Source organism: Bradyrhizobium sp. cf659 (assembly GCF_900113725.1).
Classification (GTDB): Bacteria; Pseudomonadota; Alphaproteobacteria; order Rhizobiales; family Xanthobacteraceae; genus Bradyrhizobium.
This window is the reverse complement of sequence record NZ_FOQJ01000001.1, coordinates 733,134-842,547: the sequence shown is the minus strand read 5'-3', so window position 1 is coordinate 842,547 and position 109,414 is coordinate 733,134. Positions and strand designations below refer to the sequence as shown.

120 protein-coding genes and 2 tRNA genes (2 of these 122 only partly in view) are annotated in these 109,414 nt (G+C 64.4%); 61 read left to right on the top strand and 61 right to left on the bottom strand.

From position 1 onward, the window contains the following. On the top strand, window positions 1-822 hold the 3' portion of the coding sequence (locus BM118_RS04175; protein WP_092182484.1) for a DUF5666 domain-containing protein. 363 nt of this gene lie to the left of the window's left edge; the window shows 822 of its 1,185 coding nt (coding positions 364-1,185); the start codon falls outside the window, past its left edge; its stop codon occupies window positions 820-822. A gap of 15 nt (window positions 823-837) precedes the next feature. On the opposite strand, the gene BM118_RS04170 is transcribed toward BM118_RS04175, so the two are convergent. The 6 genes from BM118_RS04170 to BM118_RS04145 are packed head-to-tail and all read right to left on the bottom strand — an operon-like array spanning window position 838 to window position 5,748. Further along, entirely contained in the window at window positions 838-1,560 is a 723-nt protein-coding gene (locus tag BM118_RS04170; protein WP_092182482.1) for an amino acid ABC transporter ATP-binding protein, read from the bottom strand. A gap of 8 nt (window positions 1,561-1,568) precedes the next feature. Further along, the gene (locus BM118_RS04165; protein WP_092182480.1) at window positions 1,569-2,273 is read right to left on the bottom strand and encodes an amino acid ABC transporter permease; all 705 of its coding nucleotides are present in this window, start codon (window positions 2,271-2,273) and stop codon (window positions 1,569-1,571) included. Then, on the bottom strand, window positions 2,273-2,971 hold the full coding sequence (locus tag BM118_RS04160; RefSeq protein ID WP_092182478.1) for an amino acid ABC transporter permease: 699 nt from the start codon (window positions 2,969-2,971) through the stop codon (window positions 2,273-2,275). The genes BM118_RS04165 and BM118_RS04160 overlap by 1 nt, the downstream gene beginning before the upstream one ends. A 44-nt stretch (window positions 2,972-3,015) precedes the next feature. Further along, complete coding sequence (locus tag BM118_RS04155; RefSeq protein WP_210189030.1) at window positions 3,016-3,834, bottom strand: ABC transporter substrate-binding protein; 819 nt, start codon at window positions 3,832-3,834, stop codon at window positions 3,016-3,018. Window positions 3,835-3,859: 25 nt separating this feature from the next. Then, window positions 3,860-5,077 (bottom strand): aspartate transaminase, encoded by a 1,218-nt coding sequence (locus tag BM118_RS04150; RefSeq protein WP_092182474.1) that lies wholly within the window; start codon window positions 5,075-5,077, stop codon window positions 3,860-3,862. Continuing rightward, complete coding sequence (locus BM118_RS04145; protein ID WP_092182471.1) at window positions 5,074-5,748, bottom strand: RraA family protein; 675 nt, start codon at window positions 5,746-5,748, stop codon at window positions 5,074-5,076. The genes BM118_RS04150 and BM118_RS04145 overlap by 4 nt, the downstream gene beginning before the upstream one ends. A 128-nt stretch (window positions 5,749-5,876) precedes the next feature. On the opposite strand from BM118_RS04145, the gene BM118_RS04140 reads away from it, so the two are divergent. Next, the gene (locus BM118_RS04140) at window positions 5,877-6,803 is read left to right on the top strand and encodes a LysR family transcriptional regulator (RefSeq protein ID WP_177234000.1); all 927 of its coding nucleotides are present in this window, start codon (window positions 5,877-5,879) and stop codon (window positions 6,801-6,803) included. On the opposite strand, the gene BM118_RS04135 is transcribed toward BM118_RS04140, so the two are convergent. Beyond that, window positions 6,800-8,158 (bottom strand): M23 family metallopeptidase, encoded by a 1,359-nt coding sequence (locus BM118_RS04135; protein WP_177233999.1) that lies wholly within the window; start codon window positions 8,156-8,158, stop codon window positions 6,800-6,802. The genes BM118_RS04140 and BM118_RS04135 overlap by 4 nt on opposite strands. A 110-nt stretch (window positions 8,159-8,268) precedes the next feature. Beyond that, window positions 8,269-8,949, bottom strand: coding sequence for a peroxiredoxin (locus BM118_RS04130; protein WP_092182465.1), 681 nt, complete (start codon window positions 8,947-8,949; stop codon window positions 8,269-8,271). 204 nt (window positions 8,950-9,153) lie between these two features. Between BM118_RS04130 and BM118_RS04125 the strand changes: the two genes are divergently transcribed. Next, the gene (locus BM118_RS04125; protein ID WP_177234133.1) at window positions 9,154-12,960 is read left to right on the top strand and encodes a YhdP family protein; all 3,807 of its coding nucleotides are present in this window, start codon (window positions 9,154-9,156) and stop codon (window positions 12,958-12,960) included. Between the two features lie 169 nt (window positions 12,961-13,129). Here the strand turns inward: BM118_RS04125 and BM118_RS04120 are convergent, their stop codons facing one another. Then, entirely contained in the window at window positions 13,130-14,824 is a 1,695-nt protein-coding gene (locus BM118_RS04120) for a methyl-accepting chemotaxis protein (RefSeq protein WP_092182462.1), read from the bottom strand. A 137-nt stretch (window positions 14,825-14,961) separates the two neighbouring features. Between BM118_RS04120 and BM118_RS41170 the strand changes: the two genes are divergently transcribed. After that, entirely contained in the window at window positions 14,962-15,129 is a 168-nt protein-coding gene (locus BM118_RS41170) for a hypothetical protein (RefSeq protein ID WP_177233998.1), read from the top strand. Between the two features lie 58 nt (window positions 15,130-15,187). On the opposite strand, the gene BM118_RS04115 is transcribed toward BM118_RS41170, so the two are convergent. From BM118_RS04115 to tyrS, 3 genes are all read right to left on the bottom strand, one after another. Continuing rightward, complete coding sequence (locus BM118_RS04115) at window positions 15,188-15,625, bottom strand: DoxX family protein (RefSeq protein WP_092182460.1); 438 nt, start codon at window positions 15,623-15,625, stop codon at window positions 15,188-15,190. A 225-nt stretch (window positions 15,626-15,850) separates the two neighbouring features. After that, window positions 15,851-17,122: an MFS transporter gene (locus BM118_RS04110; protein WP_092182457.1), complete on the bottom strand. Its 1,272-nt coding sequence runs from the start codon at window positions 17,120-17,122 to the stop codon at window positions 15,851-15,853. 57 nt (window positions 17,123-17,179) lie between these two features. Beyond that, entirely contained in the window at window positions 17,180-18,433 is a 1,254-nt protein-coding gene (tyrS, locus tag BM118_RS04105) for a tyrosine--tRNA ligase (protein ID WP_092182454.1), read from the bottom strand. 165 nt (window positions 18,434-18,598) lie between these two features. Here tyrS and BM118_RS04100 point away from each other — a divergent pair, with 165 nt between their 5' ends. From BM118_RS04100 to BM118_RS04090, 3 genes are all read left to right on the top strand, one after another. Next, the gene (locus BM118_RS04100) at window positions 18,599-19,702 is read left to right on the top strand and encodes an anhydro-N-acetylmuramic acid kinase (RefSeq protein ID WP_092182452.1); all 1,104 of its coding nucleotides are present in this window, start codon (window positions 18,599-18,601) and stop codon (window positions 19,700-19,702) included. Between the two features lie 96 nt (window positions 19,703-19,798). Further along, window positions 19,799-20,476, top strand: coding sequence for a glutathione S-transferase family protein (locus BM118_RS04095; protein ID WP_092182450.1), 678 nt, complete (start codon window positions 19,799-19,801; stop codon window positions 20,474-20,476). 10 nt (window positions 20,477-20,486) lie between these two features. Beyond that, window positions 20,487-20,810, top strand: coding sequence for a DMT family transporter (locus BM118_RS04090; RefSeq protein ID WP_092182448.1), 324 nt, complete (start codon window positions 20,487-20,489; stop codon window positions 20,808-20,810). 11 nt (window positions 20,811-20,821) lie between these two features. Here BM118_RS04090 and BM118_RS04085 read toward each other — a convergent pair whose 3' ends face one another. Continuing rightward, a complete protein-coding gene (locus BM118_RS04085; protein ID WP_018641706.1) occupies window positions 20,822-21,469 on the bottom strand; it encodes an alpha/beta hydrolase in 648 nt (215 codons plus the stop codon). Window positions 21,470-21,829: 360 nt separating this feature from the next. Continuing rightward, a complete protein-coding gene (locus BM118_RS04080) occupies window positions 21,830-22,648 on the bottom strand; it encodes a LytTR family DNA-binding domain-containing protein (RefSeq protein ID WP_244550050.1) in 819 nt (272 codons plus the stop codon). A 179-nt stretch (window positions 22,649-22,827) separates the two neighbouring features. Here BM118_RS04080 and BM118_RS04075 point away from each other — a divergent pair, with 179 nt between their 5' ends. The 9 genes from BM118_RS04075 (at window position 22,828) to BM118_RS04035 (ending at window position 31,663) form a co-directional block, all read left to right on the top strand. Then, window positions 22,828-24,021 carry an acyltransferase family protein gene (locus tag BM118_RS04075; protein ID WP_092182444.1) on the top strand — a complete coding sequence of 398 codons (1,194 nt, stop codon included), beginning with the start codon at window positions 22,828-22,830 and terminating at the stop codon, window positions 24,019-24,021. Between the two features lie 51 nt (window positions 24,022-24,072). Next, window positions 24,073-25,212, top strand: coding sequence for a cysteine desulfurase family protein (locus BM118_RS04070; RefSeq protein ID WP_092182442.1), 1,140 nt, complete (start codon window positions 24,073-24,075; stop codon window positions 25,210-25,212). A 113-nt stretch (window positions 25,213-25,325) separates the two neighbouring features. Next, entirely contained in the window at window positions 25,326-26,822 is a 1,497-nt protein-coding gene (gene sufB, locus BM118_RS04065) for a Fe-S cluster assembly protein SufB (RefSeq protein WP_092182440.1), read from the top strand. A 61-nt stretch (window positions 26,823-26,883) separates the two neighbouring features. Further along, complete coding sequence (gene sufC / locus BM118_RS04060; protein WP_177233997.1) at window positions 26,884-27,633, top strand: Fe-S cluster assembly ATPase SufC; 750 nt, start codon at window positions 26,884-26,886, stop codon at window positions 27,631-27,633. 11 nt (window positions 27,634-27,644) lie between these two features. Beyond that, on the top strand, window positions 27,645-28,949 hold the full coding sequence (sufD, locus tag BM118_RS04055) for a Fe-S cluster assembly protein SufD (protein WP_092182435.1): 1,305 nt from the start codon (window positions 27,645-27,647) through the stop codon (window positions 28,947-28,949). Next, the gene (locus tag BM118_RS04050) at window positions 28,946-30,193 is read left to right on the top strand and encodes a cysteine desulfurase (RefSeq protein WP_092182433.1); all 1,248 of its coding nucleotides are present in this window, start codon (window positions 28,946-28,948) and stop codon (window positions 30,191-30,193) included. The genes sufD and BM118_RS04050 overlap by 4 nt, the downstream gene beginning before the upstream one ends. Then, window positions 30,190-30,561, top strand: coding sequence for an SUF system Fe-S cluster assembly protein (locus tag BM118_RS04045; RefSeq protein ID WP_092182431.1), 372 nt, complete (start codon window positions 30,190-30,192; stop codon window positions 30,559-30,561). The genes BM118_RS04050 and BM118_RS04045 overlap by 4 nt, the downstream gene beginning before the upstream one ends. Window positions 30,562-30,684: 123 nt before the next feature. Then, window positions 30,685-31,026, top strand: a complete 342-nt coding sequence (locus BM118_RS04040; RefSeq protein WP_014495548.1) for a HesB/IscA family protein — start codon at window positions 30,685-30,687, stop codon at window positions 31,024-31,026. A gap of 181 nt (window positions 31,027-31,207) precedes the next feature. Then, window positions 31,208-31,663: a TfoX/Sxy family protein gene (locus BM118_RS04035; RefSeq protein WP_092182429.1), complete on the top strand. Its 456-nt coding sequence runs from the start codon at window positions 31,208-31,210 to the stop codon at window positions 31,661-31,663. 2 nt (window positions 31,664-31,665) lie between these two features. Here the strand turns inward: BM118_RS04035 and fabA are convergent, their stop codons facing one another. From fabA to BM118_RS04015, 4 genes are all read right to left on the bottom strand, one after another. Further along, on the bottom strand, window positions 31,666-32,196 hold the full coding sequence (fabA, locus tag BM118_RS04030; RefSeq protein WP_092182427.1) for a bifunctional 3-hydroxydecanoyl-ACP dehydratase/trans-2-decenoyl-ACP isomerase: 531 nt from the start codon (window positions 32,194-32,196) through the stop codon (window positions 31,666-31,668). A 104-nt stretch (window positions 32,197-32,300) separates the two neighbouring features. Then, a complete protein-coding gene (locus BM118_RS04025; RefSeq protein ID WP_092182425.1) occupies window positions 32,301-33,368 on the bottom strand; it encodes a GGDEF domain-containing protein in 1,068 nt (355 codons plus the stop codon). Window positions 33,369-33,531: 163 nt separating this feature from the next. Continuing rightward, complete coding sequence (locus tag BM118_RS04020) at window positions 33,532-35,034, bottom strand: DEAD/DEAH box helicase (RefSeq protein WP_092182423.1); 1,503 nt, start codon at window positions 35,032-35,034, stop codon at window positions 33,532-33,534. A gap of 290 nt (window positions 35,035-35,324) precedes the next feature. Continuing rightward, entirely contained in the window at window positions 35,325-36,320 is a 996-nt protein-coding gene (locus BM118_RS04015; protein WP_092182422.1) for a helix-turn-helix domain-containing protein, read from the bottom strand. Between the two features lie 206 nt (window positions 36,321-36,526). Between BM118_RS04015 and BM118_RS04010 the strand changes: the two genes are divergently transcribed. Continuing rightward, window positions 36,527-38,041: a caspase family protein gene (locus BM118_RS04010; RefSeq protein ID WP_177233996.1), complete on the top strand. Its 1,515-nt coding sequence runs from the start codon at window positions 36,527-36,529 to the stop codon at window positions 38,039-38,041. A gap of 25 nt (window positions 38,042-38,066) precedes the next feature. On the opposite strand, the gene BM118_RS04005 is transcribed toward BM118_RS04010, so the two are convergent. Next, complete coding sequence (locus BM118_RS04005; RefSeq protein ID WP_092182418.1) at window positions 38,067-38,342, bottom strand: hypothetical protein; 276 nt, start codon at window positions 38,340-38,342, stop codon at window positions 38,067-38,069. Window positions 38,343-38,461: 119 nt separating this feature from the next. Here BM118_RS04005 and BM118_RS04000 point away from each other — a divergent pair, with 119 nt between their 5' ends. Both BM118_RS04000 and BM118_RS03995 read left to right on the top strand, forming a co-directional pair. Further along, the gene (locus tag BM118_RS04000) at window positions 38,462-39,718 is read left to right on the top strand and encodes an FAD-dependent oxidoreductase (RefSeq protein ID WP_092182416.1); all 1,257 of its coding nucleotides are present in this window, start codon (window positions 38,462-38,464) and stop codon (window positions 39,716-39,718) included. A gap of 179 nt (window positions 39,719-39,897) precedes the next feature. Further along, window positions 39,898-40,671, top strand: coding sequence for an outer membrane protein (locus BM118_RS03995; protein WP_092182414.1), 774 nt, complete (start codon window positions 39,898-39,900; stop codon window positions 40,669-40,671). A 97-nt stretch (window positions 40,672-40,768) separates the two neighbouring features. Here BM118_RS03995 and BM118_RS03990 read toward each other — a convergent pair whose 3' ends face one another. Then, a complete protein-coding gene (locus BM118_RS03990; protein WP_092182412.1) occupies window positions 40,769-41,539 on the bottom strand; it encodes an SDR family NAD(P)-dependent oxidoreductase in 771 nt (256 codons plus the stop codon). A 21-nt stretch (window positions 41,540-41,560) separates the two neighbouring features. Beyond that, the gene (locus tag BM118_RS03985) at window positions 41,561-41,746 is read right to left on the bottom strand and encodes a hypothetical protein (RefSeq protein ID WP_027542625.1); all 186 of its coding nucleotides are present in this window, start codon (window positions 41,744-41,746) and stop codon (window positions 41,561-41,563) included. Between the two features lie 140 nt (window positions 41,747-41,886). Between BM118_RS03985 and BM118_RS03980 the strand changes: the two genes are divergently transcribed. Then, a complete protein-coding gene (locus BM118_RS03980; protein ID WP_092182410.1) occupies window positions 41,887-42,525 on the top strand; it encodes a hypothetical protein in 639 nt (212 codons plus the stop codon). 72 nt (window positions 42,526-42,597) lie between these two features. Here BM118_RS03980 and BM118_RS03975 read toward each other — a convergent pair whose 3' ends face one another. Then, a complete protein-coding gene (locus BM118_RS03975) occupies window positions 42,598-43,380 on the bottom strand; it encodes an outer membrane protein (protein ID WP_092182408.1) in 783 nt (260 codons plus the stop codon). Between the two features lie 416 nt (window positions 43,381-43,796). Further along, complete coding sequence (gene parE / locus BM118_RS03970; RefSeq protein ID WP_092182406.1) at window positions 43,797-45,839, bottom strand: DNA topoisomerase IV subunit B; 2,043 nt, start codon at window positions 45,837-45,839, stop codon at window positions 43,797-43,799. Between the two features lie 273 nt (window positions 45,840-46,112). Here parE and BM118_RS03965 point away from each other — a divergent pair, with 273 nt between their 5' ends. The 4 genes from BM118_RS03965 (at window position 46,113) to BM118_RS03950 (ending at window position 49,206) form a co-directional block, all read left to right on the top strand. Next, a complete protein-coding gene (locus BM118_RS03965) occupies window positions 46,113-46,643 on the top strand; it encodes a DedA family protein (RefSeq protein ID WP_092182404.1) in 531 nt (176 codons plus the stop codon). A 226-nt stretch (window positions 46,644-46,869) separates the two neighbouring features. Further along, window positions 46,870-47,538 carry an FMN-binding negative transcriptional regulator gene (locus BM118_RS03960; protein ID WP_092182402.1) on the top strand — a complete coding sequence of 223 codons (669 nt, stop codon included), beginning with the start codon at window positions 46,870-46,872 and terminating at the stop codon, window positions 47,536-47,538. Further along, window positions 47,535-48,518 (top strand): N-acetyl-gamma-glutamyl-phosphate reductase, encoded by a 984-nt coding sequence (gene argC / locus BM118_RS03955; RefSeq protein WP_092182400.1) that lies wholly within the window; start codon window positions 47,535-47,537, stop codon window positions 48,516-48,518. The genes BM118_RS03960 and argC overlap by 4 nt, the downstream gene beginning before the upstream one ends. Window positions 48,519-48,612: 94 nt before the next feature. Continuing rightward, a complete protein-coding gene (locus tag BM118_RS03950) occupies window positions 48,613-49,206 on the top strand; it encodes a class I SAM-dependent methyltransferase (RefSeq protein WP_092182399.1) in 594 nt (197 codons plus the stop codon). Between the two features lie 33 nt (window positions 49,207-49,239). Here the strand turns inward: BM118_RS03950 and BM118_RS03945 are convergent, their stop codons facing one another. The 3 genes from BM118_RS03945 to BM118_RS03935 all read right to left on the bottom strand — a co-directional run bounded on the left by BM118_RS03945 (window position 49,240) and on the right by BM118_RS03935 (window position 52,407). Further along, the gene (locus BM118_RS03945; protein WP_092182397.1) at window positions 49,240-50,106 is read right to left on the bottom strand and encodes an ornithine carbamoyltransferase; all 867 of its coding nucleotides are present in this window, start codon (window positions 50,104-50,106) and stop codon (window positions 49,240-49,242) included. A gap of 31 nt (window positions 50,107-50,137) precedes the next feature. Next, window positions 50,138-50,536, bottom strand: a complete 399-nt coding sequence (locus tag BM118_RS03940) for an MAPEG family protein (RefSeq protein ID WP_092182395.1) — start codon at window positions 50,534-50,536, stop codon at window positions 50,138-50,140. Window positions 50,537-50,598: 62 nt separating this feature from the next. After that, window positions 50,599-52,407: a PHA/PHB synthase family protein gene (locus BM118_RS03935; protein ID WP_177233995.1), complete on the bottom strand. Its 1,809-nt coding sequence runs from the start codon at window positions 52,405-52,407 to the stop codon at window positions 50,599-50,601. 254 nt (window positions 52,408-52,661) lie between these two features. Here BM118_RS03935 and BM118_RS03930 point away from each other — a divergent pair, with 254 nt between their 5' ends. The 4 genes from BM118_RS03930 to glpX all read left to right on the top strand — a co-directional run bounded on the left by BM118_RS03930 (window position 52,662) and on the right by glpX (window position 56,884). Beyond that, window positions 52,662-52,937, top strand: coding sequence for a hypothetical protein (locus BM118_RS03930; RefSeq protein ID WP_092182391.1), 276 nt, complete (start codon window positions 52,662-52,664; stop codon window positions 52,935-52,937). A gap of 215 nt (window positions 52,938-53,152) precedes the next feature. Then, window positions 53,153-54,373 carry an LL-diaminopimelate aminotransferase gene (locus tag BM118_RS03925; RefSeq protein WP_027542635.1) on the top strand — a complete coding sequence of 407 codons (1,221 nt, stop codon included), beginning with the start codon at window positions 53,153-53,155 and terminating at the stop codon, window positions 54,371-54,373. Between the two features lie 29 nt (window positions 54,374-54,402). Next, window positions 54,403-55,719, top strand: a complete 1,317-nt coding sequence (locus BM118_RS03920; RefSeq protein WP_092182389.1) for a homoserine dehydrogenase — start codon at window positions 54,403-54,405, stop codon at window positions 55,717-55,719. A 163-nt stretch (window positions 55,720-55,882) separates the two neighbouring features. Beyond that, entirely contained in the window at window positions 55,883-56,884 is a 1,002-nt protein-coding gene (glpX, locus tag BM118_RS03915) for a class II fructose-bisphosphatase (RefSeq protein ID WP_092182387.1), read from the top strand. Window positions 56,885-56,961: 77 nt separating this feature from the next. Here the strand turns inward: glpX and BM118_RS03910 are convergent, their stop codons facing one another. Further along, the gene (locus BM118_RS03910) at window positions 56,962-58,095 is read right to left on the bottom strand and encodes a hypothetical protein (RefSeq protein WP_244550048.1); all 1,134 of its coding nucleotides are present in this window, start codon (window positions 58,093-58,095) and stop codon (window positions 56,962-56,964) included. Between the two features lie 230 nt (window positions 58,096-58,325). Here BM118_RS03910 and BM118_RS03905 point away from each other — a divergent pair, with 230 nt between their 5' ends. Further along, the gene (locus BM118_RS03905; protein WP_092182383.1) at window positions 58,326-59,054 is read left to right on the top strand and encodes a haloacid dehalogenase type II; all 729 of its coding nucleotides are present in this window, start codon (window positions 58,326-58,328) and stop codon (window positions 59,052-59,054) included. A 34-nt stretch (window positions 59,055-59,088) separates the two neighbouring features. On the opposite strand, the gene BM118_RS03900 is transcribed toward BM118_RS03905, so the two are convergent. The 4 genes from BM118_RS03900 to BM118_RS03885 form a co-directional block, all read right to left on the bottom strand. Further along, window positions 59,089-59,511 carry a cupin domain-containing protein gene (locus BM118_RS03900; RefSeq protein WP_092182381.1) on the bottom strand — a complete coding sequence of 141 codons (423 nt, stop codon included), beginning with the start codon at window positions 59,509-59,511 and terminating at the stop codon, window positions 59,089-59,091. 41 nt (window positions 59,512-59,552) lie between these two features. Beyond that, entirely contained in the window at window positions 59,553-60,296 is a 744-nt protein-coding gene (locus BM118_RS03895; protein WP_092182379.1) for an SDR family oxidoreductase, read from the bottom strand. 279 nt (window positions 60,297-60,575) lie between these two features. Beyond that, complete coding sequence (locus tag BM118_RS03890) at window positions 60,576-61,547, bottom strand: MBL fold metallo-hydrolase (protein ID WP_092182377.1); 972 nt, start codon at window positions 61,545-61,547, stop codon at window positions 60,576-60,578. 333 nt (window positions 61,548-61,880) lie between these two features. Then, the gene (locus BM118_RS03885; RefSeq protein WP_177233994.1) at window positions 61,881-62,546 is read right to left on the bottom strand and encodes a GntR family transcriptional regulator; all 666 of its coding nucleotides are present in this window, start codon (window positions 62,544-62,546) and stop codon (window positions 61,881-61,883) included. A gap of 117 nt (window positions 62,547-62,663) precedes the next feature. On the opposite strand from BM118_RS03885, the gene BM118_RS03880 reads away from it, so the two are divergent. From BM118_RS03880 to BM118_RS03855, 6 genes are all read left to right on the top strand, one after another. Beyond that, window positions 62,664-63,458 (top strand): enoyl-CoA hydratase/isomerase family protein, encoded by a 795-nt coding sequence (locus tag BM118_RS03880; RefSeq protein ID WP_092182373.1) that lies wholly within the window; start codon window positions 62,664-62,666, stop codon window positions 63,456-63,458. Between the two features lie 9 nt (window positions 63,459-63,467). Further along, on the top strand, window positions 63,468-64,727 hold the full coding sequence (locus tag BM118_RS03875) for a CaiB/BaiF CoA transferase family protein (RefSeq protein WP_092182371.1): 1,260 nt from the start codon (window positions 63,468-63,470) through the stop codon (window positions 64,725-64,727). A gap of 50 nt (window positions 64,728-64,777) precedes the next feature. Then, window positions 64,778-65,770 (top strand): Bug family tripartite tricarboxylate transporter substrate binding protein, encoded by a 993-nt coding sequence (locus tag BM118_RS03870; protein WP_092182369.1) that lies wholly within the window; start codon window positions 64,778-64,780, stop codon window positions 65,768-65,770. Between the two features lie 232 nt (window positions 65,771-66,002). Beyond that, a complete protein-coding gene (locus BM118_RS03865; protein ID WP_177233993.1) occupies window positions 66,003-66,485 on the top strand; it encodes a tripartite tricarboxylate transporter TctB family protein in 483 nt (160 codons plus the stop codon). Between the two features lie 11 nt (window positions 66,486-66,496). Beyond that, the gene (locus BM118_RS03860) at window positions 66,497-68,038 is read left to right on the top strand and encodes a tripartite tricarboxylate transporter permease (RefSeq protein WP_092182365.1); all 1,542 of its coding nucleotides are present in this window, start codon (window positions 66,497-66,499) and stop codon (window positions 68,036-68,038) included. Further along, window positions 68,035-69,039, top strand: a complete 1,005-nt coding sequence (locus tag BM118_RS03855) for a 4-hydroxythreonine-4-phosphate dehydrogenase PdxA (RefSeq protein ID WP_092182363.1) — start codon at window positions 68,035-68,037, stop codon at window positions 69,037-69,039. Before BM118_RS03860 ends, BM118_RS03855 begins: the two co-directional genes overlap by 4 nt. A gap of 167 nt (window positions 69,040-69,206) precedes the next feature. Here BM118_RS03855 and BM118_RS03850 read toward each other — a convergent pair whose 3' ends face one another. Continuing rightward, the gene (locus BM118_RS03850) at window positions 69,207-70,283 is read right to left on the bottom strand and encodes a methyl-accepting chemotaxis protein (RefSeq protein WP_092182361.1); all 1,077 of its coding nucleotides are present in this window, start codon (window positions 70,281-70,283) and stop codon (window positions 69,207-69,209) included. Window positions 70,284-70,570: 287 nt separating this feature from the next. Here BM118_RS03850 and recJ point away from each other — a divergent pair, with 287 nt between their 5' ends. The 3 genes from recJ (at window position 70,571) to BM118_RS03835 (ending at window position 74,193) form a co-directional block, all read left to right on the top strand. After that, window positions 70,571-72,412 carry a single-stranded-DNA-specific exonuclease RecJ gene (gene recJ / locus BM118_RS03845; RefSeq protein WP_092182359.1) on the top strand — a complete coding sequence of 614 codons (1,842 nt, stop codon included), beginning with the start codon at window positions 70,571-70,573 and terminating at the stop codon, window positions 72,410-72,412. Between the two features lie 65 nt (window positions 72,413-72,477). Then, complete coding sequence (locus BM118_RS03840) at window positions 72,478-73,287, top strand: SDR family NAD(P)-dependent oxidoreductase (protein WP_092182357.1); 810 nt, start codon at window positions 72,478-72,480, stop codon at window positions 73,285-73,287. 108 nt (window positions 73,288-73,395) lie between these two features. Continuing rightward, entirely contained in the window at window positions 73,396-74,193 is a 798-nt protein-coding gene (locus BM118_RS03835) for an aldolase (protein ID WP_038967118.1), read from the top strand. 133 nt (window positions 74,194-74,326) lie between these two features. Here the strand turns inward: BM118_RS03835 and BM118_RS03830 are convergent, their stop codons facing one another. Beyond that, entirely contained in the window at window positions 74,327-75,556 is a 1,230-nt protein-coding gene (locus tag BM118_RS03830; RefSeq protein ID WP_092182354.1) for a lytic murein transglycosylase, read from the bottom strand. Window positions 75,557-75,801: 245 nt separating this feature from the next. Here BM118_RS03830 and BM118_RS41165 point away from each other — a divergent pair, with 245 nt between their 5' ends. Next, complete coding sequence (locus tag BM118_RS41165) at window positions 75,802-75,960, top strand: hypothetical protein (RefSeq protein ID WP_177233889.1); 159 nt, start codon at window positions 75,802-75,804, stop codon at window positions 75,958-75,960. A gap of 18 nt (window positions 75,961-75,978) precedes the next feature. Here BM118_RS41165 and BM118_RS03825 read toward each other — a convergent pair whose 3' ends face one another. Then, complete coding sequence (locus BM118_RS03825; protein ID WP_441299745.1) at window positions 75,979-76,506, bottom strand: MarR family winged helix-turn-helix transcriptional regulator; 528 nt, start codon at window positions 76,504-76,506, stop codon at window positions 75,979-75,981. A gap of 57 nt (window positions 76,507-76,563) precedes the next feature. Between BM118_RS03825 and BM118_RS03820 the strand changes: the two genes are divergently transcribed. Together BM118_RS03820 and BM118_RS03815 are read left to right on the top strand one after the other, a co-directional pair. Further along, on the top strand, window positions 76,564-77,043 hold the full coding sequence (locus BM118_RS03820) for a carboxymuconolactone decarboxylase family protein (protein WP_092182351.1): 480 nt from the start codon (window positions 76,564-76,566) through the stop codon (window positions 77,041-77,043). A 29-nt stretch (window positions 77,044-77,072) separates the two neighbouring features. Next, on the top strand, window positions 77,073-77,576 hold the full coding sequence (locus tag BM118_RS03815) for a cupin domain-containing protein (RefSeq protein ID WP_092182349.1): 504 nt from the start codon (window positions 77,073-77,075) through the stop codon (window positions 77,574-77,576). A 96-nt stretch (window positions 77,577-77,672) separates the two neighbouring features. Here BM118_RS03815 and BM118_RS03810 read toward each other — a convergent pair whose 3' ends face one another. From BM118_RS03810 to efp, 3 genes are all read right to left on the bottom strand, one after another. Then, the gene (locus tag BM118_RS03810) at window positions 77,673-78,581 is read right to left on the bottom strand and encodes an amino acid ABC transporter substrate-binding protein (RefSeq protein WP_092182347.1); all 909 of its coding nucleotides are present in this window, start codon (window positions 78,579-78,581) and stop codon (window positions 77,673-77,675) included. A 169-nt stretch (window positions 78,582-78,750) separates the two neighbouring features. Then, window positions 78,751-80,352 carry a M23 family metallopeptidase gene (locus BM118_RS03805; RefSeq protein WP_244550047.1) on the bottom strand — a complete coding sequence of 534 codons (1,602 nt, stop codon included), beginning with the start codon at window positions 80,350-80,352 and terminating at the stop codon, window positions 78,751-78,753. Window positions 80,353-80,396: 44 nt separating this feature from the next. Then, on the bottom strand, window positions 80,397-80,963 hold the full coding sequence (gene efp / locus BM118_RS03800; RefSeq protein WP_092182342.1) for an elongation factor P: 567 nt from the start codon (window positions 80,961-80,963) through the stop codon (window positions 80,397-80,399). A 162-nt stretch (window positions 80,964-81,125) separates the two neighbouring features. On the opposite strand from efp, the gene epmA reads away from it, so the two are divergent. The 3 genes from epmA to BM118_RS03785 are packed head-to-tail and all read left to right on the top strand — an operon-like array spanning window position 81,126 to window position 83,579. Beyond that, on the top strand, window positions 81,126-82,190 hold the full coding sequence (epmA, locus tag BM118_RS03795) for an EF-P lysine aminoacylase EpmA (protein WP_092182340.1): 1,065 nt from the start codon (window positions 81,126-81,128) through the stop codon (window positions 82,188-82,190). Then, window positions 82,187-83,281 carry a lysine-2,3-aminomutase-like protein gene (locus BM118_RS03790; protein ID WP_092182338.1) on the top strand — a complete coding sequence of 365 codons (1,095 nt, stop codon included), beginning with the start codon at window positions 82,187-82,189 and terminating at the stop codon, window positions 83,279-83,281. The genes epmA and BM118_RS03790 overlap by 4 nt, the downstream gene beginning before the upstream one ends. A gap of 43 nt (window positions 83,282-83,324) precedes the next feature. Beyond that, window positions 83,325-83,579, top strand: coding sequence for a hypothetical protein (locus BM118_RS03785; RefSeq protein WP_092182336.1), 255 nt, complete (start codon window positions 83,325-83,327; stop codon window positions 83,577-83,579). Between the two features lie 55 nt (window positions 83,580-83,634). Here the strand turns inward: BM118_RS03785 and BM118_RS03780 are convergent, their stop codons facing one another. The 9 genes from BM118_RS03780 to BM118_RS03745 all read right to left on the bottom strand — a co-directional run bounded on the left by BM118_RS03780 (window position 83,635) and on the right by BM118_RS03745 (window position 90,413). Further along, complete coding sequence (locus BM118_RS03780) at window positions 83,635-84,720, bottom strand: 3-deoxy-7-phosphoheptulonate synthase (RefSeq protein ID WP_027542662.1); 1,086 nt, start codon at window positions 84,718-84,720, stop codon at window positions 83,635-83,637. Window positions 84,721-84,952: 232 nt separating this feature from the next. Then, window positions 84,953-85,531 (bottom strand): HdeD family acid-resistance protein, encoded by a 579-nt coding sequence (locus tag BM118_RS03775; protein ID WP_092184247.1) that lies wholly within the window; start codon window positions 85,529-85,531, stop codon window positions 84,953-84,955. A 69-nt stretch (window positions 85,532-85,600) separates the two neighbouring features. After that, complete coding sequence (locus tag BM118_RS03770) at window positions 85,601-86,641, bottom strand: PrsW family glutamic-type intramembrane protease (RefSeq protein WP_092182334.1); 1,041 nt, start codon at window positions 86,639-86,641, stop codon at window positions 85,601-85,603. Between the two features lie 261 nt (window positions 86,642-86,902). After that, window positions 86,903-87,058, bottom strand: a complete 156-nt coding sequence (locus BM118_RS41160) for a hypothetical protein (RefSeq protein ID WP_177233992.1) — start codon at window positions 87,056-87,058, stop codon at window positions 86,903-86,905. A gap of 140 nt (window positions 87,059-87,198) precedes the next feature. Continuing rightward, window positions 87,199-87,468, bottom strand: a complete 270-nt coding sequence (locus tag BM118_RS41155) for a hypothetical protein (RefSeq protein WP_244550046.1) — start codon at window positions 87,466-87,468, stop codon at window positions 87,199-87,201. 136 nt (window positions 87,469-87,604) lie between these two features. Next, on the bottom strand, window positions 87,605-88,618 hold the full coding sequence (locus tag BM118_RS03760; protein ID WP_092182332.1) for an acyl-CoA desaturase: 1,014 nt from the start codon (window positions 88,616-88,618) through the stop codon (window positions 87,605-87,607). A 121-nt stretch (window positions 88,619-88,739) separates the two neighbouring features. Next, window positions 88,740-89,366 carry a PilZ domain-containing protein gene (locus tag BM118_RS03755; RefSeq protein WP_092184245.1) on the bottom strand — a complete coding sequence of 209 codons (627 nt, stop codon included), beginning with the start codon at window positions 89,364-89,366 and terminating at the stop codon, window positions 88,740-88,742. A 165-nt stretch (window positions 89,367-89,531) separates the two neighbouring features. Next, a complete protein-coding gene (locus BM118_RS03750; protein WP_244550045.1) occupies window positions 89,532-90,233 on the bottom strand; it encodes a hypothetical protein in 702 nt (233 codons plus the stop codon). A gap of 105 nt (window positions 90,234-90,338) precedes the next feature. After that, window positions 90,339-90,413: transfer RNA gene (locus BM118_RS03745), tRNA-Glu, on the bottom strand. A gap of 228 nt (window positions 90,414-90,641) precedes the next feature. On the opposite strand from BM118_RS03745, the gene BM118_RS03740 reads away from it, so the two are divergent. The 3 genes from BM118_RS03740 to BM118_RS03730 are packed head-to-tail and all read left to right on the top strand — an operon-like array spanning window position 90,642 to window position 91,372. Next, window positions 90,642-90,896 carry a PilZ domain-containing protein gene (locus BM118_RS03740; protein ID WP_092182330.1) on the top strand — a complete coding sequence of 85 codons (255 nt, stop codon included), beginning with the start codon at window positions 90,642-90,644 and terminating at the stop codon, window positions 90,894-90,896. 57 nt (window positions 90,897-90,953) lie between these two features. Then, a complete protein-coding gene (locus tag BM118_RS03735) occupies window positions 90,954-91,199 on the top strand; it encodes a hypothetical protein (protein ID WP_092182328.1) in 246 nt (81 codons plus the stop codon). A 5-nt stretch (window positions 91,200-91,204) separates the two neighbouring features. Next, window positions 91,205-91,372 (top strand): hypothetical protein, encoded by a 168-nt coding sequence (locus tag BM118_RS03730; protein WP_092182326.1) that lies wholly within the window; start codon window positions 91,205-91,207, stop codon window positions 91,370-91,372. A gap of 132 nt (window positions 91,373-91,504) precedes the next feature. On the opposite strand, the gene BM118_RS03725 is transcribed toward BM118_RS03730, so the two are convergent. After that, a complete protein-coding gene (locus BM118_RS03725; protein ID WP_092182324.1) occupies window positions 91,505-92,143 on the bottom strand; it encodes a glutathione S-transferase family protein in 639 nt (212 codons plus the stop codon). A 51-nt stretch (window positions 92,144-92,194) separates the two neighbouring features. Here BM118_RS03725 and BM118_RS41150 point away from each other — a divergent pair, with 51 nt between their 5' ends. Next, window positions 92,195-92,395 (top strand): hypothetical protein, encoded by a 201-nt coding sequence (locus tag BM118_RS41150; RefSeq protein WP_177233991.1) that lies wholly within the window; start codon window positions 92,195-92,197, stop codon window positions 92,393-92,395. Window positions 92,396-92,433: 38 nt separating this feature from the next. Here BM118_RS41150 and BM118_RS03720 read toward each other — a convergent pair whose 3' ends face one another. Both BM118_RS03720 and BM118_RS03715 read right to left on the bottom strand, forming a co-directional pair. After that, window positions 92,434-92,886: a VOC family protein gene (locus BM118_RS03720; protein WP_092182322.1), complete on the bottom strand. Its 453-nt coding sequence runs from the start codon at window positions 92,884-92,886 to the stop codon at window positions 92,434-92,436. A gap of 172 nt (window positions 92,887-93,058) precedes the next feature. Continuing rightward, window positions 93,059-93,715, bottom strand: coding sequence for a hypothetical protein (locus BM118_RS03715; RefSeq protein WP_143099418.1), 657 nt, complete (start codon window positions 93,713-93,715; stop codon window positions 93,059-93,061). A 179-nt stretch (window positions 93,716-93,894) separates the two neighbouring features. Between BM118_RS03715 and BM118_RS03710 the strand changes: the two genes are divergently transcribed. Continuing rightward, window positions 93,895-94,083 (top strand): hypothetical protein, encoded by a 189-nt coding sequence (locus BM118_RS03710; protein WP_349527806.1) that lies wholly within the window; start codon window positions 93,895-93,897, stop codon window positions 94,081-94,083. A 414-nt stretch (window positions 94,084-94,497) separates the two neighbouring features. On the opposite strand, the gene BM118_RS03705 is transcribed toward BM118_RS03710, so the two are convergent. Both BM118_RS03705 and BM118_RS03700 read right to left on the bottom strand, forming a co-directional pair. Beyond that, window positions 94,498-95,229 (bottom strand): hypothetical protein, encoded by a 732-nt coding sequence (locus BM118_RS03705; RefSeq protein ID WP_092182316.1) that lies wholly within the window; start codon window positions 95,227-95,229, stop codon window positions 94,498-94,500. Between the two features lie 107 nt (window positions 95,230-95,336). Beyond that, window positions 95,337-96,125 carry a hypothetical protein gene (locus BM118_RS03700; protein WP_092182314.1) on the bottom strand — a complete coding sequence of 263 codons (789 nt, stop codon included), beginning with the start codon at window positions 96,123-96,125 and terminating at the stop codon, window positions 95,337-95,339. Between the two features lie 353 nt (window positions 96,126-96,478). On the opposite strand from BM118_RS03700, the gene BM118_RS03695 reads away from it, so the two are divergent. Next, a complete protein-coding gene (locus BM118_RS03695) occupies window positions 96,479-96,682 on the top strand; it encodes a hypothetical protein (protein ID WP_092182312.1) in 204 nt (67 codons plus the stop codon). A gap of 103 nt (window positions 96,683-96,785) precedes the next feature. Here the strand turns inward: BM118_RS03695 and BM118_RS03690 are convergent, their stop codons facing one another. After that, the gene (locus BM118_RS03690; RefSeq protein ID WP_092184243.1) at window positions 96,786-97,088 is read right to left on the bottom strand and encodes a hypothetical protein; all 303 of its coding nucleotides are present in this window, start codon (window positions 97,086-97,088) and stop codon (window positions 96,786-96,788) included. Window positions 97,089-97,232: 144 nt separating this feature from the next. Then, window positions 97,233-97,418, bottom strand: a complete 186-nt coding sequence (locus BM118_RS03685) for a hypothetical protein (RefSeq protein ID WP_015686278.1) — start codon at window positions 97,416-97,418, stop codon at window positions 97,233-97,235. A gap of 80 nt (window positions 97,419-97,498) precedes the next feature. On the opposite strand from BM118_RS03685, the gene BM118_RS42530 reads away from it, so the two are divergent. The 5 genes from BM118_RS42530 to BM118_RS03670 all read left to right on the top strand — a co-directional run bounded on the left by BM118_RS42530 (window position 97,499) and on the right by BM118_RS03670 (window position 100,008). Beyond that, the gene (locus BM118_RS42530) at window positions 97,499-97,630 is read left to right on the top strand and encodes a hypothetical protein (protein ID WP_283806351.1); all 132 of its coding nucleotides are present in this window, start codon (window positions 97,499-97,501) and stop codon (window positions 97,628-97,630) included. 316 nt (window positions 97,631-97,946) lie between these two features. Further along, on the top strand, window positions 97,947-98,243 hold the full coding sequence (locus BM118_RS03680; RefSeq protein ID WP_027542683.1) for an HU family DNA-binding protein: 297 nt from the start codon (window positions 97,947-97,949) through the stop codon (window positions 98,241-98,243). A 348-nt stretch (window positions 98,244-98,591) separates the two neighbouring features. Further along, complete coding sequence (locus BM118_RS41145) at window positions 98,592-98,852, top strand: hypothetical protein (RefSeq protein ID WP_177233990.1); 261 nt, start codon at window positions 98,592-98,594, stop codon at window positions 98,850-98,852. A gap of 19 nt (window positions 98,853-98,871) precedes the next feature. After that, window positions 98,872-99,009 (top strand): hypothetical protein, encoded by a 138-nt coding sequence (locus BM118_RS41140; RefSeq protein WP_177233989.1) that lies wholly within the window; start codon window positions 98,872-98,874, stop codon window positions 99,007-99,009. Between the two features lie 801 nt (window positions 99,010-99,810). Then, the gene (locus BM118_RS03670; RefSeq protein ID WP_092182310.1) at window positions 99,811-100,008 is read left to right on the top strand and encodes a hypothetical protein; all 198 of its coding nucleotides are present in this window, start codon (window positions 99,811-99,813) and stop codon (window positions 100,006-100,008) included. On the opposite strand, the gene BM118_RS42525 is transcribed toward BM118_RS03670, so the two are convergent. After that, complete coding sequence (locus BM118_RS42525) at window positions 100,005-100,130, bottom strand: hypothetical protein (RefSeq protein WP_092182308.1); 126 nt, start codon at window positions 100,128-100,130, stop codon at window positions 100,005-100,007. The genes BM118_RS03670 and BM118_RS42525 overlap by 4 nt on opposite strands. Before the next feature lie 102 nt (window positions 100,131-100,232). Further along, window positions 100,233-100,463: a hypothetical protein gene (locus tag BM118_RS03660; protein WP_092182306.1), complete on the bottom strand. Its 231-nt coding sequence runs from the start codon at window positions 100,461-100,463 to the stop codon at window positions 100,233-100,235. A 281-nt stretch (window positions 100,464-100,744) separates the two neighbouring features. On the opposite strand from BM118_RS03660, the gene BM118_RS03655 reads away from it, so the two are divergent. Then, on the top strand, window positions 100,745-101,032 hold the full coding sequence (locus tag BM118_RS03655) for a hypothetical protein (RefSeq protein WP_092182304.1): 288 nt from the start codon (window positions 100,745-100,747) through the stop codon (window positions 101,030-101,032). Between the two features lie 68 nt (window positions 101,033-101,100). On the opposite strand, the gene BM118_RS41135 is transcribed toward BM118_RS03655, so the two are convergent. Beyond that, on the bottom strand, window positions 101,101-101,265 hold the full coding sequence (locus BM118_RS41135) for a hypothetical protein (protein ID WP_164933808.1): 165 nt from the start codon (window positions 101,263-101,265) through the stop codon (window positions 101,101-101,103). Window positions 101,266-101,554: 289 nt separating this feature from the next. Between BM118_RS41135 and BM118_RS03650 the strand changes: the two genes are divergently transcribed. From BM118_RS03650 to BM118_RS39930, 5 genes are all read left to right on the top strand, one after another. After that, entirely contained in the window at window positions 101,555-102,313 is a 759-nt protein-coding gene (locus BM118_RS03650; RefSeq protein WP_177233988.1) for an SIR2 family NAD-dependent protein deacylase, read from the top strand. Between the two features lie 199 nt (window positions 102,314-102,512). Next, the gene (locus BM118_RS03645; protein ID WP_027542689.1) at window positions 102,513-103,172 is read left to right on the top strand and encodes a cold-shock protein; all 660 of its coding nucleotides are present in this window, start codon (window positions 102,513-102,515) and stop codon (window positions 103,170-103,172) included. A 129-nt stretch (window positions 103,173-103,301) separates the two neighbouring features. Continuing rightward, window positions 103,302-103,787, top strand: a complete 486-nt coding sequence (locus BM118_RS03640) for a DUF192 domain-containing protein (RefSeq protein WP_092182300.1) — start codon at window positions 103,302-103,304, stop codon at window positions 103,785-103,787. 95 nt (window positions 103,788-103,882) lie between these two features. Continuing rightward, window positions 103,883-103,959: transfer RNA gene (locus BM118_RS03635), tRNA-Pro, on the top strand. Window positions 103,960-104,061: 102 nt separating this feature from the next. After that, window positions 104,062-104,364: a hypothetical protein gene (locus tag BM118_RS39930; RefSeq protein ID WP_143099417.1), complete on the top strand. Its 303-nt coding sequence runs from the start codon at window positions 104,062-104,064 to the stop codon at window positions 104,362-104,364. Here the strand turns inward: BM118_RS39930 and BM118_RS03630 are convergent. The 5 genes from BM118_RS03630 to BM118_RS03610 form a co-directional block, all read right to left on the bottom strand. Beyond that, complete coding sequence (locus tag BM118_RS03630; RefSeq protein ID WP_092182298.1) at window positions 104,313-105,218, bottom strand: hypothetical protein; 906 nt, start codon at window positions 105,216-105,218, stop codon at window positions 104,313-104,315. The genes BM118_RS39930 and BM118_RS03630 overlap by 52 nt on opposite strands. Window positions 105,219-105,652: 434 nt before the next feature. Next, a complete protein-coding gene (locus BM118_RS03625; RefSeq protein WP_092182296.1) occupies window positions 105,653-107,848 on the bottom strand; it encodes a phage tail tape measure protein in 2,196 nt (731 codons plus the stop codon). Continuing rightward, window positions 107,848-108,150 (bottom strand): GTA-gp10 family protein, encoded by a 303-nt coding sequence (locus BM118_RS03620; RefSeq protein ID WP_092182294.1) that lies wholly within the window; start codon window positions 108,148-108,150, stop codon window positions 107,848-107,850. The genes BM118_RS03625 and BM118_RS03620 overlap by 1 nt, the downstream gene beginning before the upstream one ends. Next, window positions 108,140-108,541: an HK97-gp10 family putative phage morphogenesis protein gene (locus tag BM118_RS03615; protein WP_092182292.1), complete on the bottom strand. Its 402-nt coding sequence runs from the start codon at window positions 108,539-108,541 to the stop codon at window positions 108,140-108,142. Before BM118_RS03615 ends, BM118_RS03620 begins: the two co-directional genes overlap by 11 nt. Then, on the bottom strand, window positions 108,538-109,414 hold the 3' portion of the coding sequence (locus tag BM118_RS03610) for a terminase large subunit (RefSeq protein ID WP_092182291.1). Its footprint extends 755 nt past the window's final position; only the last 877 of its 1,632 coding nucleotides appear in the window; its start codon lies off the right edge, out of view; it ends in the stop codon at window positions 108,538-108,540. Before BM118_RS03610 ends, BM118_RS03615 begins: the two co-directional genes overlap by 4 nt.

Genomic DNA, 109,414 nt, shown 5'->3' with positions numbered 1-109,414 from the left:
GGTCCGATTGAACAGGTGAAGGGCAACGAGCTGACGGTGCTCGGTCAGAAGATCGTCACCGGCGGCAAGGAGAGCAAGCTCCGTGCGGGCGCGCAGGTCGCGGTCTACGGCTTGCGCCGTACCGACGGTGTCATCGTCGCAAGCCTGGTCGAGCCGCGGCGCGATGCGGCTGCGCGCGTCACGGGCCTCGTCGAGCGCGGACCTGATGGTCTGCATATCGGCGGGCTGAAGCTGAACGGCGTCGACCCCTTGCTCGTCGGTCAGCGCGTCCAGATCGAAGGCAGCGCGAACCAGGGCGCGATGCAGGCCGCGCGCACCCGTATCGATGATTTTTCGGATCTCGTCGGCGCGCGCCGCCTGTCCATCGAGGCCTATGTGCAGAGGATGGGCGCGAACCTCCAGCTCGGTTCCGGGCTCGTCGCCCGTGACGGCTCGCGCTTCGGGCCCGCGGCCGGCGAAGCCCGCATGGTGGTCAACGGCGCGTTCGATCGCGCGCGCGGCCTTCAGGTCGACTCCGCGCAGGCCGTCGGCCAATTTCCGGGATCGCCGACACAGGCGCCGGGTGGTGCCGGCAATCCCAACCGGTCGCCCGGCGGCTCGATCATGCATCCAGATCGCGGCGTCGCCACTCCGGGCGGCGGCCAGCCCGGCCCGGCCGGTGCGCCCGCGCCCGGATCGAGCCCTGGTCCGACGCCCGGCTCCGCGCCGACGGGAACTGGCGGTCCGTCAGGACCCGGCGGCATGGGCTCGCCCGGCGGGCCGATGGGGCCCGGCGGTGGTTTTGGTGGTCCCGGAGGCGGGATGGGCGGCGGCCGGCGCTAGGGAAGGGCGTCCTGACTAACGCGCTCTCGAGAGAAAGGAGCGCAACCGGTCGTGACGGGGATCATCGAGGACCTCGGCCGGCGGACCGCGTTCGACGATCTGGCCCTGGTCCAGAAACCAGACGGTGTCGGCGACTTCGCGCGCAAAACCGATCTCGTGCGTGACCACGACCATCGTCATGCCATTCTGCGCCAGCGCCCTCATCACCCGCAGCACCTCGCCGACCATTTCCGGATCAAGCGCGCTGGTCGGCTCGTCGAACAGCATGACGTCCGGATCCATCGCCAGCGCACGTGCGATCGCGACGCGTTGGCGCTGCCCTCCGGAAAGGCGCGACGGCAAGCCGTCGGCCTTGTCTGCCAGCCCGACGCGATCGAGTTCGGCCATGGCGCGCTCTCGGGCCGCAGCCTTGCGCATCTTTTGGAGACGCTCCAGCCCCAGCATGATGTTGCCGAGGACGGTGAGATGCGGAAACAGGTTGTATGCCTGGAACACGAAGCCGACGCGCTGGCGCAGGCGGTTGATGTCGACGCTCCGCCCCGCGACGTCCACACCCTCGAACAGCACTTTCCCGCCCTGAACGTCTTCCAGGCGCGTCACCGTACGAATGAGCGTGGATTTGCCGGAGCCCGATGAGCCGAGCAGCGTGACGACCTCGCCGCGTTTCACTTCGCCCGTCACGCCGGCCAGGACCTGGTGCTGGCCAAACCATTTTTCGACGGCCTCGAAGCGGATCATGGCTGCCCTCACGCTGGCTGAACGCCGAGCCCACCGCGTTCGGCGGCCAGCCGTCGTTCCAGCCAGCGCGCTGCCGATGTCAGGGTGAAGCAAAGCGTGAAATAGGTCAGCGCCAGCAATCCGTAGACCTCGAACGGTTGCGTCATGAGCTGGTTGTTCACCTGGCTCGCTGCAAAGGTCACCTCGTTGGCGCTGATGACATAGCCGAGCGAGGTCTCCTTGATCGTGGAGACGAACTGGCTGACCAGGCTTGGCATCATGTTGTGCAGGACTTGCGGCAGGATGACCCTGAAGGTGGTCGGAAAGTAGCCGAGGCCAAGGGCCTTTGCCGCCTCGGTCTGGCCTTTCGGCAGGCCTTCAATTCCTGCCCGGATGATCTCCGAGAGATAACTCGCTTCGTAGATGACAAGTGCGAAGAGCAGCGTCTCGACGCCTCCGACCGTATGTCCAATCAACGCCGGCAGCGCGAAATAGGTCCAGAAGATGAACATGATCAGCGGCAGGCCGCGCACGACGTAAACCACGGCGGTCGCCGGTCCGCGAAGCCAGCGATGCGCGCTGAGACGCGCCAGCGCGAGCGCAACGGCGACCGGAAAGCTGAGAGACAAACCAGCCATGGCGAGGAACAGTGTCATGGCGAGGCCGCCCACGGGGCCGTGCGGGTATTGCCCGATCAGGAACAGCAGCCAGTTGTCCTCGAGGATCTCCAGCATCAGCGGATCTCGAGCTTCAGCCGCCGGTCGGCGAAGCCGCCGAGCGCCATGATCCCGAAGGAGATCGCAAGATAGATGATGGTCGCGACCGCAAATGCTTCGAACGTCTTGAACGTGTAGCTGTCGACCTCGCGCGTGCGGTAGGTCAGCTCGCCGACGCCGATCGCCATGGCGAGGCTGGTGTTCTTGAACAGGAGCAGGGTCTGGTTGATCAGCGGCGGAATGACGATGCGCAGCGCCTGGGGCAGGATCACGTAGCTCATCGCCTGGAGGTAGTTGAACCCGATCGAGCGCGCGGCCTCATATTGCGTCTTCGGGATTGAGCGAATTCCGCTGCGCAGATCCTCGGTGATATAGGCCGCGCTGGCGAGGCCGAGGGCCACCATCGCGAGGAGAAACTCGCTGTGGTGGCCGTTGACCCACACGCGGATGGCGCGAGGCAACAGCTGGGGGACGCCGAAATACCAGACCAGGATCTGAACGAGCAGCGGAACGTTGCGATGATATTCGACGTAACCCGCGACAAGCCATTCGAGCGGCCTGAACGGAAGCATGCGAACCAGCGTCAGGATGATCCCGATCGTCATTCCAAGCAGCCAGGCCGCTACGGTCAGCGCGATCGTCGTCGCCAGTCCCCAGATGAACCAGTCCAGATATTGGCCGGTCAGGACTGCGGCCGGGTCGAAGACATAGCCCATCGTTAAATCATGCGTTCCCGATGTTCAGTTTCGCCTCGAGGGGATCAGCCCTTGATCTCCTCGATCTTGAAATCGCGCTTCATGTCATAGACCGTTCCCGGCCCGAACCACTTAGCAAAAATCTTGCCGGCATCTCCAGATGCATCGAGGTCGGCGAGCACTTTGTTGACCCGGTCCTTGAAAGCCGTTTCGCCCTTGCGGACGCCGAGCCCCCAAGGCTCGACGAAGACCGATTTTTCGACGATCGACATCGGCGAGGACGCCTGCGCCTGCTTGCGAAGCTTCACCAGGATCAGTTCCGAGGCGCAAAATCCGTCGACCTTTCCCTGCACGACCGCAAGGAAGGCCGAGGATGAATCCTGAAAAGTCACAGTATCTGCCGTCGGTATGACACGCCTGACGCCCTGTTCCGAAGACGATCCCTTGAGCGCGCTGACCCTCTTGCCCGATAGCTGTTCCAGGGTTGCGACGCCGGAATCGGCCGACACCAGTATCTTCTGCTCGCTGACAAAATACGAATAGCTGTAGTCGATCTGTTGCGCGCGTTCCTTCGACCAGCCGAGATTGGCCGCGAGAATGTCGACCCGGCCCTGGAGCAGCTCGGGGATGCGGGCCTCGACGGCCATCGGCTTGAGCTCGAGCGCAACACCGAGCGCCTCCGCGACCTTGCGGCAGATGTCGATGTCGTATCCGACGATTTCACGTGTCTTCGGATCCTGGAAACTAAACGGTTCGGCCGTGCCGAGCGTCCCGCAGACCAGCTTGCCGCGGGCCTTCACATCGTCGAGCTCGTCCGCTCTTGCCACGCCGACGGCCCCGGTGAGAAACAGGAGTCCGGCGGCGGCGACCTGGAACAATCTCATGGCTCTTCCCTTCATCCCTCTGCGGTTAGCGCAAGGCTGCACAGGCTCGCGCGAGCCGTGTGCAGGCTTCCTCGATCTTCGACAATGACGTCGCAATGGACATGCGCAGATAGGACGGCATGCCGTAGGCCGTTCCATCGATCACTGCGACGCCGGCGGCGTCGAGGAAGTGCATGACGACGTCCAGATCCGTCTTCAGGATCTTGCCCTCCGGCGTGGTCTTCCCGATCAGGCCGGCGCAAGACGGAAACACATAGAAGGCGCCGTCGGGCGGAAGGCAGGAGAGGCCGGGAATGTCGTTCAGCATGGCGACCGCACGATCGCGGCGGCGACGATACATCTCGCGGGCCTCGGTGACGAAACCCTGATCGCCATCGAGCGCTGCGGCTGCCGCCGCCTGGCTGATCGCGGACGTGCAGGACGTCGACTGCGACTGGATCGTGTTCATGGCTGCGATGAGCTCTGCGGGCCCGGCTCCGTAGCCGAGCCGGAAGCCGGTCATGGCATAGGTCTTGGAGACGCCGTTGACCAGCAGGGTCCGTTCCTTCAGCCGAGGCTCGACGGCGACGATGCACGGAGTTGCCCCGCCATCGAAGCGGATGTGCTCGTAAATGTCATCGGTCATGACCGCGACGTTGGGGTGCCGCACCAGCACGTCGGCGAGCGCAGCTATCTCGGCGGCGGAATAGAACGCGCCGGTGGGATTGCACGGGGAGTTCAGGATGAGCCAGCGCGTCCTTGACGTGATCGCCTGCTCCAGGGCCTCGGCCGACAGCTTGAATCCCGAGTTCTCGCCGCAGCTCACGATCACCGGCGTGCCGTCGCAGGCCTCGACCATGTCGGGGTACGAGACCCAATAGGGCGCGGGAATGATCACCTCATCGCCGGCTCCGAGCGTTGCGGCGAACGCGTTGTAGATCACCTGCTTGGCGCCGCCGCCGACGGAGATCTCGTTCATGGCGTAGCGGACACCATTCTCGCGGGCGAGCTTTTTGATGATTGCCTTGCGCAGCGCCGGCGTTCCGTTGACCGGTGTGTAGCGCGTCTCTCCGGCTTCGAGCGCGGCCGCAGCCGCTGCGCGGATATGCTTCGGCGTATCCAGATCAGGCTCGCCGGCCGTGAGATCGATGACGTCACGTCCTTCGGCCTGGAGCTGGCGGACCCGTTCCCGCGCGACCATGCTGGGCGACGGCTTGATCCGTTGAACCCTCGGGGCGAGGGCGATGGCACCAGCGCGGCTCATGACGCTGCCCCTTGGGCAGGAGCAGTTCCGGTGCCGATATAGGAATTGTCGACGCGGCCTTCGCGGATGGCTGCCAGAGCGCCGGCTTCGCGCGCCTCCTGCTGCCTGACCCGCTCGAGCAGCTCCGCGGCAACGGATCGGTCGAAGGCTATGACACCATCCTCGTCGCCGAGAATGACGTCGCCCGGCATCACCACCATGCCGTCGATCGCGACGGGCACGTTGATCTCGCCGGGACCTGATTTGTAGGGACCGCGATGCGTGATGCCACGCGCGAAGCAGGGGAAGCCAGCCTCGGCGAACGCTCCGACGTCGCGAACCGCGCCGTCGATGACGAAGCCGGCGACTCCCATCGCCTTCGCCCGCGTCATCATGATCTCGCCGACCAGGGCCTGGTTGAGGTCACCGCCGCCATCGACCACGAGCACGTCGCCAGGCCGGAGCAGCTCATAGGCCTTGTGCAGCATGAAATTGTCGCCGGCGCGGGTCTTGACGGTGATCGCGGTGCCGGTCAGGCGGGCGCGGCCATGGAGCGGCCGGAGTGCACGCGTGCCGTGCAGCCGGTTCATGTTGTCAGACACGATCGCGACCTGCGCGGCGGCAAAATCGGCGATGATCGCAGGCGGGACCGAAGGTGGTGAGGGAAGCAGTCGATGACCGGGCAGAGGCATAGGCAAACCGATGGGCTGTGCGCGGGAGCGCAGATTTCGTGCGAAGCCTGCCTTGTGGCCTACTTGAAGAAAAGTGAATATTTTTCTAGGTATAGTATCGCTTTTTTCGATTGATGGATGTTGAGACCATGGTGAGCCTGACGCTGAAGCAGGTCGAAGCCTTCTACTGGATCGCCGAATTGGGCGGTGTGGTAGACGCCGCGGAGCGGCTGAATCTGGCGCAATCGACCATCTCCAAGCGCATCGCCGAGTTGGAAGCGACGGTGGGGAGCACGCTGTTCGATCGCAACAGTCGAACGATCAGCCTGACGCGCAGCGGCGAAAATCTGATCGAACTCGCGGCTGAGCTATTGGAGCTTGAGGCGCGAATGCGCCAGGTCGCGGCAGGGCCGCTGGCTTTCAGTGGAGCCTTCCGGTTCGGCGTCACCGAACTCGTGGCGCTGACCTGGCTTCCAAAACTGGTTGTGGCCTTGAAGGAGGCCTATCCGGCGGTCATTCCAGAGCCCGAAGTGGAATCAAGCGTCGTGCTGCTCGACAAGCTCGCCGATCGTCGCCTGGATCTTGTCATTGGCCTGGATCCGCCGGCCAGTGCCGACTTCAACGCGCTGGCGCTCGACAGTGTCACGCTGCAATGGATGTCGGCGCCTGGCGTTGGCCCTAAGGCCAACGAGGCCGCGCTGGACGAGATCGCCCGCTATCCGATCCTCACCCAGGGGGAAGGGTCGGGCTTGCAGAAACTCGTTCTGGACTGGCTGGGCGCGAGCGGCATCAAGCTCAATCGCGTCGTCAAGTGCAACAGCCTGAGCGTTCTGTCGGCGCTGGCGGTGGCCGGACTCGGTATAACCTTTCTGACCGAGCAGTACTTCCGGCATGAGATCGAGATCGGTCTGCTGCGCACGATCAGGACGTCGCCGGCCATCCCGCAGATCAGGTATTTTGCCGTGACGCGTGCAGACGGCGTCGATCCGCTGGCAGGGCAGATCGCGCGGATCGCGCGCGAATGCTGTGATTTCTCGCTTCGAGGCTTGTCGGCGCGGCGCGTCCGTCAGGCCTAGCCCGCGCTGAGGCGCACGCCCGCGCGCAGGAACTTCTGCGGATCGACCGCGTCGCCGTCGATGCGGGTTTCGTAGTGCAGATGCGGGCCGGTGGAACGGCCGGTCGAGCCGACGAGACCGACGACCTGGCCGATCTTCACGACCTCGCCGACCCTGACATTGATCTCGGAGAGATGGCCGTAGCGGGTCGAAAGCCCGTTGCCGTGATCGACCTCGATCATGCGGCCATAGCCGCCGGACCAGCCGGCCGAGACCACCTTGCCGTTGGCGGTGACGCGGACGGGATCGCCCGTGGCGGCGCGGAAGTCGAGGCCGGTATGCATCGCAGGCCGGCCCAGGAAGGGATCGCTGCGCACGCCGAAACCGGAGGTGAACTCGACCTCGCCGATGACAGGCTTGCGATAGGGCACCAGCGCCAGCGTGCGATTGAGGCGATCCATCTCGGCGCGGGTGACGTTGATGCGATTGAGCTGCTTCTCGAACGGCCCGGCATTGGCTGTCAGTTTGACGGGCACGAACGGCCCGCCCATCGCGGTCCGCGGCACGGCGGCTTCGAGATTGGCGAGGTTCAGACCGAGATCGCTGACGACGCCGCGCATCCGGCGCATGCGCGAATCCATGCCTTCCTCGACGGCGCTGAGCGCCGCCATCTGGCGACGCTCGACCTGATCGAGAGCGGTGGTGAGGCGGATCAGGACATTGTCGAAGCCCTGGTTCTTGGCGAACTGATTGGTCGGCGGGGCCATGACGGCCGGCGCGCGCGACTCGAGCCGCGCTTCGCGATCCGGCGGCGCCACGAAGATCACGGTGTCGCTGATCGGCGACGGCTTCGGCGTTGTGCTCTGGCCGGCGTCGCCACGCTGCGGGGTCGAGCGGGGAATCGAGCCTGTCACGTCGGGCATGGCCCCGAGCGCCGTGGCCCGGGACTCCAGCGCCGTCTGACGCTTCATGATCTGGTCGAGCTTCTGGTCGAACTGCTCCTGGTCGAGCAGCTGGCGGCTGGTGGTGCGATCGACCTTGGCGCGCAGCTCGGCGATGCGGTCTTCATACGCGTACTGCATCTCGGCCTGGCGGGCGATCAGCCGGGTCAGGACGTCGTCGCGAAAGGCAAAGTACGTGGCGGTCGCGGCCGACCAGAGCCCGAGCAGCACGACGGTGCCAACCACGATCCAGAACACCACGGGCCCGAAGCGCACCTGCTTGCCGGCATGGACGATGGTGTAGGCATCGTCGGTCGCGGGCAGGGGAATGGCGATTGCCGCTGCTGCGGCGGCTGGACGGCGATGGAGAGGCCGTCCGTGGTCGTGAGGATGATGTTGGGGGTACTGCGAGTATTGGGCAGAACTTTTCGACATCGGCACTCCCGCGCCGGTCGGATGAGTCCGTACGGCCTAATTGCCGCAGCAATCTGGGCCGGTCATGGTTAATTTTCCGGAAATGGGAACAGTCGTATTTAAAGGACTGGTTAAAGACCTCTTGCCGCTTCCAGCACCTGATCGGCATGGCCGTCGACCCGGACGTTACGCCAGATCCTGACCACCTTGCCGTCGCTTCCGACCAGCACCGTGGTGCGAAGAATCCCGAGGAAGCTCTTGCCATACATGGATTTTTCGCCCCAGGCGCCATACGCTTCCAGCATCTCGTGTTTCTCGTCCGAGATCAGCGGAATGCCGAGGCTGTGCTTGTCGCGAAACTTCTCCTGGGCCTTTAACGAATCCGCGGAAATACCGATCACGGCCGTGCCGGCCGCGGTGAAGGCGTCGGCCAGGCGCGTGAAGTCGATGGCCTCCCTGGTGCAGCCGGGCGTATCGGCACGGGGGTAGAAGAACAGGACGAGCTTCCGGCCGGCATAATCCGACAGCGTGACCGCGCCGCCGCCGTCGCGGGGCAGGCGGAAGGCGGGAGCCTTCTGCCCCTCGGTCAGGACCGGCTTCGCCGCGGACGCCGATTTGGAGGAATTTAACTGTTTCGATGCGGCGCCATGCGATGCTGCTTTTGCTATGCTCCCGGTTGATTTGCTTGCCGGTGTCCGCTGTGTTTTCGCGGACTTTGTTTGAGTCGTTGCCCGGGTTTTCGGGGCCTTCTTTTTAGCCGCTGCAATGCCGGAGGGCGTCTTGGACGATTTCTTTTGGGATTTCTTGGACATACGCCTTCCTTTCGACGCTTTCGGCGGGTCAATCAAAGCGGTATTGCAGCTCTCGTCCGGTGTGCCGGAATCGCGCCCTCGGCTGGGCAAGTCTGATGGCGCCGGAGTATGGTTACAAGGAATTCCACGCACCACCCCACTGCTCGTTGAACGCGCTCCCGGGGCGAAATGACGAACAGCAGGAATATTCGAGGTATGGCGGCAATGCCGGCGCAGGGGCCCTCGCTCCCCGTCGACGGCTGCGGTCCCGGCGGCGCTCAATCCCACGATGGGCGCCTGTATCGAGAGGCAATGGCAAGGAATAAGTCGCCCCAGGATTACAATCGGGATTTCGATCGGCGCGGCGGTCATTCGGAGCCGCAGGAATGGGACGACGCCGACTGGGACCCGGATCAGGAAGCAGCGGCGGGCTATCGTGCACGCCGGCTGCTGTCGCGTTCCAATTCGGGCTTTCATCGCTTCGGTGACGGGTTTGGGTCGTTGCGCCGCTGGCTGGGCGGCGGTCGCTGGCTGAAGCGCATGGCCATCGTCGTCGGCGCCCTCGTCGTGATCTTCGTCGGCTGTTTCGGCGCGCTGTGGTGGCGGCTCGGCGCCGGCCCGATCAATCTCGACATCGCAACGCCCTGGCTTGCGGCTGCGATCGAGGACAATATCGGTCACGGCAACACCGTCGAGGTCGGCGGCACCCAGATCGAGCGGGCCGGGCGAGTCCGTATCGCCGTGCGCATCCGCGACATCATCGTGCGCGACCAGGACCATGCCATCGTCGCCACCGCGCCGAAGGCCGAAGTGAAGCTGTCGGGTGCGGGCCTGCTGATGGGGCACCTGCGCGCGGAAAGCCTCAATCTCGTCGATGCCGAGCTGGCGATCCGCATCGCGCCGGACGGCACCGTCACGGTTTCGGCCGGCGACACCGCAAAGCCGCTGGCCACCGGCGTTGCCTCCAAGAAGGACGCGGGCCTGCCGCCGACATTCCCGCGCAACGGTGCCCCGCCGCCGCCGTTCGCCACCGCGCCGGCAAGCCCGGACCCATCCCAGGCGGCGCCTCAGGCGGCTGCGCAGAGCGGCATTCTCCAGGGCCTCGACTGGCTCGACAGTCTGAGCATGACCGGCCTCGACGGCCAGAACCTCAACGAGATCGGTCTGAAGAACGGCAATCTGATCGTCGACGATCAGCAGCGCGGCAGCAAATGGTCGTTCGAGAACATCACGCTCAGCCTGCGCCGGCCGAGCCGTGGCGGCGTCGCGCTCAGCCTCGGCGAGGAGGGCGCGCGCCCGTGGTCGCTGCGTGCCACGATCGGCCCCGCCGAGAACGGTGTGCGCTCGGTCGACATCCGCGCCGACAAGGTTTCCACCGCCAACATCCTGCTGGCGCTGCGGGTCAAGGACCTCACCTATACCGCCGACCTGCCGCTGACCGGCGAGCTCAAGGGCGAGCTCGGCCGCGACGGCGTGCCGACCTTCTTCCGCGGCAAGGTCATGGTCGGCGCGGGCAACATCATCGACACCGACACGCCCGATTATCCGATGGCGATCGACTCGGCCGAGATTAACGTCGAATGGGACGCCAACCGGCGCGTGCTGGTCGCACCGTTCAAGATTCTCTCGGGCGCGAACCGCCTGACGCTGCTGGCGCATCTGGAGCCGCCGAACGGCAGCGTCAACGACTGGCAGCTCGGCTTCAGCGGCGGATCGATCCTGCTCGGCGGCATCGACAACGAGCCGCCGCTCGTCTTCAACCGTATTGCGATCGGTTTCCGCTTCGATACCGACCACAAGCGCCTCCTGCTGACGCAGGCCGATATCAGCAACGGCGAGATTGGCGTCGCCGGCACCGGCGCCATCGACTATTCGGGCGAGCCCCGGCTCACGCTGGGCTTTGCGGGAACGCCGATGTCGGCCTCCGCGCTCAAGCGGATGTGGCCGACGCTCGTCATTCCGGAGTTGCGCGAATGGGTGATCGATCGGATCGAGCGCGGCACGCTCCAGCGCATCGAGATCGGCATCAATTCGCCGACGCGGAACCTTCCGCGCAAGGGCCCGCCCATTCCTGACGACGGTCTCTCGGTCAACATCGTGGCGAGCGGCGTCGCGGTCCGCCCGGTGGACGGCATGCCGGTGGTGCGCGATGCCGATTTGAAGGCGCGCGTGACCGGGCGCACCGCCACCGTGAACATCGGGCAGGGCATTGCCGATACGCCCGCCGGCCGCAAGGTCACGATCTCCGACTTCGTCTTCGAGGTGCCGGACATGGCACCCAAACCGTCGCCGTCGCGCACCCGGTTTCGCGTCGACGGGCCGGTGCCTGCGGCGGCCGAAATGCTCGCCAATGACCGGCTGAGCGATCTGTCGGCGACCGTCGTCGATCCCAACACCAGCAAGGGAACGTTCTCGGCGAACATCCAGCTCGGCTTGCCGGTCAAGGGCGAGCTGACCAAGGCCGACACCACCTACGCCGTCACCGCCGATCTCAACGGCTTTGCCGCCGACAAGCTGGTGATGAACCAGAAGCTGGAGGCCAACAGCCTGAAGATCGTCGCAAGCAACCAGGGCTACCAGGTCAAGGGCGACGTCAAGATCAACGGGCAGGCGGCCTCGCTCGACTATCGCAAGCCGGCCGAGGGCGATGCGGACGTCCGCATGCAGGCGACGCTGGACGATGCGAGCCGCGCGCGTCTCGGCTTCGATCTCAGTCCCGCCGTCAGCGGCTCGTTGCCGATCAAGATCTCGGGCAAGATCGCCGGCGGCGCGGACCAGACCACGAAGCTCGGCGTCGAGGCCGACCTGACCTCGGTCAAGCTCGACAACATCCTTCCGGGCTGGGTCAAGCTGCCGGGCAAATCGGGCAAGGCCAGCTTCAAGGTGGTGCCGACGGCGCAATCGACCCGCTTCGAGGACATCGTCATCGAAGGCGGCGGCGCGTCGATCAAGGGCTCGCTCGAGATCGACCCGAACGGCGACCTCATGAACGCGAACTTCCCGACCTACGCGCCGTCCGACGGCGACAAGGCGTCGCTGAAGGTCGAGCGCAGCCAGGACGGCGTGGTGCGCGGCACCGTGCGCGGCGACGTGTTCGACGGCCGCGGTTTCCTGAAGTCGGCGATCTCAGGCAATTCCAAGGACGACGCCAAGAGCAAGATGAAGAACGTCGATTTCGACATCGACGTGAAGCTCGGCGCCGTCGCCGGTTTCAACGGCGAGGCCATGCGCAGCGTCGATGCCAAGATGTCGCGGCGGAGCGGCGCCGTCAAAGCCTTCACGCTGAGCGGCAAGATCGGGCGCGACACGCCTGTGGCGGCCGACTTGCGCGGCGGCCGCGCCCAGGGCAGCCGCGAGGTGATCTACCTCCAGACCAACGACGCCGGCGCGCTGCTGCGCTTCACCGACACCTACACCAAGGCGATCGGCGGCCAGATGGTGGTGGCGATGGAGCCGCCGGCGTCCGAGCCGAACACCTCGCGAGAGGGTCTCATCAACGTGCGCGACTTCACGGTGAAGGGCGAGGCGCAGCTCGAACGCGTCGCAGCAGGTGCGCCCAACGGCACCGGGAACGGCGTCTCCTTCAGCGCCTTGCGCGCCGAGTTCACGCGCCAGAACGGCGCGCTCACGATCCGCGACGGCGTGGTCAAGGGCCCGATGATCGGCGCCACCATCGAAGGCTCGATCGACTATCCCGGCAACCAGGTGTGCATGAGCGGCACCTTCGTGCCGATGTACGGCGTCAACAACATCTTCGGCCAGATCCCGTTGTTCGGCATCTTCCTCGGCGGCGGCAACAACGAAGGATTGATCGGCGTGACCTACGAGGTCGTCGGCACACCGGCCGCGCCCGTGATGCGCGTCAATCCGATCTCGGCGATGGCGCCCGGCCTGTTCCGCAAGATCTTCGAATTCAACACCGGCAAGCAGAACACGCCGTTCGACGAGCAGTTGCCGTCGGCACAATCCGGCGACAGCCCGACGGGATCAGCAAGACCGCTGTCGAGCGGTTGCAGCCTCGCGCGGCGCTAGCAGCGAAGCCTGAGTAGTCGTCATGCCCCGGGCATAGCCGTCCGAAGGACGGCGTCGCTTTCGCTCGCCTATGTCCCGGGCATCCACGTTCTTTGTGCGGCGTGGCTAAACGTGGATGGCCGGGACAAGCCCGGCCATGACGAATGCGGAGGTTTAGGCGCTAGGAAACTTACGCCGCACGCACGCCCTTCAGGAACGTGCCGACCTCGCCGGAGAGCTGCTCGGCCTGCTTGGAGAGGCTGCTGGCCGCCGCGAGCACCATGCCGGCGGCGTTGCCGGTCTCGTTGGCCGCGGTGCTGACGCCGCCGATATTGGTGGTGACCTCTTTGGTCGCCTCCGCGGTCTGCGAGACGCTGCGCGCGATCTCGGCGGTGGCGGCGCCTTGCTCCTCGATGGCGGCACCGATCGAGGTGGCGATGCGGCTGACCTCCTCGATGGTGGCGGTGATGCCGCCGATGGCGTCGACGGCCTCCTTGGTCGCGCCCTGGATCTGGGCGATCTTGTCGCCGATCTCGCGGGTGGCCTCCGCGGTCTGGCTTGCGAGCGACTTCACCTCGGAGGCGACGACGGCAAAGCCGCGGCCGGCTTCGCCGGCACGCGCGGCCTCGATGGTGGCGTTGAGCGCCAGCAGATTGGTCTGCGCCGCGATGCTGGAGATCAGCTCGGCGACATGCTCGATCTGCTGCGCACCGTCGGACAGCGCGCGCACGATGGTGTCGGTGCGGCGGGCGCTTTCCACCGCGCGGCCGGTGACCTCAGCGGATTGCGCCACCTGGCGGCTGATCTCGGTGATCGAGGAGGAGAGTTCCTCGGCGGCGGAGGCCACGGTCTGGACGCGCTGGCTGGCTTCGGTGGCGGCCGAGCCGACCACGGCGGCGCGGCGGTTGGTGCCTTCCGCGGTGGACGACATCGACTTGGCGGTGGTCTCGAGCTCGCCGGAGCCCGAGGCCATCAGGCCGACGAGCTGGCCGACCGAGGCATCGAAGCGGTCGGCGAGCGAGTTCAGCGCGTCGCGCTTCTCCTGCTCGTTGCGCGCCTTGGCCGCAACCTGCTCGGCTTCGAGCGCGCGGGCCGTCAGAGCGGTCTGCCTGAGCACTTCCAGCGTCTCGGCCATGCGGCCGATCTCGTCGCCGCGATCGGTCTCCTCGACCGGCTTGTCGATGGCGCCTTCGGAAATCTCCTGCATGCGGTTCTTCTGGCGGTCGAGCGCGCCGAGCACGTCGCGGGCGATCAGCCAGGACAGCGTCGCCATCAGCAGCATCAGGCCGACACCGATCGCGGCAAGCTCCAGTGTCAGCGCACGGACGTCGGCGTCGATGTCATCGACATAGAGCCCGTAGCTGATGGTCACGTTCCAGGGCGCGAATTTGCGCGTGAACACCGTCTTGCGGACCGGCTCGGTCTGGCCGGGGCGGGGATAGAGATAAGAGGTCACGCCGCCCGGCGCAGCCTGGTCGGCAGCCTTGAGAATGGCGTCGGCGATCAGCACGCCATTGGAGTCCTTGGCGCCCGTGATCTTGCCTTCGAGCTGCTGGTTGGCGCCGTTCACGAACAGCGAGGTGTCGGGATTGTAGACGACGGGGTAGCCCTGGCCGCCGTTGAAGCTCATGCGGCGGCCGCGCTGGTGGAACTGGGCCTTGGCCTCGGCCTGCGTCAGCTTGCCGGCGGCGACCTCGTCCTGCAGCGATTGCGCGTAGTTGTAGAGGAGCTCCACCGCGGTCCGCATCTGCTGGACGCGATCCTCCATCATGCGGCTCTTGCTGAGGACGGTCGATACCCCGATGATGGCCGTGACCGTGAGCGCCGCGAGGCAGACCATGCTGGCCAGCTTGGTGCGGATCTTCAGATGACTCAGCAGCTTCATCGCAGCCTCTACGGAATGGTTATTATTGCTCGCATCGGTAGCATGAAGTTCTTACCAATCATGAATGGAGGCATGCGGCGGCCTGCCGCGCAGGACAGCGTTCGCAGGCCTATGCGCAACCGTGCAGGCAAACCGCCATGCGCCAGCAGGCGCCGGTTCATATGCCGGAGAAAATCGATCTTGGACGTTGGTGGTTACAGAGCCTGGCTGGACCTGCAATGAATCGATTCGTTCATCGCATCATCATGTCCGTGCTGCTCGTCGCGGCCCTCGTTCTCATCTGGAACGTGCTGGGGGCGCGCTAGGACGGCACCGGCAGATCTTGTGGGTGCCGTCCTGCTTGGGGGTTGATCCGCGGGCGCGTCAGCGCCGGGCGTAGGCGCCGTCCGATGCGTCGCTCTCCTTGCCCATGACGGCATCGACGCTGATCGAGCCGCCCCCGGCTGCCGAGAGATAGAGGCAGGCGAAGCAGAACAGGATCGCGGCGGTACCGCCATTGAGCAGCGGCAGGAACACCGGCGAGCCGGTCTTGAGCATGTGGCCCATGAAGTAGGCGAAGGCCATTTCGCCCGACAGGACGAACGCCGTGAGCCGCGTGAACAGGCCGAGCATCAGGGCTGCGCCGAGCACCAGCTCAAGCGTGCCGGCCGCGTAGATCAGCGGCGGAATGTCGGCGAAGTAGGGAACCGCCGGAAACTTGAAAAGCTTTGCGACGCCATACTGGAACAGTAGCAGTCCGGTGATGAAGCGAAACAGGCTCAACAGAGCCGGTTGATAGCGAGAGAGATAGTTGAAGTTCATGGTTTGCGCCCTTCCATCCATAATTCCCAAGCGACTTGAATCGCATTCGGTTCCACCCTGCAAGCTGTAGGCGCGTAATCCGCGCTGACTTTTTCGTCATGTCGGACAAAACGCCGCGGGCTGCACTTTCGGCCGCGTGTGATCCGTATTTTTTGCGCCTGTTCGCGGCACGCCCATCCGTAATTTCCCGGTGACGCGAATGCACTTAGGTTACCTCCGGGACACCTAGCGCCGCAGGGCGGGCACGATCAGGAACGGAATCATCCCGAGCACGACGCTCGCAAGTGCGAAGGCGAGCAACGCGTTGTAGCCGTGGGTCGCGTCGTGGATCAGGCCGCCGCTCCAGGAGCCGAACGCCGAGCCGAGGCCACTGCCGATCGAGATGGTGCCGTAGATGGTGCCGACCCGCTTGCCTTGAAAGATCCGCATCGCGGTCGCGCTGATCAGCGGGCCGCGCGAGCCCATCATGCTGCCGAAGCAGACGACGAAGCCGGTGAGCACCAGGATGTTGGGGACGTATTGCAGCAGCCAGAGCAGGGCGATGCCGAGAATCGAGATCGCGTAGCTCAACAGCACGGACGGCCGGCGTCCGATCAAGCCGTCGAGCGCAGAGACCCCCAACATGCCGAACACCAGCACGACGCCGGAGAAGCCCCAGGCCGTCGCGGCCTGGAGCGGCGGGAACCCTGCGTCGATCAGATAGGCCACGATCTGCGCGGCGATCGCATACATGCCGACGGCGGTGAAGAAGAAGGTCGAGAACAGCGCCCAGAAGGCGTGATGGCGCATCGCGGCGAGAAGCGTCCAGCCGTTGTCGACGAAATCCGGATCGGTCCTCTTCACCACATGCGGCGAGCCCGAGGCGAACAGCCGCCACGGCAGCAGCAGCAGCGGCACCAGCAGCCCCAATGCTGCAAAGCCGAATAGTTGATAAGTGCCGCGCCAGCCGAGATGGTCGATCAGGAGCTGCGAGGCCGGCAGCAGCGCCAGCACGCCGCCGCCCATTGCCGAATACACCACCGACATCGCGGTCGGCAGGCGCGGCCCGAACCAGCGACCGAGCAGGATCGAGTTCGGCACGATGCCGATGAAGGCGACGCCGATGCCGACGCAGAGGCCGATCGAGAGCTGGAACTGCCACAGATGCTGTGCGTGCGCCGCAATCAGGAACGCCGCGCCGAGCAGCAGCAGCCCGAGCGCATAGACGATGCGCGGTCCGGAATGATCGAACAGCCGTCCGACGAAGGGGGCGGTGAGACCGCTCGCGAGCCAGGTGAGCGAATAGACCGAGACGATCTGTGCGCGGTCCCAGCCAAAACTTTCCGAGATCGGCTTCAGGAAAACCGTAAAACTGTCGCCGAGCCCACGGCCCAGAACGGCCAGTGTGAAGCAGAGAGCGAGCACGGTGAGGGCGATGCGCACGGCGCCTTGCGGCGTCGCCGCGGCTCCATCCTTGATCGTTTCCTTGCTCGTTTCCTTGGGCGTGTTCTGGTCCATTGCCGGTCAGGGAGCGCGCTTCGGCGCGCCCTGACAAGCAGCGAAAAGCTCATACGCCTATGCAGGCTTGATGAGGATGTGCTTCTTCTTGCCGAACGACAGCTTGATCACGCCCTCAGGCGTCAGATGGGCCGCCGAGAGCGCCATCTTCTCGTCGGTGACGGGCTCGTCGTTGACGCGAAGGCCGCCGCCCTTGATCTGGCGCCGCGCCTCACCGTTGGAGGTGACGAGGCCCGCCTTGACGAAGGCGTTGAGCACGCCGAGGCCGGTGTCGAGTTCGCCGCGCGGGATTTCCACGGTCGGCAGACTTTCGGAGAGCGCGCCTTCCTCGAAGGTGCGGCGCGCGGTTTCAGCCGCCTCGTTCGCTGCGTCGCGGCCGTGCAAGAGCGCGGTCGCCTCAGTCGCAAGCACCTTCTTGGCTTCGTTGATCTCCGAGCCTCCGAGCGCCTCGAGCTTCCTGATCTCGCTCATCGGCAGCGTCGTGAACAGCTTCAGGAATTTGCCGACGTCGGCATCCTCGGTGTTGCGCCAGTACTGCCAAAAGTCGTACGGCGAGAACTGGTCGGCGTTGAGCCACACCGCGCCTTGCGCGGTCTTGCCCATCTTGGCGCCGGAGGCCGTGGTCAGCAGCGGCGTCGTCAGTGCGAAAAGCTGGTGCGTACCCATGCGGCGGCCGAGATCGACGCCCATGATGATGTTGCCCCACTGGTCCGAGCCGCCCATCTGCAATTTGCAGCCGGTGCGCTTGGCGAGTTCGACAAAGTCGTAGGCCTGGCAGACCATGTAATTGAACTCGATGAAGCTCATCTCGTGCTCGCGCTCGAGGCGCAGCCGCACGGAGTCCATGGTCAGCATGCGGTTGACCGAGAAGTGCCGGCCGACGTCGCGCAGCATCTCGATCCAGTTCAGCTTGGTCAGCCACTCCGCGTTGTCGAGCATGACGGCGTCGCTCGTGCCGTCGCCGTAACGTAGCACCTTTGCGAACACGCCGCGGATCGACGCCTTGTTGGCCTCGATCTCGGCGACGGTGCGCATCGCGCGCGTCTCGTCCTTGCCGGAGGGATCGCCGACCATGGTGGTGCCGCCGCCCATCAGGGTGATCGGCTTGTTGCCGGACTCCTGGAGCCAGTGCAGCATCATCATGGTCAGATAGTTGCCGATATGCAGCGACCGGGCGGTGCAATCGTAGCCGACATAGGCGGTCGCCTCGCCCTTGGCGGCGAGCGCATCCAGCCCCTCGAAATCGGAGCACTGGTGGACGAATCCGCGTTCCTTTAGGGTATTGAGGAAATCCGATTTGAATGCAGTCATTTGTCGGCGTGCCTGACAATTCTTGGTTTACTGTTTTGGGGGCAATTTAAGGGTCTTCCGTGGGAACTCGATTGCCGCCCGCCACCTGGCGCTGAGGCATTATAAGATGTGTCCCTCTGGCACAAGATCGGCATGCCAGAGGGGGACTATTGAGGACGCTGATCCATGATGTTGACGGCACTCGGTTTGATGAGCGGCACCTCGCTGGACGGGGTCGATGTCGCGCTGATCGAAACCGACGGAAAGCAGGTGAAGGGGTTCGGACCGTCCGGCTACCGGCCTTACAGCCCGGCAGAGCGCAGCCTGCTGCGTCAGGCGCTGAGCGAAGCCGTGCACCTGCCGCGGCGCGATGCCCGGCCGGGGATTTTGGCCGTGGCCGAGCGCGCGGTGACGCTGGCGCACGCGGAGGCGGTGGCCGCCTTCATCGCCCAGAATCGGATGAAGGCGGAGGACATCGACATCGTCGGCTTCCACGGCCAGACCGTGCTGCATCGGCCCGAGAAGCGGCTGACGGTGCAGATCGGCGATGCGCCGGCGCTGGCGAAGGCGATCCATATCCCCGTGATGCACGACTTCCGCGCCGCCGACGTCGAGGCCGGCGGGCAGGGCGCCCCCTTCGTGCCGGTCTACCACCGGGCGCTGGCCCATTCGCTGGCGCGTGAAGGGCCGATCGTCGTGGTCAATATCGGCGGCGTCTCCAACATCACCTATATCGACGGCAACGACACGCTGATCGCCTGCGACACCGGGCCCGGCAATGCGCTGCTCGACGATTTCATGTACCGCACCATGAACCAGGCGTTCGATGCGGAGGGCAAGTTCGCCGCGCTCGGAACGGCCGACGAGGCCTGGATCGCGCGGGCGCTGGAGCTGCCGTTCTTCGCAGCGCCGCCGCCGAAATCGCTCGACCGCAACGACTTTGCCGCGTTGAAGCTCGGCGATGTGCCGCCGGCCGACGGCGCCGCGACCCTCACCGCCTTCACCGCGGCGGCAATCGCCCGCATCATCCCGCTGCTGCCGCGGCGGCCGCGGAGCTGGATCGTCTGCGGCGGCGGCGCCCGCAACCTCACCATGCTGCGGATGTTGCGGGAGCGGGTGGGCTCGGCCACCGTCGAGGCTGCCGAGGCCCTCGGCTGGGCCTCCGACGCCATCGAGGCGCAAGCCTTCGGCTTCCTCGCTGCGCGTGGCCTGAAGGGCCTGCCGCTGTCCTATCCGGCGACCACGGGCGTGCCGATGCCGATGACGGGCGGGGTGATCGCGCGGCCCTGAGGTTCACGTCCGGTTGATGCAGGTGCATGGATCTTGACGGGTAGATGCAAGTGCATCTATTCTGGGTGCAGTTGCATCCAACCGCCGGGATTGGCCATGACCGCTTCGCTCAAACTGATCAGCCACAAGCTTTGCCCTTATGTGCAGCGCGCCGTGATCGCGCTCAAAGAGAAGGGCGTGCCGTTCGAGCGGGTCGACATCGATCTCGCCAACAAGCCGGATTGGTTCTTGAAGCTGTCGCCGCTCGGCAAGGTGCCGGTGCTGGTGGTGACGACCGACAAGGGTGAGGTCGCGCTGTTCGAGAGCAACGTGATCTGCGAGTACATCGAGGAGACGCAAGCCGGCGCCAGGCTGCATCCGGCGGATGCGCTTGAGCGTGCCGAGCACCGCGCCTGGATGGAGTTCGGTTCGGCGATCCTCGGCGATCTCTGGGGCCTGGAGACGACGACCGATCCGGCGACGTTCGAGAGCAAGCGTCAGGCACTTGTCGCGAAGTTCGCACGTGTGGAAGTCGCGCTAAGCGCAGGTCCGTTCTTCGCGGGCGAGCGGTTCAGCCTGGTCGACGCGGTGTTCGCACCCGTCTTCCGCTATTTCGACCTGTTCGACGAATTGACCGAGCACGGCATCTTCACGGATGTGCCGAAGGTGCGGGCGTGGCGGGCTGAGCTTGCGAAGCGTCCGAGCGTGCGGAGCGCCGTCGGCACGGACTATCCGCAATTGCTCCGCGCCTTCCTCGTGCGCCACGACGCGCATCTGCTCAAGCTCGCGGCCTGAGCGCGCGCCGATGTCATCGTCATTGGCCTGGCTCATGCTGGTGATCGCCGGCCTGCTCGATGTCGGCTGGGCGATCTCGATGAAATATGCGGAAGGCTACACGCGCGTGGGCTGGAGCATCGCTTCGCTGGTGCTGCTCGCCGCCTTCGTGTTCCTGCTCGGACGCGCCCTGAAAGTGCTGGAAGTCGGCGTCGCCTATTCGGTGTGGACCGGCATTGGAGCTGCCGGCACCTTCCTGATGGGCGTCGTACTGTTCGGCGAGACCTTGAGCGCGATGAAGCTTGCGGGCATCGCGCTCGTGCTGATGGGAATCGTCGCGCTCAAGCTGGCTTGAGCCGCGCGCCTTTAGCGCACGTTGGCGAGGCGCATGTCGAGATACGCGGTGATGGTTTCCATCAGCGGCTCGAGCTTGGCGTCGAAGAAGTGGTTGGCGCCGGGGATGATCTGCTGGTCGATCACGATGCCCTTCTGCGTCTTCAGCTTCTCGACCAGCGTGTTGACGTCCTTCGGCGGCACCACCGCGTCCTTCTCGCCATGCACGATCAGGCCCGAGGACGGGCAGGGCGCAAGGAACGAGAAGTCATAGAGGTTGGCCGGCGGCGCGATCGAGATAAAGCCTTCGACCTCGGGACGGCGCATCAGGAGCTGCATGCCGATCCAGGCGCCGAAGGAGAAGCCGGCGACCCAGCAGGCACGCGCTTCGGGATTGATGGTCTGCGCCCAGTCGAGCGCTGCCGCCGCATCCGACAATTCGCCGGTGCCGTGGTCGAACGAGCCCTGGCTGCGGCCGACGCCGCGGAAATTGAAGCGCAGCACCGAGAAGCCGCGATGCGCGAAGGCGTAGTAGCACTGGTACACGATCTGATGGTTCATCGTGCCGTGAAACTGCGGATGCGGATGCAGGATCATCGCGATCGGCGCGTTCTTCTGCTTGGCCGGGTGATAGCGGCCTTCGAGGCGGCCAGCGGGGCCGGCGAAAATGACTTCAGGCATGACGGTCTCTGATTGAGTCCCTTAGAGGTGATCCCTGCACAATCAACCGATTGTGGCTCCATCAGCCGTTTTCGCCGACGAAAGCACGAATGATGGGTGAAGAGGCGCCCTCGGATGATGCGCGAGTGCGTGAACTGACGCGCGCCTTCTAACACGAGGCAAGGGTCAAAAAGCAAGCATCTTCGACATCTCCCAATGCACTCAAGAGCTTAGCCGGTCATCGCAGCGCCATGTGCAGCGTGCCGCAGGTGACAGGCCGCAACCAGCCCCCAGCGAAGCCGACAAGCGCCGCCCCGCGTGCCGCTCAACCGATTGGAATCATGATTATTTATGGATCGAGCGGCAATCCCCGGCGACGATTTACGCCGGCGCAATGCGGCCTCCGAGCGAAGCCACAGCCGGGCGGTAGCGCCGGCTGCCTCCGAGCGTCTGTCCGCTGTCGAAGGTGAGCTCGAAATCCCCTGACGCCTTGAGGTCCACGCCGGTCACCCGTTCGAGATTGGCGAGCCTGGTCCGATGGACGCGAACGATGGCGAAGCGCGCCAGCTCGCCTTCCGCCCCCGCGAGCGTGCCCCGGATCAGGTGCTGGGTGCCGTCGGCGAGGTTGTATTCGATGTAGTTGCCGGCAGAGGCGACCCAGAGAATGTCGCGCGGAGCAACGCGAATGCGGCTGGTGCCGTCCCGCAGCCAGATCAGATCGGAGGACAGCGGCTGTTGCGAGGCGGTCGGCCCGGACGGAGCGGCGAATGCAGCATTCTTGAGTTCACGTCGGCTTTCGAACAGCCAGAGCGTGCCGCCGATCAGGGCAACGGCCACGGCGTCCTTGCGGAATTCGTACAGGACCGTCGCAAGCGAGAAGTGGAAGTCGTAGGTGCTCCCGGCGAGCCAGAGCGCGAGCTTCCGGACCCAGACCATGCCGGTGACGTGGAGGGTGGAGAAGCCGAGCAGGGCGATCGCTCCGATTCCGACCTGCGCGGCAAGGCCCGGTGTCCGGCGCATGCGGCGGACCGCCAGTACCAGAATCGGCAGCAGCAACAGGATGACGGCGACGCTCGACATCTCCCAGAACAGCCGCCGGCCGACGTCATAGCCGTCGCCGCGCCAGGCGGCGTCCTGGGCCCCTGAGAGCGCGTTGACGATTCCGATCGCGAGAGAGACGGCGGCAATCGCGATGAACATCGTCCAGTCGCCGCCGCTGATCCCGCAAGGCCTGCCACTCGTCCCAGCCGGCGGCGTCTCGTCCCCTCGCGTCCGATCCTGATCCCGAACCGGCTCGACGCGCTCCGTTTGTCGGGCATTTTCGATGTCAGCCATGGTCCGAAAACCGCGTTTGTCGTCCCGTCAAGGAGCAGAAAACCATGTCAACACCGCAACAACTCCCACCCCCGGAACGACGCGTCGATCTGGACTGGGTGCGGATTTTAGCCTTCGGCCTTCTGATCTTCTACCACGTCGGCATGCTCTACGTGTCCTGGGGGTTTCACATCAAGAGCGTGCACCGGCTGACCTGGCTCGAGCCGGTGATGCTGGTGCTCAATCCGTGGCGGCTGTCGCTGCTGTTCCTTGTCTCCGGGGTGGCCAGCCGCTTCATGCTGGGGAAGTACCGGCTCGCCGCCTTCGCCCGCGCGCGGTCGGCGCGGCTCCTGATCCCGCTGATCTTCGGCATGCTCGCGATCGTGCCGCCGCAATCCTACCTCCAGATCGTCGAGAGCCTCGGCTACCCTGAAGGCTTCGCCGATTTCTACCTCCGCCACTATCTGGCGTTCGGCTCGCAATTCTGTCCGAACCCCTGCATCGTGCTCCCGACCTGGAACCATCTCTGGTTCGTGGTCTATCTCTGGGTCTACACCATGGCCCTGGTCGGTGTGCTGTCCCTGTGGCCGGCGGCCGCGGATTGGATCGGCGAGAGGGTGGCGGCCGCGCTCGCCGGACCATGGCTGCTGGTGCCGCCGTGCCTGCTGTTTGCGGCCTGGCGGCTGTTTCTGTCGCCGGTCTTCCCGTCGACGCATGCGCTGTTCGGCGACTGGTACAATCACGCGGACTTTGCGACCGCGTTCCTGATCGGCTTCCTGCTCGCACGCCAGGACAGCATCTGGCGCGACATCGAGCGGCAGCGGTGGGTAGCGCTGACGCTTGCAGCCGCCTGCTTCGCCGCCTTCGTCCTCGTTTATGCCGGCTTGTTCCCGCGGTCGTCGATGCTGAGATGGTTCGCCGGCTCGGTCTATGGCTGCTACCAATGGCTGGCGATGGCGGCGGTGCTCGGCTTTGCGCGACGCCATTTGACGGCCGACAGCCCCGTGCGCCGCTATCTGACCGATGCGATCTTTCCCTATTACATCGTGCATCAGACCGCGATCATCGTGATTGCGCACGCGCTGCGGGACAGTGGGCTGTCAGCCGGAAGCGAGGCCGCAATCGTCATTGCCGGCACCGCGCTCACTTGTCTCGTCAGCTACGAGATTGCGCGGCGGATCGCCTGGCTGCGGCCTCTGTTGGGACTGCGGATGGAGACCCAATCCTCGGCCGGGATCGCGCGACAGCAGCCGGCCTGATCTGCGCCCGGTTCCGATTGGCGCGATGGCAAAAGGTGCTAAGAGGGCCGCATGCCGACCCGCGTCTATCTCGACTGGAATGCGACCACGCCGCTGCGCTCCGAGGCGCGGGCGGCGATGGTCGCGGCCTATGACCTCGTCGGCAATCCGTCTTCGGTCCATGCTGAGGGGCGGGAGGCACGACGCCTCGTCGAGGAAGCGCGCTCCACTTTGGCGAGCGCTGTCGGCGCCTTGCCGCGGAATGTCGTCTTCACCTCCGCCGGAACCGAGGCCAATGCGCTGGCGCTGTCGCCCGGTCTGCGGGGGCCATCCGGCGGCCCGGTCGAGCGGCTTCTCGTCTCCGCCGTCGAGCATGCCTCGGTGCTGGCAGGCGGCAGGTTCCCGGCGGACAAGGTCGGCCATGTCGGGGTGACGCGCGCCGGCGTGGTCGATCTCGACCACCTCAAGGCGCTGCTGAAGGACGGCCCGCCGGCGCTGGTCTCCATCATGGCGGCCAACAACGAGACCGGCGCGCTCCAGCCGGTCGCGGAAGCTGCCCGGATCGTTCACGACACGGGGGGCCTCCTGCATGTCGACGCGATCCAGGCACTGGGCAAAATTGCGTTCAATATTAACGCGGTAGGCGCGGACCTTGCGACCTTTTCTGCACACAAGATCGGTGGTCCCAAGGGCATCGGCGCGTTGGTCGTGGCGGAGGGGGTTTCCGGCGTGGAACCGTTGCTCAGAGGGGGCGGGCAGGAGCTCAACCGCCGGGCCGGAACCGAGAATGTCGCGGGCATTGCCGGCTTCGGCGCGGCGGTGAAGACCGCGCTTCAGGCTTTGCCGGAGGATGCGAAATGGATGGCAACCCTCAGAGATCGCTTGGAAAATGGCATCCGGGCGGTCGCCGGAGCTGCGATCTTCTCGGACAATGCCGAGCGGTTACCAAATACCATCCTGTTCACCGCACCCGGCCTGAAGGCCGAGACCGCGGTGATCGGCTTCGACCTCGAAGGCATCGCGGTTTCCTCCGGCTCGGCGTGTTCTTCGGGCAAGGTCCAACCGTCCCACGTGCTGTCCGCCATGGGATTCGACCCGGCGGTCGCCCAGGGAGCGGTGCGCCTCAGTCTGGGCTGGTCTACGGAACCGGACGACATCAATAGGGCGTTAGAGGCTTGGCGAAAGCTCGGTAATACCCTACTTAGAGCGTAAGTGACGAAACACGGCTTGAAAGGTTCTAAGCGCGTGCTTTCGGCCAGAAAACATCGTAATACTCGTCCGAGTTTGATCCACCGCGGTCCTTGAAACCGCGAGCGGAGGATAGAATGCCAGCCGTGCAAGAGACGGTCGAGCGCGTGAAGCGCATCGACGTCGATCAGTATCGTTATGGGTTTGAGACCCTGATCGAGTCCGACAAGGCCCCCAAGGGGCTGTCGGAAGAGACCGTCAAGTTCATCTCCGAGAAGAAGAACGAACCCGCCTGGATGCTCCAGTGGCGGCTCGAGGCCTATCGGCGCTGGCTGACCATGACCGAGCCGACCTGGGCCCGCGTCGACTATCCCAAGATCGACTTCCAGGACCTCTATTACTATTCGGCGCCGAAGCCGAAGAAGACGGTCTGCTCGCTCGACGAGATCGATCCGGAGATTCTGAAGACCTACGAGAAGCTCGGCATTCCCTTGCGGGAAGTCGCCATGCTCGAAGGTGTTGAGCCCAAGGTGGGCGAGGAAGACCCTGCCCGCCGCAAGATCGCGGTCGACGCGGTGTTCGACTCGGTCTCGGTCGCCACTACCTTCAAGGCGGAGCTGAAGAAGGCCGGCGTCATCTTCATGCCGATCTCGGAGGCGATCCGCGAGCATCCCGAGCTGGTGCAGAAGTATCTCGGCTCGGTGGTTCCGACTTCGGACAATTTCTACGCGACGCTGAACTCGGCGGTGTTCTCCGACGGCTCGTTCGTCTACGTGCCGCCGGGCGTGCGCTGCCCGATGGAGCTGTCGACCTATTTCCGCATCAACGAGCGCAACACCGGCCAGTTCGAGCGCACGCTGATCATCGCGGACAAGGGCTCCTACGTCTCCTATCTCGAAGGCTGCACCGCGCCGCAGCGCGACGAGAACCAGCTGCACGCGGCCGTGGTCGAGCTCGTCGCGCATGACGACGCCGAGATCAAATATTCGACGGTGCAGAACTGGTATCCGGGCAATTCGGAAGGCAAGGGCGGCATCTACAATTTCGTCACCAAGCGTGGCGACTGCCGCGGCGACCGTTCCAAGATCTCCTGGACCCAGGTCGAGACCGGCTCCGCCATCACCTGGAAGTATCCGAGCTGCATCCTGCGCGGCGATAACTCGAGCGGCGAATTCTATTCGATCGCGATCTCGAACGGCTTCCAGCAGGTCGATTCGGGCACCAAGATGATCCATCTCGGCAAGAACACGTCGAGCCGGATCATCTCGAAGGGCATCGCGGCGGGCAAGTCGCAGAACACCTATCGCGGGCTCGTGACGGCGCATCGCAAGGCGACCGGCGCGCGCAACTTCACCGCCTGCGACTCGTTGCTGATCGGCGACAAATGCGGCGCGCACACCGTGCCGTACATCGAGGCCAAGAACTCCTCGGCGACGTTCGAGCACGAGGCGACGACCTCGAAGATCTCCGAGGACGTGCTGTTCTACTGCATCCAGCGCGGTCTTTCGCAGGAAGAGGCTGTCGGCCTCGTCGTCAACGGCTTCGTCAAGGACGTGCTCCAGCAGCTCCCGATGGAGTTCGCGGTGGAAGCGCAGAAGCTGATCTCGATCTCGCTCGAAGGGTCGGTCGGTTAACACCGACCCTCGCGGCGCGCCTCGGCGCTCCATGCATCATTTGAATAGACTGGACACCAAAATGGCTTTGCTTGAAGTGAAAGACCTGAAGGTTCGTGTCGAGGAGCGTGAGATCCTCCACGGGCTGACGCTGACCGTGAACGAAGGCGAGGTGCACGCGATCATGGGGCCGAACGGCTCCGGCAAGTCGACGCTCTCCCACGTCATCGCCGGCAAGCCCGGCTATGAGGTCACCGACGGCCAGATCCTGTTCAAGGGCGAGGACCTCCTGGAGATGGCTCCCGAAGAGCGCGCCGCCAAGGGCGTGTTCCTGGCGTTCCAGTATCCGGTGGAAATCCCCGGCGTCGCCACCATGAATTTCCTGCGCACCGCGCTGAACGCGCAGCGCAAGGCGCGCGGCGAGGATGAGTATTCGACCCCCGACTTCCTGAAGAAGGTCCGCGAGGTCTCGAAGTCGCTGAACATCCCGCAGGACATGCTCAAGCGCGGCGTCAATGTCGGCTTCTCCGGCGGCGAGAAGAAGCGCAACGAGGTGCTCCAGATGGCGCTGTTCGAGCCGAGCCTGTGCATTCTCGACGAGATGGATTCCGGCCTCGACATCGACGCGCTGCGGATTGCGGCCGACGGCGTCAACGCACTGCGCTCGCCGAAGCGCGCGATGGTCGTGATCACCCACTATCAGCGGCTCCTGAATTACATCGTGCCTGATTTCGTGCACGTGATGTCGCGCGGTCGGGTCGTAAAGAGCGGCGCTAAGGATCTGGCGCTGGAGCTGGAGGCGTCCGGCTACACCCAGTTCGAGGACGCGTAAGGATTTTTGCGATGAACGTTGCTGTGGCAAAGACCGGAAGCGGCCGCGCGGTGAGCGATCTCTTCGCCAGCGCTGAAGGCCGCTTGCCGGGTTCGCCGGCGGTCATTGCGGCGCGCCGCGAGGCGTTCGAGACCTATGAGCGTCTCGGCCTGCCGCATCGCCGGATCGAGGAATGGAAATACACCGATCTGCGCGCGCTGGTCGGCGAGGTGCTGCCTTTGGCCGCCGCGCCCGATGCGGCCGCGCTGAAACGCGCCGCGGACGCCGTGAAGGCGCATGCGATCGCTGGCGCCCGCAAGCTGGTGCTGGTCGATGGCGTGTTCGCGGCGGATCTTTCCGACGTCAAGGCGCTCGTCTCCGAGGTCGGCCTCAAGACGCTCGGGGAGACGCTGGAGAAGGATGCCGCTGTCCTGAAGACGGCGTCCACCGACGCCGTGATCGCGCTGAACGCGGCGATGGCGACCGACGGCGTCATGCTGTCGATTGCCGATGGCGCGCAACTGTCTGCGCCGATCCAGATCATCCACGTCGCGATTGCTGCGTCGGCTTCGGCCTTCACCCGCTCGCAGCTCGCAGTCGGGAACGGCGTTCGCGCCACCATCATCGAAAGCTTCGTGGCGGCCGGCGCCAAGGCCTACCAGGTCAGCGACGCCGTGATCGTGACGATCGGCGACAACGCCGATGTCGCGCATATCCGCCTGATGGACGATGCGCCTGACGCGGTGAACGTCACCTCGCAATTCGTCACCGTCGGCGCCAACACCAAGGTCAACTTCTTCAACATGACCAGCGGCGCCGCCGTCAGCCGCCTTCAGGGCTTCATCACGCTGGCGGGCGAGGGCAGCGAGCTCGCGATCAACGGCGTGAACCTGCTGAAGAAGACCGAGCATGGCGACACCACGCTGGTGGTCGACCATGCCGTTCCGAACTGCTTTAGCCGCGAGATCTTCCGCGCCGTGATCGACGATCGCGCCCATTCGGTGTTCCAGGGCCGCATCATCGTCCGTCCCGACGCGCAGAAGACCGACGGCAAGATGATGACCCGCGCGCTGTTGCTCTCGGACGAAGCCGAGGCCGACAACAAGCCCGAGCTGGAGATCTTCGCCGACGACGTCTCCTGCGGCCACGGCGCCACTGCCGGCGCGCTGGACGACAGCCTGTTGTTCTATCTGAAGGCGCGCGGCCTGCCCGAGAAGCAGGCCCAGGCGTTGCTGATCCAGGCTTTCGTGGGCGAGGCGATCGAGCAGATCGCCGATGACGACCTGCGCGAGCATGTGATCGGCATCGCCGAGCGCTGGCTGGAGCGACGGTCATGAGCACGCATCCGGCAGTCAAGAACGGTGCCTACGACGTCGCACGCGTCCGCCAGGATTTCCCGGCGCTGGCCATGCAGGTCTACGGCAAGCCGCTGGTCTATCTCGACAACGCCGCCTCGGCGCAGAAGCCGCAAGTCGTGCTCGACCGCATGACGCAGGCCTATACGAGCGAATACGCCAACGTGCATCGCGGCCTGCATTACCTCGCCAACGCCGCGACCGAAGCCTATGAAGGCGGCCGCACGAGGGTCGCGCAGTTTATCAACGCGCCCCGCACCGAGGAAGTGATCTTCACCCGCAACGCGACGGAGGCCATCAACCTCGTCGCCTCCTCCTGGGGCGGGCCGAACATCAAAGAGGGCGACGAGATCGTCATCTCGATTATGGAGCACCACTCCAACATCGTGCCCTGGCATTTCCTCAGGGAGCGCCAGGGGGCCGTGATCAAATGGGCGCCGGTCGACGACGAGGGCAATTTCCTCATCGACGAGTTCGAGAAGCTGCTGACGTCCAAGACCAAGCTGGTCGCTATCACGCAGATGTCGAACGCGCTCGGCACCATCGTCCCGATCAAGGACGTGGTGAAGATCGCGCACGCCCGCGGCATTCCCGTGCTGGTCGACGGCAGCCAGGGCGCGGTGCATCTGCCGGTTGACGTCCAGGATCTCGGCTGCGACTTCTACGTCTTCACCGGCCACAAGGTCTACGGCCCGACCGGCATCGGTGTGCTCTGGGCCAAGTACGACCACCTCGTCGCGATGCGCCCCTATAACGGCGGCGGCGAGATGATCCGCGAGGTCTCGCGCGATGTCGTCACCTATGGCGATCCCCCGCACAAGTTCGAGGCCGGCACACCCGCGATCGTCGAGGCCGTCGGCCTTGGCGCCGCCATCGACTACGTCAACTCGATCGGCAAGGAGCGCATCGCCGCCCACGAGCACGACCTCGTCACCTACGCCCAGGAGAAGCTGCGCGAGATCAACTCGCTGCGGCTGATCGGCACGGCGCGCGGCAAGGGCCCGGTGATCTCCTTCGAGCTCAAGGGCGCGCACGCCCACGACGTTGCCACCGTGATCGACCGCCAGGGCATCGCGGTGCGCGCCGGCACCCATTGCGTGATGCCGCTTTTAGAGCGGTTCAACGTGACGGCTACATGCCGGGCCTCGTTCGGCATGTATAATACGCGGGAAGAAGTCGATCATCTGGCACAGGCGCTGTTGAAGGCGCGGGATTTGTTCGCATGAGTGACACGGCCGACGTCAAAGTTAGTCCCATGGAAACCCGGTCGGCGCTGCCGCCGGAGGAGACCGAGCGGCTCACCACCGAGATCATCGCCGGCCTCAAGACCGTGTTCGATCCGGAGATTCCGGCCGACATCTACGAGCTCGGCCTGATCTACAAGGTCGAGATCAAGGACGACCGTTCCGTCGACGTGCAGATGACGCTGACGACGCCGAACTGCCCGGCCGCCGGCGAGCTGCCGACCATGGTCGAGAACGCGGTCGCCAGCGTCCCCGGCGTCGGCGTGGTCGACGTCAAGGTCGTCTGGGAACCGCCGTGGTCGCCCGAACGCATGAGCGACGAGGCCCGCCTCGTGCTCAACATGTGGTGACGCGTACGTTCTGCTTTTCATTCCTGGCATTGAATTTGCTCCGCAACGGACCACATCATTGATATGACACAGGCAACACCAGCATCCTCCACTCCGAAGCCGCGGCGGCCGCGCCCGCAGGTGATGCGGCTGACGGATGCCGCCGCCCAGCGCATCAGCGAGCTGACCCAGCGCGCCGATTCCGAGATCGTCGGCCTGCGCGTCGGTGTGAAGAACGGCGGCTGTGCCGGCCAGTCCTACACCGTCGAGTATGCCCATGATGTCCGCCCGACCGACGAGGTCGTCGAGGACAAGGGCGTCAAGATCCTGGTCGATCCCAAGGCCGTGCTGTTCCTGCTCGGCACCGAGATGGACTACAAGGCCGACAAGATGCAGGCCCAGTTCGTCTTCAACAACCCCAACCAGGTCTCCGCCTGCGGCTGCGGCGAATCGGTCGAGCTGCGGCCGGCGAAGATCGACGGGTAAGCCCGGCTCGCGCCAATCACACAGCTGTCGTCCTGGCGAAAGCCAGGACCCATACCGCGTGATCTCTCGATAGGGGGAGATGTTCATACCGCGTGGCGTGACTTCCAGTCTTCGCTAAACTACTCCCTGGGATAATGGGTCCTGGCTTTCGCCAGGACGACCATGCGGAGAGAGCCCGGCCATGGACCGCGAATTCCTGATCGACCTGTTTGCCGATTTCGGCCCGGTCACCATCCGCAAGATGTTCTCCGGCTACGGCATCTCCGCCGACGGCACCAATTTCGCGCTCGCCTTGCGCGCCGGCCTGTTCCTCCGCGCCGACGAATTGACCATCCCGGACTTCGAGACAGAAGGCTCCAAGCCGTTCCAGTATTCGACCCGCGCCAAGACCGTGACGGTCAACTCCTACTGGGAGCTGCCCGCGCGGCTGTTCGACGATTCCCAGGAGCTTGCGCAATGGGCGAGGGCGGCGCTCGCCGCCGCCCAGCGCGCCAAGGTGAAGCAGCGGCCCAGGGGCAAGAAGGCGTCGAAGAAGGCGGCGACCAAACTGGCGAAGAAAGCCGTCAAGCCTGCGAAAGCGCCGAAGAAGGCGAGCAAGAAGAGCCTGGTTCGCAAGCGCGCCAGGCGAAGCGGCTGAGCTCAGTCCGCGGCCTTGGTGAGGCCAACCCTCATGTCCTTGGCCATGAAGACGCAGGTGCCGTCGGCTAGCACCCGACCGTCGGCAATGCCGAGCACCAGCTTGCCGCGCCGGACCTGGCGCATGGCAACCTCGTAGCGCACGCGCTGCGCGTCCGGTGTGATGGAGCCCGTGCACTCGACCTCGCCGACGCCGATGGCGCGGCCTTTGCCCGGTGAGCCCGACCAGCCGAGCCAATAGCCGATCATCTGCCACATGGCGTCGAGCCCGAGAGAGGACGGCATCATCGGATCGCCGCGAAAGTGACTATCGAAGAACCAATGGCCCGGTACAATATCGAGCTCGCCGACGATATGGCCCTTGCCGAACGCGCCGCCGTCCAGGCTGATCTCGGAGATGCGCTCCATCATCAGCATCGGCGGTGCCGGCAATTGCGCATTGCCGGGGCCGAAATAGCCGCCTTCGCTCGATCGCAGCAGCTCGTCTCTGGTGTAGGACGGCTGCGGGCTGTGAAAATCATGGGGATTGGCCAAGGCGACAAGTCCTCTGGACGCTCGCACCGAAAGGCGGCGAGGAAGATGTTGCTCGTCGGGAGAGAATGTCAAGCGCGCATGGTCTTCCGCGCGCAGTGTCCGCGTCACGCCACGCGACTGTGGCTCTCGACGGCAAATTCCGGATCGGCTTCGCAGATCACGCGGTTACGGCCGTTGCGCTTGGCGGCATAGAGGCAGGCATCGGCGCGTTCGATCAGCGCGTCGGTGTCGTCGCCTGGCTTGAGCATGGAGACGCCGACGGAGATGGTGACGCGGCCGAGAATCTCGCCGGTGGACTTCTTCTTCAATTCCTTCGCCATGACGGCGCGGCGGATGTGATCGGCGACGGTGAGGGCCTGGCGCAGCGCGGTGTTGGGCAGCAGCACGGCGAACTCCTCGCCGCCATAGCGCGCGGTGATGTCCTGGCCCTTGATGGTCTGCTTCATGGACAGGCCGACCAGGCGCAGCACCTGGTCGCCGGTGAGATGGCCGTAGGAATCGTTGAACGACTTGAAATGGTCGATGTCGAACAGCAGCAGCGACAGCGGCTCGCCGCTGGCTAGCGCGCTCTGTACGGCCATGCCGATCATGCGGTCGAAATATTTGCGGTTGCCGAGGCCCGTGAGCGGGTCGGTCAGGCTCTCGGCGCGGATCGCCTCCAGGCTCTGCTGGAGATTGCTGATCTCGTTCTTGGACAGTGTCAGCCGGTCTTCCAGCGCCTTGTTGGTCTCCCGCATCTCGCTGGTCGAGCGCACCAGCGTCTCGACGATCGCCTTGATCTGCTCGCGGCTCTTGGCCGACGACAGCCGTTCGGTCGCGCCCGACAGGCTGGCGTCATAGGAGCCGGTCATGCCGAGCGCGTCGCTCAGCACCTTCATCACGTCGTCGATCTCGCCGATGACGCGCGCGCCGACCTTGTCGATGCGGTCGGTGGTCTTGATGTGGGAGAGATAGGTCTCGTAGATCTGCTCGAGATCGGCTTCGGTCAGCTTGCCGTGGCGGGCCAGCGTCTCGTTGATGATCTTGTTGAGCGGCGCGTTGTAGCCGGTGGCGTAGACGTACCAGATCTCGTAATTGCGGGGAATTGCGGTTTGGCGGAGCGAGCGGATCTGACCGAGCGCCACCTCGGCGAACGCCATCGTGCGTTCGTGTTCGTCGAGCACCTTGACCACGGAACATACCCCACAGCGGTCGGTGCGCCATCGACCGCAGCAATGCTTAAATTATGTTCGTAGGCTAACGGACGATCGTGAACGCCCCGTAAATATACGTTCACGAATGCGTCTGAAAAAGTGTGCGGGAGTCTGTCTCAACCGACCTGAAGCGCGTCGCGCTTCAGGCGCCGGCGGGGGAGCGGACCGGCCGCAACAGAAACGCCGGAAGATGCGAATGATCGCCCGGCTCGGTGTCGACCTCGCGCTGGCGGCGCGGTTCGGGGCGGCCGATCGACGGCACATGCGACGCATTGGCCTGCGGGCGCGCGCCGTTACGCGGCTCGGATGATTGCCTGGCTTCGCGCGGAGGCCTTGCCTCGCGTGCGGGCCTCGCCTCGGGGGCGGGCCGCGCTTCGGCCGTAGGCCGCGCCTCGCGCGGCTCGTGGCTGCGCTCACGGTCGCGGCCGCGTTGCGGCTTGCCGCGTCCGCCGCGTGAACGTTCGCGGCCGCGCTGCTCGCGCGGACGGTCGGTCGCATCGCCGGCTTCTGCGTGGATTTCGTAGTCGCCCTCGGCGCGCGGAATGCTCTGGCCGATCAGCTTTTCGATCGCGACCATCGACTTCTGGTCGAGCGGCGTGACGATCGAGATCGCCGTACCACTGCGGCCGGCACGGCCGGTGCGGCCGACGCGATGGACGTAGTCGTCGGGATGGTGAGGGACGTCGAAATTGAAGACGTGGCTGACCTCGGGAATGTCGAGGCCGCGGGCCGCGACGTCGGAGGCGACCAGCAACGGCAGCTCACCCTTGCGGAACTGCTCGAGTGCAGCCATGCGGGCCGGCTGGTCCATGTCGCCGTGCAGGGCGCCGACGCTGAAGCCGTGCTTCTGGAGCGATTTGTGAACGATCGCGACTTCGCGCTTGCGATTGCAGAAGATGATCGCGTTCTTGAGATCCTTGGCCTCGCGCAGCAGGCGGCGGAGCAATTCGCGCTTTTCATGCGCCTCGCGCCCGGCCGGAACCTGGGACTGCGTGACGGTGACGGCGGTGGTGGCGGGCTTGGAGACTTCGACCTTTTGCGGGTTGTGCAGGAAGGTCTCGGTGATGCGCCGGATTTCCGGCGGCATGGTCGCGGTGAAGAACAGGGTCTGCCGCGTGAACGGGACGAGCTTGCAGATGCGCTCGATGTCGGGAATGAAGCCCATGTCCAGCATGCGGTCGGCTTCGTCGATGACGAGCAGCTCGACGCCGGTGAGCAGGAGGCCGCCGCGCTCGGTGTGGTCGAGCAGGCGGCCCGGGGTTGCGATCAGCACGTCGACGCCGCGCGTCAGCTTGGCGTCCTGGTCGCCGAACGAGACGCCGCCGATCAGCAGCGCGACGTTGAGCTTCTGGCCGGCGCCGTAGCGGTCAAAATTCTCTTTGACCTGTGCCGCGAGCTCGCGGGTCGGCTCCAGGATCAGGGTACGCGGCATGCGCGCCCGGGCTCTGCCCTTCTCAAGGATGGTGAGCATCGGCAGCACGAAGGCCGCGGTCTTGCCGGTGCCGGTCTGGGCGATGCCGAGGACGTCCTTGCGTGCGAGGACGTGGGGGATCGCCTGTTCCTGAATGGGGGTGGGGGTGGTGTAACCGGTGGCCGCCACTGCGGCGAGGACTTTTTCGGATAGTCCGAGATTTGAAAAGGACATTGAGCCTCTGGTCGAAACCGCCGTTCGGAATCGAGGGTAATAAGGCTGGTCGCGTTCCACCCCGAAACGGCGCGCTCTCAAGAAAGCTGGGGGTGCTGACTCACGCGAACAAAGCGCAAGGCTCAAGAATCGCTCTTCGATCTGAGCCGCGTCGTTCCGGAACATAGGCGGGAATTGGCCAAAGTCAATGGAGCAGGCGCGGGAAGACCCTAAAAACCCTAAGGTTTTACCCAAATAGCGGGCGTGGCTGGGGTTTTCCGCCTCAAGCCTTGGCCGGGCGGCGGGAGCGCCTAATGCCCTTCGGACCCCCGGCCCCGGAAGTCGCCGGGGGCCTTGCCATAGGCGGCGTTGAAGACCCGGTAATAGGTCGCCAGGCTCTCGAAGCCGCAGGAGGTCGCGATGTCGGCGATCAGCCGCTCCGGCGCCTCGCGCAGCAGGCGGCGGCTTCGCTTCAGGCGCTCGTCGGTCACGGTCTGCGAGAAGCTCTTCTCCGCGGCCTCGAACAGCATGTGCAGGTGACGCACGGAAACGCCGAGCAGATCGGCCACCATCGCCGGCGCCAGATCCGGGTCTTGCAGGTGGCGCGCGATCAGGCGCCGCGCCTGCGAGAGACGGGCGGTCCGCAGCGCAGCCTGTCCGGGCCGGCTGCCGGGGCGCACGATGCCGCGCTCGATCAGCGCCAGATGGGCCAGGGCTTGAACTAAGGAGGCTTGAACTAAGGAGGCTTGAACCAAGGAGCTCGCATCGGCAGCGCCGTCCTCGCCAGCGGCGGCCTCGCCGAGATCGGCAAAGCAGGCCGCGAGCAGGGGCGCCAGAGCGGGGTCATTGAAGGTCTTCGGCGCGAGTTCGCGGATGCGTCTGTCCCGCGCCGGGATTTGGCTGACGGGGATCTTCAGGATGCGCAGGTGGAAGCCCCCGGCGCCGAGCGGCGCGGTGCGGTAGGGCAGGTCGGTATGGCTGGTGGCGAAGCTGCCATTGGCGATCGCGAAGTCGTTTCCGCGCATGCCGCCGAACCAGCCGCCGCTGCCGAGCTGCTGGTAGACGCAGATGCTGTCGCCGGGCGCGTAGGCGATGTCGGAGGTGCTGCGCTCGACCGTGTAGTGCGAGGCCTTCAGCTCGACGAGACCGCCACCGCCGAGCTGGCGCAGCGAGAATTCGCCGAAGAAGTCCGCGCGCCGCTCGCGCTCGAGTTCGGCGGTGACGCCGAACAGGCCTTTGGCACGCACCTCGCGCCAATAGTCGAAGCGGTCATGCGGCTCGACTTCGTCGGTGCACCAGCGATACACGATAGCCCTCGTCCCCGAACGGAATTGCGCCTAAGAAAAAGCAGATTCCAGCTGTTCTTGCCATAGGCCCGGACGATGGAACCGGTGGCCTATGCCGGTTGAACCGCCGCTATGGCTGGACCGACTATGACAACAACGGCTGAAGGTCGCCAATGGACTGTCCGACGGGCGCCGGCGGTAAGCCGTCCTGCAACGGGAATTTTTCGATGACGCGTCGGCTTTTCAGAATTCTGGCGACCCTTGGCCTCGCAGTGAGCCTCGGCGGCTTCGCGCTTCCCGCCCATGCCGAGAAGCGCGTCGCGCTCGTCGTCGGCAACAACGACTACAGGAACGTCCCGAAACTGCTCAAGGCGGTCAACGACGCCCGCACCATGGGCGACACGCTGAAGCAGCTCGGCTTCTCGGTGATGGTCGCGGAGAACCAGAGCCGCCAGCAATTCTCCGAGACGCTGCTCGCTTTCGACCGGGCGATCGAGCCCGGCGACACCGCGTTCTTCTTCTATGCCGGCCACGGTTTCGAGATCGCGGGCCAGAACTACCTGCTGCCGACCGACGTGCCGGCGGCGACGGAAGGGCAGGAAGAGCTGGTGCGCGACGCCTCCATCCTGGCGGACCGCATCGTCGAGCGCCTTCAGAACAAGAAGGCGCGGACCTCGATCCTGGTGTTCGACGCCTGCCGCAACAATCCGTTCGAACGCAAAGGGACCCGCGCGGTCGCCGGCGCCGGCGGGCTCGCGCCGATGACGCAGCTGCCCGAAGGCGTATTCTCCGTGTTCTCGGCCGGTCCCCGCCAGACCGCGCTCGACCGCCTCTCCAACGACGACGCCAACCCGAATTCGGTGTTCACGCGCACCTTCGCCAGGGAGCTGCTGCAACCCGGCGAGAACCTCGTGCAGGTGGCGCAGCGCACCCGCCGTCTCGTCAGCGAAATGGCCGACACCGTCAAGCACAGGCAGGTGCCGGTCTATTTCGACCAGATGGTCGACGACGTCTTCTTGAGCGGCGCCGCGAAAGACGCGGCTGCGCGCCCGGCCGATCCGCCGCCGCAGAAGCTTGCGGCCCTGCCGCCGGTCTCGGTGCCGCGCGTGCCGAAGGAGGAAACCACCAACGCGCCGATCGCGAGCTTCTCGCGCCACAATGGCGGCTGGAGCGTGGTGTTCTCCTTCGCCGATCCGACGCTCGGCATTTCCTGGCGCATGGCCGGCAACGGCGATTTTCGCGAGACCGGATTCATCGACACGCTCGATCCGCGCACGCGCAAGCGGATGCCGAACCCGTCGATCGAATTGCCGCCGGATGCGCAGGCCGGCACCATCGAGGTCCGCTATGTCGATCAGTCCGGCGACATGCAGGGCCCGTTCCCGATCAGGTTCGATCCCGAGGCCGCGCTGATCCGCGACCAGCGCAAGATCCTGGACATGACCGCGACGAGCTGGCTGTCATTCCGTGAGTTCAACGGGCTGCTCGTCTACTACACGCACCTCGTGTCCTACCGCTGCGCCATCCGCGAGGTGCGCATCGGCATCGACACCGCGGTACCCAACCAGGTGCTGAAGATGCCGGGGTGTGACATGCGCGACCCCAGCGCGATCACCGCCGGCATGCCGCTCTACATGAAGCTCGCGCCGGCGACGCAGTTCGTCTCGGTGGAGCTGACCTATCGCGACGGCAGCGTGTCGGAGATCAAGAGTTTTCGCGCGGCGAACCGCAGCAACAACTGAGGTGTCGAGCAGGTGGCGTCCGCCGCTACGCGCGGCGCTTCCTGACGAAGCGCTTGATGGACTCGACGGCTTCGATCAAGGGGGGAGCCAGCGAGAAGAACGTGCCCATCGCGATCGAGATGATGACGTGGCGCAGCAGGAGCTTCTCCTGCTCCTCGAACGGATAGCCGTTCTGGTCGATGGGCACCGGCGCAAGCGTGCCGGTCTGCCGTGGATGCGACTTTCGCGGCGGGATCATGATCACGACGAAAAGCACGTTGATCAGGATCCAGACGCTGAGCAGTATGAGGATCGTCCGCACTGCAATTTCCTGAAAGAAACCGGATTTTGTTGAGACGCTAACGGGCATTCACAGCTGCGGCAAATTAATCTTGCTTGTTGCACCGCACAGAAAACTTAAGTCGTAAATGAGGGGCGGCCGTGAACCCAGATGCGTCGCAACCTTTGCCGAGTTCCTCCGTAAAAGTCCGGTGTTGTATCGTCGGCGGCGGACCCGCCGGCATGATGCTCGGCTATCTCCTGGGGCGCGCGGGCATCGACGTCGTGGTGCTGGAGAAGCATGCAGATTTCTTTCGCGACTTTCGCGGCGACACCGTGCATCCCTCGACGCTCCAGGTGATGGACGAACTTGGCCTGATCGATGGCTTCCTGAAGCTGCCGCATCAGCGCTTGCAGAAGATGGACGGCCTGTTCGGCGGTAAGCCGGTGCGGATCGCCGATCTGAGCCGGCTGCACACGAAGTACCCGTTCATCGCCTTCATGCCGCAATGGGATTTCCTGAACTTCCTGCGCGAGGCCGGCAAGCGCTTCGCCTCGCTCAAGGTGATGATGAACACGGAAGCCGTCGACCTGATCCGCCGCGGCGAGACGATCGCCGGCGTGCGGGCGAAGACGCCGGAGGGACCGATCGACATCGAGGCGGATCTCACCATTGCCTGCGACGGCCGGCACTCGACGGTGCGCGAGCGCGCCGGTCTCGAGGTCGAGGAAATCGGCGCACCGATGGACGTGCTGTGGTTCCGTGCCGGCCGCAAGGCGGACGAGACGGAAAACGTGTTCGCGCGCGTCGAGCCCGGCAAGATGATGGTCACCTTCGACCGCGGCGACTACTGGCAATGCGCCTATGTCATCGCCAAGGGGCAGCACGATGCGGTGAAGGCGAGGGGATTGCAGGCGCTGCTCGACGACGTCGTGCGGATGGCGCCGATCCTCAGAAGCGGCATTGCCGACGTGAAGAGCTTCGACGACGTCAAGCTGCTCACCGTCGCGATCAACCGCCTTGCGCGCTGGACGCGGCCGGGCCTGCTCCTCATCGGCGACGCCGCGCATGCGATGTCGCCGGTCGGCGGCGTCGGCGTCAATCTCGCCGTGCAGGATGCGGTCGCGACCGCCAACCTGCTCGCGGACAAGCTTCAGCACGGCTGCCCGTCCGAGGATGAGCTCGACGCCGTGCGCCGCCGGCGCGAGTTCCCGGTGAAGGTGACGCAAGCGATGCAGGTGACCGTGCAGAACAACATCATCAGCGGCGCCCTGCGGGGCGGCGACCGGCCGCTGAAGGTGCCGCTGATCGTGCGCCTCATCACCGCGCTGCCATGGCTCCAGGGCATTCCAGCGCGCCTGCTCGCGCTCGGCGTGCGGCCCGAGCACGTGCAGTCGAAGGCCGCGCCGGCATCGTAGCGCTGCAATTCGGTAGGGATAACGTCGTGTTAAATCGCGCGCAGCGCGTTGCGGGCGCGCAACAGCGCAGACGGATTCACGGACCGCAACCTGCCAATCCGGCGTCTTAACTCTGTTGATTCAAATTTGAGTAAGAACTGCGTGTGAGCGTGCGCCCATCAAAGGACACGGGGTGTACCATGCGTAATAAATTGATTGCCGCCTTCGCCTGCACGACCGCTCTGGTTTCGACCGGCGCTGCGTCCGCCGCCGATCTCGGTGCGCGCTACACGAAGGCGCCGGCCTATGCCGAGCCGCTGTTCAACTGGACCGGTTTCTATGTCGGCGGCCACATCGGTGGCGCATGGACCAACGAGCAGTTCATCAACAACGGGAGCGGTGCGCCGTTCGCGGATCTATCGCCGGGCCAAGGCTTCCGTCAGCGCAACTCGGGCGTCATGGGCGGCGCCCAGATCGGCTACAATTGGCAGGCCAACAACTACGTGTTCGGCATGGAAGGCACCATCTCCGGCCTCGACAACAAGGGCTCGTTCACGAACACCGTGTTTGGTGTCGGCCTCGACGATCAATTCAGCTGGCGCGCCAACGTGCTCGCGACGGTCGTCGGTCGTGCGGGCTTTGCCGTGCAGAACAACCTGTTCTACTTCAAGGGCGGCTATGCCGGCGTGAACAATCGTCTCTCGGTCATCGACAATGTTGCGAACCCGTCCACGGGCTCCGGCGGTCAGACCCATTGGCACAACGGCTGGACCGTCGGCGCCGGCTGGGAATACGGCGTCACCCGCAACTGGATCGTCGGCCTCGAATACAACTACGCGGCCTTCAGCAGCCAGACCTATCAGCTCGGCGGCACCTCGGGCAACTACACCTTCGATGCCAAGCCGCGCGACATCCAGTGGGCCGTCGTGCGCGCGAGCTACAAGTTCGACGCGCCGGTCATCGCGCGCTACTGAGCAACGAACGACCAAGCAGCAAAAAAAGACGATCACTGACAAATTCAAAGCCCCGGCATTGCCGGGGCTTCTTTTTTGCGTGCAGCGCGCGTGCGTCTCAGGCCATCACCGAGAACCCGCCGTCGACGGGGATCGCGGTGCCCGTGACGAAGTTCGAGGCGGGCGAGGCCAGGAACACCGCGATGCCGGCGAAGTCGTCGATGTCGCCCCAGCGCCCCGCAGGCGTGCGCGCCAGCACGCGCTCGTGCAGTCCCGACACCTGCTGCCGCGCGCCGCGGGTGAGGTCGGTGTCGATCCAGCCGGGCAGGATGGCGTTGACCTGGATGTTGTCGGGCGCCCAGGCATTGGCGCAGGCGCGCGTGTACTGCACGATGCCGCCCTTGCTCGCCGCGTAGGCCGTCGCGAAGCTGGCGCCGAAGATCGACATCATCGAGCCGATGTTGATCACCTTGCCGTTGCCGGACGCCTTCAGCGCCGGATAGGCCAGCTTCGAGCACACGAAGGCGCTGGTGAGGTTGGTGTCGATCACCTTGTTCCACTCGTCGAGCTCGAGCTCGTGCGGCGGCTTGCGGATGCTCATGCCGGCATTGTTGATGAGGATGTCGATGCGGCCGAACTCCTTGACGACGCGGTCGATCATGGCTGCGACCGCCGCCTTGTCGGTCACGTCGGTGGTGACGGCGATCGCCTTGACGCCGCGCTGCCCGAGATCGGCAATTGCAGCGGCCGACTTGGTTTCGTTGCGTCCGACCACGGCGATATTGGCGCCGGCATCGGCGAGCCCGTGCGCCAGGCCGAGCCCGATGCCGCCATTGCCTCCTGTGACGATCGCGACCTTGCCGCGCAGATCGAACCGGCTGGATGTCATGCTTTCACTTCCTGGTTTCTTCTATTGGTTGCTTTGCCAGATCAGGACCAGCCCGAAGCCGGCCATGGCTGCGCCATAGCCGGCCCATTGCAGCTGGTTGACCATGAAGCTCGATCGCGGCCAGGGCACCGTGCCCGTGCCCTGTCCGATCCAGAGCAGCCCGACGGCGAGGACAAACAGGCCTGCGATCAGCAGAAATCTGCGCATGCGTTCCTCCCCGTTGATCTGCTTCGTCGCGGCCCACGGGCATGAACGTTTGCCGCGGCCACGAAAACTTCCGGCCAGACTAGCCGTAGCTTCGGTCCGGATACAATGGCCGTGGATGCAAGACTGCCGGGAGAGGACGCATGCTCGTGCGCAAGATGATCGTGGGGACAGCGGCTGCGGCCGCGCTGGTTGCGGCCTATGCCGTCATTCCGCGTCATGCGGATCTGCGGGCGTTCGATCCGGCCGAAATGGCGCGGCTGGAGACCGCGATGTGGCGCGACTATTACGACAAGCGCTATGGCGCGTTGTTCTACCAACTCTACAAATCGACGCGGACGCAGTTCGGCTTTTCTCCGCTTCAAAGCCTGCATGTCGCGTTCAGCGCGGCCGAGGCCGCCAGGACGTTTCAGCCGACGCGGTCGCGCCGGGAGGCCGATGCGGCGCTACCGGCCCTCGTGGCGTACTACCGCAACTTTGCGCCGGCCGCGCCTATGGCGTTCGACGTCGAGGAGGCCGCCCGTCTCGAACTTGACTGGTGGCAGGCGCGCCGCGAAGCGGTGGCTCCGCGCGACTATGGCCTCACCATCGCACGCGTGGCCGCGCTGACCTACGGCAAGGGCGCCGATGATTCCGGCATCAGACGGTTCGGCATCGCCCGGGCGGAAGCCATGGCGTTTCGCGATGCGCGGGGGGAGGCGATCACTGACGCCGACTGGACGAGGATCGAGAATCAGCTCGGGGAGGCGTACCGGACGCTCAAGGCAAGCATCGGCCGCTAGATCTCGAGAGCATCGCACAACGAAAAAGCCCCGGAGGATGCCGGGGCTTTGACGTCTGAACTTGCGTTCGGATCAGTACTTCGCGACGACCGGACCGGTCCAGTTGAAGCGGTAGACCAGCGAGGTCGAGATGGTCTGGTTCCAGCTGTTGGCGCGGATGCTGTTGACCAGCGGAACGTTGCCGGCGTCGAGCAGCTCGGTCTGGGTCTTGGCATTGTAGAAGGCCGAGCGATACTCGGTCTTCATGAACCAGCCGGGCGAGGTGATGCCGAAGATATTCAGGCTGTTCTCGACGCCGCCACCGATGAACCAGCCGTTGCGGTTGTAGCTGGCGAGATGAACGCCCGCGGGAACGCCAGCCAGCGTCGTGAAGTTGGTCTGGCCGAAGTGAGCGCCGGAGTAACCGCCGTTGACGTAGGAGAGAACGTTCGGGGCGACCAGCCAGCCGAGGCGAACGCCCGCGGCCCAGGAGTCTTCCAGCTTCTGGTTGCCGGTGATGCCGAAGATCGGATCCTGAATGGTGGCGCGGATGCTGCCGAACTGACCGTCAGCGAACACACCGGCGACCCAGGTGCCGCTGAACTGCCAGTCGTAGCCGAGACCGACGGTGCCGAACCAGCCCGAGCCACCCTGGCGCTGCGTGATCGTCAACGGCGTGCCGGTTACCGTATCAACGACGCTCTGGTCAGCGTTCGACAGGCCACCGCCGCCACCGCCGAAGATGTAGAAGCCGGTCCAGTTGGCGACGGGCGCCGCCACCGGGGCCTTCACGTAGGGACGGGCCGCAAGGTCAGCCGCCGAGGCCGAACCGGTCATCGCCGCAGCTGCGGTCAGAGCCAGCAAAATCTTCTTCATGATAAAATCCCCAACCTTGGTCTGTAGCAGGCGCGAGCGCACTGAGGTTCGTGTCGTCTGATGCCCGGACTATAGACGGTTCTCGCCGAAATGCTGTTGCCGGGCAGGCACACTCGCCGGAAAACGCCAGCCGATTGGGTTTGGAAGCGGTCACACATGAATCTGGAAAAGTGCTGTTATTTCAATTCGTTACATGGATTTCCAAAATCTCCGGCTCGGGTAAGGTTTCGTTAGTGAACTCAGCTTTGTCCGAAACGGAGGCAGTCCTGCCTCAGCCTTGGCCCCTGTGAGTCGCTGGCCGAGTCGCGGGCTGGCGTGCGGCGTGGCGCATGAAGCGCCGGAACAGGGCGGTATCGTCTCCAAAAATGAAAAAGCCCCGGGCTTGGGCCGGGGCTTTTTCACGGGAGCGCGCGAGGTCAGACGTCCAGCAGATCCTCATTGGCAAACTCGGCCTTGTCCGAGATGAACGCGAAGCGCGCCTCGGCCTTGGTTCCCATCAGGCGCTCCACCGAATCCGCCGTGGTGTCGCGGTCGTCGGCCAGCAGGACCACCTTCAGCATGGTCCGCTTGGCCGGATCCATGGTGGTCTCCTTGAGCTGCGCCGGCATCATCTCGCCGAGGCCTTTGAAGCGGTTCACCTCGACCTTGGCGTTGGCGTTGAACTCGCTCTTGAGCAACGCCTCCTTGTGCGCGTCGTCGCGTGCGTAGACCGACTTCGAGCCGTGGGTGAGCTTGTAGAGCGGCGGCACCGCGAGGAAGAGATGGCCCTCGTCGATCAGCCGCGGCATCTGCCGGTAGAAGAAGGTGATCAGCAGCGAAGCGATATGGGCGCCGTCGACGTCGGCGTCGGTCATGATGATAATGCGCTGGTAGCGCAAATCCTCTTCGCGATACTGCGCCAGCGTGCCGGAGCCGATCGCCTGCACGAGGTCGGAGAGCTGGGCGTTCGCCGTCAGCTTGTCCTTGCCGGCGGAGGCCACGTTGAGGATCTTGCCGCGCAGGGGCAGCACGGCCTGGGTCTTGCGGTCGCGCGCCTGCTTGGCGCTGCCGCCGGCCGAGTCGCCCTCGACGATGAAGAGCTCGGAGCCTGCGGTGCCGGCGTCGCTGCAGTCGGCGAGCTTGCCGGGCAGGCGCAGCTTCTTGCCGGCGGTCTTGCGCGCCGTCTCCTTCTCCTGGCGGCGGCGCAGCCGTTCCTCGGCGCGGTCGATCACGAAGTCGAGCAGCTTGTTGGCCTGGTTCGGATTGCCGGAGAGCCAGTGGTCGAACGGATCCTTCATCGCCTGCTCGACGATGCGCTGCGCTTCCGCCGTGGCGAGGCGATCCTTGGTCTGGCCCTGGAATTCAGGCTCGCGCACGAACACCGAGAGCATCACGGCCGCACCCACCATCACGTCTTCCGACGTAATGGACGACGCGCGCTTGCCCTGGCCGACGCGCTCGGCGTGATCCTTCAGGCCGCGCAGCAGCGCGCTGCGCAGGCCCGATTCATGCGTACCGCCATCGGGCGTCGGCACCGTGTTGGTGTAGGAGGAGAGGAAACCGTCGGCATCCGCGGTCCAGGCGACAGCCCATTCGCAGGCGCCATGCGCGCCGTTGCGCCCCGACTTGCCGGAGAAGATGTCGGGATGCACCAGCGTGTCGGCGTGGATCGCGGCGGCGAGATAATCCTTCAACCCGCCGGGGAAGTGGAACGTCGCTTCCGCCGGCACGTCCTCGATGCCCTTGAGCAGCTCGGGGGCGCAGTTCCAGCGGATCTCGACGCCGCCGAACAGATAGGCCTTGGAACGCGTCATCTTGAACAGGCGCTGCGGCTTGAACGCGGCCTTGGCGCCGAAGATGTCGGTATCGGGCTTGAAGCGCACGCGCGTGCCGCGGCGGTTGTTGATCTTGCCGAGATCCTCGAGCTTGCCCTTGGGGTGCCCGCGCTCGAACGTCATGCGGTAGAGTTTCTGGCTGCGCGCGACCTCGACCTCGAGAAGGGAGGAGAGGGCGTTCACCACGGAGATGCCGACGCCGTGCAGGCCGCCCGAGGTCTCGTAGACCTTGCTGTCGAACTTGCCGCCCGAATGCAGCGTGCACATGATGACTTCGAGCGCCGACTTCTTCGGGAACTTCGGATGCGGATCGATCGGGATGCCGCGACCGTTGTCGGTGACGGTGAGAAAGCCGTCCGCGCTGAGTTCGACGCCGATGAAGGTGGCGTGTCCGGCCAGCGCCTCGTCCATCGAGTTGTCGATGACTTCGGCGAACAGGTGATGCAGCGCCTTCTCGTCGGTTCCGCCGATATACATGCCGGGCCGGCGCCGCACCGGTTCCAGGCCTTCGAGCACCTCGATGTCCGCCGCGGTGTAGTCGGCTTCCGCGCCGCCCGCGCGTGGCGCCGCCTTGGCGGCGCGGGGCTTTGGCTCGTCGCCACCGAAAAAGTCGTCTTTTGCTTTTGGTTTCAACTGCTTGGACATGAATCTTGATGCGTTTTGAGGGCCGCTCTGGCGGCGAATCGGTTCGGGCGACTATGACACGGCTGGCCTGGAAAGGTCACCGCAGGGCCGGCCGGCGCCGGGGTTGCGAGCTAATCCCGGCGAATTTACGCCGCAGGTCGCTCAGTTCCCGGCAATTTGACAGCGAGGTCCACGCTCAGCCGGGCTTTGTGACTTGATGTCACACAAGTCCCTGGCTTACCAGTCTTTTTCACTGAACGGGACCTTGAGACGGGGCGGGAAGGCTATTCTGGCATGGAGCAGTTTGCGCACGCACTGGCCGACTTCGTGCGCGCGCACGAGGTTTGGGCGGCTCCGATCGTCTTCGGGCTGGCGTTCGGGGAGTCGCTCGCCTTCATCTCGCTGCTGATCCCGGCCTGGGGCGCACTGGTGGCGATCGGCGCACTGGTCGGGGTGAGCGGCATCAGCTTCTACCCGGTGTGGCTTGCCGGCGGCCTCGGCGCGGCGCTCGGCGACTGGGTGTCCTACTGGTTCGGCTATCGCTACAAGGAGCATGTCGCGCAGATGTGGCCGCTCTCACGCTATCCGGAACTTCTCCCCAGGGGTGAGGCCTTCGTGCGGAGCTGGGGCGTGCCCAGCATCTTCATCGGCCGGTTCTTCGGCCCCTTGCGCGCCTCCGTGCCGCTCGCCGCCGGCATTTTCGAGATGCCCTATTGGAGCTTCCAGATCGCCAATTTCGTCTCGGCGCTGGTCTGGTCGGCGGCGCTGCTGCTGTTCGGCGACGTGATCGCCAAGCTGATGGAATGGATCTGGCGCGTGATCTGACGCCTGAACCTTGACGGGAACCAGATCTGGCCTTATAGCCGCGCGCCATGATCAACGCCGCGACCATTCTGTTCGCCCGTCGCCGCCGCCGCTCTTTAGCGGTTTGGGCGGTCGATCGCGTTTGAGATCATCGTCTTTGCCGCTGGACCCGATCCGCGGCATCCTCTCTCCTGTCAGCGCGATCTGATCCGGCGGCTCCCCCAAGGAGGCCCAGCAGGAGACCACGATGTACATCCCACCCTTTTTCAAGCAGGACCGCTCAGCGAGCCTGAAATTCGCAGGCGAGCGCGGCTTCGGCACCATGTGCGCCTTCGACGGCCACAAGCCGCTCGCCTCGCCGCTGCCGTTTTACCTGACCTATGCCGCCGACGGCACGCCGCAGGCCGCCTTTCATGTTGCCCGTCACAATCCACTGCTAAAGCTTGCGGACGGCGCGACCTCGTGGCTGCTCGTGGTCAACGGCCCCGATGCCTATGTATCGCCGGACTGGTACGTCTCGCCGGACCAGGTGCCGACCTGGCTCTACCAGTCGGTGCATCTGGCCGGGCCGGTGCGGTTCCTGTCGGATGACGAGCTGTCGGTGCAGATCGATACGCTCAGCGACAAGTTCGAGAGCTGGCTGCTGCCGAAGAAGCCGTGGACGTCGGGCAAGATGACGGCGGGCCGGCTCGAAGCAATGAAGAAGGCGATCGTGGGCCTGGTGATGACGGTTGAAGAGATCGAAGGCAGCTTCAAGCTCAACCAGCACAAATCGGACGCCGACTATACGGCGATCGCCAATGCGCTCGGTGCGCAACCCGCCGCCGATGCCAGACAGATCGCGCAACTGATGCAGGACGTGAGGCCGGAAGCCTTCGCGGCCGAAACCAACAAGCTCGAAAGGAGCGTGCCATGAGCCTTACTGAGACCAAACAGGCCCCGAAGGCGGGCGCTGCGACCAAGCCCGCCACCGTCTTCGTCGACGGCGGCTCCGGCACCACCGGGCTCGGCATCAACGAGCGGCTGAAGCTCCAGAGCGACGTTGTCGTGAAGACGATCGCCGACGACAAGCGCAAGGATCCCGCGGCGAAGAAGGCGCTGATGGAGGAGGTCGATCTCGTCATCCTCTGCCTGCCCGACGACGCCGCCAAGGAGACGGTTGCGCTCATCGACAGCATGGGGCCGTCGGGCCCGAAGGTGCTGGACGCCTCGACCGCCTACCGGGTTGCGCCCGACTGGGCCTACGGCTTTCCGGAGCTGACGCCGGATCAGCCCGCCAGGATCAAGGCCGCGAAGAAGGTCTCCAATCCCGGCTGCTATCCGACCGGTGCGATCGCGCTGTTGCGGCCGATCGTCGATGCCGGGCTGCTGCCATCAGACTATCCCGTCACGGTGAACGCGGTGAGCGGCTATTCCGGCGGCGGCAAGTCGATGATCGCGAGTTTTGAAGACGGCAGCGCGCCGTCCTTCGAGCTCTATGGCCTCGGCTTCGAGCACAAGCATCTTCCGGAGATGCAGCTTTATTCGAACCTGACGCGGCGGCCGATCTTCATCCCCTCGGTCGGCAACTACCGGCAGGGCATGCTGGTCTCGGTGCCGCTCCAGCTCGACACGCTGCCGGGCAAGCCCAGCGGTGCCGACCTCCAGGCTGCGCTGGCAAAACGCTACGCCGGCTCGACATACGTCTCGGTGATGCCGCTCCAGAACGAGGCGACCAAGGGCGGCCGGCTCGAGCCGGAGGCGCTGAACGAGACCAACATGCTCGAACTCTACGTCTTCGCCAGCGACAAATATCACCAGGCCGTGCTGGTCGCGCGGCTCGACAATCTCGGCAAGGGCGCCTCGGGCGCGGCCGTGCAGAACATGCGGCTGATGCTGGGATTGGCGGACCAGTAGGGCAGTCTCGTGCCCCGGACGCAGCGCAGCGCCTCCTTGGCGGTGCGCTGCAGAGCCGGGACCCGAGCCAGCGCTTGCCGACGCGAGTGTCGCCATGGACGAGACCACGCTGCAATTCTACCGGCACAACGCCGCGGCCTATGCCGGCTGGGCGAAGGCGCCTTCGACGCGGCTGAGCGGCTTTCTCGCTCTGCTGCCGCCCGCAGGCGCGATCCTCGAGCTCGGCTGCGGCGCCGGCAACCATTCGGCGGTGATGCTGGCCGAAGGTTTTTCGGTGCGTGCGACCGACGGCTCGCCCGAAATGGCCGAGATCGCCTCGCAGCGGCTCGGTCATCCCGTCGAGGCGATGCGGTTCGACGAACTGGATGCGCACGATGCCTATGACGGCGTCTGGGCGAGCGCCTGCCTTCTGCATGTGCCGCGCGACGAGCTCGCCGGCATTCTTGCGCGGATTCATCGCGCGCTCAGGCCATCGGGTGTGTTCTACGCCAGCTACAAGATGGGTGAGGGCGACGGCAGGGACAGCCTTGGGCGCTACTACAACTATCCGCCGCGAGATTGGCTCGAGGCGACTTACGCCAGCGCAGGCCCCTGGATCACGCTGTCATCCGACACCAACGTGATCCAGAGTTTCGACGAGACGCCGGCCAACATGCTGAATCTCGTCGTTCGCAAGGTTGCAGCCTGATCGTTCGGAGGTGTTGAAAATCGCCGGCGGCAACTATGCCACGGTCCATTCCAGCAGGGCGTTTTGCGCGTGCAGAAGGTACGCCTTCGCCGCCGTGCTCTGGCAAGCGCAGTGGCTCATCGCGTCGGCCGTGACTTCCTCGCCCCTGGTGACCGGCGGGCAGGGGAGGAAGATCGCATCCGGGCGGCAATTGTCGAGGAGCGAGGCGGATATCCGGTAGCTTCCGAGTTGCTCGTCACGCGCTCCGCCGGGCCAGCAGTCCGTGATGATCACGTCCGCATCGTACAATGCGTCCAGATCGGTACTGACGGAGAATCCCGGACTCGCGATGTCTCGGATATGCCAATCCGCCGGATAGGCCTGGGTGACCTCGACCGGCAAGGCGATGGACGCTTCAACCCAGGAGCGGAGGATGTTGGCATCGGGTGCCACGCCAACGACCTTCAGGCCTTCGAGCGTTCCGCGCCTGCTCTTGACATAAGCGAGATCGCCCAGCGTCTCGCAGGGGTGGTTCGATCGCGTTCTCGCATTGACGACCGGCGCGGTCGCGTTCGATGCAAGCTCGTGCAAGGTCGACAATTCGGGGGTGCGCACGACCAGGATGTCGAACCAGTTGTCGAGGTATTTGGCGAGATCAGCCGTTGCCTCACGGACGTTGAACCTGACCGGAGGCTGGACGCAGATGCCTCCCATGGCCTTCACGCCAAGATCGAAGGCGGTCGTATTCCGCCATCCACCGTCGTCAGCGATGACGGCCACGTGCTTGCCGGCGAGGCTCTGAGGCAGGGCACGGTCGTGCCAGGCCTTCGCCAGAACCTGCGTCCGGTCGATGATCGACAGGATCGTGTCCGCGCCGAGGTCGTGGAATTGGAGGAAATCCCGGCTGGATTCGCTAGGCATCGCGCCGCATTGCCGCCCGCCCTGGGCGCCTTCAAACCACCTTGAAGATCGCCAGCGCCAGCACGGCCTGCGCGAGGAAGCCGACGGTGAAGGCGAGGGTGCGGAACACCGGGATTCCCATGGCGTAGACGATCAGATGTGCGACGCGCGACCAGAAATAGACGGCGCAGGCGAGCACGGTCCATTTCGTGGAATAGTCGATCGCGTTCAGGATCAGCACCAGCGGTGCGAAGAGCACGAGGTTCTCGACGGCGTTGTCATGCGCGAACATCAGCCGGTTGGCCCATTCCGACTGCGGCTTGTCGCCGCGCGAGGGATTGGCCAGCGCGCCACTGAGGCCTCGAACCTGGCAGCGGTTGATGGTGTAGGGAATCCAGAGGATCCCGGTCAGGATCACCGTCAGTGTCAGCCAGAACAATTCGCGCGTCATGGTGCGGTCCCCTCTCTCGTCGCAGTGCTGAAGGCGAGCTTATACAAGCGCAGGAGATTCCGCTATGCGCGAACCCTGACATAGCTGCCGGGCGCATCCTCGAGCGGGGGGAGCGCCTCGCTGCCGACTGCGCGCGCCGGGACTTCCTCGGGATCGAGCTCGCCCAGCCATTGCCGCCAGTCCGGCCACCACGAGCCCTTGTGCTCGACCGCGCCCTTCATCCACTCGGCGACGTTGACGTCCTTGATGTTGTCGTTGGTCCAGTACTGGTACTTGTTCGAGGCGGGCGGGTTGACCACGCCGGCGATGTGGCCCGAGCCGGACAGCACGTATTTCACCGGGCCGCCGAAGAACTGCGAGCCGTACAGCACCGACTCGGCCGGCGCGATGTGGTCCTCGCGGGTGGCGAGGTTGTAGACGGGCACCTTGACCTTGGAGAGATCTAGCAGCGTGTTGTCGAGCACCATCGTGCCGGTCGACAGCCGGTTCTCCAGATAACAATTGCGCAGATAATAGGAATGGTTCGACGCGGTCATGCGCGTCGCATCCGAATTCCAGTGCAACAGGTCGAATGCGCTCGGCTGCTGGCCCCTCAGGTAATTGCTGACGACATAGGACCAGATCAAATCGTTGGAGCGCAGCATGTTGAAGGCCATCGCCATCTTCGAGCCTTCGAGCACGCCGGCGGCCTTCATGTCCTGCTCGAGCGATGCGATCTGCTCCTCGTCGACGAACACGAGGAGATCGCCGGCATGGGTGAAGTCGACCTGCGCCGCGAAGAACGTCGCGGACGACACGCGCTGGCGGCGCTTCTCGGCGAGCCAGGCCAGCGTGGTCGCGAGCATCGTGCCGCCGACGCAATAGCCGGCGGTGTGCACCTTCATCTCGCCGGTGACCTTCTCGATCACGTCCATTGCCGTGAGCGGGCCTTCCTTCATGTAGTCTTCCCAGCTCTTGTTGCCGAGCCGCTTGTCGGGATTGACCCATGAGATCACGAACACGGTGATGCCCTGGTCGACGCACCACTTGATGTAGGATTTCTCCGGCTTGAGATCGAGGATGTAGAACTTGTTGATCCAGGGCGGCACGATCAGGAGCGGGGTGCGCAGCACGTTCTCCGTGGTCGGAGAATACTGGATGAGCTGCATCATCTCGTTCTGGTAGATCACCTTGCCAGGCGTCGTCGCCATGTTGACGCCGACGACGAGATTGTCCGGGTTGGACTGGCGGATCTTCAGCATGCCCTTGCCGGCGGCGATGTCCTCGGCCAGCATCTTCAGGCCGCGCGCGAGATTTTCGCCGCTGCTCGCCACCGTCTCGCGCAGCACTTCCGGATTGGTCAGCACGAAGTTCGAGGGCGACAGCGCGTTGGTGACCTGCTGGACGTAGAACTCCGCCTTGCGGCGGGTCTGCGGATCAAGCCCCTCGGCGTCACGCACCAGCTCCTGCGCCCATTTGGTCGTGAGCAGATAGAGCTGCATCACGAAATCGAAGAACTGGTTCGATTTCCATTCCGGGTCGGCAAAGCGCTTGTCGCGCGGCGATGGCGCGATCGCGGGCGGGGCGTCCTGACCGGCCATGCGGCGCGCCGCCGACCCCCAGAGGTCGAGATAGTCCTTGGCGAGCTTGGTCTGGAGATCGGAGGAGCGGGACGTATCCGACAGCCAATATTCGGCGACCGAGGTGAAGGTCTTGACGACTTCGGCAAGCTCGGCCGGCGGGCGGTCCTGCACCTCGCCGCTCTCGCGCGGCTTGAGGAAGGCGGCCAGCGCCTTGCCGCCGCTCTCCATCGCCCGCGCGACATTCATCGCGAAGGCTTCCGCATCGAATTTCGTCTCGGGTTTGGGCGTGTCGGTCGTGGCCATACTCATGGGCAGAACAGTAACGATTCATTCCGTATTCGTCACCGCGAAGCTCGCATGTTTGACGTTAAACACTCTCGAAGATGTGTTGCACTGCGACAAATTTTCTTGGTTCCGTCACAATCGAGCCGCACCGCTCGGTTTGGTAGTGCCGGGCTGTTTTCTCGCTCGGACCATTTGGGCAGCAATGGTTTGAGCTTGGGCGTGGTCTTGGGTAAGGTTGCCCGGGGCCGTGCTTTGGGACGAGTAGGGGATTTTCCCAAGTGTTGGCGTTGAGGGACCTGCAAAAGTCGCTGCTGATAGGTGGCGCGCTGCTGAGCGTGGCGTTCGCGCTGGGCGGCTGTTCGAGTCAGCTCGCGGATATGACGCCTGCGGATGCACAGGCGCATGCCCGGGAGCCCGGCAGCTATTTGCCGGTACATGATCTGCCGCCGGAGCGCGATCAGGCGGTCATTCCGCCGGACCAGCGCGCCAAGATCGAGGCCGAGCTTGCCGCCGCGCGCGACCGCCAGGCGGTCGCCGCAAAGGACGCCAAATGAGGCGGTGCAAGGTAATCGCTGGCGCGACCGCCTTGGCGTGCTAAAAAGAGCTCAGTTCAGCCGAGAGTCAGGGCGAACGACTTCAGCTTCCATCGTTGAAAATCTCTCTAAGTATTTGATTTTGAGTGATTTTCGCGAAAGTTGCAGTTCGTCTTCGAACGGCCGTCCCAGCCTGTCGATTCTGTCCTGACCGGGTGCCCGGAGCCCAGAGAGCCATGGAAGAGTTTTACCGCATCCGCCGCCTTCCGCCTTACGTGTTCGAGCAGGTCAACCGGGCCAAGGCGGCCGCGCGGAATGCCGGTGCCGACATCATCGACCTCGGCATGGGCAATCCGGACCTGCCGGCACCGCCGCACGTGCTGGAGAAGCTCAAGGAGACGCTCGGCAAGCCGCGCACCGACCGCTACTCGGCCTCCCGCGGCATCCCTGGCTTGCGCCGGGCCCAGGCCGGCTACTACGACCGCCGCTTCGGCGTGAAGCTCAACCCCGACACCCAGGTGGTGGCGACGCTGGGCTCGAAGGAGGGCTTTGCCAACGTGGCGCAGGCGATCACCGCGCCGGGCGACGTCATCCTGTGCCCCAACCCGAGCTACCCGATTCACGCCTTCGGCTTTTTGATGGCGGGCGGCGTGATCCGCTCGGTGCCCTCCGAGCCGACGCCGCAGTTCTTCGAGGCGGTGGAACGGGCGATCGTGCATTCGATCCCGAAGCCGCTGGCGCTCGTGGTCTGCTATCCCTCGAACCCGACCGCCTATGTTGCGAGCCTCGACTTCTACAAGGACCTCGTCGCCTTCGCGAAGAAGCACGAGATCCTGATCCTGTCCGACCTCGCCTATGCCGAGGTCTATTTCGACGAGAACAACCCGCCGCCCTCGGTGCTCCAGGTGCCCGGCGCGATGGACGTCACCGTCGAGTTCACCTCGATGTCGAAGACCTATTCGATGGCCGGCTGGCGCATGGGCTTTGCGGTCGGCAATGAGCGCGTGATCGCGGCGCTCGCCCGCGTCAAATCCTATCTCGACTACGGCGCCTTCACGCCGGTGCAGGTCGCCGCGACCGCCGCGCTGAACGGCCCCGACGATTGCATCAAGGAGATGCGCGACACCTACCGCAAGCGCCGCGATGCGCTGGTGGAATCGTTCGGCCGCGCCGGCTGGGAGATTCCGCCGCCGGAAGCCTCGATGTTCGCCTGGGTGCCGCTGCCGGAAGCGTTCCGCAGCGTCGGCAGCATGCAGTTCGCGACCCTGATGGTGGAGAAATCCGGCGTCGCGGTGTCGCCCGGCGTCGGCTTCGGCGAGCATGGTGAAGGATATGTCCGCATCGCCATGGTGGAAAACGAGCAACGGATCAGGCAGGCCGCGCGCGGCGTGCGCCGCTTCCTTGAAAGCGGCATCGAAACGTTGCACAACGTCGTTCCGCTCGCCAACCGGCGCTAATTCTCTTCGACAGGTTTTCTGAAGGCATCATGGTCGCACCCCTGAAAGTGGGCATAGCGGGGCTCGGCACCGTGGGTGCCGAAGTCGTCCGTTTGATTGAAACGCAGGGACGCGTGCTCGCGGGCCGCAGCGGCCGCGGCATTCGCGTCGTCGCCGTCACCGCGCGCTCGAAGGCCAAGAAGCGCGGTGTCGACCTGCGCGGCGTCGAATGGGCGAAGGATCCGATGGCGCTGGCCACGCATCCCGAGGTCGACTGCTTCGTCGAGTTGATGGGCGGCGCCGGCGATCCCGCGCTCTCCGCGGTCGAGGCCGCGCTTAATGCCGGCAAGTCCGTCGTCACCGCCAACAAGGCGCTGCTGGCCAAGCACGGCCTGAAGCTCGGCAAGGCCGCCGAAAAGCACGGCGGCGCGCTGAATTTCGAGGCAGCCGTCGGCGCCGCGATCCCCGTCATCAAAACGTTACGCGAGGGCCTTGCGGGAACCGGAATCAACCGCGTCTACGGCATCCTCAACGGCACCTGCAACTACATCCTGACGCGGATGGAGCAGGAGGGCCTGTCGTTTGCCGAATGCCTCAAGGACGCGCAGCGGCTCGGCTATGCCGAGGCCAATCCGGCCTTCGACGTCGACGGCCACGACACCGCGCAAAAACTCGCCATTCTCGCCAGCCTCGCTTTCGGCACGAAAGTTGCTCAAAGCGCGGTGTATGTCGAAGGTATCTCCTCCATTGCGCCGGAAGATCTTCGCGCGGCTGCCGATCTCGGCTACCGCGTCAAGCTGCTCGGCGTTGCGGTCCGCACCGCCAAGGGCATCGAGCAGCGCGTGCATCCGACCATGGTTCCAAAATCCTCCTCGATCGCGCAGGTGATGGGTGTCACCAATGCGGTCACGATCGATGGCGAGGGCATTCCGCCGATCACGCTGGTCGGCCCCGGTGCAGGCGGTGCTGCGACCGCATCGGCCGTCGTCGCCGACATCGCCGATGTCGCGCGCGGTATCCGCGCCAATCCGTTCGGCCGGCCGATCTCGCATTTGCGCGACACCAGGAAGGCGCCGATGGAGCGCCATGAAGGCGGCTACTACATCCGCCTTCTGGCGCGCGATTTCCCCGGCACTGCGGCCGCGATCGCAACCCGGCTGGCAGAACAGAAGATTTCGATCGAGTCGATCGTGCAGCGCCATCCCAATGGCGGCGCTGCGCCGGCGAACGGCAAGGCGGTCCCCGTGCCCGTCATCCTGATCACCTATGCGACGCACGAAGACGCCGTGCGCCGCGCGCTCGCCGCCGTGCAGCGCGACAAGGTGATCAGCGGACGGCCGCAGGTGATCCGGATCGAGAAGAACTAGAGCATGACCTGGATCCGAAGGACCGCGCTGGCGCAAAGTGCGAAGCGGTTTTCCGGTCAGGTCAAGCTCAAACAATGAGGCGGTTCTGACGAACGAACCGTGGGCGTTACGAGTTGATGCGGGCAGGGAGTCCTGTCCAAAACTGTTTCGAAGGAGTTAGCCGATGTCGACCCATATTTCAGTCCCGCCGCAAGCGTTGCTCGAGCGCATCCTCACGCTGGAGATCGTGCGGGTGACCGAGCGGGCCGCGGTGTCTTCGGCGCGGCTGCGCGGACACGGCAATGAGAAGGCGGCCGACCAGGCCGCCGTGGACGCGATGCGGCGCGAGCTGAACAAGCTGCCGATTCAGGGCACCATCGTGATCGGCGAGGGCGAGCGCGACGAGGCGCCGATGCTCTATATCGGCGAGCAGGTCGGCCTCAAGGCCGGCCCGGAAGTCGATATCGCCGTCGACCCGCTCGAAGGCACCACGCTGTGCGCCAAGAACATGCCGGGCTCGATCGCCACCATGGCGATGGCCGACGGCGGCACGCTGCTGCACGCCCCCGACGTCTACATGCAGAAGCTCGCGATCGGTCCGGGTTACGACAAGGGCGTCGTCGAACTCGATGCGAGCCCCGCCGACAACGTCCTCCGCCTCGCCAAGGCCAAGGGCGTCAAGCCTGACGGCATCACCGTTCTCGTGCTCGACCGTCCGCGCCATGCCAGCATCATCGAGAGCGTGCGCTCGACGGGTGCCGCCGTGCGCCTCATCACCGACGGCGACGTCGCCGGCGTGATCCATTGCGCCGACCCCGACAACACCGGCGTCGACATGTATCTCGGCACCGGCGGTGCGCCGGAAGGCGTGCTCGCGGCCGTGGCGCTGCGCTGCATCGGCGGCCAGATGCAGTGCCGCCTCATCCTCGATTCCGACGAGAAGCGCGAGCGCGCCGCCAAGATGGGCGTCAACGATCCCAAGATGATCTACGGCATCGAGGACATGGCGCGCGGCGACTGCCTGTTCGCCGCCACCGGCGTCACCACGGGCTCGCTGCTCTCGGGCGTCAAGTTCCGCAAGGACGGCGTGATCGAGACCGAGACGGTGGTGATGCGCTCCGTCACCGGCACCGTGCGCTACATCAAGGCCGAGCACCGCGAGCTGGCGAAGTTCCACCTGGATTGATACCGCGACTGTCCCGCGCGTGATCGTCCGGCTGGTCCAGTCGGACGATCGCCGCGGATTGATCCATCGCTTGTCTGCTACGGGCTGCGAGGCGGAGCCGGCATGAACATAAACGCGTCGCACAAAGTCAGAGCGAGCTTGGCCGCGGCTTGAAGCAAGCCAACTTCCTCGGCCCAAGGCTGGAGAATGGACCTCGCGGACGCAATGTCTCCGCTCGCGAGCGCACGGCGCGCGTTCGTGTCGGCCTCGGCATACGTGTCAGTTGCGATCATACCGGATAGCGCCTGCGAGAGGCCTTCATCGAAGCTCTCCAGGCGGACTTCCGAATGGTAGTGATCCGGCTTTAGCCTGATTTGGTTCTCAGTCCGTGCCGGATCGAAAAGCCCGACCTTGCCCAACATGACCAGCAGCGGATGATTCCGGGCAATGGAGGCGGGAATGATCGGATAGGTCCTGACTCTCCCGAACCGGTCCGGAACGGACGAGAATGAAATGACTGGCCCGATGTTGAAGCGCGAGTTGCGGTGGAGCACAGCAACGCGATGATCGATCTCGGCGTCGGCCTCGAACACGGCACCGTTCTTGATGCTCGCGTCGAGGCCGGTTGCGATGAGGTATGACGAAAGCTGGGCAACGCGCGCGGTGACGGCGCGTTGATCGAGACCATCCACCTCAAACTCGATCTCTCGTCCCATGAATGCGGACAATCCAACCGTATGAGCCCCTACGGTCTTGCCGGAACGGAAGGGGACGATCTCCATCCACAGTCCGAACGGTTGATCTGGAAACGGGTCGAACGCACAGCGTGACTGCTCCAGCCACATCTCGGGGGAGCGGCCAACGTTTCCCCGCCAGACGACGGCGACACTATCAGGCAGCGCTTCGAGCACGGCGCCGACAACGGCCGTCGTGAGCTGCGTGCTTTCAGCGAACCCAAGCGCTTTCGCATCTGCATTGTTTTCGGAGGAGCCCATCGTTGAGACGATGAGGTGCGCGCGATGGCGGCCGGCGGCGTGTAAAGCGTCCGGCCATAGCCACGAGGCCCGCTGCCATAGCCGCTGATCGTAGGGCATCGGCGCACGCATCATGAGGATGGTCATGAGATGATCACCGGCGCGGATAAACATCGGACCGTCGGTGCCGTTACTTGGTGCGACGGTGCTGCGGCCCCACTGCAAGTCGGGATGACGAACGCGCAACGTCTCTATCACAGCTCCCTCATCCGGGAGGCGGGCATTCTCAAGCAATATATATGCAACAGGGATAGTGGTCATGGCAGATGCGTTTGCACCCCGGACTGGTTGAGGCCGGTCAACTCGCTCGTCCTGGACGTGCTTGATGAGGCGGACTACCGCTATTGTTGCATGGAAAGGATCATGCTTTAAAGCCCTCGATCTCAGCCGGAGCCAACCGAGCTGCAGGATAGTCAGCGGAGCAAAGCATGACCACAACGTCCGATCTCACCGCCGTCAAAGCCCTTGTCTTCGACGTGTTCGGCACCGTGGTCGACTGGCGCACCAGCCTGATCACCGACTTCATGTGGTGGAGCAAGCAGCGCGGCATCAGTGCCGACTGGACCGCGCTGGTCGATGGCTGGCGCGGCATGTACATGGCTTCGATGGACGACGTGCGCAAACATCCCGAGCGCGGCTACGTCATGCTCGACGATCTGCACCGCCGCTCGCTGGAAAAGCTGGTCGCGCAATTCTCGATCAAGGGCCTCACCGAAGCCGATCTCGATTACCTCACCAAGGGCTGGCATCGCCTGCATCCCTGGCCCGACAGCGTCGCGGGGCTAACGCGGCTGAAGTCGAAATTCGTCATCTCGCCGCTGTCGAACGGCAACGTCGCGCTGCTCACCAACATGGCGAAGTTCGCTGGCCTGCCGTGGGACCTCGTGATGTCCGCGGAGCTGTTCGAGCACTACAAGCCCGATCCCGAGACCTATCTCGGCGCCGCGCGCCTGCTCGGCCTCAAGCCGGGCGAGGTGATGATGGTCGCCGCCCACAACGGCGATCTCGCCGCCGCACAGAAGAACGGGCTGAAGACCGCGTTCGTGGCACGGCCGACCGAGTACGGGCCGTTGCAGAAGGTGGACTTCGAAGCCACCGGCAACTGGGGCATCGTCGCCAGGGATTTTGGCGGCATCGCCGACAGGCTCGGCTGCTGAGATCTTGCGCCGAAGCGGGACGGCGGCCCGCGCTCTACTTCGCGATCGGCGTTGTCAGCTCGGTATCGGTCGTGTCCACCACGAAGACGGCCAGCAGCTTCGCCGGCTCGGTATCGCTGGCGTTGGTGCTGACGGCATGGCGATCGCCGGGCTTCTCGAAGAAGTTCTCTCCCTTGTGAAAGACCTTGGCGGGCTCGTCATTGACCTGGCTTCGTATCGCTCCCTCGAGCACCGTGGCGTAGATGAACGCGGAGCGCGCGTGGGAGTGAGCCGGTGAGGAGCCTCCGGGACCATACTCGACCAGCACGCCCTTCATGCTCTTGCCGGGAGCATTCGGCAGGACCTGGTCGAACACGACGGTCACTTTGGCCGACTTCGCGGCCGGCTGCGTCTCGGCTGCATGGGCCGCGAGGAGGAATGCGGCGTACGCCGCCGTTGCGATCAGCAATCTGCGCATAGGATTTCCTTCATTGCCGTGGTTGCAGCGACCTCGGGACGTCAGGCCGTCGCGAGCCATGTTGCGAGCGGCGTTTTCCCGAGCCGCGCCTCGCCGAGCGGGACCAGCGAGGTATCGGCGATGGGAGAACCGTAATACGGCGCCTTGGCGTCTCCCACCACCGGACGGGTATCGCCGGAGGCTTTCAGGCGGCGCGCAACGAACTCGTTGAAGGGAGCTTTTTCCGGTCCCGCGATATCGATCGTGCCATTGAGCGGCCGTCCCGTCGCGACCTCCGCGAGGGAAGCGACCACGTCGTCGGATGCGATCGGCTGAAACAACGCCGATGGCACGACGATCCGGCCGTCGGCCGCGCCTGTCTCCGCAATGGCGCCGAGGAATTCGAAAAACTGCGTGCCGCGAACGATCGAGTAGGGGACCGGAGATGCCTTGACGATGGTCTCCTGCGCGAGCTTGGCACGAAAATAGGCGATGTCGGGCGAGCGATCGGTTCCCACGATCGATAGCGCGACATGATGCTTGACGGAAGCTGCGGCCTCGGTCGCCGCGAGGTTTTGGCTCGAACGCTGGAAGAACTCGAGCACGGCGGCGGGCTCCCAGGACGGCGCGTTGGCGACGTCGACCACGACATCCGCACCCGCCAGCGCGGCAGCGAGGCCTTCCCCGGTCACGGCGTTCACGCCTGTTTTCGGGGAGGCCGCGATGACCAATTGGCCTTGCTGCCTGAGCTTCGCCACGAGCTTGGATCCGATCAGTCCGCTGCCGCCGATCACGACGATCTTCATGGCATGTCTCCCGAGCATTTTGCGAGCGTGAGCGGCGTGAGACCAAAGGGGCGTCACGCGCTCACGTCGATGAAAGTGATGCGAAGGGACTCTATCCGAGCAGTGAGGCGAGCTCTTGCCTGGAACGGGCCTGCCTTGCCGGAAAATGCTCCAGAAGTGTCGCTGCAACGCGACAAGAACCGGTCAGGGATCATTCCCCTCTGTCGTGAACGGGGGCGGATCAGACGAACGGCCCGGGCCGCACATGCGCGACCCGGGCTTGATGTCGCCGACTACCGACTACAACGTCATCTGCATCGGTTCGGGATAGTAGTGGAAACCGTCGCCGGCCTTGGCGACGTGGCCGTAGCCGGGCCAGGCGAAGTGATAGGACATCACGGGCGTCTTGTTGGCCGCCAGCATGGTGAGCAGCTTGACGCGCGACTCGGCCGCCTGTTTCGGGTCGGTGTCGTAGGAGAATTCCATCCGCGGCCGCTCCAGCAGCAGCACGGAATGGTGCGAGAGGTCACCGAGGAAGGCGAAGGACTTGCCGGCCGAGCTGACCACGAAGATGGTGTGGCCGACGGTGTGACCGGGCGCCGCGATCGCCTGCACGCCGGGCAGGAATTCCTGGCCGTCCCTGAAGAACACGATGCGGTCGCGGACCGGCAGCAGGTTCTTGCGGGCGTGCACGACGAAGTCCTTGGCCGGGCTCCCCAGCTTGCCTTCGTCGGTCCAGAAGTCGAAATCGGTCTGGGAGATGTAGATCTGCGCGTTCGGAAACAGCGGCTTGTTGTTGGCATCCACGATGCCGCCGATGTGGTCGATATGCGCGTGCGAGCAGACCACGGCATCGATGTCCTCCGGCTTGATGCCGGCTTCCGCCATGCTTTTCTGTTGGCGGCCGGTGGTGGCGCCGAACATCTTGGAGCTGCCCATGCCGGTGTCGAACAGGATGAGCTTGTCGCCGGTGTTCACGATCGGCGAGTTCTGCTCGAGCACGACGTTGTCCGGCGACAGGAAATTGTCGGCGAGCATCTTCTTCACCTCTTCCTTCGGGACGCCGGTGAAGGTGCCGGAGGGATCGCCGAGCGGCAGCGGTCCGTCGGAGACGACGGTCACTTCGGCGTCGCCGAGAACGAAGCGGTGCCAGTAGGGAGTCTGGGTGCCGAGCTTGGGAGCGCGTGCCAGCGCACTGCTGCCGAGTATTGCGCTGGCGCCAAGGCCGGCACCGAGTGCGAGCAGGGATCGACGTGAGACATCAAGTGTCATTCGTTTCCTCCATTCTTCTTTTGAGCTGCGCGATTGATCGCGCGTTGTGTTCGGCCTGAGGCCAGCAGTGGAATGCTGCGCCGGTTCAGGCAAGCTAGCAAGTGGAATTGGTTTGCAAGGAGGCGCGGCTTGCCAAAGTGAGCGGCGCAATTCCGGAGCGAGACAAAAACCGTCGCTTGCCGACGTTGCTCTCGTCAGCACGATCCAGCCGGGTGGTGCCGCAATGCAATCAACGATTGTGTCGCGATTGTGTCTCCTGGCCGCGCGACGCGGCGGGACTGCAAGAATCTTTTCGCGTCGGTGCCGAGCGCTGGCGATAGGCCTGACGCGATCTCACGCGATCCGCAGCGCGAGGTCGCTTGCTTCCGTCTCGGCAAAGCCCGCCTGCAAGACCTCTTCACGCTTGTGACGGAGATGCGCACGCAGGATGTGCGAGAGGCCGGCACCGTCGCGCCGCTGCAGCGCGTTCAGGATCGCCTCGTGCTCCTTCACGGCGAACGCCCAGCGTTGCGGCGTCATCGGCGTGACGTAGCGCGCGCGGCGAATGCGCGCGGTCACGGAGGCGTAGAGCCCGCTCAGTGCGGGATTTCCCGCCGCGGCGACGATGGCTTCGTGAATGGCGCGGTTGCCGCGATAGTACTGGATCAGGTCGCCCTCGCGATAACGCTGCACCATGTCCGTGTGCGCAGCGGCGATCTCGCCGATCTCGGCGTCGGTGATGCGCTCGCAGGCGAGCTCGCCGGCGAGGGCTTCGAGGCCCTGGCAGACCTCGAACAGGTCGCGCATGTCCTTGTCGGTCAGCTTTGCCGCGCGCGAGCCGCGATGGGGCAGGAGCTGCACGAGGCCTTCGGCCGCGAGCACCTTGAGCGCTTCGCGCAGCGGCGTGCGCGAGATCTGGAGCCGGTCGCACAGCTCGCGCTCGGGAATCCGTGCGCCCGGCGGGATTTCGCCGTCGAGCAGGATGGCGCGGATGCGGCCGACGACCTCCTCATGAAGCATGGCACGCGACTCCAGTTTGAATGCAAAAATGAAGTAATCAGTCGAAATCTGGAAATTCCAGCTTGCTAATCCCAAATTTTGCATTCAAAAGTGTAAAAAACAAGAGGACATGAGGAAATGGACCTGGCTGCGGAGGCGGACGACCTCGTTTTTGAATGCAACGACGGCATCGGGCGGATCACCTTCAACCGCCCGCAGGCGCGCAACGCCTTCACCTTCGCCATGTACGAGCGCCTCGCGGCGATCTGCGAAGAAGCCAACGGCGATCAATCAATCAAGGTGCTGGTGCTGCGCGGGGCCGGCGACAAGGCCTTCGCCTCCGGCACCGACATCAACCAGTTCCGCGCATTCGAGACGCCGCAGGACGCGATCGACTACGAGAACCGCATCGATCGGGTGCTGACCACGCTCGAACAGTGCCGGGTCCCGACCATCGCCGCGATCAACGGCTTCTGCACCGGCGGCGGAGCGGGCATTGCCGCGGCCTGCGACCTGCGCATCGGCACGAAAACCGCGAAAATCGGATTTCCGATCGCCAGGACGCTCGGCAACTGCCTGTCGATGTCCAATGTCAGCCGTCTCACCGCGCTCATCGGCGCCGCGCGCGTCAAGGATCTGATCTTCACCGCGCGCCTCATTGACGCCACGGAAGCCGCCGCCGTCGGGCTGCTCGGCGAGGTCGTCGAGGATCTTGCCGCCCTCGACAGGCGCGCCGACGAAGTCGCCCGGCTGCTGGCCGGCCACGCGCCGCTGACGCTGACCGCGACCAAGCAGGCGGTCGCCCGCCTGCAAAGGCGGCTGACGCAGGACGAGGGCGAAGACCTCATCCTGATGTGCTACACGAGCCAGGATTTTCGCGAAGGGCTCGATGCTTTCCTCAACAAGCGCGCGCCGCAATGGCGCGGCCAATAGGACGGGCCGATGCAAAGCGATCGATCGCAATCCACCTCTCGCCGTTCGGGACCGCTTGCCGGCCTGAAGGTCATCGATCTCACCCATGTCATGGCGGGGCCGACCTGCACGTTGATGCTCGCCGACATGGGCGCTGACGTCATCAAGATCGAGAAATGGCCGAACGGCGACGACACCCGCCATTCGGTGCCGCCGAAGATCGGCGAGGAGGCGGCCTCCTTCCTGATGATGAACCGCAACAAGCGCGGCATCGTGCTGGACCTCAAGACCGATGGCGGCAAGAAGGTGCTGCGGCGGCTGATCGCGGACGCCGACGTGCTGGTCGAGAATTTCGCGCCGGGCGCCATGGAGCGCCTCGGCTTCGGCTACGAGGAGCTGCACGAGCAGTTTCCGACGCTGATCTACTGCTCGCTGTCGGGGTTCGGCCGCACCGGCCCCTACAAGCACCGCCGCGGCTTCGATCTGGTCGCGCAGGCGATGAGCGGCATCATGAGCTTCACCGGTGAGCGTCCCGACGGTCCGCCGGTGAAGTGCGGACCGCCGTTGTCCGACATCACTGCCGGCCTGCTCGCGAGCATGGGCATCCTCGCCGCCTATACGCATCGCCTGAAGACCGGCGAAGGGCAGTGGGTCGAGACCTCGCTTTACGAGGCCGCGCTGGTGCAGACCTACTGGCAGTCCACGATCGCGCTGGCCGCAGGCACCGCGCCGCGCGCGATGGGCTCGGCGCATCCGCTCAACGCCCCGTATCAGGCCTTCGAGGCCTCGGACGGCTGGCTGGTGGTCGGCGGCGCCAACAAGAAGCATTGGCTCTTGATGCTCGAAGCGCTCGGTGCGAGCGAGCTTGCCGCCGATCCGCGCTTCGTCACCGGGGCCGACCGCATGGCGCATCTGAAGGAGCTCGAGGCCGTCCTGAGCGAGCGCTTCCGCACCCGGTCGCGGGCGCATTGGCTCGCGGTGCTCGACGAGAAGGGCGTGCCGTGCGGCCCCGTGCACGACATGCTGGAGGCGTTGAGCGATCCGCAGACGCTGGCGCGCGAGATGGTCGTCGAGGTCGAGCATTCCACGCTCGGCCCCGTGAAGACGATCGGGCTTCCGGTCAAGTTTTCGGAGACCCCAGGCAAAGTGCGCATCGGCGCGCCGGTCTACGGTGAGCACACAAGCGAGGTGCTGGCCGAGCACGGGTTCGACCAGAAGCAGATCGAAGCGCTCGAACAAGAAGGCGCAATCGTGCTGGCATCAGGAAGACGCGAGGAACGCGTCGCCTGAGAAAAAGTCGATACGACAAGAACAAAAGACAAAATCAGCTGGAGGAAATCATGGGTCGGACGTCAACACTTCTGCTTTCCGCAGCCGCGACCGTGCTCGCCGGCACAGTCCCGGCGTTTGCGGCCTGGCAACCGCAGAAGCCGATCGAGTTCGTGGCCACCGCCGGGCCCGGCGGCGGCACCGACAATCTCGCCCGCGCGGTGCAGAACATCGTCACCAAGTACAAGCTGACGGAACAGCCCATTGTCGTCGTCAACAAGGGCGGCGGCAGCGGCGCCGAAGGCTATGTCTACGGCAAGGCGTCCGCAGGCGATCCCTACAAGGTGATCTTCGGAACGTCGAACGCCTGGCAGCAGCCGCTCGTCTCCAAGGTCGCCTTCAACTACACCGATCTCACCCCGATCGCGGCGATGGCGCAGGACGAGTTCCTGCTCTGGGTCAAGCAGGACGCGCCCTACAAGAATGCGGGAGACTATCTGAAGGCGGCCGCATCGGGCGAATTCAAGATGGGCGGTGCGCAGTCGAAGGACACCGACGAGGTGCTGACCCGCATGATCGAGAAGGCCGGCAAGGTCAAGCTAACCTACATCCCCTTCAAGAGCGGCGCCGAGACCGCCGTGCAGCTCGCCGGCGGACATCTCGACTCCCACGTCAACAATCCCAGCGAGAGCCTCGGGCAATGGCGCGGCGGCACGCAGCGACCGCTTTGCGTTTTCAGCCCGAAGCGGCTGCCGCAGGGCCCAAAGGTCACCGCGAGCGAAGGCTGGAGCGACGTTCCGACCTGCGCCGAGCAGGGGCTCGATATCAAGCAATATGAGCAGCCGCGGACGGTGTGGCTGCCCGGCAAGGTCACGCCGGACCAGGCCGCGTTCTATGTCGACCTCATGAAGAAGGTGCAGGCGACGCCGGAATGGAAGGACTACATCGAGAAGACCTCGCAGGTCGACACGTTCCTGACCGGTGCCGAGTTGGACAAGTTCATCAAGGAGGACCTCGAGCACGTCAAGCAGGTTGCGGGCGAGCAGGGCTGGCTGGTCAAGTGAGGCGGTGCTGTTGCATCGTGCCACAAACTCCACCGTCGTCCCGGCGAAGGCCGGGACCCATACCGCGTGATCTCTCGATGAGTGTTGGTGGTGGTACCGACTTGGCGTCCAGTCCTCGTCAAACTTCTCCCTGGGGTTATGGGTCCCGGCTTTCGCCGGGACGACACTTGATGGCTTGGAAAACGCGTGCGTCGTTCACCGGTCGCTGCACGCCGCCCGAACGGAGCCCCCGATGATATCGCGCCGCGCTCTTGAACTTGCGACCGCCGTTCTCACCGGCAGCTTTGGTGTGGCCGTCGTCGTCTCCAGCCTCGACAACGGCATCGGCTGGTCGACCGCGGGCGTGGACGCCGGCACGTTCCCGTTCCTGACCGGCATCATCATCGTGCTCGGAAGCCTCTACAATCTGGTGAGAGGTCTTCTGCCGGCTACGACGCTCGCAAGCGTTCCCATCGCGATCACACCGATCGAGCTGCGCCGGCTTGCCGGCCTGTTCGTGCCGGCCGCGATCTTCGTGGCCGCGATCCCGCTGGCCGGGATGTACGTCGCCTCAAGCCTGTACGTCTTCGCGGTGCTGGCGGTCCCGAGGCACCAATCCGTGCCACGCGCGCTGGCGATGGCGGCGGCGACGGCGCTCGCGCTCTACGTCGTGTTCGAGCGCATGTTCCAGGTCAGCCTGCCGCATGGCGCGCTCGCCGCCGCGTTCGGCATCTGACGGAGAGGCCGATGGATAACCTCCAGGAACTCCTGCACGGCTTCACCATCGCGATCACCGTGCCGCATCTGCTCCTGATGGCAGTCGGCGTGCTGCTCGGCATTCTCGTCGGCGTGTTGCCGGGGCTGGGCGCGCCGAACGGGGTGTCGCTGCTCTTGCCGCTGACCTTCGGCATGCAGCCGGTGTCGGCGATCATCCTGCTCTCCAGCATGTATTGGGGCGCGCTGTTCGGCGGCTCGGTGACGTCGATCCTGTTCAACATCCCCGGCGAGCCGTCCTCTGTCGCAACTACCTTCGACGGCTATCCGATGGCGCGCGACGGCCGGCCGACGACGGCGCTGGCGACCGCCTTCGGCTCGGCTGCGTTCGGCGCGCTGGTCGGCGTCATCCTGATCACCTTCCTCGCATCCTGGGTGGCGCAGGTCGCGCTCGCCTTCGGGCCGCCGGAATATTTTGCGGTCTATTTCCTCGCCTTTGCGAGCTTCGTCGGCATGGGCGGGGCGGCGCCGATCAAGACCGTCGTGGCGCTCGCGGTCGGTTTTGCGATCGCCGCCATCGGCATCGACACCGTCTCGGGCAGCGTCCGCCTGACCATGGGCATCGACGAGCTGGTCAAGGGGGTGAACTTCGTCGTCGCGGTGATGGGCCTGTTCGGCATCGGCGAGCTCCTGGTCGCTGTCGAGGAGGAATTTCATGCCCGCGCCGTCTCCTCGAAGATCGATTGGATCGAGGTGTTTCGCGCGATCGGCCGCCTGCCGCGGCACAGCGTTGCGTTGCTGCGGAGTGCCGCGATCGGCTGCTGGATGGGGATCACGCCGGGCGGCCCGACCGCCGCATCCTTCATGAGCTACGGCATCGCCCGCCGCTTCTCGCGCCGCGGGCGATACTTCGGCACCGGCGAGGTCGAAGGCATCATCTCGCCGGAGACGGCCGATCATGCCGCGGGCACCAGCGCGCTGCTGCCGATGCTCTCGCTCGGCATTCCCGGCTCGGCGACCGCGGCCGTCATGATGGGCGGGCTCATGATCTGGGGCCTCAATCCCGGGCCGATGCTGTTCGTCGACCAGAAGGATTTCGTCTGGGGCCTGATCGCCTCGATGTATGTCGGCAATATCGTCGCGGTCGCGCTGGTGCTGCTGACCGTGCCTGTTTTTGCCGCCCTGATGCGAATCCCGTTCGTGGTCATCGCGCCCCTGATCGTGATCATCTGCGTCGTCGGCGCCTATTCGGTGTCGAACTCCTATCTCGACGTGGTGATGATGCTCGGCTTCGGAATCGTCGGCTATCTCTTCAAGAAGCTGTTCTATCCGCTGGCGCCGCTGGTGCTCGCGATCGTCATCGGCGACAAGGCCGAGGATGCGTTCCGGCAGTCGATGCTGATGTCGAAGGGATCGCTCGGGATCTTCTTTGCGAACAAGCTGGTGACGTGCCTGATCGTGGCCGGCATCGCGCTGCTGCTGCTTCCGCTCGCATTGCAGCTCGCGCGTTTGCTGCGCAAGCCCACGCCATCCGGCAGGAATGAGACGACAGCTCAGGAGAAGGTGATCATATGACCGCAAAGCCGCTCATTGCATTGGCGATGGGAGATCCCGCCGGCGTCAGCCCGGAGCTGACCGCGAAACTCGTGGCGGAGAACGACATCCGTGCCCGCAGCCGGCTCGTGGTGATCGGCGACCGCCGCGTCTTCGACGAGGGGGCGCGCGTTGCGGGCGTCAAGCCCGACCTGATCATGGTGGAGCAGGGGGCCGACCTTCGATCGGCGCAGGGCGACGCGCTGTTTGTCGATCTTCGCCACCTCGATCCCAAGGACGTCGAGCCGAAGACCGCGACCCTCGCCGGCGGAAAATTCGCGCTGGCCAACTACCGGCACGCGCTCGAACTCGGCCGCGACAGGCGCGTCGATGCCGTCTGCTTCACCCCCTTCAACAAGCAGGCGATGCGGCTTGCCCGCGCCGAATATGACGACGAGATCGCGTTTTCCGCGGAGGTGGTCGGCCTCGAGACGCCGGCAAGCGAGTTCAACGTGCTGGACCGGCTCTGGAACGCACGGGTCACGTCCCACATCCCGCTGAAAGACGTCGCCGCGCGGCTGTCCAGTGAGCGCATCCATCGTGCGCTCAAGCTGACCGATTCCTGCATGCGCAACGCGGGCTTCGCCAGGCCGCGGATTGCGGTTGCGGGCCTCAATCCTCACGCCGGCGACGGCGGCAATTTCGGCCGCGAGGAGATCGATATGATTGCGCCGGTGGTTGCGGCCGGCCAGCGCGAGGGCATTGCCGCGGAAGGACCGTTCCCGGCCGACACCGTGTTCCTGCGCGCCAAGGGCGGCGCCTTCGATGCGGTGCTGACGATGTATCATGACCAGGGCCAGATCGCGATGAAGCTGATGGGCTTCGATCGCGGCGTGACCTTGCTCGGCGGCTTTCCATTCCCGATCTGCACGCCCGCGCACGGCACCGCCTACGACCTCGCAGGCGAGGGCATCGCATCGATCGGCGCCAGCCGCGCCGCGCTGCTGCTCGCGGCGGAGATGGCCGGGCGCCGTGCTGCGTGATTGCGCAATGGCGCGTTTTCAGTCTTCGCGATGATGGCAGAATGCCAGTGTCTTGCCCGACGTGTCAAAGCGCCTTGACGCGCGCAAAACACCAACGAAAACAACCCTCCGGCTACTGTGCATGGGGTTGTTTTCGCGGTTTTTGATCGGACAGGCGGACTTTGGCCTCAGGCTCCGCAGACGATCACGCCGTACCAGCCGAGGCCCCGATAGGTCTCGTAGCCGGGTGTCGCATGGAACGCGATCATCGCGCCCGAGCGGTCCTGATAGAAGCCGGAGCGCTGGCCGTTCAGCGACAGCGAGATGCGCTCGCTCAGAATGCCCTGGCCGTCGGAGGCCGCGATGACGCGGAAATTGGAGTCGACCAGCAGCACGCGCGCCTTGTCGCTGTCGCCGACGCGCACGCCCTGGACGATGGCGCGGGCCTGCGGCTCCCAGTCGAAATGGATGGCGAGCACGCCGATCGGCGCGCCGTTGGCCTGGCCGCCGGCGCGGACGCTGGCGCAATAGGTCGCGACCTGCGCGTTGCCGAGCAGCGGCTGGTTCTCGACGTCGCCGGCGACATAGTCGTCGCCGGAGCGCAAGGTCCTGGCCTCGCGAAACCATTTGGTGTGGGCGACATTCTGGCCGACGACGCGAAAGCGGTCGGCGCGGCCGTTGGCGATGACGTTGCCGTCGAGGTCGCAGAGCCAGAGGTCGAGATAAACGGTGTAGGCGCCGAGGATGACGCCGAGGCGCTGCGAGGCATAGGTGACAGCCGCCGGAGCAGGCGAGGCGGCGCAATCCACCACGGCGGAATCGGTCGCCCACCAGCGCACGTCGCAGGTGCGTTCATAGAGGTTGCGGTCGATCAGTTCGACCGCATTGAGCGACAAATCGACCATGCGCTCGCCGCGCGAGCGCTGGCTCATGCGGTCGATCGAGGCGACGAGATCGCCGGTGCGTTTCGTCAATTGGCTTTCGAGCTCGCGCGCGATGGTCTCGACCTGCTGGCCGACGCCGCGCACCTCTTGCGCCACCACCGCGAAGCCCGCACCTTGCGCGCCGGCGCGCGAGCTCTCGATCAGCGCGTTCAGCGCCAGCATCTTCATCTGGTTGGTGATCTGCTGGATCGCCTTGGTCTTGTCGACCGCGATCTGGTTGACCTCCGCGGTGAGGCGGTTGATCAGCGCGGAAATGTCGGAATCATCTTCAGCGGGTTCGGCGGCATTCGGCTTGGCTTTGAGACCCAGCGCAGCAGACATCGGGGACTTCCCTTGGCAATGAGGCCTGATCTGCAATGAACCCGGAACAATCGCTTACAGATCGAATACGATTCTTTTTCGAGGATTCCGCCTAACGCCTGCTTAATTTGCTGTTCGGCGGAATGCCTAAATGGTAGTCAATCCGGCCTGCCGGCCGGCCATCCACCGCTTTGTGCCCCCCAGCCGTTGCAAATTGCCGACGTTTCCCGGCCAATCCCCCTAAGCCAGTAACCGGGCGCTTAGCGTGATCGCCCGAACCTCGAGTTCCCAACAGACAGCCGCTCGTCATGACGCCGCCCGCCACCGCATTGCCCGTCGAAGCGCCCCAGGCGTTCCTGGGGGTGACGCGCTCGCTCACCGACAAGCTCTGGCGCGACCGGCTGGACGCCCGCGGAGCGGCCAGGGCGCTGGCCATCGTGCAGCGTCACCAATTGCCGGAATTGCTGGCGCGGGTGCTGGCGGGGCGCGGGGTCGATATCGACACTGTGCCCGACTTCCTCGACCCGACCATCCGAAAGCTGCTGCCGGACCCCTTCACGGTGACGGAGATGGAGGCCGCCTCCAGGCGGATCGCGGATGCGGCACAGAAGGGCGAGAAGGTCGCGATCTTCGGCGACTACGACGTCGACGGCGCGACCTCGGCGGCACTGCTGGCCTGGCACCTGCGCCATTGCGGGCTCGACCCGCTCATCCACATTCCCGATCGGATTTTCGAGGGCTACGGGCCTAATACCGAAGCCGTACGTGCGCTGGCCGCGAAGGGCGCCACGCTGCTCGTCACCGTCGATTGCGGCACCACGAGCATCGAGCCGCTGGCCGAGGCCAAGCGCCTCGGCATGTCCGTCGTCGTGATCGATCACCACCAGGCCGGCACGGAGCTCCCTGAGGTCGACGCACTGGTCAATCCGAACCGGCTCGACGATCTCTCTGGCCTTGGCCATCTCGCCGCCGTTGGGCTGGTGCTGGTGACGCTGGTCGCGGTCAACCGCGAGCTGCGCCAGCGCGGCTTCTGGACATCCGAGATGCCCGAGCCTGATCTCTTGGGCATGCTGCATCACGTCGCGCTCGGCACGGTCGCCGATGTGGCGCCGCTGATCGGACTTAACCGCGCCTTCGTCGCCAAGGGGCTGATCGCAATGCGGCGGCGCGACCATGTCGGCCACACCGCGCTGATGGATGTGGCGCGGCTCAACGGCCCGCCGGAGGCCTGGCATCTCGGCTTCATGCTGGGGCCGCGCGTCAACGCCGGCGGCCGCATCGGCCGCGCCGATCTCGGCGTGCGGCTCTTGCTCGAAGGCGACAGCGTCGAAGCCGCGCGGATCGCCGCCGAGCTCGATCGCCTCAACACCGAGCGCCGCGTCATCGAGCAGGCCGCCGAAGCACAGGCCGAGGCCGAGGCACTGGCCTCGATCGGGCTGGAGGACAAGCTCGGCGTCATCGTCACGGCGTCTGAAGGCTGGCACCCCGGCGTGGTCGGCCTCGTCGCCTCCCGCTTGAAAGAGAAGTTTTCGCGACCCGCCTTTGCCATTGCGCTCGAGCCCGGCGGCATCGGCACCGGCTCGGGCCGCTCGATCGCCGGCGTCGACATCGGCAAGGCGGTGCGGCAGGCGGTCACCGACGGCATCTTGCTGAAAGGCGGCGGCCACGCGATGGCCGCGGGCGTGACGCTGCGCAAAGAGAAGCTCGCCGAATTCCGCGCCTATCTTGAAAATGCGCTGGCGCGCGACGTCGCCGAGGCACGCCATGTCAACGAGCTCTATATCGACGGCGCGGTCTCCGCGCGCGCGGTGACGACGGAGCTTGCGACCACGCTCAACCGCGCAGGGCCCTTTGGCAGCGGCAATCCGGAAGCCGTGCTGGCGCTGCCGGCGCACCAGCTCGTCTATGCCGATGAGGTCGGCCAGGCGCATCTGCGTTTGCGCTTCAAGTCGGGCGACGGCGCCATCGTCAACGGCATCGCGTTCCGTTCGGTTGGCCAGAAGCTCGGCAATGCGCTGGTCGCCAATCGCGGTCAGCAATTGCATGTCGCGGGATCGTTGTCGGTCGACCGTTACCAGGGCGCCGAGCGGGTGCAGTTCCGTGTCGTCGATGTCGCCCTACCGGACCAGGGGCCATCCGTGATTAGATAACGCAAGATCCGACGAGATCAGGCGTACAAGATTGCGGCCGCAAAGAACAAAAAAGGGAGTGAACAATGGCAGGGCAGGTTGAGGGCAAGGTCGCGCTGGTGACGGGCGGCGCTTCCGGTATTGGCGAGGCGATCGTCGAGCTGTTCGCGCGCGAAGGCGCGACCGTGATCATCACCGACATCGACGAGTTGCGCGGGCCCGAGCTCGCCAAGCGCATCACCAAGGCCGGCGGCAAGGCGATCTTCCTGGAGCAGGACGTCACCCGCGAGGAGCGTTGGATCGAGATCGTCGCCGAGATCGCGAAGCGCTACGGCCGGCTCGACGCGCTCGTCGCCAACGCCGGCATCGGCATTGCCGTGCCCTCGATCGTCGACATGACGCTCGGTGACTGGCGCAAGCAGAACGCGATCAATCTCGACGGCGTGTTTCTCTCGGTCAAGCATTGCCTGCCCTTGATGCGCAAGACCGGCGGCGGCTCGATCGTCATGATGTCCTCGCTGGCGGGCCTGCGCGGCTCGCCGGGGCTGTCGGCCTATTCGGCCACCAAGGGCGGCGTGCGGCTGTTTGCGAAATCGATCGCGATGGAGTGCGCGGCTGTGGGCGACGGCATTCGCGTCAACTCCGTTCATCCCGGCATCATCGACACGCCGATCTGGGGCAAGATCCCGACGGGGGCGACCGGCAACCAGGGCAATGCGCCGATCGATCCGGAGGAGCGGGCCCGGGTCGTCACGCCGCTCGGCCGCGCCGGGCAGGCTGCGGAGATTGCCTCTGGCGTGCTGTATCTGGCGTCAGATGCCTCGCGCTACGTCACCGGCAGCGAACTCGTGATCGACGGCGGCATGAACGCCGGCGGCGTGCCGCGGCGGCAATAGGCCGCCGCGCGGGCTGCGAAGGGCAGGGTGGCGCCCGCAGGGGCTGACGCGCAGGCGCCGGCCCTGTAGAAGGCGAGGAGCTTCCGACCGACAGGGGTTTCCTTCGCCATGGCGCACAGCCTTCACTCTTCGTCATCCACGCCAGCGCCATTCCGCTCGAACCGGCCGGACCTCGCCACCGACGCGATCCGCACCGCGCGCGAGGACCTTGCCGCCTGCTTCCGCATGGCCGCGCGCAACGGCTTCGAGGAGGGCATCTGCAACCATTTCTCGGCCGTCGTGCCGGGCCATGATGATCTGTTCCTGGTCAACCCCTACGGCTACGCCTTCCGCGAGCTGACCGCGTCAAAGCTGCTGATCTGCGACTTCCACGGCAACGTGCTCGACGGCGAGGGCGTGCCCGAGGCGACGGCGTTCTACATCCACGCCGAGATGCACAAGCGCCTGCCGCGTGCCAAGGTCGCGTTCCACACCCACATGCCCTACGCCACCGCGCTGTCGATGACCGAGGGCGATCCCCTGATCTGGGCCGGGCAGACCGCGCTGAAATTCTACGGCCGCACTGCGGTCGACCGCGACTACAACGGCCTTGCGCTCGACAACCGCGAGGGCGCGCGGATCGCGTCCGCCGTCGGCGATGCCGACATCGTCTTCATGAAGCATCACGGCGTGATGGTGCTTGCGCCGACCATCGCGGAAGCCTGGGACGATCTCTACTATCTCGAACGCGCCGCCGAGGTGCAGGTGCTGGCGATGTCGACGGGGCGCAAGGTGCTGGCCGTCGATCCTGCGATTGCGGCCGAGACCTACAAGCAGATGCGCGAGGGCGATTCCGAATCCGCGCGATTGCATCTGGCCGCGATCCGTAGGCAGCTTGATGCCGAGGAGCCGCAGTACAGGCACTGACCCCAACCGCCGTCATTCCGGGGCGCGCGAAGCGCGAGCCCGGAATCCATCGCGCAGCAAGCCAGGCGGACAAATGGATTCCGGGCTCGCGCCAAGTGGCGCGCCCCGGAATGACAAAGTGAGAGAGCGGGCGCTACGAACCCTGCCGCAGCCTCGCCAGCACCTTCAGGCCGCCATAGCCGTCCGCCGGCGTGATCCCCGCGCGCTGCTGGAAATCCTTGATCGCCCTCATCGTATCGTTGCCGACGCGGCCGTCGGTACCGCCGGTGTCGAACCCGGCCTTGGTCAGCCGCGTCTGCATCTCCTGCACCTCGGCGAGCGTCAGCGCGCGTTCGGAGCCGGGGAAGGGCTGGATGAAGGGCGGTGCGCCCAGGCAGCGGTCGCCGAGATGGCAGATCGCCAGCGCATAGTTCATCGAGGGGTTGTAGCTTTTCACCGAGTAGAAATTCGGCGCGAGCAAGAAGGTCGGTCCCCCCGCGACCGGCGTCCACATCTGTGCGGTCGCGGAGGCTTGCGGAAACGGCTGGCCGTCGGCGCGGTCGACGCCGGCCGCCTGCCATGCCGCATAGGTGCGGCTGCCGCTCATCTCGCCTGATGCGCGCACCTCGTAGCCCCAATGCTCGCCGCGGTGCCACTTGCCGCGATTGACGAGGTACTTTGCCGTCGAGCCCAGCGCGTCGTCGGGCTTGCCGAATGGCGAGACCTTGCCGTCGCCGTCATAGTCGATGCCGACATTGAGCCAGACTTCCGGCATCCATTGCGAATGCCCCATCGCGCCGGCCCAGGAGCCCTTCATCTCCTCCGGCGTGCTCCAGCCCTTGTCGACGATACGCAGCGCGTTGATCAGCTCGGTCTCCCAATAGGCCTTGCGGCGCGGCTCGTTCCAGGCGAGCGCGGCGAGCGAGGGAAACACCGGCGTCATGTGGTTCTGCTGCACCAGCGGATCGCCATAGGCGGACTCGACGCCCCACAGCGCCAGCAGCGTGCCGCGCTCGACGCCGAAGTCGCGCTCGATGCGCGCGAGCAGGGCCTCGTTGTTCTTCAGCGCGATCTTGCCGTTGATGATGCGCCAGTCGGAGACGCGGCGGTTGATGTATTGCCAGACCTGCTCGTGGAATTCGGGCTGGTTGCGCATCTGCTTGAACACGCTCATGTCGGGCTCGACCCGCGCCATCGCGCGCTGCCAGGTCGCGGCCGAGATGCCCTTCGCCATCGCGCGTGCGCGAAAGCTCTCGCGCCATTCGTCGAAGCCTGGCGGCGCGGCGAGGACGCATGTGGGTGACGCGACGAGGGCTACCGCGCCGAGCGCAGATTTCAGCAGGACGCGGCGGGTGGGCGTGGCCGAGGAATCAGCTTGTTTCATGGACACATTGTAGCGGGAAACAAGCCTCCTGTGAGTCGGTTCCTGGAACAGGAGGAACAGTCTATCGACCCACGTTCCCCGGAACAAAGCCTGGTACCCCGCATTCCCCCTGCACACGATCGAGGAGGACGAAGGAAGATGAATTCGGCAATCGCAGCAAGACCGTGATTCATCACGACAACGACTGACGGAGCGGGGCCCCGGCTGGAGCGCCGGGGCTCACTTCATCGAGAATTCGGGGTTGAATGAAGATACGCGCGCATGCGGAAAGCCACGTCGTCGAACTCGATGACGGATCGCACCTGATGATCATCGCGGAAAACTCTGGACGCGGCATTCAGGGCGACGGCGCTGTCAGTGACTTCTCGGATGCCGATGGCGGCGACGGAGGCTGCGGCGACTAGGGTTAGCCCCGGCGCGGTCTAGTCGTCCTGCAAATCGGCCGCGATTCCGGCGAGCCAGCGCCGGACCGAGGTCTCCGCCTTGCTATCCAGATTCCGGGCGAGGCGCTTCTCCAGCGCAATCACCCGCTCCCTGCACGCCTTCAACAGCGTCGCGCCGCGCGGCGTCAGCGTCCATTGCTGGATGCGGCCATGGACGGGATGGGGCGTCATCGCAATCGCGCCGTCGCGTTCGAGGTTGCGGATGATCACGCCCACCGTCTGCGGCGTGAGGAAGGTGAGGCGGGCGACGTCGGCGCCCGACAGGCCCGGATAGGCGTTGAGCATGGTCAGTACCGCAAATTGCGGTGAGGTCACGCCGAGATCGGCGAGCGCCCGTTCCATCGTCAGGCGGACCGCGGCATGGGCCTGTCGCAGCAGGTAGCCAAGATAGCCTTCCTCGCCGCGTTTGCCTTCCCCTGGGGCAGGCACGCGAACAGCAGCGCCGTCGGAAGCGGCGGGGGCCTTCCGCGGGCCTTTCGATCTTGTGAAGTCAGCGGCCTTGCGCATAATATAAGAGCTCTTATACAGTATAAGCACTCTTATAATAACACGAGGTGCACGGCAATGTCACACGCCCGCAGTGAATACGAGGATTTCAAGCGGATCGCACCCGATGCGTATGATCTGGTGCTGGCGCTCGGGCAGCTTGCGGCCAAGGCGGGCCTGGACAAGCAGTTGCTCGAGTTGGTCAAGCTGCGCGCCTCGCAGATCAACGGCTGCGCCTTCTGCCTGCAGCATCACATCCTGCTCTCGGAACGCATCGGCGTGCCCGTGGACAAGCTCAATCTGGTCGCGGTCTGGCGCGAAGCGCCGGTCTTTTCGGCGCGCGAGCGTGCCGCGCTGGCCTGGGCCGAAGCCCTGACCTTCCTGCCCGACGGCGTCAGCGACGAGGTCTACGCGGAGGCGACCCGCGAATTCTCCGAGACCGAGCTGATGTACCTGACCTCGGCTGTCGCCTCGATCAACGTCTGGAACCGGTTTGGCGCGGCCTATCGCTGGACGCCGGCGAAGCGGCCGGTCGCAACGAATGCCGCGGCATCCTGATTGCCAGAAGGGAATAAGGGGAGGTTGTCATGACAGCGATGAGTTTGGCCATCACGCAACGCCCGGTGCCGTCGCGGTCAATAGCGCTGGCCGTTGTCGGCGGGCTCGCCTGTGCACTCGCGATCGGCAAGGCGCTGCCGCTGACGATGGAGACCGTGTCAGGCGCGCTGGCGCCGCTCTGCGCCAACGCTGCCGAGAGTTCGCCGCTCGACGAGGTCGAGCCGATCGGCTCCTACGCGTTGCCGAACGTGCCGGGCAAGCGCGTGACCATCGTGCGCGTCTTCTATGGCCCCGGCGGATTTACGCGGCCGCGTCGCCACGTGGGCTCGGTGACGGCCTACATCACCAAGGGCGAGATCCGCTCCCAGCTCGGCGGCGGCCCGGTCGAGACGTTTGGTGTCGGCCAGTCCTTCTTCGAACCGCCCGGCGCGACGCATCTGGTGTCGGCGAATGCCAGCGCCACGGAGCCGGCGGAATTGATCGCTGTGTTCGTGGCAGACGAGGGCGCGCAGCTGACGACGTTTCTGGAGTGACCGTAGCCCGGGTGAGCGAAGCGACACCCGGGGACAGTCGTCGTGAGAATCCCGGATGTCGCTTCATTCATCCGGGCTACTCGGCGGAGGTTCTCGTCAGCCTCCGTACGAGGCCGGATCGGGATTGTCGGACGGGTGCTCGAACGACTTCTTCATCGACACCGGCATCGGCACGTGGAAGTTCAGGCCGCGCGGCGGCACCGGCTCCATGAACCATTTGTCGTAGATCTTCTCGATCTCCGGGCTCTTGTAGAGTTTTGCTGTGGCACGATCGACCACGGCCTTGAACTGTGCGTCGTCCTTGCGCAGCATGATGCCGTAGGGCTCCGGATCGGAAAACGCGCCGGTGCTGATCGCATAGAGCGACGGATCCTTCGCGGAGGCGATCATGGCCGCAAGCTGGATGTCGTCCATGACGAAGGCCTGGGCGCGGTCGGTCTCGACCATCAGGAAGGCCTCGGGGACGTCCTTTGCATTCATGACGTTGATCCCGAGCGAGCGTGCGGCGTTGGCCTTGTTCAGCTGGTTGATGTTGGTCGAGCCCGAGACCGAGACGACGGCCTTGCCCTTGAGGTCGTCGATCTGATCGAGCTTCGAAGCCTTCTTCGACACGAAGCGGCTCGCCGTGAGGAAATGCGTGTTGGTGAACCACACCTGCTTCTGGCGGTCGGCGTTGTTGGTGGTCGAGCCGCATTCGAGGTCGATGGTGCCGTTCGCCATCAGCGGAATGCGGCTGGACGACGTCACCAGGTTCTCGTTGACCGCGAGCTTGTCCAGCTTCAGCTCGGCCTTGATCTCCTCGACGATCTTCATGCAGATGTCGATGGCGTAGCCGACGGTCTTCTGCTTCTCGTCGATATAGCTGAAGGGCACTGCACTGTCGCGCACCCCGAGCGTGATCGCGCCGGTGTCCTTGATCTTCTTCAGCGTACCGGTCAATTCCTGTGCACGAGCCGGCACGGCGAATGCGACGGCCACAATGACCGCCGTGGTGAGACAACGCATGTGCTTCTCTTTCTCCAGTTTGCTTGCCGGAAGCCAAGCAATTCTGGGGCCAGAGATGGCCAGGCCGTTCGGGGAGGTCCGGACGCCGATCTGCCCAAGCCTCGTGCGCCGCAAGGGGGCGTCATGCGATCGTCGTCGAGGCGCGCCGCGCGGTGAGGCGCGAGCTGCCTCAATTATCCTCGCTGCTCGAGCCCTCGCGCGGGTCCGGCTTGATCACATCCTCGGGCAGCGCATGTGCCACGGGCTGCGGAGTGCCCGCGATCTCCGGGCCGACCTCGCGGCCGCGGGCGTGGATCAGGCGTTCATAGGCGGAGACCAGCGTGACGTAGGGGCTGACCCAGATCCAGCCGTCGCGGGTGAACACCTGGACGTCGAAATGCAGGTGCATCGAGGTGCCGGCGGGATGATCGAGATAGTTCGAGACCAGGCCGATCTTCTCGCCTTCGGTCACGATGCGGCCGTTGAGCAAACCGTCGGCGTTCATCGCCTGCGGGTTCATGTGCATGTAGCGGAAGCGCATGTGCTCGGTGCGGCTGTTGATCTCGAGCGTCGCGGCCTGGTCCTTGGAAGCGCGGATCACGATGGCGTCGCGCACGGCGACGACGGCGCGCTGCTTGGGATCGCAGGGGGCGCGGCCCTCGCCGGGCGGCGGGCACTCGGCGGCGCGGATGTCCTCGCCCTGGTGGCCGTAGCCGCCGCCGCATTGCCCGACTTCGAAGCTGCGGGACTCGCAGAAATTGTCGCGCCAGGGATAGGCAGTCGGACCGTCGTTCTTGTCGCGCTTGCCGTAGGATTGCGAGCGCACGAAGGCGGGCGCCTTCTCCAGCGGGAAGCGGATCTGCGCATAGGCCATCACGTCCGGATGGCCGCTCTTGTTGCGGTAGCCGCTGTTCGGGATGATGTCGCCGCTCGGCCGGTAGCTGAAATCGGCCGAACGCCCTGAGGGACGATCGATGATGTCGGAGGCAACATCCATCAGCGGCCGCATACGCTGGCCGCCAGCGACGCGCAGCGCCTTCAGGAAGCGTTCGGCAACCGGATAGGCTTCCTTGCAGGCGAGCCGCCGCGGTTTTGCGACGCTGTCCAGGCACTGGACGGAGACGACATAGGCGACACCGAACCGGGTGAAGGCGTAGCGCACATAGCCTTCGCGGATGAACCTGCGCAGGTCCGGATAGAGGGCTGCAAGCGGCTTGACCGCCTCGCCCTTGCCGCCGGCGGGGTCGGCGATGTCATAGAGCAGCGCAGAGCCCGTGATCTGCACCTCGACCGGTCTTGCGAAGACACGCGTCGGCATGCCGTCACCGGCGCCGGGCTCGAGCGAGAAGCTCGCGCTGTATCCGGCGGGGCCGGCGTCGAACACGTCGACGGGATTGAAATCAGCCTGGTAGCGCGACAGCGACAGGCTTGACGGGGCGCCGTTGCGCTGGGCCTCGAGATAGGCGGCGGCGTCGAACGGCAGCAGCACGGGCACGGAGCTGCGGGCAATGCCGGTGAAGAACTGGGAGGAGACCGCATTGAGCTGCACCAGCGCCGGCATCGCGCGCGGATCGTAGCGCGGCACGGAACGGCGAGGCACGAAAATGAAATCGTTGGCAACCCGGGGGTGGCTGTTGATCTCGGTGCGGAGCTGGTCGAGCGCTGCGCGCCAATCGACGCGCAGAGCCGTGAGTGAGGGGCTGCGGAATTCATCCGCGGCCAGCGGAGCGGCAACGAGGAGCGAAAGCGACGCCAGAACAAGCGAGACGAAGCGGAACCTCTTCCTACCCACTGTCTCGCCCCCGGCGGTACCTGTTCCGATCCTCGATCCCTGACTTAGTCCTTGGCGCGCTCGGAGTAGGAGCCGTCTTCGGTCATCACGACGATACGGGTGCCGACCGAGATGTGCGGCGGCACCGTGGTGCGCACGCCGTTGGAGAGCACCGCGGGCTTGTAGGAGGACGAGGCGGTCTGGCCCTTGGTCACGGGCTCGGTATCCACCACTTCCAGCGTCACGCGCTGGGGCAGGGCGATCGACACCGGGTTGGTACCGTGCAGGGACAGCTTGACCGTCATGCTCTCCTGGAGATACGCGGCCGCGTCGCCGACGACGTCCTTGGAGACCTGGACCTGGTCGTAGGATTCCGGGTTCATGAAGTGGTAGCCATCGCCATCTTCATACAGGAAGGTGTAGTTGCGCTCTTCGATCGTGGCCTTTTCGACCTGGTCGGTTGTCTTGTAGCGCTCGGAGATCTTTACCCCGTCCGAGATTCGGCGCATTTCGATCTGGCTGACCGGGGTGCCCTTGCCGGGATGGATGTTCTCGGCGCTCACGACGACATAGAGCTTGCCGTCTTGCTCGATCACGTTGCCCTTGCGAATAGAACTGGCGATGACTCTCAAAGCTGTATTTCCTGCTTGCTTGGCCCGGCTCCGGCCAGGACGTGGTCAAATTGATGGGGGACTTGGGGCCTCAAATCAGACCTCGGCGCCCGTTTCGGGCCGCAACATACTGATTTTGCCGTTGGATGCCAGCACTTTGCTGATGGTTGGGGTGGTCGGTTAATGGCTGGGGACAAACCGATTTCGCCGTTCTGGTCGCCTGAACGGCACCTCGACCGGCGGCCGTTCCTCCTGGCGAGGGGCGCCGTGACCGGGGCTTTACGGGGCTTTTTCGCCGAGCAGGGCTTCATGGAGGTCGAAACCTCCGTTCTTCAGGTCTCCCCGGGCAATGAGACCCATCTGCACGCCCCCCGTACCGAGATCGTGCGGCCGGATGGCAGCCGGGCCAGCCGCTACCTGCGGACCTCCCCGGAATTTGCCTGCAAGAAGCTGCTGGCAGCCGGCGAGCCCCGAATCTTCGAGTTCGCCCGGGTGTTCCGTGACCGCGAGCGCGGCGACCTGCATCTGCCCGAATTCACCATGCTGGAATGGTACCGGGCCGGTGCGCCCTATGACGCCATCATGGCCGACACCGTCGTGGTCATCGCCCGCGCGGCGCAGGCCACCGGGATCGGGACCTTCTCCTTCCGCGGCCGGACCGCCGATCCCTTCGCCGAGCCGGAGCTCCTGACGGTCGCAGGCGCCTTCGAACGGTTCGCCGGCATCGACCTGCTGTCGACAATCGCGGGCGACGAGGGTAACCGTGCCGCGCTCGCCCAAATGGCCTCCAGCAAGGTCCGGGTGGCCGGGGACGATACCTGGTCCGACATCTTCAGCAAGGTTCTGGTGGAGCATGTCGAGCCGCATCTGGGGCAGGGGCGTTTGACCATTCTGTTCGAATACCCATCTCCAGAGGCGGCACTGGCACGCGTGAAGGCCGGCGATCCCAGGGTCGCCGAACGGTTCGAGGTCTATGCCTGCGGCGTCGAACTCGCCAACGGTTTTGGCGAACTGACCGACGCCGAAGAGCAACGCCGGCGCTTCACGGAATCGATGGCGGAGAAGCAGCGTCGCTACGGCGAGGCCTATCCGCTGGACGAGGACTTTCTGGCCGCCGTCGCCGCAATGCCGGAGGCGAGCGGCGTCGCGCTCGGCTTCGACCGGCTGGTGATGCTGGCCAGCGGCGCAACGCGGATTGATCAGGTGGTGTGGACACCCCCTGCAAATGAAACGCCAAGTGAGACATGACGAAGACCAATCTTGCACGCACCTTGCGTGAGCCGGCCGAGCTCGTGGCCGAGCACCTCGCGCCTGCCGCGGCGCTGCCTGCACTGGAGCGCGTTGCCGCGCGCTATGCGGTCGCGATCACGCCGGCGCTGGTCGAGCTGATCGACACATCCGATCCCGACGATCCCATCGCCCGCCAGTTCGTGCCGACGGCTGCGGAGCTCGAGATGCAGCCGGGCGAGAGCGCCGATCCGATCGGGGATCACCCGCATTCGCCGGTGCCCGGCATCGTGCATCGCTATCCCGATCGCGTGCTGTTCAAGCTCGTTCACGTCTGCGCGGTCTATTGCCGCTTCTGCTTCCGCCGCGAGATGGTCGGACCCGGCAAGGACAACGCGCTCTCGGACAGCGCCTATCGCGCGGCGATCGACTACATCCGCGCGCACGACGAGATCTGGGAGGTGATCCTGACCGGCGGCGATCCCCTGATGCTGTCGCCGCGTCGCATGAGCGAGATCATGGCGGATCTCGCCGGCATCGATCACGTCAAGATCATCCGCCTTCACACCCGCGTGCCCGTCGCCGACCCCGTGCGCGTCAGCGACGAGATGGTCGCAGCGCTGAAGGTTGCGGGCGCGACCACTTGGGTTGCGCTGCACGCCAACCACGCACGCGAGCTGACGGAGGCCGCGCGCGCCGCCTGCGCGCGGCTCGTCGATGCCGGCATCCCCATGGTCAGCCAGTCGGTGCTTTTGCGCGGCGTCAATGACAACGTCACGGCTTTGTCGGATTTGATGCGAGCTTTCGTCGAATGCCGGATCAAGCCGTACTATCTGCATCACGGCGATCTCGCGCCGGGCACGGCGCATCTGCGCACCACGCTGGCGGAGGGGCAGGAGCTGATGCGGCAGCTGCGTGGACGCGTGTCCGGACTGTGTCAGCCTGACTATGTCATCGATATTCCCGGCGGCGCCGGCAAGTCGCCGGTGGGGCCGAACTATGTGTTGGCGGCGCAAAATACCGCACCCGATGCACGTGAAGCGGCGCCGGAAACGCGCTATCGTATCGTGGACTATTGCGGTGATGTTCATCTCTATCCGCCCGAGACGTGAGCGGTGATGGAGCGGACGCCGGTTTGAGGATGGAGGAACGGAAATGAAGCAGATCATCGTGGCCGCATCGCTCCTGGTCTTGCTCGGCGGCGCGGCAGTCGCGCAGACCGGCAGCAAGGGATCGACCACCACGTCGGGACAGTCGGCGGGCTCTTTGCCGCCTGCACCCGTCGGTCATCGGCAGCCGCGCGCCAGCGACGTGCCGAACGAGAAGAATTTAAGCGACCCGAACGATCCCCTCAGCAAGGAAAATCAGGCGCTCGACAAGAAGATCAAGAGCATCTGCCGCGGCTGCTAGGCCGCGCCGATGCGGGCAGGGCGCGACAGCTCGCCCCGCCTGCGTTTGCCTGACCTTACGCCGACCGCTCGTGCAGCCCCGCGCGCGCGGCGTTGCGCCGGATTTCGACCGCATCCGCAAGCTGTTCGAGCACGGTTGCCGTGGTCGCCCAGTCGATACAGCCGTCGGTGATGCTCTGGCCGTAAGTGAGCGGCTTGCCCGGAACCACGTCCTGGCGGCCGGCGACGAGATTGCTCTCGATCATCACGCCCATGATGCGGTTCTCGCCGCCGGAGATCTGGCCGGCAATGTCGGCCATGACCAGCGGCTGGTTTTCCGGCTTCTTGCTTGAATTGGCGTGGCTCGCATCCACCATCACCAGCGGCGCGACGCCGGATTTCGCCAGCTCGTTGCAGGCCGCCGCGACGCTTGCCGCGTCGTAGTTCGGCGTGCTGCCGCCGCGCAGGATGATGTGGCAGTCCTCGTTGCCCGCGGTCGAGGCGATGGCCGAGCGGCCGAGCTTGGTCACCGCCATGAAATGATGCGGATGCGAGGCCGACTTCACCGCGTCCGCCGCGATCCGCACGTTGCCGTCGGTGCCGTTCTTGAAGCCGACCGGACAGGACAACCCGGAGGCCAGCTCGCGATGGATCTGGCTCTCGGTCGTGCGCGCGCCGATCGCGGCCCAGGACACGAGGTCGGCGATGTATTGCGGCGTCGTCATGTCCAGGAATTCGGCGCCGGCCGGGAGGCCGAGATTGTTCACCGCCGACAGCACGTTGCGCGCCAGCCGCAGGCCCTTGTTGATGTCGAAGCTGCCGTCGAGATCGGGGTCGTTGATCAGGCCCTTCCAGCCGACCGTGGTGCGCGGCTTCTCGAAATAGACCCGCATCACGATCTCGAGCTGGTCGGCGAGGTCTTCGCGCAGGGCGGCGAGGCGCTCGGCATAGTCGAGCGCGGCCTTGGGATCATGCACCGAGCAGGGGCCGACCACGACCAGCAGACGGTCGTCCTGGCCGGTGAGGATGGCGTGGATGGCGTTGCGCGCCGCCATCACCACACGCGTTGCGGTGAGCGTGCGCGGCACCTCCCGCATCACCTCATCCGGCGTGCTCAGCTCTTTCAGTTCGCGGATACGAAGATCGTCGGTCGTGCTCAGCACGGCGGGCTCCTGATTGTTTGAACCTGCCGGCCAATAAAAAAGCCGCCAGGTCTGGCGGCTGTTCGGACGTTTGCTGCAATGTGTCAGATTGAGCGCGATCCTCCCGCCGCCAGCGAGCTGTCGTAGCTAAAGTACCAAAAATAGCTGGTGACGAGGGTGATCATGGGAGGCCATATAGCGTGCCATTGGCGGGTTGTCACCCCCCAAAACGGCACAGGCGCGACGAGGCGTCTCAGGTGTTGCTGTTGCGTGCCGCCAGCGCCATGCCGATCAGGGTGGCGCCGCCGAACAGCAGATTGATACCGACGAGCACGCCGATCGCCCATTCCGCAGAGCTCGGCAGCCCCGTGATCACCATGAACGAGATCGCGATGTCGACGAGGCCCGAGATCAGGAGCCACGACCAGCGGCCGCTCAGCTCGCGGCGGTGCTCGAGTGCGTACATGATGGTGGCGACGCCCTCGGCGAGGAAATAGGCGCCGAGCACGATGGTCAACGTCAGCACGGCCTGCATCGGCCGCGCCAGCAGCAGCATGCCGGCAAGCACGGCCAGCGCGGCCGAGATCAGCGACCACCAGAAGCCCGGCGTGCTGCGCGCCCAGTAGGTCACGATCAGCCCGCCAATGCCGCTGATCAGGAACATCCAGCCGAGGAAGATCGCGATGGCAAGGCTTGCGAGCGGCGGCAGGATCAGTGCGGCGACGCCGAGGACGGCGAGCAGGATACCTTCGAACAGGAAGGCCTTCCAATGCGCCTTCACCGTCCGGCTCATCGCGGATTGCAGCCGTGAAAGATCCTCAGGCGATGGCATCGGCAGGCTCCAGCTCGAAAGATGCGTGCTCACTCTAGTATGCGCACACCGCGCTTGCCATCCCGCGGTTCAGCCGCCGCCGTGCGCTGACGAAAAACCTTCGCCGCTGGTGCGAATGCGGTTGCGGCCGAGAATGTAGATCGCCGTTGTGACAACCAGAAGCGCGAGGCCGAGCAGGATCGAGACGAAGCCGATCGGGATCAGGGCCAGCGTCAGATCGCGCTCGGGATTGATCAGCCAGTGATGGATCGAGGTCAGCACGAAGGCGAGGCCGAGAAAGCCGACGCCGCCGCCGGCGAGCAGCAGCGCCCACATCCGGCGCAACTGGCTGAGCCGCTCCCGCGCAACGTCCGTGCGGGGCGCGTGGTGGCGCGCGACGCGCCGCACCAGGCGGATGGCGAAGGCGATCGAGCTGAAGCCGATCAGGAGGCTCGCGGCGCCCAGCCACATCCGGAGCGTCGGGTCCAGATCCGGCATGCGCTGGAGGGTCAGCAGCGGGAAGTCGAAGGCCGAATGCAGCGCGAGCGGGCCGGCGAAGATCAGCAGGCGGCTGGAGAGGCGGGCCCAGTCGCGATGGTGCCGGTTCGCGCCCAGCGCCGTGCCGGCACGCGCGATCGTCAGGTAAGCGCCGGCGATGATGCCGAGCGCACCGTGGAACGGCACGGTCAGCACGCTGCGCAAGGCGGCCAGCGAGCGCCACATCTCGGCATGCTGGACGAGATAGGCGAGGTTCTCGTAGGCGGCGAAGCCGAGGCCGACCGCGGCGCCATAGACCACGGTGTCCATCGGATTGGCAAAAGTCCGCCGCTTGGTCGAGGAGACCAGCACGATGGCGACCACCTTGACGGCTTCCTCGGGCAACGCGACGCCGAAGATCGAATGCATGGCCAGCGCCGCCCAGGGATTGTCGGGGGCTGCGACCATCTTGGCGAAAGGGGCGCGGGCGAGGCCCAGCAGCGAGATGCTGGCCGCGCCGAGCAGGAACGCGGTCCAGACCTGGGCCGGTGGTCCCGGGCGCTCTTCGGCGGCAATGACAAGCCACAGCATCAGCAGCGCCGGGGCGATGGCGGCAGTTCCGATGACGGTGGGCAATGCTTCAATCAGATACATCGGCGCCGAAAATAGGTTCCCTTGATCCGCTTATCTACATTCACCGCTGCGACCATGTGTCATGCGCTTGCTGTCGCCTCGCTTAACGCGCGTGACAGCTCCCGTTCATCCGCACCACCGCACGTTCGGGATCGGGTTGCGATTGGTAAGCCAAATCAAGGAAATGCACAGGTTTCTTCGATTCACGATGGACGTCTCCCGACGGCGGGTCTGGCAAGAGGCGTGGCGTCCGCCGGGACAACGCACGGCCGGTAGATCGGCCTAGTCACGCTTCCTTGTGCGCCGGCGGGGCGATGTGGCGGTACGGCGCGCCCGCACCTGCTCCAGCTCCCAGAAGACGCGCACGAAGCACGAGCCCAGGCAGAACACGATCAGCAGCAGCAGGAAGGCTTGATCGACGGCGGCGACATGGATCATGGCGATTGCCAAGCAACGTGCATGCCAGCGTTTCCGCAGCGGCCTGCGCCCGGTGCAACCGCGCCTTCCACCCGCCGCTGCTTGCGGAGGCTCGAATCCGCGCGTTGCGGCAGGGCTGTCGGGGCCGCCGCTTCCAGCCTTCAGTGCGTCGTGAACGGCGGCGGCTCGGGGGCGATGTCGAAGGCGCCGAGGTGGAATTCCTCGCCGATGGGCTCGTCCGGCTCGGCGTGCTGCGCGAGCAGCGTGAACGCGGCCTGCGGGTATCGCTTCCAGATCTCGAGATCGCCGGCGGTGATGGTGAGCCAGCCGAACGTGTAGATGTAGCGTCCGGGCTCGGTAACCCGGCCGACCCTGTCCCAGGTGATCTTATCGACTCTGACCTTATCGACTGTGATCTTGTCGACTGCCATTCGGTCCCCCGATCGCAAGTCTGCAAATGAGGTCCGGCGCGAGGCACAGACCATCAAAAGCTGATCCCGCAATGGGGCCGCGATAGGGCAGCGATGCGGAGGCAAGACGGCCGGAGGACGGCCGCCGCCTGCCGGGTCAGCGCGTCGTCGTGGCTGCCTGCGCTTCCGCTTCGGACGCCAGCTCCAGCTGGCGGTGCGAGGCGTGGAAGACGTCGTGGACGAGGCCGATCTTCTCCATGCCCAAGATGATCAGGCCGTTGAGATCGATCTCCCACCAGGCGTGCGAGAGATAGGCGTCCCGCGGGAAGCGGTGATGGTTGTTGTGCAGACCCTCGCCGAAGGTGAGGATCGTGGTCACGAACTCGTTGGTCGAGGCGTCGTCGACCTCGAAGCGGCGATAGCCGTAGGCGTGACAGACCGAGCCGGTGAGCTGGCTGACGAGGATCAGGAGATAGGCGCGGAGCAGGCCGGAGAACAGCACGCAGCCGATCATGGCGTGCAGGCCGCCGAAAACGTAGCCGACGACGCCGGGGATGAACACGGCCGACATCCCGTACCAGACCCAGCGCGTTCGCACGAAGAACATCGCGATCGGATCGGCCAGGATGTCCTTGGCATAGTATTCGTTGTCGGTGGTCGCCTGGTCGAACACCCAGCTGCCCTGAGCGTGCAGGAAGCCCTTGAACGCGCTGACATAGCGATTGCCGAAGCCGTCGAACTGCGGGCTGTGGGGATCGCCGACGTCGTCGGCGTAGAGGTGATGGCGACGGTGGTTGGCGACCCATTTGGCGATCGAGCCCTGCACCGCCATCTGGGCAATGGCGCAGAAGAAGACGCGCATGATCGGGCCGGTGCGGAAGCTGCGATGAACGAACAGACGGTGCATGCCGGCGCCGATGCCGAACGTCGTCAGTGCGAACATCCAGGCAAACGTAAACAGCTCCACCTTGCCGATGCCCTGCGTGACGGCCCAGATGATGCCCGCGACCGCGCCGACATAGAGGATGCCGAGGAGGAGATAGCTTTCGCGCAGCTTGGCTTTGACGAGCGGTCCCTCGGTCACGACACCAGGGGGAAGCTGCGGCTTGGCCGCGGTGGGCGCGCTCTGAGTGGTCTCTGCCTGGACGAACTCAGCGTCAGCGATAGTCATTCGGGACTTCCAATGCGCTAGGCCCGCAATGATTGCGGACGGACTGGGTCACACCCTATCGCGCAGGGGTCGCCACCTCCAGTATTTAGTTAAAAAAGAGTTAAAATGGAGCCGGGCAGGCTCAGGCCGACTGTTGCAGGGGCGAGCGCACGATCAGGCGGACGAGGTCGTCCCGCTGCTGCTTCTCGGCGAATTTGACCGCGAAGCCGTTGTCGAATTTGCGGATGACGCGCCCGACGCAGGCGCCGACCGCAAGCGGGGTTCCGACCGGTGGATCATACTCGCAGGATATGGCGACGCCGGCTGTGGAGACGTCGATGATGAAGCAGGGATGGATGCTGCCGTCGGCGAGCGTCAGGAACGTGTGCGAGACCTGCGGAACGAAGCGGGCGTCATTGCGCAGCTCCTGGACGCTGGCGTCCTTCTGCTTTTTCTCCAGCCAGGTCAGCTTCTCCGACATCCAGGCGCGCCGCGCCCGCGTCATGTCGAGTTCCATCAGGAAGCCCGACTTCAGCGTCGCGCTGATCGTGCACTGGAATTCGCCGAAATCCTGGAAATAGGAGGTCACGCGCTCGCCGATCTTGCCGACGACCGGCACGTCCACGATCATGCGGAACGGCGAGACGCGCTTGGTCCGGCAGGCGAAGGTGCGGAGCTTGCCCTCACAATCGTACCAGCGCGGCAGCGAGTAGCTGCCGCTCACGGTGACTTCCACTGCACGCTGCCTGAGGAATTCTGCGACGGACATCAGCGCCAATCGGGTTGCGGAGTATTTCCGTAATTCATCGGTAGCGGTCAAAGTCTAAGCAAATGATACCGTCGCTCATGAGCAGGGGTAAATTTCCGGTAAACGCGCGGCTCGGTCCTGCACCGGGGCAAGCGGCATAAGGTCCCGATTATGGGGCGCGCGAATTCACAACATCGTCATTGAGAGCGGCGGCTCGGCCGTGGCGTTCAGAGAGAGCCGAGCAGAACGAGACAAGCCAGCAAGGCCACGGCAACGAGGAGCCTGATCGTCGTCCAGGCCAGACTCTCCGCACCGATCTCCAATCCGAGCCATGGCAATGCGCGCCGCAGCGCGCGCGTTGCGAATGCTTCGACGATGACGGAGCGCGAAGGCGATGCCGGCAAGGAACGACCATGACTCGGCCGGCGGTATCCACGGCACCGGCCAGGCAGGCACGTTGCCTTTGACGGATACGAGCGGCGCAAGCCATCCGAACAGGTATGCGAAGTTCTTGATGATGTCGGGTCCGACCGCACCGGGCTCGAGCCGTATGCCGATCGCTCCGAGCGCGCGTTCGATGCGCTCACCGTCGGCGAAGAAGAGAAAGGCGCCGAGGTAGAGCGGCACGCGCGACATGAAGAGGAGGGCCATCAGTCCGAACAGAACCGCGTAGCCGTAGGCGTCGCCGAGAATGTCCTTGCCGCTCACGCGCGAGGGTTCCGGCGCGGTCGCGGCCTGGCGCTGCGGAAGCGACCTGGCCCGCGCCATGTGCTCCAGCATCCTGGCGCGCCGGTCCGGTGCGTAGAACGTCGTGCGGTGCATCCAGGGCGGCGGCGCTGGCGAGGCAACGCCGGCTTGGCCGTCCGAGGGGGATCTGGGCTGTTCCATGGGCCTGCACCGGTTCCGATCGGATGTTGGTCGGAGGTGAGGGCCGGGGAGGTTCACGGGTATGGCGGTGGATGTCGCCGCATCGGCCGCGCGCCGTCGCGCGGATGGCGCTCCCTAGCGGAATCGAACCGCTCTCTCCACCGTGAAAGGGTGGCGTCCTAACCGATAGACGAAGGGAGCAAACGCTAAGCCCCGCCGCTTTTGACGGCACGGCCGCCGCCGCCGCTCGAGTCGTGCCCGGCGGCTTGCAGCGGGCGAACGTATAGTGGCCTTTCGGCCCGTGGGCAAGCCGTTCGGGAACGGTCTTTTGGAACCGTGGACAGCGCCCTCAAGGGGATGATTCTGGGCCGATTTCAACGGTTTCTTAGGGGCCTCTGAGGTAGCGCTGGAGCGGGAGATTTCACGCCAATGCCTCCGCCCAAGAAGCGCGCAGCCCGCAAGCTGCTGTCGCAGCACGCCTGGATCACGCTCGACGGCGGATTCGCGGCGCGGCATTGCCTGGTCCAGGACATCTCGAGCTCGGGCGCCAAGATCACCCTGGACGAGGATGCGAGCCAGCTTCCGGGGGTGATCCGGCTGGCCTTCGCGCGCGATGCCCGCACTGGGCGGAACTGCCAGGTGGTCTGGCGCCGCGGTAAGTCGGCCGGGATCAAATTCATCTGACATCGCCCTGGCGCTACCCGCATGGCGCGCGGCACCTCGCCGGGCTAGAAGGCCGGGATGCGTACGCCGCTCCTCATCCTGATCTCGTTGCTGGCCACGTCCGCGGCCGCAGCCGATCGCCTGCGCCTTCCGGCCGCCGAGCGGCCGCAGGCGGGCAAGACCTTGCCGCTGAAGGGCACGGGCGGGACGGCGAAGGCGAATTCCTGCGCCTCGTATGGACTTGGCTTCACCATGATCGAGGCGACCGGGACTTGCGTGAAGGTCGGCGGCTCGATCCGCGGCGACGCCGCGGTCCGGCGTTGAGCCGCATGGCGCCGGATCTGTTGCGCCTCGATATCGTCGTCCCCGTGCTGATGTATTGCGCGCTGCTGTGGTGGGTCGGCCGCGGCCTGAGCTGGACCGCGCGGCTCGCCACCGCCGCCGTGACGCTGCTGCTGATCATCTGCGTGCTGCTGGTCGAGCGCGGCTGGGGCTAGGGCGCCCTCAAAACAAAAACCGCGAAAACAACCCCATGCACAGTAGCCGTCACGTGCGAGCGCGATGTCGGCCGCGTGCGCCAATACGGCGATTCATCACGCGCTCATCGCAGCTTAAGCCGCGCCAGCGGCTCACGACATCGGCGGGGCGACAAACTGTGCAAATCCGGGGCGTTTGCCGAGCTCGGCGAGCCAGCGCGTCAGGTTCGGCTGCGCCGGCCGGGTGATGCCCTCGACGCCGAGCCAGCGCCGCGCATAGGAGCCGATCGCGATATCGGCGAGCGTGAACTGCTCGCCCTCCATGAAGCGGCGCGTGGAGAGCAGGCGATCGGCGATCGCCCAGATCTCGGCGGCGGCATCGGCATCGCGCTGCACCTGGATCATGTCACGCTCGGCGGGCGCCGTGCGCACGATGCCCCAGAACACCGGGCGGTCGACCGGCTGCACCGCCGACAGCGTCCAGTCGAGCCAGCGGTCGACGGAGGTGCGCAGCTTCGGCGCTTCCGGATAGATCGGCGTGCCGCGTCCATGCGCGAGGCAGAGATAGCGCATGATGGAATTCGATTCCCACAGCACGAAGTCGCCCTCGACCAGCGTCGGGATCCGCGCATTCGGGTTCATCGCGAGATACTCGGCCTCGCGGGTCTTGCCGTATTGCATGCCGGCGTCGATGCGCTCGTAAGGCAGGCCGAGCTCGGTCAGGCACCACAGCACCTTCTGCACGTTGACCGAATTGGCGCGGCCCCAGATCGTCAGCTTGGTGTCAGGCATGAAGCTCCTCCCGCGGCGTTTTCGGTTGTGCGGGTGATAGCGGAATTTCCTGTGCCGGACGACGGCGATTGCGGCGCGCCCCTCATGCAAAAAGCTCCACCATGGGCAGAGCTTTCATTGCAGGATGAACCTGACGATCAGTGGCCGAAGAACAGCCACAGCAGAATGATCACCGGGATCGGCACGCCCAATAGCCACAACAAAATTCCGCGTCCCATCGCGTTCTCCTCCAATCGCATCGTTGAAGAGTGAACGCGGGCGGCGAGGGCTTGTTCCTAGCGCGCGAGGCCCTACCAGTGGCCGGTGTTCGGCATCGACGACCACGGCTCCTGCGGCGGCTTCGGCTCGCCCTTCTGGAGCAGCTCGATCGAGTGCAGGTCGGGCGAGCGGACGAAGGCCATGTTGCCGTCGCGCGGCGGACGGTTGATGGTGACGCCGGCCTTCATCAGCTTCTCGCAAGTGGCATAGATGTCGTCGACCTCATAGGCGAGATGGCCGAAGAAGCGGTCCTCGCCGTACTTCTCCTCGTCCCAATTGTAGGTGAGCTCGACCAGCGGCGCGCCGCGGCTCGAGGGCTGCTTCTTCAGCGCCTCGAGATCGTCCGACGAGCACAGGAAGACGAGCGTGAAGCGCCCCTTGTCGTTCTCGATCCGCCGCACCTCCGTCAAGCCCAGCGCATCCTGGTAAAACTTCAGCGCGACATCGAGATTGCGCACGCGCAGCATGGTGTGGAGATATCGCATTTTGTAGAACTCCTTGAGGAAGTTTGTTGTTCTTACGTGCGGTACGGCACAGTGGCGCACTGAATAGCAGGAAAATGCAGTGGAGGCACTGCCATACATGTGGGTTACGTGCGGGCACATTTCACTTTGTTCCAATGGTCTAGATCAGGCCTCTTCGTTCAGCCTAAAGGGATCACGAGAAGGCGTGCCTTAAAGGAATCCATGTGACTTGGAGGAACGTGAAGCCAGCGGGAATTGCTATGAGCGTCAGCCCGATGGCGTAGACCACAAAGATGAAGCACCGTAAGCTTCGGTGCCACATATCGAGAATCATCCACTGCATCAGGCAGAATTGCGCCAGATATCCCACCGGGTCGATGCGGTCGTAGACCTTGTCTTTGAAATCAACGTTGTTGATATCAAAATACGCGTACATCCAAACGGGCATAGTATCCCAAAGCCACTTGAGCCTGTGCTGAACGACTTCGGCCTGCTTCAGGTTGATTTGATGCTTCGCCTCCGTCTCGGCCATTTCGAATTCATTTGCGTAGTGCTTCACCTCTGGCGGGCAGTAGATGCTGTAGAGAATGGTTGCTGTCGCTACAAAGAAGCTGCCGTAAAACAGGAACCAGATACGCCAGACGTTGGGCAAATAGTTCAGCAGCCAGCCATCATATTTGATCGTCAGGTACTGATGGATGTTCTCGTTCAACAGCAACATGTAGCCAAAGGCGGGCATCAGTATAGAAGCCCGAACGATGTTCGAGCTGCCAAGCTCCTTGAGATGTCGCCACCGCGAATGCTCTTCGAGCCATTCGAAAGCGCAAATGTGGAAATATCGAAGCTGCATCGTGGCCTCGGTAACCAAATCGGTAGAGCAAATGGGGTGCACTCCGTCCAAATATCAATACCTAACGGCTGGACTCATGGTTCTCTTTTTGTTCTAGACCGTCATTCGAATCGAGGGGCGCTAAGATGCCGGGTGCTGAGCGGGCTGAAGTGCTGAGATACTACAGCGACGAGCCTGACATGTCGCCATTCCTCAAAGCCCTGAATGAGGCTCGCCGCCTTGCCACCAGGGAAGGTTGGTGCAGGGCTCATGTCGAAGCCATCATGGTCTCGATCGACCAGTGCGCGGAAGCGGCGACCGGTAATCGCGAGTATTTCCTCAACAAGCCGCACAGCATTGGCGGGTCGCGACGAAGTGATGTGCCTTGACCTCGGTCTTAAGCCGAAGAAGACCTAATTACTCTTCCTCTCGAGCCAGGCGATTGGATGTTCGAGGGGATGGGCTCGAGGCCGGCGGAGTGGCTGGGGAGGGGGTGCTGGACCGCTTAGCGGCTGTGGAAAAGTTCCTGCTCGTAAATCAGCTCTAAGACTTCAAATGGAGAGCTGCGCCGTGGCCTCAATACCCGTGATGTTCACTCTTGGCGAAACACTGCGATCCCATTGATCGATAACGGGCTCGTCAGTCATTTCTTGCAGTCAAGCAAAAACGACCGACAGATTGGTCGGTGCTTTTTGCTTGTCGGCAGTGCCAATCGTTTCGCACAAATAACTCGCCCCCGAGAGATCAGCTCTGAAAAATATGAAGAGCTGCGCCATGAGTGATCCCGAGCTGGATGTTAAGCGTTACTCGGAGAGATCTTCCTTCACCCGCTCGTCGAAGGCGGTGAGAAGCCAGTTGAACAACTCTGAGCTAATTCGCAGGTTGCGCATCGCTTGAATGTGGTCCTCCGTCAGCTCTTGTTCCTTGCGCAAGACCATCCGATTGTTTTCCTTGTCCACCGTGAAGGCGGTCTTGTTGGAGCAGAAATTTGGGTGGGCGAACTCGGACAGCCAGCCATAGATGTCCTCGACCATCTCCTTTTTCTCATGGAAAAACTCGGCGTCCAGGTACTTGTCGGTATGCTGAACGCAGGTGAGGATATTTACGGGACAATTGCCCAGTTCGAATAAGTTGTGCTTGGCTCCCATCAAGCCGTTTCTAATGTCCTGTTCAAAGGTCTCGAACGTGATGTTTCCGGCCTTCAATGACTGCAGACGGCGCGTGAAGTACCCAAGAATAGCCATCGATTCGATATGGCCCCGAACAACCAAGGACAGACCGTACAAATTCTTCTCCGCCAGCATCGTGCTTGAGGCAGTCACTAACTGATCGGCGCGATGGATGAGAACCTGCTTGAGAAGCTCGCAGTTTAGTCGAGCGTTCTTCTTCGGTGTCAGCTCTTCTGGCTTGCCGTAATCGACACAGTCCGCCCGCTGTTTTAGCAGGGTCTCATGATGCGTTTCGATAGCCGTCTGAAGTTCGGCCTCGTTGCGGTTCGTGAGAATATCGGCGGCCTCTTTAGACAAGCAGGCCATTACAAACTCCAATTGCTAAGAGGTAGACTTGGCCCCATGCCGTCTCCGATACGAAGCCAACGATAGCACGAAACCCTTATTTTGTAGTGTTTTCTGCAATTTTGACTTCACGATTTGTCGTGTTTGATGGCTTCCATCGACCTCACAACTTCAGTCAGCCGCCGCCGGCCTTTTGGTCGCGGCGGCACATGAATCTTCCGGTGGTAGACCATCCGCTTTTCCTCGTGCTGGATTTTGCCCGGGTCCACGCTCGGCTCGACATCGAGCAAAAGCGGCTCTTCCTCCTCGTCGGGCTTCTTGGCGATCTTGGCCGGCTCCGTTCGCCGTGAGTTCGGGGGTCTCTCGCGCAGCATAGGCAGATTCTCGAATATGAGGGCCTGCCGCATCTTCTTCCGGTCCTCCTCCGAGAGCTCCGTTGATATCTGCTGCAGCTCGTCCTGTACGTCCTTGAGCTGGACCCGCAGCTTTTCGGTACCCATGCTCTCGGCTGCCTTATCGAGCTGTTCGATCCTCTTAAGCACCCGGTTGATTTTCCCTGGCGTCTTCAGGCGGCGCTCGACCCGGTAGACTTGGCCCTTATTGACCTTCGCCGCCTCTGCGAATGCGCCGCACACGTCCGCGCTATATTCGCGGGCGTCCTTGCACATCTCCTGAATGCTTTCCTTGAAGCCCTTGTAGTCCGCGATCGCGCCGTAGACCGCCAGCACTCCGGCCACGGACACCCACGTCTTCAGCGACCCTTCTTCGAGCCGGACATCGACGGTGACGCCGCCGCCGTAAATATCCAGCGCCGTCTTGACCGCTATCTTCTCTGCACGCCGACCGAGACTGTTTAAACGTTTCCGGCCGACCTTGTATGGCTTCAAATGAATGTACGTCTGGGCAAGCTGAACCAAAATTCACCCCCACCGCAGTCAAAATCTGCCGATACTACCGCTGATTGCTCGGCAAGGCTATCCACACCTCTCCTGATCCCCACTTCATCCTTGACGCATTCTCACGCAAGGCCGTCGACTGGAATTACGGGGAATTACGGTGACAGTGCACTCAATTGATGTTGTTTGCCCAAGTGTGACTTTTGCGGTGCCGTAGTCCGTAGAAGGACGCCGATGAATGCAGCGGGGACCAGTTACCAATTCAATTGCGGTGGCGGCGCACGCGGCTTCAAGCCTGGCAGCTGGCGATAGCGCAGATGAACCGACCGAAATGCCGGCGCGACCAATGCACGGCTTCAGAAGGTCTTCATGACATGAGCTGGAAGAAGAAATACGCGATCAGTTGCCTGGTAGCCATGTTCGTTTTCACGGCCATGCAATCCTACGATCGCCCCAACAGGGACGTCCCCTTTGGCGCTGTCATCGTGATGGCGGCCGTATGGCCCGTCACAGTGTCCCTCATTTTGGGCGGTGCTGTCGGCGAGATGGTTCGCGATGGCTTGCCCAGCGAGAGTTGAGCAGGTCCTCGGCTCCCGAGAACCGAGGCTTCGACCTGTTCGGCGCCGAGCAACGGCGAACGAACCTGATGCGGCTTGCCGCTAAATTTCTCGCCGTCTGCGCCTAGGCTGCAATCCGTTGTTCGACAGGCGCGGTCAAGACCTTGAGCGCTTGCGCATGCTGCAGGTCAGGGACCGCAATCGCCGTGTGGCTGTAGATCGCATGGGTCCGCGATCTTGCGATCGTGTCCAGGATCTCCTTGCCCTTGATGACATGGAGGCCCATGCCCTCTTCGGACGGGAAGATCGCCAACACGACGTCATAGGCCGCGATGACGGCTTTGAGCGCCTCGGCCTTGTCTTCGGCGACGTCGACAAACACGCGAACATCGGCCGCGAGTTCACGCAGCTCGTGAAAATCCAGCACTGTGGGATACTCCAACGCAACGATACCAAGAGGAGCTTGGATGCGTTGGGTTACTGAAGTGTCAACAACGCGGTCCGAGCCACAGGTTTCACGATGAGGTATCTTGCGACCGCCCGTGAACGCCGTTGTCGCGCGACAGCTACGTCACTTGGCGTAGCCCTGGGAGCGGAGCCATGCGATCTTGCGATCTCCATTCATCCAGTCATCGGCGTCTGCCTTGCTGGTGAATCCCGTGATTTCTCGCTGCTCGCTGCCGGGATAGTCCGCCAGGATCTTCCAGTCGCCATCGGCGATCCGGACCGCTCTAAACGTCACTTTTGTTTTGGCCATGGCGGCACTATGCAGCAAATGCTCGCGAAAGAGAACCCGCCTTAGGTTCGCCCACCGTTCCGCGTCTCAGGGAGCAGGCCATGCTGCTGTTCATCGGCCCGCGGCTGTTCGTCTTGCTGTTCTATGCCGCAGTCAGGGCAAGACGGGCGGGCCTCTCCGGTACCAGGGCGCGCTCATTGTCGTCGCCGGCTCGGCCGGCATTGTTGTCCTGATGTTTGGAATCCTGGCGTGGGGTTTTCGCAACTTCGGGTAATACGGGGCATCGATGCTGCCTCGCGGCGAACCGGCAGAACCCTCTACGGTCATTGCCGAATTCGATTCGGCGCGTGTCGATTCAGTCGCCGTTATCCCGCCGAAAGAGCCGGAACTCACGTCAAACTGCGGCTTGCGTTTTCGGCCCCGATGGGTTCTAAGCCCGGTGACTTCCTGACCGCTGGCATGAACACAAAGCGCGCTGCGCGGCTTTGTCGCGTGCCCGGCACGGTACCCTCAAAGCGCGCGCGCACCCAATTCAGAAGGACGTTCGACATGGCGAAGATGACCAAGACTCAATTGATCGATGCGATTGCCGAGGGCACGCAGCTTGCGAAGAACGACGTGAAGTCGGTCATCGAGTACATGGCGACGGTCGGCTACAAGGAGCTCAACGAGTCCGGCGAGTTCGTCATTCCCGGTTTCGTGAAGATGTCGGTCGTGAACAAGCCGGCGACCGAAGCCCGCATGGGTGTCAATCCCTTCACCAAGGAGCCGATGCAGTTTGCGGCGAAGCCCGCGAGCAAGTCGGTGAAGGCCTCGCCGCTGAAGGTCGCCAAGGACGCTGTCTGATCCGGCCATCGCGCGCCGCCTGCGTGCCTGGAGCCCCGTTCCGATGGCCTCGGAACGGGGCTCTTGTTTTTTGTTCTGACGCGCTCTCTTGACGCGAAAAAGCGAAAACCCCGCCTGGGGGAAGCGGGGTTTTCTGATGGGGGTGAAGCCTGGGGGAAGCTTCAGGAATGAGACGCGCGAGCCTCGCAAAAGGTTCAGCCCCTGAAGAAGAGATAGTGCTGGGCGACCGCGACCGCGAACAGCGCGATCATCGAATTCGGGTTTGACAATGCGGGGACGGGGTGTTCGTTCCGCGCCCTCGCTGAGCATTCCACCTGTGACGTAAAGCTCAAAAGGAAAACCCCGCGGTTGCGCACGGGGTTTTCCAAACTGACGGCGATGGGATTTTCAGCGCCTAGCCGTCAGCCGTACCTCAAACTTAAAGTTGAAAATCCAAAAAGCAACAGCGCCGCGGTGACGGAATATGTTCGTCAGGCGGCGCTGCCGTATGACTGGGCGCTGAAATCCCCAGCCTTCATGGGTCCGCGCAGCGCCCAAAAGGTTCAAGACGATGTGCGTGGAAATCGCGCGCGAGGGGCTGGACTTTTTGTTCTCATTTTGTTCCTATGAGCCACCTTGGAGGTGACTCATGACCATCGAAAAACAGCGCGAAGTGATCAGGCTCTGGAATCAGCTCAGGAAGGTCGAGGGCCCGGCGGCAGAAGAGCTCCGCATCCAGATCCTCGAATGCTTCTCCGAGAAGAGCAAAGAGAAGCGCGCGGCTTGATGAGCCTTCGGCCGGACGTCGGCCGCGATGGCGCACGAGATCGTCATCGTGTTTGCGGTGGTCTCGAAACTTCGGCGCCCAAGATTTCTGCTGGCGAAGATTTCTGCCGGCGAAGACGTGGCGGCACGCGACTTCATCGATCGTTAGGAATCGCTCCGCGCTGATTTTCTCGACTCCGATTCGTTCTTCGAGAACGAAATGGAGTCGGATGCAGAACAAGTTGCGCTCCTCGGCGTCGATGCGAACGCACGTGTCAGAACGAGACAGCGTGAGGTGTCGCACAGTGCCACTCTCGTCTCCCTCGCAGGACATTCGCGAGGAGAGAGCGACATGGGTGCGTGCTGGTGGATCGAGATGTTCGCCGGGATCGCAACAGTGTTCTGGTCCGACAGGCACGCAAGGTCATGTGCAAGGCTGCGCAGCGGCAATTCATCGGTGCCGCAGCTGTCGCCGCGGCGATCGATGTCGGCCGAGACGACATGACGGGACTATTCCACACCGCTTGTTAAGAGTTGCTCCGCGCCGATTTCTTCGATTCCGATTCGTTCTTCGAGAACGAAAGGCAGGCGAAGCTGGAACAAAGCCGGTCGGCGGACGGCGGGCCGGCGTTGGCGTTGGCGCGACGCCTGAAGCGGCTCGCCGGCAGTCTCGGTGCGCTGCACCAACGCCTAACGAAAGCTTGCGCGGGAAGCGATAACCCTATTCGGTTAGGTTAAAAGCCCAATCGCGTTGCGCTTGCCGCGGGTTGGAGTAGGTGTTTGGCAAAGACAAGAAGCGACTTTGCCAAGAAGCCATTTTGCCATGACACCTTTTTCAGAGCCGTCCTTTTATCAAGGCGACCGGCACACCTACAGGCGCGTCGCCATCGTCGGCACGCTGTTCTGCCTCGCTTTCGTGGTGATCAGTTTTTCGCTGCGGCCGCAGCTCGAGGACACGCGCGTCGCGGTCAAGGCCGACCGGCTGGTGCGTACGGCAGGCCAGGCGCCGCACGCCAACTAGCGCTCGTCACCGCCGATGCGGTCGTCGGCCGTCGCGCGCGGGCACGCAGTGCCGCGGCTCGCGAGCGCGACGAAGCCGGCATAGCCGGACAGGTTGAGCAAGACTTCAAGCCACACGGGCATGTCGGACCTCACTTGCGTGAAGACAACCTCAACTTGCGTACGCGGCGCTTTGTTCCCGGCTCGCAAAAAAGAGATCCGCCTAAAAGCTAAAGGAAGTCAGCCCTAAAGCCGGGAGGAGGGGTCGAGCCGCCGGCCGAGGGTCGCGACGGACTTGGAGGAGGGCTGTTCCCTGAGGAACTCGGCGATGGCCCGCGCCAGCTCGCCGTCGCTCATCGGCGTCGGCGGCGGGCGCAGCGTGCCGACACCGAAATTGCGGACGATCTCGTCGTAATGCTGATCGCCGGATATGGGAACGAGCCGGCGGATCCGAGCCAGCAAAGCGGATATCGGCAATCTCTCCTCCTCGGCGCTCCGCCCCGTCGGCAGTTGTTGTTCCCTGCTGCCATTTGCTCCCGTGGAACTGAAAACCCCGCCAGCATCGCGGAGGATACTGACGGGGCTTTCGTGCTGGGCCTTCACCGGATAGCGGAGGCTTCGCACTTGCAGTCTCAACTGACATGCGGCGATTTCGTTCCGCCTCGCATCGACATTTTTTTGACAGGCTTCGGTTCCGCGCCGCGCGCAACCATCAAACGTCCCCAGCGTTGTCTCCCCTGGACGCGAAGGAGGAGCTCATGAAGAAAACACTGGCAGTTCTGGCCACCGTCGCAGCCGTCGGCGTGACCGCGGTGGCGGCGCCTGCGCCTGCCGAGGCGCGCGGTCGCGGCATCGGTCCGGGCCTCGCATTCGGTCTCGCCGCCGGCGCGATCACCGCGGGCGCGGTCGCCGCGTCCCGCCCCTACGGCTATTACGGTCCGGGCTACGGCTATTATGACGGCCCGGCCTACTATTACGGTCCTGGCCCGTACGCCTATTATGGCGACGGACCGTATTATCGCCGCCACTATTACCGCCACTGGTAACGGCGGGCCAAGTGAAAAGCCCGGAGCGATGCTCCGGGCTTTTTTCATGCGTGGCGGTCAGGCGCGTGCTACGGCCAGAGCGAGGGCCGCTCGACCTTGCGGGCGTTCTCGAGCGTCGAGACGAAATACTCTTCCCGCTCGCGCTTGAATTTTTCCTGGGTGGCACGGAAGGCGGCGACACGGGCGGCGATCTCTTCGCGTTCACGGATCTTGCGTTGTTCGTCTTCGGTCATGTCCATCCCCTCTGTTCACACTTGGACGATGTTACTTGGGCTGCGTTTATTGGGCAGTGTTTACGAGTGTGCTCAAGCGCTGCCGCCGCACCGGGCCTTGAGTCGCATCAATACATGCATTGGCGCTTCTGATTGGGGCGTCAATGGGGAGGAGGCATTGCAGGATTGTGATATGCGAAGGGCGGAAAAAATTGCCGAGTGCGTTGCGTTCGCAGTTGATAACAGCGTCAACGATCTTGCCGCTTGCGAATCCTGCAGCTAGCGCAAGAGCAAAGCGGGAGGCGTGCGATTGATTGCATCGGATCTTCGCAGCGGCGTTGAACGTCTCGGCGACATGATCGCCGAGGCAAAGACCATCGTGCCGTTCACCGGTGCCGGTATCTCGACCGAATCCGGCATCCCCGACTTCCGCTCGCCGGGCGGAATTTGGACGCGCTATCGTCCGATAGAGTTCGGCGAATTCGTCGCGAGCCGGGAAGCCCGCGACGAATCCTGGCGCCGCCGCTTCGCGATGGAGGAGACCTTTGCGGCGGCAAGGCCCGGCCGCGGCCATCGCGCGCTCGCGTCGCTCTACCGCGCCGGCAAGGTCCCGGCGGTCATCACCCAGAACATCGACAATCTGCACCAGGCCTCGGGCTTCGCCAGCGAACACGTGATTGAACTTCACGGAAATACTACTTATGCGCGATGCATCGGATGCGGGCTGGCCTATCAGCTCGACTGGGTGAAGCGCCGTTTCATTGAGGACGGCGCCCCCGACTGCACCGTGTGCGGCGAACCGGTGAAGACCGCCACGATCTCGTTCGGCCAGATGATGCCGGACGAGGAGATGCAGCGCGCAACCGCGCTGTCGCGCGCCTGCGACCTCTTCATCGCGATCGGTTCCTCGCTCGTGGTGTGGCCGGCGGCGGGCTTTCCGATGATGGCGAAGAACGCAGGTGCACGTTTGGTGATCATCAATCGCGAGCCGACCGAGCAGGACGACATCGCCGACCTCGTCATTCGCCACGACATCGGCGAAACGTTCGGACCCTTTGTCGGCAATTGAGGCGTTAGTTTGATTCGCGGCTGTGCAAGCTGTTCATAGGTTCCGGCGAATCTCTTTTTTGTCTATGCGTCGCAACCGGGAGTGTTATCTTTTGAGTCGAAAGATTCGCGTCGCGTCGAATTGAGAACATTCTCTTAAGACGCGTGATTCGAGCTCCGCCACTGTGGCGGGTTGCATGGCATGTGTGGGGTCCGGGGTTATGGGGTCGTCGGACGGATTTGAGTCCAAAAAGCTTGGAGTTCCCGGACAGGGCACTTCGCCGGGGCGCATGACGCCGGGCGAGCACGGCAGCGGCCGCGAGAGCGGGCTCAGCCCGTTCACCGGCCTCGGCGAAGCCAGCGCCAACCTCGTCGAAGTCCACGGCGTCATCAAATGGTTCGACGCCTCCAAGGGTTACGGCTTCATCGTTCCCGACAATGGCTGGCCCGACGTGCTCCTGCACGTGACCGTGCTCAGGCGCGACGGCTTCCAGACCGCCTATGAGGGCGCCCGCATCGTCGTCGAGTGCATCCAGCGCGCCAAGGGCTACCAGGCGTTCCGCGTGGTCTCGATGGACGAGTCGACCGCGATCCATCCGGCGCAGATGCTGCCGCCGCGCACCCACGTCACGGTGACCCCGACGAGCGGGCTGGAGCGGGCCCAGGTCAAATGGTTCAACCGGCTGCGCGGCTTCGGCTTCCTGACCTGCGGCGAGGGCACGCCCGACATCTTCGTGCACATGGAGACGCTGCGCCGCTTCGGCATGACCGAATTGCGCCCCGGCCAATATGTCCTGGTTCGCTTCGGGCCCGGCTCCAAAGGCATGATGGCGGCCGAGATCCATCCCGAGACCGGATCGCCTGGACTGCAATCGCACTAGCGGCGGCCGGGTCATCAATTCAATTCCCGCAATCGTGAGCAGAGGCGCGCCGGCTGACCGGCGCGCCTCTGGCTTTTCGGGCGGTCGCCGCGTAGGACTGTTCCGTTCCCACGCCCTGAGTGCCATCCCATGAAGTTTGATCGTAAGGCTGTCTGGTCCGTCGCGAGCGGCTGGCTTGCCGCCATCCTGGTCGTCGCCGGCGTTGTCGTGGCGGGCGGACCCGTCCGCGCCGCGAGCTTCCAGCCGCTCGAGATCGTCACCAAAAGCGGCGTGCAGGTGTTCTCGGTCGAAGTGGCAACGACCGAGCAGGAGAAGCAGACCGGCCTGATGTACCGCAAGGAGCTCGCCGACGGCAAAGGCATGCTGTTCGACTTCAATCCCGAGCAGGAAGTGTCGATGTGGATGAAGCACACCTATGTCTCGCTCGACATGATCTTCATCCGCGCCGACGGCCGCATCCTGCGCATTGCCGAGAATACCGAGCCGCTGTCGACCAAGATCATCTCGTCCCAGGGCCCCGCGCGGGCCGTTCTGGAGGTGGTGGCGGGAACGGCGCAGAAATACGGCATCCGCCCCGGCGACCGCGTCGGCCACCCGCTATTCGGCAGCAAATAGAGCCATCCGTCGGGGGGCTTGCCAGCCTTGCTGGCAACTTTAGGAAGCTTGCTGGCGCTTTGGGAAGCGTGTATCGACAGGGCTCGCCGGACATTCGGGGTATAGCGCAGCCTGGTAGCGCGGCAGTTTTGGGTACTGCAGGTCGTTGGTTCGAATCCAGCTGCCCCGACCATTTCAACGATTATCAATCTAAATCAATATGTTACCGCGCGCCACGGAAGCAAAAATGCTGCGAGTCGTAACAGTCGATTGAGACATCTTTTAGGGGTAGTTCGTGAGCCCCCACGCGTGGCAAGAATTGAAAACCGGGATCGATATTCTGACGGCGCTGGCCGCGCTCGCGGCCGCTGTTCTGTGGATCAAGTCTGCCTGGGTGGAGGTCTGGGCAGACGGTCAGACGCAGCCCAAAGCAACGAACATGGTCATCAGCAAAAATGGTCGCCTGTTTGACGTAACCGGCACGGCCCAAGCACAGTCCCGGTGGAGTGCTTACGCGGCCTATGCGGCTGCCGCCGCAGCGGGACTTCAGGCGCTTGGCGTCGTCGTAGGCATCATCATCGCCCGTAGCTCGCCATAGATAAATTCAGCCCGGCGCCGCACTTCGTCCGGGATGTAAAAGGTGTGGTCGTCGCCGATCTTGGTCCGCGCCCGGGAGCGGCCCTCATAGGCGTAATCGGCCCAGCCATCGTCACAACGCTGGGGATTGAGGTCGACTTGATAGGCGGCGCCACGGCCTTCCCAGCGGCCCCAGGCGGCGCGCATAATCTCCGCCAACCCGGGGAGGTCATCCAAACCTTCAATTGCACCATGCAGATGCGCCCGTCCGTCCTTGGTGACGTGCACGGAGAACCAATAGAACGGGACGCGACCCAGGCGATCCTTGAGCTTGCGATTGAAGGCAAGAGCGAGAGACTTGGTGAAGCCCTTGGGATGGGCGAGGGCTTTGGCTTCCGCTTCCGGAGTGAGGTTGAAGGTCCACGACGTGGGTTGAGACCAGACCTGTAGAGCAATGGTTGAGCAAGCTAGCTTGAGGCGGTCTGAGGCGTGGTCCCAGACGCATAGAGCGGGTGGGGAGTGTTCGCTACTAAAGGAAGCCTCTGCGGCATCCGCCGAAGGCAGCTTGAATCTGCGAATCCGATCAAGCAGTTCTTTGTCTTTTTTGTCCGAGCGGCGTTTCCGGCCCGTGACCTTATGCGACGCGCATTTCCCGGCCTCGCGTGACCTTATCGGACCACTTAGGGCTACGGCGGTGACCACCTTATCCGACTCGCCAGCCGTGACCTTATCGGACACCGCTGCAACGGCGCATTCCTCGCCGGGCAGTAGTTCGATGATCTCTGCGATCTCACGTTCTGGATCGAAAGCTGGCTGATCCGCCAGCCAAGCGTCCAAATTCTTGCTATACTCGTCTTGTGCTTCTGACGCCGACACGTCGGAAACTCCTTCTGTTGAGCCTCAGGGATGCGGGTCCCTGGGGCTCTTATTTTGTGTTCAATTGAGAGTATAGCGTCCGGTGAAGGGGTCTGACTTTTCGCGCCCTACAAGGGAGAGCCGCCTCCCTCGAACGTGAACATTTTTCGCGGCGCAACTTAAAGAAAACTGGCCTATACGGTTACGTTCGCAACGGCCACGCGTGGCCGAATTGCTACAGGAACTGGCTCTTACCGTTCGTCGTCGGTCGGTCGCCCCTGGGAAAGCAACGAGGACGTGCAAAATGATCAAATTCAAGATCGACGTGGAAGTCGACATGATCGCGATCCTAACGGCAGCGCTGATGCTAGCTAACTAAGCGCATACCCGTAGTGGTGAGCACTGGCCCGGCGGACTGATCATCCGACCGGGCCGTCTCTTTGAGTGCACGCCAATTAGCGCTTCAGCATGCCGCCCGGGCGCATCTGTGTTCGGAGTTCCCCGCCAATCATCTGTTTTGCGGCGATCTGAACTTGCTGGGCGATTTGCTGGGCGAGGGCGCGATTATCGGCCGGTGATCCGTTGGAGACCCCGCCGTTGACGTGAATGTCACCCATGATGAAGTTGCCGCCTTGCCCGCCGAACATGGGCGCCGTGCCGCCGCCTACCATGCCGCCATCCGCGAACCGGGGCGCCCGGTTGATCTGCTCCAAAAGTGCCCGGTGCTTGGCCGTCGAGGCCGCGTTGACGATGAACTCGCCCGGTGACACCCGCGCCAAAACGCCATCGTCACGCGGCCCGCCCGGTCCGGTAATCTCGCCGCCGTCGGCGAACTTCGGAATGATGCCGCCATCAGCGAAGCCCAGGCCACCGGACAGGCCCCGCATCAGCGGCTGCACGATGAGCATCTTGATTGCGGCCTCTTCGATCGCCCGGACGATGCTTTTCGCCATGCTGGCGAAGCCGTCGCTTACGCTCTTGGTGCCGTCCAGAATGTCGGCAAGGCCGCTGGTGAGGCTGCTCGACATGGTGTTGCCGATCGACCGCATGGCCTCATTGGTGCGCATCGCTTGCGCTTCAACGCTGTTGAGGGCGGTGGCAACGTCCGGATAGAGGCCCCTAAGCTGTTCAGCAATCTGAACGTCTTGGGGGGCGAGTAGGGCGGTTTGACTGCCCCGCCTGACTGACAAGGCCACGCTCGCCTTTTCCATGGCCTGAGTTGCCTTGCCATAGGCCTCAGTCACTTCCCCAATGCGCCTGCGCTGTTCGTCAGTAACGACGCCTTCGCCCTTGCCCGCCGCCGCATTGGCCTGCATCGCGACTTCCTGTAGCTGAGCCGCAATCTTGTTTTTCTCGCGGGCGGCGGTGCTCAGGTCGAGGCTCCGGGCCTCAGCATTCAGCGCGGCGGTGCGCTTCTCTATGTTGTCGGCGGCTGTGCCGAGCTTGTCCACGTTGCTGCCGGCGCTGATCTTGGTCGGCGCCGGGCCGGTGCCGCGCGATGTCGGAGCCTCTGGTCCTTCCGGAACGCCCCGCTCCGAAGCGTCGATCTCTGCCTGTAGCTGGTCGCGGCGCCGCCGCAAGGCGTCCTGGGGCTTCTCAGCTCCAAGCGCGTCATAGATCGACGCCATGCCCGGGATGTTCGTAACCTGGGGCAGGCCGCCAAGCGCGGTGCCGTTCTTGATGGCGTCATTGATCGCAGCAAGTTCATTCCGCTTGCGCGCCGTCTCGGACGTGAGACCAAGCTTATTCGACCATTCGACGGCCTTGGCGATGAGATCGACCGTTTCGGCCCAATAGCCCTTGATCGTGAGGAGCACCGACGCGAGATCGTCCCACGACGGCTTCAACGCGGTCGAAAGGCGCTGATGGGCCAACTGGAGTTGCTGATCCATCTCTTCCGCGCGCTGAACTAAGACGTTGCTGAAAATGCCGTCCGAATTCGCAGCGGCCTCTTTGATCGTCGCGAGCATGCTGTCGGCGGAGGTTTTGCCTTGCCGCATGCGGTCAATGAGCTGGCTGCCGAACATCTTCTCGCCCAGGTCATAGGCGGCGGCTTGCTGGCCGATGCTCTGCAACTGGATCATGGCCTTAAGAACAGCCTGAATTCGATCTTCCTGGGTCTTTGCGTCCCGGAACAGGACCAACCCTTCTAGGCGTTGGCCCTTCTCCATCGTCGCATTCAGAACCTGAAGCTCCTTTTCAACGTCGGTGATCTTCTGACCAGCGAAGTCCCATTCCCCGATGTCGATCGGCGACTTTTCATTAGTGGCGTTGAAGGCGTGCTCAAGGGCCGTTTCCAGATCGCTGGCCGAAACCTTGAGCTTATTGGCCTCCGAGGTGAAGCCCTGAAAGAAGGCGGGCGCGACGCCAACATTCTGAGACTTGTCCGCGAGATCGACCATGGTTTTAAGCTGGCCGCGCGCGCCTTCGATCGCCGCTGACATGAGCTTGAAGGATCCGACGACAAGCGCGGCCTTGCCAGCAACACCTAGGGCCATGCGCGCGGCGCCGCCGACAACCGTGTCGGTGATCGCGCTGTTCATGTCTAGAAACTGCTTTGCGATGTTGCGCGTCGCGGTGCTGGTCAGCGACGACGTTTGCCGTAGCTGTTCCCTTAGCTGTTCGAGGTCGAGCGAGACAGGAATATGCATTAGGCGGCTCCCGCAAAGAGCGCGGCTAGGATTCTGGTCGCAATGATGAGGTTTGGATTGAGCGGCTTTCCGCGAACATGCTCGCTGAGCAGCGCTTCAACGTCGCGCTCCGCCATGCCGCCGCCGATCAGCCCCAATTCAATCACGCGCTCAACATCGTCCGGGCTGTAGCTGTTATCTAGAAAGCGCGTGAGCACGACGGCTGGCGAATATCCGTTGATGCCGCGCCACGAGATCACGCGCCGAACCCACGCGTCGTTCAGGTCAAACGTATGGGCACTAGCCCAGGATTCAGTAGTCATTCAGAACCTCATTAACGGCGTCTTCGATCGCCTTTTGCATGTCGTCGCGCATAGCGTTGTAGGTGTTGAAAAAGAACGGCCGTGCGGGCTGTCGGCTTGTGCCGAATTCGAACCCTTCCGCGTAGTCATAGGGTTCGCCGCTGCCTTCGCGGACTTCCTTGGTCGTGAGCGGGCCTCCTGCCTGAACGATGAACTCAAGGTCATTGGAGCCGGGCGCCACAACGCACGACTCCTCAAGGTGGCCCGTTTCGTCGGGTGATTGCTCAAGGGATTGCAACGCCTCGCGCTGGGCCTGGGAAAGCCGTTCTGCCTGTTCGCGGACAACGGCCGATAGCTGCTCAGTGAGCTTGTCCGGTAGGGCTTCCAGAAAAGCTTCAAGATCGTCGCTCATTCCAGCACCAACATGTCGGCGGTGATCGCCGGGTTATCGAGGAAGGAACGGCCACTCTCGCCCGCAGCGGCACGCGACACGGCCATCCATGTTGCTGCCGCACCGTCGATCCGATCGGTTGATTTGGATTTTTGGATAATCCGGTTGTCGTTCGCGTCCTTATGGATGGCGACATTAGCGAAGTTCCAGCGCAACACCGGATGCCCGCCGTGGCGGAAGTTGCCGCCGATGATCGCCGCCTCAAGGGTGTTCAGCGCGGGCGATTGAGTGACCCAGCCTTGCCGGATGGTAACGACCGGAAAGCCTTCCTCTACCAGCGGCGCCATGACCGCTTGGGCATAGGCCACGTCAAACCCGATCTCTTGGACCTGAAATCGCTCCGCGAGCGAACGGATGTAGTCCGCCACGGCAGAGTTATCGATCACGTTGCCGGGGGTGGGCGTGATAAAGCCTTCCTTGGCCCAGGACACATAATTCACCCCGTCGAGGTCACCGCGCCTGCGAATGTCCTCTTCCGGGCAAAAGAAGTGCGGCAACACCGTGTAGGTGTCACCGTCACGGAAACAAGCGACGACCGACGAAAGATCCGTGGTCTTGGACATATCAACGCCAATCCAGCACGGTGCGCCGCGCAAGGCCTCATAGTCGATCGGCTCCGCGCCCCGGTCATATGTCGCCATGTCCACGAAGGGCGAGGTCGAATGATCTAGCCAGACGTTGAGCTTGTATTGGCGCAAGCTGTCGCGTTCGATTGGACTGTCTTTCGCCCGCATGACGTGCTGCCGATAGCCTTTGATGGACGGATAACCGTGGGCACTGCCGGGGTTGATCCGCTTCCAAAGCTCTTCGTCGGTGTAGTCACAATCCGTTGGC

Coding starts and splice junctions, on each gene's coding strand:
- BM118_RS04170 (WP_092182482.1), bottom strand. CDS start 1,560: ATGATCCGCTTCGAGGCCGTCGAAAAATGGTTTGGCCAGCACCAGGTC.
- BM118_RS04165 (WP_092182480.1), bottom strand. CDS start 2,273: ATGCTGGAGATCCTCGAGGACAACTGGCTGCTGTTCCTGATCGGGCAA.
- BM118_RS04160 (WP_092182478.1), bottom strand. CDS start 2,971: ATGGGCTATGTCTTCGACCCGGCCGCAGTCCTGACCGGCCAATATCTG.
- BM118_RS04155 (WP_210189030.1), bottom strand. CDS start 3,834: ATGAGATTGTTCCAGGTCGCCGCCGCCGGACTCCTGTTTCTCACCGGG.
- BM118_RS04150 (WP_092182474.1), bottom strand. CDS start 5,077: ATGAGCCGCGCTGGTGCCATCGCCCTCGCCCCGAGGGTTCAACGGATC.
- BM118_RS04145 (WP_092182471.1), bottom strand. CDS start 5,748: ATGCCTCTGCCCGGTCATCGACTGCTTCCCTCACCACCTTCGGTCCCG.
- BM118_RS04140 (WP_177234000.1), top strand. CDS start 5,877: ATGGTGAGCCTGACGCTGAAGCAGGTCGAAGCCTTCTACTGGATCGCC.
- BM118_RS04135 (WP_177233999.1), bottom strand. CDS start 8,158: ATGTCGAAAAGTTCTGCCCAATACTCGCAGTACCCCCAACATCATCCT.
- BM118_RS04130 (WP_092182465.1), bottom strand. CDS start 8,949: ATGTCCAAGAAATCCCAAAAGAAATCGTCCAAGACGCCCTCCGGCATT.
- BM118_RS04125 (WP_177234133.1), top strand. CDS start 9,154: ATGCCGGCGCAGGGGCCCTCGCTCCCCGTCGACGGCTGCGGTCCCGGC.
- BM118_RS04120 (WP_092182462.1), bottom strand. CDS start 14,824: ATGAAGCTGCTGAGTCATCTGAAGATCCGCACCAAGCTGGCCAGCATG.
- BM118_RS41170 (WP_177233998.1), top strand. CDS start 14,962: ATGCGCCAGCAGGCGCCGGTTCATATGCCGGAGAAAATCGATCTTGGA.
- BM118_RS04115 (WP_092182460.1), bottom strand. CDS start 15,625: ATGAACTTCAACTATCTCTCTCGCTATCAACCGGCTCTGTTGAGCCTG.
- BM118_RS04110 (WP_092182457.1), bottom strand. CDS start 17,122: ATGGACCAGAACACGCCCAAGGAAACGAGCAAGGAAACGATCAAGGAT.
- tyrS (WP_092182454.1), bottom strand. CDS start 18,433: ATGACTGCATTCAAATCGGATTTCCTCAATACCCTAAAGGAACGCGGA.
- BM118_RS04100 (WP_092182452.1), top strand. CDS start 18,599: ATGATGTTGACGGCACTCGGTTTGATGAGCGGCACCTCGCTGGACGGG.
- BM118_RS04095 (WP_092182450.1), top strand. CDS start 19,799: ATGACCGCTTCGCTCAAACTGATCAGCCACAAGCTTTGCCCTTATGTG.
- BM118_RS04090 (WP_092182448.1), top strand. CDS start 20,487: ATGTCATCGTCATTGGCCTGGCTCATGCTGGTGATCGCCGGCCTGCTC.
- BM118_RS04085 (WP_018641706.1), bottom strand. CDS start 21,469: ATGCCTGAAGTCATTTTCGCCGGCCCCGCTGGCCGCCTCGAAGGCCGC.
- BM118_RS04080 (WP_244550050.1), bottom strand. CDS start 22,648: ATGTTCATCGCGATTGCCGCCGTCTCTCTCGCGATCGGAATCGTCAAC.
- BM118_RS04075 (WP_092182444.1), top strand. CDS start 22,828: ATGTCAACACCGCAACAACTCCCACCCCCGGAACGACGCGTCGATCTG.
- BM118_RS04070 (WP_092182442.1), top strand. CDS start 24,073: ATGCCGACCCGCGTCTATCTCGACTGGAATGCGACCACGCCGCTGCGC.
- sufB (WP_092182440.1), top strand. CDS start 25,326: ATGCCAGCCGTGCAAGAGACGGTCGAGCGCGTGAAGCGCATCGACGTC.
- sufC (WP_177233997.1), top strand. CDS start 26,884: ATGGCTTTGCTTGAAGTGAAAGACCTGAAGGTTCGTGTCGAGGAGCGT.
- sufD (WP_092182435.1), top strand. CDS start 27,645: ATGAACGTTGCTGTGGCAAAGACCGGAAGCGGCCGCGCGGTGAGCGAT.
- BM118_RS04050 (WP_092182433.1), top strand. CDS start 28,946: ATGAGCACGCATCCGGCAGTCAAGAACGGTGCCTACGACGTCGCACGC.
- BM118_RS04045 (WP_092182431.1), top strand. CDS start 30,190: ATGAGTGACACGGCCGACGTCAAAGTTAGTCCCATGGAAACCCGGTCG.
- BM118_RS04040 (WP_014495548.1), top strand. CDS start 30,685: ATGCGGCTGACGGATGCCGCCGCCCAGCGCATCAGCGAGCTGACCCAG.
- BM118_RS04035 (WP_092182429.1), top strand. CDS start 31,208: ATGGACCGCGAATTCCTGATCGACCTGTTTGCCGATTTCGGCCCGGTC.
- BM118_RS04020 (WP_092182423.1), bottom strand. CDS start 35,034: ATGTCCTTTTCAAATCTCGGACTATCCGAAAAAGTCCTCGCCGCAGTG.
- BM118_RS04010 (WP_177233996.1), top strand. CDS start 36,527: ATGACGCGTCGGCTTTTCAGAATTCTGGCGACCCTTGGCCTCGCAGTG.
- BM118_RS03995 (WP_092182414.1), top strand. CDS start 39,898: ATGCGTAATAAATTGATTGCCGCCTTCGCCTGCACGACCGCTCTGGTT.
- BM118_RS03990 (WP_092182412.1), bottom strand. CDS start 41,539: ATGACATCCAGCCGGTTCGATCTGCGCGGCAAGGTCGCGATCGTCACA.
- BM118_RS03985 (WP_027542625.1), bottom strand. CDS start 41,746: ATGCGCAGATTTCTGCTGATCGCAGGCCTGTTTGTCCTCGCCGTCGGG.
- BM118_RS03980 (WP_092182410.1), top strand. CDS start 41,887: ATGCTCGTGCGCAAGATGATCGTGGGGACAGCGGCTGCGGCCGCGCTG.
- BM118_RS03975 (WP_092182408.1), bottom strand. CDS start 43,380: ATGAAGAAGATTTTGCTGGCTCTGACCGCAGCTGCGGCGATGACCGGT.
- parE (WP_092182406.1), bottom strand. CDS start 45,839: ATGTCCAAGCAGTTGAAACCAAAAGCAAAAGACGACTTTTTCGGTGGC.
- BM118_RS03965 (WP_092182404.1), top strand. CDS start 46,113: ATGGAGCAGTTTGCGCACGCACTGGCCGACTTCGTGCGCGCGCACGAG.
- BM118_RS03960 (WP_092182402.1), top strand. CDS start 46,870: ATGTACATCCCACCCTTTTTCAAGCAGGACCGCTCAGCGAGCCTGAAA.
- argC (WP_092182400.1), top strand. CDS start 47,535: ATGAGCCTTACTGAGACCAAACAGGCCCCGAAGGCGGGCGCTGCGACC.
- BM118_RS03950 (WP_092182399.1), top strand. CDS start 48,613: ATGGACGAGACCACGCTGCAATTCTACCGGCACAACGCCGCGGCCTAT.
- BM118_RS03945 (WP_092182397.1), bottom strand. CDS start 50,106: ATGCCTAGCGAATCCAGCCGGGATTTCCTCCAATTCCACGACCTCGGC.
- BM118_RS03940 (WP_092182395.1), bottom strand. CDS start 50,536: ATGACGCGCGAATTGTTCTGGCTGACACTGACGGTGATCCTGACCGGG.
- BM118_RS03935 (WP_177233995.1), bottom strand. CDS start 52,407: ATGAGTATGGCCACGACCGACACGCCCAAACCCGAGACGAAATTCGAT.
- BM118_RS03925 (WP_027542635.1), top strand. CDS start 53,153: ATGGAAGAGTTTTACCGCATCCGCCGCCTTCCGCCTTACGTGTTCGAG.
- BM118_RS03920 (WP_092182389.1), top strand. CDS start 54,403: ATGGTCGCACCCCTGAAAGTGGGCATAGCGGGGCTCGGCACCGTGGGT.
- glpX (WP_092182387.1), top strand. CDS start 55,883: ATGTCGACCCATATTTCAGTCCCGCCGCAAGCGTTGCTCGAGCGCATC.
- BM118_RS03905 (WP_092182383.1), top strand. CDS start 58,326: ATGACCACAACGTCCGATCTCACCGCCGTCAAAGCCCTTGTCTTCGAC.
- BM118_RS03900 (WP_092182381.1), bottom strand. CDS start 59,511: ATGCGCAGATTGCTGATCGCAACGGCGGCGTACGCCGCATTCCTCCTC.
- BM118_RS03895 (WP_092182379.1), bottom strand. CDS start 60,296: ATGAAGATCGTCGTGATCGGCGGCAGCGGACTGATCGGATCCAAGCTC.
- BM118_RS03890 (WP_092182377.1), bottom strand. CDS start 61,547: ATGACACTTGATGTCTCACGTCGATCCCTGCTCGCACTCGGTGCCGGC.
- BM118_RS03885 (WP_177233994.1), bottom strand. CDS start 62,546: ATGCTTCATGAGGAGGTCGTCGGCCGCATCCGCGCCATCCTGCTCGAC.
- BM118_RS03880 (WP_092182373.1), top strand. CDS start 62,664: ATGGACCTGGCTGCGGAGGCGGACGACCTCGTTTTTGAATGCAACGAC.
- BM118_RS03875 (WP_092182371.1), top strand. CDS start 63,468: ATGCAAAGCGATCGATCGCAATCCACCTCTCGCCGTTCGGGACCGCTT.
- BM118_RS03870 (WP_092182369.1), top strand. CDS start 64,778: ATGGGTCGGACGTCAACACTTCTGCTTTCCGCAGCCGCGACCGTGCTC.
- BM118_RS03865 (WP_177233993.1), top strand. CDS start 66,003: ATGATATCGCGCCGCGCTCTTGAACTTGCGACCGCCGTTCTCACCGGC.
- BM118_RS03860 (WP_092182365.1), top strand. CDS start 66,497: ATGGATAACCTCCAGGAACTCCTGCACGGCTTCACCATCGCGATCACC.
- BM118_RS03855 (WP_092182363.1), top strand. CDS start 68,035: ATGACCGCAAAGCCGCTCATTGCATTGGCGATGGGAGATCCCGCCGGC.
- BM118_RS03850 (WP_092182361.1), bottom strand. CDS start 70,283: ATGTCTGCTGCGCTGGGTCTCAAAGCCAAGCCGAATGCCGCCGAACCC.
- recJ (WP_092182359.1), top strand. CDS start 70,571: ATGACGCCGCCCGCCACCGCATTGCCCGTCGAAGCGCCCCAGGCGTTC.
- BM118_RS03840 (WP_092182357.1), top strand. CDS start 72,478: ATGGCAGGGCAGGTTGAGGGCAAGGTCGCGCTGGTGACGGGCGGCGCT.
- BM118_RS03835 (WP_038967118.1), top strand. CDS start 73,396: ATGGCGCACAGCCTTCACTCTTCGTCATCCACGCCAGCGCCATTCCGC.
- BM118_RS03830 (WP_092182354.1), bottom strand. CDS start 75,556: ATGAAACAAGCTGATTCCTCGGCCACGCCCACCCGCCGCGTCCTGCTG.
- BM118_RS41165 (WP_177233889.1), top strand. CDS start 75,802: ATGAAGATACGCGCGCATGCGGAAAGCCACGTCGTCGAACTCGATGAC.
- BM118_RS03825 (WP_441299745.1), bottom strand. CDS start 76,506: ATGCGCAAGGCCGCTGACTTCACAAGATCGAAAGGCCCGCGGAAGGCC.
- BM118_RS03820 (WP_092182351.1), top strand. CDS start 76,564: ATGTCACACGCCCGCAGTGAATACGAGGATTTCAAGCGGATCGCACCC.
- BM118_RS03815 (WP_092182349.1), top strand. CDS start 77,073: ATGACAGCGATGAGTTTGGCCATCACGCAACGCCCGGTGCCGTCGCGG.
- BM118_RS03810 (WP_092182347.1), bottom strand. CDS start 78,581: ATGCGTTGTCTCACCACGGCGGTCATTGTGGCCGTCGCATTCGCCGTG.
- epmA (WP_092182340.1), top strand. CDS start 81,126: ATGGCTGGGGACAAACCGATTTCGCCGTTCTGGTCGCCTGAACGGCAC.
- BM118_RS03790 (WP_092182338.1), top strand. CDS start 82,187: ATGACGAAGACCAATCTTGCACGCACCTTGCGTGAGCCGGCCGAGCTC.
- BM118_RS03785 (WP_092182336.1), top strand. CDS start 83,325: ATGAAGCAGATCATCGTGGCCGCATCGCTCCTGGTCTTGCTCGGCGGC.
- BM118_RS03775 (WP_092184247.1), bottom strand. CDS start 85,531: ATGCCATCGCCTGAGGATCTTTCACGGCTGCAATCCGCGATGAGCCGG.
- BM118_RS03770 (WP_092182334.1), bottom strand. CDS start 86,641: ATGTATCTGATTGAAGCATTGCCCACCGTCATCGGAACTGCCGCCATC.
- BM118_RS41160 (WP_177233992.1), bottom strand. CDS start 87,058: ATGATCCATGTCGCCGCCGTCGATCAAGCCTTCCTGCTGCTGCTGATC.
- BM118_RS41155 (WP_244550046.1), bottom strand. CDS start 87,468: ATGGCAGTCGACAAGATCACAGTCGATAAGGTCAGAGTCGATAAGATC.
- BM118_RS03760 (WP_092182332.1), bottom strand. CDS start 88,618: ATGACTATCGCTGACGCTGAGTTCGTCCAGGCAGAGACCACTCAGAGC.
- BM118_RS03755 (WP_092184245.1), bottom strand. CDS start 89,366: ATGTCCGTCGCAGAATTCCTCAGGCAGCGTGCAGTGGAAGTCACCGTG.
- BM118_RS03750 (WP_244550045.1), bottom strand. CDS start 90,233: ATGGAACAGCCCAGATCCCCCTCGGACGGCCAAGCCGGCGTTGCCTCG.
- BM118_RS03740 (WP_092182330.1), top strand. CDS start 90,642: ATGCCTCCGCCCAAGAAGCGCGCAGCCCGCAAGCTGCTGTCGCAGCAC.
- BM118_RS03735 (WP_092182328.1), top strand. CDS start 90,954: ATGCGTACGCCGCTCCTCATCCTGATCTCGTTGCTGGCCACGTCCGCG.
- BM118_RS03730 (WP_092182326.1), top strand. CDS start 91,205: ATGGCGCCGGATCTGTTGCGCCTCGATATCGTCGTCCCCGTGCTGATG.
- BM118_RS03725 (WP_092182324.1), bottom strand. CDS start 92,143: ATGCCTGACACCAAGCTGACGATCTGGGGCCGCGCCAATTCGGTCAAC.
- BM118_RS03720 (WP_092182322.1), bottom strand. CDS start 92,886: ATGCGATATCTCCACACCATGCTGCGCGTGCGCAATCTCGATGTCGCG.
- BM118_RS03715 (WP_143099418.1), bottom strand. CDS start 93,715: ATGCAGCTTCGATATTTCCACATTTGCGCTTTCGAATGGCTCGAAGAG.
- BM118_RS03710 (WP_349527806.1), top strand. CDS start 93,895: ATGTCGCCATTCCTCAAAGCCCTGAATGAGGCTCGCCGCCTTGCCACC.
- BM118_RS03705 (WP_092182316.1), bottom strand. CDS start 95,229: ATGGCCTGCTTGTCTAAAGAGGCCGCCGATATTCTCACGAACCGCAAC.
- BM118_RS03695 (WP_092182312.1), top strand. CDS start 96,479: ATGAGCTGGAAGAAGAAATACGCGATCAGTTGCCTGGTAGCCATGTTC.
- BM118_RS03685 (WP_015686278.1), bottom strand. CDS start 97,418: ATGGCCAAAACAAAAGTGACGTTTAGAGCGGTCCGGATCGCCGATGGC.
- BM118_RS42530 (WP_283806351.1), top strand. CDS start 97,499: ATGCTGCTGTTCATCGGCCCGCGGCTGTTCGTCTTGCTGTTCTATGCC.
- BM118_RS03680 (WP_027542683.1), top strand. CDS start 97,947: ATGGCGAAGATGACCAAGACTCAATTGATCGATGCGATTGCCGAGGGC.
- BM118_RS41140 (WP_177233989.1), top strand. CDS start 98,872: ATGACCATCGAAAAACAGCGCGAAGTGATCAGGCTCTGGAATCAGCTC.
- BM118_RS03670 (WP_092182310.1), top strand. CDS start 99,811: ATGACACCTTTTTCAGAGCCGTCCTTTTATCAAGGCGACCGGCACACC.
- BM118_RS42525 (WP_092182308.1), bottom strand. CDS start 100,130: ATGCCCGTGTGGCTTGAAGTCTTGCTCAACCTGTCCGGCTATGCCGGC.
- BM118_RS03655 (WP_092182304.1), top strand. CDS start 100,745: ATGAAGAAAACACTGGCAGTTCTGGCCACCGTCGCAGCCGTCGGCGTG.
- BM118_RS41135 (WP_164933808.1), bottom strand. CDS start 101,265: ATGACCGAAGACGAACAACGCAAGATCCGTGAACGCGAAGAGATCGCC.
- BM118_RS03645 (WP_027542689.1), top strand. CDS start 102,513: ATGGGGTCGTCGGACGGATTTGAGTCCAAAAAGCTTGGAGTTCCCGGA.
- BM118_RS03640 (WP_092182300.1), top strand. CDS start 103,302: ATGAAGTTTGATCGTAAGGCTGTCTGGTCCGTCGCGAGCGGCTGGCTT.
- BM118_RS03625 (WP_092182296.1), bottom strand. CDS start 107,848: ATGCATATTCCTGTCTCGCTCGACCTCGAACAGCTAAGGGAACAGCTA.
- BM118_RS03620 (WP_092182294.1), bottom strand. CDS start 108,150: ATGACTACTGAATCCTGGGCTAGTGCCCATACGTTTGACCTGAACGAC.
- BM118_RS03615 (WP_092182292.1), bottom strand. CDS start 108,541: ATGAGCGACGATCTTGAAGCTTTTCTGGAAGCCCTACCGGACAAGCTC.